The organism is Pusillimonas sp. T2, from assembly GCF_002236805.1.
Classification (GTDB): domain Bacteria; phylum Pseudomonadota; class Gammaproteobacteria; order Burkholderiales; family Burkholderiaceae_B; genus Neopusillimonas.
The window spans coordinates 460,270-557,179 of record NZ_NIQA01000002.1; the positions used below are offsets into that span (position 1 = coordinate 460,270).

The window sequence follows — 96,910 nt, forward strand, 5'->3', positions numbered from 1 at the left end:
CGAAACCTGTGATCAAAGAGCAGCCCATCTCGTTCCAACGTATGTCGAAAGACATGGCCGAGATCGTGCCGCTAAGGCCCGCCGGCTTCTGTACCGGCTGTCCCGAGCGCCCGATTTTTGCCGCGCTGTCGCTCACGCAAGAAAAACTCGGCGAACACCACATCGCCTGTGACATCGGCTGTCACCTGTTCTCGATTTTGCCGCCTTTCAACCTGGGCTCTACCACGATGGGTTACGGGCTGGGTACGGCCAGTACCGCGGCGTTCAACGTCAAGTCCTCCAAACGTTCCATCTCGATGATGGGCGACGGCGGCTTCTGGCATAACGGCTTGTCATCGGGTATTGGTAACGCCGTATTCAACAAATACGACGGCGTCATCATCCTGATCGACAACTACTACTCGGCCGCGACCGGCGGGCAAGACATCTTGTCGTCACGCGCCGAAAACCCCAACCGTGCCACCAACAACCCCATCATCGAAGCCGTCAAGGGCGTCGGCGTCAAATGGGTCAAGGTCATTGAGCGCACCTACGACGTAGCGCGCGTTCGCGACACGCTCGAAGAAGCGCTTACCACCGAAGTCACCGGCCCCAAAGTACTTATTCTGCAGTCCGAGTGCATGCTGAACAAGCAACGCCGCATCAAGCCGCAGTTCAACAAGGCCGTCAAAGAAGGCAAGCGCATGGTCAAAGAGCGCTTTGGTGTCGATTCCGACGTCTGCACCGGCGACCACGCCTGCATCCGCTTGTCGGGCTGCCCGTCGCTCACCATCAAAGACAGCGGTGACCCACTGAAAGAAGATCCAGTCGCTTACATCGACAACAGCTGCGTCGGTTGCGGTAACTGCGGCGAAGTGTCGCACGCCGCCGTACTGTGCCCTTCGTTCTATCGGGCCGACATTGTGCACAACCCCACCCAGTGGGACTTGTTCAAAGCCAAAGTCCGTCAACGCGTCATCGGCTTCCTGCAAGCCCGACGTAACCAGCGCCTTGCCCAATACTCTTTGTAAGCCCCAACCATGACAACAACACAATTGCACGACGTAACCCCCATCAAGATCGCAATCCTGGCCATGGGTGGCCAGGGCGGCGGCGTGCTGGCCGACTGGATTGTCGACATGGCCGAGCACGCCGGCTGGTGGGCTCAGACCACTTCGGTACCTGGCGTTGCACAACGTACCGGCGCCACCATTTACTACCTCGAGCTCTTGCCCGAAGAGGCCGTCAAGGTGGCAGGTCGTCAGCCCGCACTGGCGCTGATGCCCACTCCGGGCGATGTCGACCTGATCGTCGCCTCCGAACTGATGGAAGGCGGCCGCGCCATCCAGCGCGGTCTGGTCACCCCCGACCGCAGCACCCTTATTGCCTCGTCACACCGCAGCTACGCCATTGGCGAAAAATCTGCCCCCGGCAACGGCATCGCCGACCCGAACAAGGTCATTGAAGCCGGCCGCACAGCCGCCAAGCGCTTCATGTGCTTCGACCTGCAATCGCTGGCCGAACAAGCCGGCAGTGTGATCAGCGCCAGCCTGTTCGGCGCCATCGCCGGCAGCGGCACGCTGCCCTTCAGCCGCGCCGACTACGAAGCCACCATCGAACGCAGCGGCAAAGGGGTTAAGCCCAGTCTTAAAGCTTTCGCGCTGGGTTTCGATGCTGCCCAGGGCGCACCCGACTTCCCCGACTTCATCGATACGACTCGTCCGGTACCTGCCGTACCGCAAACGGCGACCAACCCGCGTGTCAAGCAATTGCTCGACGACATTCGCACAAACTTTGCACCTGCCGCACAACCCATGCTGGTGGCCGGCCTGCGCCGCACGCTCGAGTTTCAAGACCTGGCCTATGGCAAAGAGTACCTTGAGCACATGCGCGGCATTCACGCCCTCGACAAGCAATACGGCGGCGATGCCAAGCAGTGGGCGCTGACCAGCGCTGCAGCCCGCTACGTTGCCGTCGCTATGGCCTACGACGACGTCATTCGGGTTGCCGACCTGAAAACCCGCGAAGCCCGCTTCGAACGCGTACGCGAAGAAGTACTCGCCAAGCCCGACCAACTGGTCTACACAACCGAATACATGCACCCGCGGCTTGAAGAAATCTGCGGCACCATGCCGTCGTTTCTGGGGCAGGCCATCGAAAACTCGCCCAAACTTTGCAAGTGGCTCGAACCCATGTTCCGTAAAGGGCGTTTCTTGCAAAGCGGCACACTGACCGGCTTTTTAATGCTTTACGGTTTGGCCGGCATGCGTCGTTTTCGTCGCAGCACCTTGCGTCACAAGATCGAAATGCGCGGGTTCCACGAGTGGCTCAACCTCATTACCCAAGTGGCACCGGGCAACTACGAACTGGCCGTTGAAATCGTCAACTGCCGTCGGTTGGTCAAGGGCTACAGCGACACGCACGCCCGTGGCACCAGCAAGTATCAAAAGCTCGTTCAGGCGGCACGCAACCTCATCGGTAAACCCGATGCCGCGCTACGCCTGAAGCAGCTACGCGATGCCGCGCTGGCCGACGACAAAGGCACACAACTGAACAAGCTGCTTGCACAGGGAGACGCTGCAGCCGCCTGACTTTTTGGTCAATAAAATGACTACCGGAGACTTGTCATGACCTACAAAAACAACCCGGAGGCGATCAAAGCATTAGTTCGCCCCACAGAGGTCCACAAAGATCTCTTCATAGACGAAGAGCTCTTTGAACTGGAAATGGAACACTTGTTTGCCAATACCTGGGTGTATGTAGGCCATGCAAGTCAGGTGCCCAACCCGGGCGATTACTTCACCACCACCGTCGGGACGGATGACGTCCTGATGGTGCGCGACGCCGACAACAGCGTCAAAGTGCTGTACAACCGCTGTCCGCATAAAGGTGTCATGCTGGTCAACGACACCTGCGGCAACGCGGGCCGCTTCTTCCGCTGCCCTTACCACGCATGGTCGTTCAAGCTAAACGGCGACCTGCTGGCGCTGCCGCTCAAGCGCGGCTACGATCCCGACACTTTCAAAGAATGCGAAGCCGCCCAAGGCATGGCCAAGGTCGAGAACGTCAAGAACTATCGCGACTTCATTTTCTGCCGCCTTAACCCCGAAGGGCAAAGCTTCGAAGACTTCTTTGGTCAATCATTGTCAACAATCGACAACATGATTGACCGCTCGCCCGAGGGCAAACTTGAAGTCGCCGGCGGGGTGCTGCGCTACATGCACAACTGCAACTGGAAGATGCTGGTCGACAACCAAAGCGATACGTGTCACCCCATGGTGGCGCACGAGTCGTCGGCGGGTACCGCCGTCAAGGTATGGGAACAAGCCCCCGAAGGCACACCCAAACCCATGGCCGTCGAACAGTTCGCCCCCTTCATGTCGCCCTACGAATTCTTCGAGGGCATGGGCATACGCGTCTGGGAAAACGGTCACGGCCATACCGGTGTGTCCAACTCCATTCACGCCGCTTATTCAGCCGTACCTGGCTACTTCGAAGCCATGACGGCCGCCTACGGCGAAGAGCGCGCCAAGGCTATTTTGGACGACGTGCGCCACAACACCACGTTCTTCCCTAACATCATGGTCAAAGGCCCCATTCAAACCCTGCGTATTTTCAAGCCTATTGCGGCCAATAAAACGCTGGTCGAGTCCTGGACATTCCGCCTGGTAGGTGCGCCCGACAAACTGCTCGAACGCACCGTCATGTACAACCGCCTCATTAACGCGCCAACGTCAGTAGTGGGCCACGACGACCTCGAAATGTACGAACGCGCGCAGCGCGGGCTGGTATCGCGCGGCCGCGACTGGGTCAACGTTGCACGCCTCTACGAGCCCGGCGAAGAAGACCGCAAGAACGAAGTCACCAACGGCACCAACGAATGGCAAATGCGCAATCAGTATCGGGCCTGGGCGCGTTACATGACAGCCACCATGAAGGAATCCACATGAGCCAGTTCACTGATCAGGACATTATCGAATTCGTTTACAGCGAAGCCCGTATTCTCGATGCACTGCAATTTGAAGACTGGCTCGATCTGTTCACCGAAGACTGTCATTACTGGATGCCGCTGGCTTACGCTCAGGAAGACCCACGTCTGCACACATCGCTGATGGACGAGGACAAGCTGCTGCTGCGCGTACGGGTCGAGCGCCTGAAAGGTCAGCGCACGTTTTCGCAACAGCCGCGCAGTCGGTGCCACCACTTGCTGCAGCGCCCCGAAATCGATACCACCCACCCCTGGCATCAACCCGAACAGGGCCAGTATGTGGTTCGCACCGCCTTTCATTACACCGAAGTACGCGGCGACGAACAAAACATTTATGCCGGCTGGGTAACCCACGAGCTGCGTGTTGAAGAGGGCCGCCTGCGTATTCGTCGCAAGCGTGTCGATCTACTGAACCGTGAATCGGCATTGAGCAACATTCAACTCTTCATGTAAGGACGCGGCCGTGGCCAATACCGTTTATCAAGCGTTTACCGAAACTGCGGCGCAGTTTCCCGGCAACCCGTTTCTGTGCGTCATGCCCGAAACTGCCGACATTTACGACATCGCTCCCGGCGAAATCTCATATGGCGCCGCCCTGCAACGTATCGACACCCTGAAAGAAGCCTATGCCAAAGCCGGTTACGGTCATGGCCATCGTGTCGGGCTGTTGCTCGAAAACCGACCCGCGTTTTTCATGCATTGGTTTGCACTGAATGCGCTAGGTGTTTCGGTCGTACCTATCAATGCCGATATGCGCGCTGCCGAACTGTCCTACCTGATCGGCCACTCCGAAATCTGCATGGCCGTGGCTTTGCCCGGCCGTCACGAGTCGCTAGCCGCAGCCGCACTCGACGCCAATGCGACACTGGCCCTGATGGGGCCGGACGACAGCATCCCCCCTGCCAACCGCCCCGCGCCGCTGGCAGGCCAGCCCATCGGCACCCACACCGAATGCGGCCTGATGTATACCTCGGGCACGACAGGGCGCCCCAAGGGCTGCATGCTGCCTAACGAATATTATTTGTACTGCGGTCAGTGGTACGCCAATATCGGCGGCCTGGCTACTCTGCACAAAGGCGTCGAGCGCATGCTGACGCCGCTTCCGCTCGTTCACATGAACGCCATGGCGTGCTCGACCATGGCCATGGTCACCACCGGCGGCTGTCTGATCGCCATCGATCGCTTCCACCCCAAAACCTGGTGGAGCACCGTGCGCGAATCGCGCGCCACCGTCATTCACTATCTGGGCGTCATGCCGGCCATTCTCATGAAGGCCGCACCTGCACCAGAAGACACCCGGCACAGCGTGCGTTTTGGTTTTGGCGCCGGCATCGATCGCAGCCTGCACGAGCCCTTTGAAAAACGCTTCGGCTTCCCGCTGCTCGAAGCCTGGGCCATGACCGAAACAGGTTCGGGCGCAGTCGTCATTGCCAACCACGAGCCCCGTCATATTGGCACCAGCTGCTTCGGTAAAGAAGAGCCCGTCGTCGAAGTGCGACTGGTCAATGATGCCGGCAAAGACGCCGCCGTCAACGAAAACGGCGAACTGCTGGTACGCCATGCCGGCGACAACCCCCGCTTTGGTTTTTTTGCAGGCTACCTGAAAGACGAAGCCGCAACCAACGAAGCCTGGGAAGGCGGCTGGTTTCATACCGGCGACATTGTCTGCCGCGATGCCGACGGCTATTTACACTTTATCGACCGCAAAAAGAATGTGATTCGCCGCAGCGGTGAAAATATTGCCGCCGTCGAGGTTGAAAGCGTGCTGCTTCGCCACCCGGCCATTAAAGCGGCTGCAGTTGCCGCAGTACCCGACGCGGTGCGTGGCGACGAGGTTCTGGCTTGTCTGGTATGCAACGACGCGCCGGCCGACGCAGCCGCACGCGAAGCACTCGCGCACGACATTGTGAAATGGTCGCTGACGCAGTTGGCGTACTACAAAGTGCCGGGTTTTGTGGCCTTTGTCGATGCCTTGCCGCTCACACCCACCAACAAGATTCAACGGGGCGAACTTAAAAAGCTGGCACCAACCCTGGTGGGTACTGAGCAGTGCGTAGACACCAACCACCTGAAAAAACGCCAGGAAATTTCCGCATGACGACCCGGCGCCAAGGCTACGAGGGCGTGGTCATCACCACGCCCATTACAGTTCCTTACGTGCGCTATGCCACCCAATCCGCCCATTGGTGGTTGGGTCAGGCCCTGCGCGATCTCATCAAAACATCAGGCATAGCCAAAGACAGTATCGACGGCATGTGCGTGTCGAGCTTCACCCTGGCGCCCGACACCGCCGTCGGCTTAACGCAGCACCTAGGCATGAGCCCGCGCTGGCTGGACCATATCCCTATGGGCGGCGCCAGTGGCGTGGTGGGCCTGCGCAGGGCAGCACGCGCCGTACAGGCCGGTGATGCCGACGTTGTCGCGTGCCTGGCCGGCGACGCCAACCACGTCGACTCGTTTCGCAACACCGTCAGTCAGTTTTCGCGATTTGCACAAGACGGCACGTACCCCTACGGCGCGGGCGGGCCGAACGCCAGCTTCGCCTTGCTGACCCGCCACTATATGAATACCTATGGGGCCACGCGCGAAGACTTTGGCAAGCTGTGCGTCGACCAGCGCACCAACGCCCTGGGCAACCCCAATGCGCTCATGAAAAAACCCATGACGCTGCAGCAATACATGGACGCCCGCGTCATTACCGACCCCATCCATCTGTTCGACTGCGTCATGCCGTGTGCCGGCGCCGACGCTTTCCTGGTCATGCACGAAAGCCGGGCGCAAGACCTGGGGTTGCCGTATGTACGCATTTTGTCGACCATCGAACGCCATAACGCCTGGACCGCCGATGCTATTCAGTATCGCGGCGGCTGGACAGTTGATTGTGACGACTTCTACGCCCATGCGGGCGTCGCGCCAAAAGATGTCGATGTCATGCAGGCATACGATGACTACCCGGTCATCAACTTCATGCAAATCGAAGACCTCGGATTTTGCAATAAAGGCGAAGCGCCTCAGTTTGTGCGCGACCATACCTTTACCACCGACGGCAGCTTTCCATTCAATACCAATGGCGGTCAGTTATCTACCGGGCAAGCGGGTGCGGCAGGCGGCTACCTGGGGATGGTGGAAACCATCCGTCAACTCACCGACACCGCCGGCAAATGTCAGGTGGCCAACGCCCGCATCGGGCTGGTCAGCGGCTTTGGCATGATTAACTACGACCGCGGCCTGTGTACGGCGGCGGCGCTTCTGGCCCGGAGTGACGCATGACCACGCCATTACAAAAGCCCACGCGCAAGAATCCGGTTGCGCGCACACGGCAACCCGCGTTGCCGCCCGGTATGCGCTCCCGTCGCGCACTGGGTCTGACCGCCGCGGCAGCTGCCGGGCGCTTCGACATGCAGGTCTGCCAAGAATGCGCAGCCGTTCAGTATCCGCCGCGCGAGGTTTGTCACCAATGCCTTTCGGCCGACCTGAAATGGCAGGCCGTTAACCCCAAAGGCAAGCTGCTGGCCACGACCACACTCGACCACAGCAACGATGCGTATTTCCGCGAGCGCCTGCCCTGGCGCGTGGGTACTGTCGCCATGGAAGCCGGCCCCTCCGTGGTCGCGCACGTGCACGGCGACTGCAACGACGGCGATACCGTGCGCCTGACGCTCAAGCTCGATCGCAGCGGCCAGGCTGTCCTGATTGCCTTGCCCCAAAAACCGACGCCCCACATGGAAGACGACCCCGTGCTCCGAGAAACTGCCTGCGACCCCAAATTCCGTCGCGCCCTGGTCACAGACGGCAAAACCGCCGTAGGCCGGGCGGTTGTCAAAGCCCTGCTCGACGCCGGCGCCACCACCGTATTCGTGGGCGACCCAGAAATCTGGAAAAAAGACGCTGCATTCGATGCGCTGTGTGCCGACCCCCGAGTTCAGGTACAAGACCTCAATGTCAGCAACACCGACGCCATCGAACGCGTGGCCAAGTCCATCGGCGGCAAGGTCGAAATTCTGGTCAATACCGCCAATTACGAACGCGATGGCGGCGTGCTGTTCAATCGCGACATCATGAAGGCCTACGACACGCTGAACACCAACTGCATGGGCTTGGTACGTTTAGCGCAGCACTTCGGTCCAGCGATGTCGTCGCGGGCGGCCGATGGTGTTGCCAATGCCGTCGCCTGGGTCAATGTGCTGTCGGTATATGCCCACATCAACCTGCCCTCGCGCGGGCTGTGGTCGGCCTCGCAGGCCGCTGCACTGTCGGTCAGCCAGTGTCTGCGCAACGAGTTCCGCCCGTCGGGCGTACGCGTCGTCAACATCTTTACCGGCCCGGTCGACCACGAATGGGAGCAACTGACCCCGCCGCCGCGCGTGGCACCGTCAGCCATTGCCAAGGCCGTGGTTCAGGCGCTTAAAGACGGCACCGAAGACACCGTCGTAGGCGACGTTGCCAAAGAGGTCATCGAGCTGCTGCAAGAAAACCCCAAAGGGTTGGAACGCGAACTGGGCGGCCGCTAAGCCAGGGGCCCGAACGTGCATCACAAGGAAACACCATGAGCACAAATGTACTGACGCAATTTTTGGGTGAACTGCTAAGTGGCAAGATCAAGATGGTTGATCTGACCGAAACCCTGACCCCGGACTTCCCCACGATTCAGCTGCCGCCCGAATTCGGTCAGGCCTGGCCGTTTCGCATTGAAGAAATCTCGCGCTACGACGAGCGCGGGCCGGCCTGGTACTGGAACAACTTCTCAATGTCCGAGCACACCGGCACGCACTTCGATGCACCGGTGCATTGGGTCAGCGGTAAAGACCAGCCCAACAACTGCGTCGACACCATCCCGCTCGACGCCTTCATTGCCGAGGCCTGCGTCATCGACTGTTCGGCCCAGGCCGCGCAAGATCCCGACTTCCTGCTCACCATCGACTTCGTCGAGCAGTGGGAAAAGCAACACGGGCGCATCCCCGAGCGTGCATGGGTATTGATGCGTACCGATTGGTCGAAACGCGACAAGCCCACCGACTACCTGAACATGCAAGACGACGGCGGCCACTCGCCTGGCCCCGACGCCCAGGTTGTCCCGTGGCTGATCAAAGAACGCAATGTGCATGGTTTCGGCACCGAATCTGTGGGCACCGATGCCGGCCAAGCCGCCCATCTCGACCCACCCTACCCTTGCCACTACTACATGCACGGCAATAACCGCTATGGGCTGCAATGTCTGACCAATCTTGATCAGCTCCCCGCAAAAGGCGCACTGATTTTCTCCGCCCCGCTTAAAATCCGCAGCGGTTCGGGTAGCCCCTTGCGGGTCTTGGCCCTAACACCCAACACATAACGATAACTACGGAGCACACCCCATGAGTACGCAATACACCGCCGTCGTCACCGGCGGCAGCGCTGGTATCGGCCTGGAAATCGTTCGCCAGATGCTCGACGCCGGCTACGAAGTCATTTCGATGGCACGTCGCGAGCCCGAGCTATCTCATCCCAAGCTGAAAACCGTCAAGGTCGACCTGCTTGACGCCAACGCCACCATTCAGGCCAGCAATGAAATTGCCAAGGCGCATGGCGTGACACATGTCATCCATAATGCGGGCGTCATCTGGCCCAACTTGCTGCCCGATGTCACGCAAGACGAACTCCATGGTCTGACGCAAATCCACCTGGGTGCGGCCATTGCGCTGGTGCAGGCTTGCCTGCCACACATGGAATCGATCAAATTCGGGCGCATTGTCATGATGTCGTCGCGAGGCGCCTTGGGCCTGCCCACCCGCACCGCCTACTCGGCTACCAAGGCAGGCATGGTCGGCATGACACGCACCTGGGCGCTAGAGCTCGCCGCCAAAGGGATCACCGCCAACGTCGTTGCCCCCGGCCCCATTCAAACCGATATGTTCTACGATGTCGTCGAAGCGGGAAGCGAACGCGAAGCCAATATTGCTAAAGGCATCCCCGTCCAACGCCTGGGCCGCGCAGACGACGTCGCGCGCGCCGTCATGTTCTTTTCCGATCCGGCCAACAGCTTTATAACCGGCCAGACACTTTATGTTTGCGGTGGCGCGAGCGTCAGCTCGATCACCATTTAACGGGCCTAGGCCCACGTCCCTTCCGGACAAACCGTTTCACGGAGAATAAAAAACTATGATGATCAAGAAACTGGTAGCACTGGCCGTTCTGGCCGCCATGGGCACTGCCCCCGCATTCGCGCAGGTCAAGATCGGCGTTGTCTCGTCGTCCACAGGCCCGACGGCCCTGATCGGCATCTCGCAAAAGAATTCTGTCCCCCTGTTGCCCACCAAAATGGGCGACCTGACCGTTGAGTACATTTCGCTGGACGACGCCAGTGACCCAACCCAATCGGTCACCAACTTCAAAAAGCTCATTACCGAAGAAAAAGTCGACGCACTGATCGGACCCTCGGGTTCGCCCAATGCCATGAGCGTGATCCAGTTTGCAGCCGAAGCGCAAACGCCCATGCTGGCACCGGTAGGCACGGCATCGGTGGTCTTGCCCATGACCCCTGAAAAGAAATGGGTCTTCAAAACCACCCAAAACACCGACATTATTGCCAGCGCCCTGGTCGACCACATGGTTAAAACCGGCGTCAAAACCGTTGGTTTCATGGGCCTTAACGACGCTTATGGCGAAGACTGGCTGACCGTATTTGGCAAAATGGCCCAAGACAAGGGCATCAAACTGGTCGCCACCGAACGCTACCAGCGTAATGACAGCTCGGTCACTGGTCAGGCACTTAAAATTTACGCTGCCAAACCCGATGCCGTCCTGATCGCCGGCACAGGCGCAGCCGCTGTACTGCCGCAAACCACATTGGTTAAACAAGGCTACAAAGGCCAGTTCTACCAAACACACGGTGCCGCGTTGCCCGCCTTCCTGAAACTGGGCGGCAAAGAAGTCGAAGATACGATTCTGGCCGCCAGCCTGATGCTCGTACTGGACGAAATCCCGGCGACACACCCCTCCAAGGCCATTGCCGAAGACTACATCAAACGCTACGAAGCCATGCACGGTCAAAAGCCAGCGACTTTTGGCGCCAACGTGTACGATGCCGGCCTGTTGCTGGAAAAGGCAGTGCCTGTAGCAGCGGCCAAAGCCAAACCCGGCACACCCGAGTTCCGTGTTGCCCTGCGCGATGCACTTGAGCAAACGAAAGAGCTGGTGGCTACACAGGGCGTCTACACCATGACCGCCGAAGACCACAGCGGCTTTGACGAGCGCGGCCGTGAGCTGATCACCGTTAAAGATGGCGAATGGCGTCTTGTGAAGTAATGCAGACAACGTCTGTCGGCCTGCGGGTCGGATGACGTCAACTCGGCTGCTCCCATGGGGGCAGCCGATTTTTTTATGCGGTTGAGCGTCGGGCCATGGCCCCTTGCAATAGCGCATTAAAGCGCCAAAAAACATGAGTATCACCAAGCGTCAAAAAGCCAATGTCCTGCTGCTGGCCGGAGGCCAGGGCCTGTTCACTATCGTCACCATCACCATCATGACGCTCAGCAGCGTCATTGGTCGACAGCTTGCGCCATGGCCAGAGTTGGCGACATTGCCGGCGGCCATGATGATGTTCGCGACGGTGTTGACGACGTTGCCGGCGTCCTTGCTCATGAAGCGCATCGGGCGGCGACGTGGCTTTATCATGGGCGCCATCAATGGCGTCATTGGCGGTCTGGTTTGTTTTCTGGGTGTCGCCACGGCATCATTCGCCTTGTTCTGTCTGGGCAACTTCTTTATTGGCTTGTACCAGAGCTTTGCCATGTACTACCGCTTTGCGGCGGCCGACGTCACCACGGCCGAATTCCGCAGCCGGGCCGTGTCTTATGTCATGACGGGTGGGGTCATCGCAGCGGTTCTGGGCCCTATCAATGCCCGTCTCACACTCGACTGGGTGCCTGCAGTACCTTATGGCGGCCCATTTTTGGTGATACTGGCGCTGTCGTTGCTGGCCGCTTTCCTGGTCAACCAGATCGACATGCCCGAACCCGATCTACAGGCGAACGCTGCGCCGCCTGCCGCAGCGCGCCCCCTGCGTGTCATCGCCACGCACCCAGGTTTTATTCCGGCCGTGCTTTGCAGTAGCATTTGTTTTTCGTTCATGGCGCTGTACATCACCGTCACACCGCTGGCCATGAAAGACCTGGGTTTCAGCATGACCGATATCGCCGTCGTGACACAAACCCAGGTGCTGGCGATGTTCGGCCCGTCATTCATTACGGGGGCCCTGATCGCGCGCATCGGCTTAAACCGCATTCTGTTCAGTGGCGTTGTATTGATGACGCTCGCCGGGCTTATAGGCGCATTCAGCGATGCGGCACTGCCGGGCTATATCGCCTCGCGCCTGGCGCTGGGCCTGGGCTGGAACTTTTTGTTTGTAGGCGGCGCCGTCTTGCTGTCGACCACGCACAACGCGGCCGAGCGCGGCAAAGTACAAGGTATCAACGACCAGGCTATGTTCATTCTGGTGACCATAGGCTGCCTGGGCGCAGCCACCTTTTTAAGCGCGCTAGGCTGGCGCAACCTGAACCTGGCCGCTATTGCCCCCGTGCTGCTGGTTGGCGCGGCGCTGACCAGAATGGTAATGCAGCAGCGCCGGCATACCCCTTAAGACACAGCCCCGAAACCGCCGCCACCGGGGGTCGCGATTTCGAAACAATCGCCCGCATTCAACTGGGCGCTGTCGGCATGACGCAAAGTTTCGACCTGGCCGTTGGCACGGATTACCCGGCTTTCACCGCAAGCCCCCGGCGCGCCGCCTTGGGCCCCGAACGCCGGATACGCCCAGCCGTTCGCCAGTAATGACACCGTCATGGGCTCAAGGAAGCGCAATGTACGCAAGCCGCCATCGCCCCCGTGCCAGCGCCCCTGCCCGCCCGAACCACGCCGGATTTCGTAACGTTCGAGACGAACCGGGAACCGCAGTTCAAGCACTTCCGGGTCAGTCATGCGCGAGTTGGTCATTTGCGTCTGCACGACCGAGGTGCCATTAAAGCCGTCCACGAGGCGCCCGGCCTCGTCAAAGCGCCCGCCAGCGCCCGAGCCACCCGACACCGTTTCGTAGTACTGGTAGCGATCGTTGCCAAACGTCACGTTGTTCATGGTGGGCTGGCTACCGGCATTCACGCCCAACACGCCATACAACGCGTTAGTCACGCAGGTCGAGGTCTCGACGTTACCCGCCACTACCGCTGCCGGATACCCCGGGTTAAGCATGGAATTGGCCGGCACCACCAACGTGAGCGGCTTCAGCCCACCCGCGTTAATGGGGATGTCTTCGTCGATCATGGTGCGGAACACATACAGCACCGCTGCGGTGGTCACTGCTTGCGGTGCGTTGAAGTTATTGGGCAACTGCGGCGACGTACCGGTAAAGTCAACTATAGCGCTGTTTGTCGAGTGGTCGATGGTCAGCTTGACATGAATGACGGCGCCGTTATCGAGCTGCTGCGTAAACTCGCCGTCGCGCAAGCGCGCAATGGCGCGGCGTACAGAAGCCTCGGCGTTATCTTGAACGTGCTGCATGTAAGCATGCACAACATCAAGGCCAAACGCATCAACCATCTTCAACAGCTCTTCGCGCCCTTTTTCGTTGGCCGCAATCTGTGCGCGCAAATCTGCCAGGTTCTGGTCGATGTTGCGAGCGGGGTAACGTGCGCCCGCCAAAAGCTCACGGAACTCCGTCTCGCGCAAGCGCCCCCCTTCGACCAGACGGAAATTGGTGATGAGCACACCTTCTTCTTCAATGGTGGTGGAGTTGGCCGGCATGGAGCCCGGCGTCAGGCCGCCGATATCGGCATGGTGCCCACGCGAACCAACGTAGAAGAGAATATCCCGGCCTTCGGCATCAAAAACAGGGGTCACCACCGTTACATCGGGCAAGTGCGTACCGCCCGCATAAGGGTTATTCAAGACGTAGACATCGCCGGGGCGCAACTGCCCTTCATTGGCCTGCATGACGGCCCGGATGCTGGCGCTCATCGAGCCCAAATGCACCGGAATATGCGGCGCATTAGCCACCAGATCACCCCGGGCATCGAAAATCGCGCACGAAAAATCCAATCGCTCTTTGATGTTCACCGAGTAAGCCGTGTTCTGCAAGCGGTAGCCCATCTGCTCGGCAATCGACATAAACAGATTATTGAAGATCTCCAGCATAACCGGGTCGGCCTGCGTGCCAATAGCATAACGTTTAGGGCGCGGCACCACACGCTCAAGCACAATGTCGCCGCGCGTCGTCAAGCTGGCTTGCCAGCCGGGGTCGACCAAGGTGGTGGCATTAGCATCAGTAATGATTACCGGCCCATTCAGCACATCGCCCACACGCAAGTCTTCACTGCGATACAAGGGACAATCGTGCAGGGCATCTTCAACATGAATTTGAACGGTATCGAAAGGCGTCAGTGGCGTTTCGGTCGCGCGCGGCTCGCGGGCAAACACCCCGGACGCCTTGTCGGATTCATCGCCAATGGCCTCGGCCACCGCCGACTCAATTACCAGACGGCGGTCGGGCATCAGGAACGAGAAGCGCAGCGAGTATGCCCGCTCAAAAGCCTGCTTCATGGCCTGCGTACTGTCGAGCGTTACCGGCAGCGCCGTATCGGTGCCCTCGTAGCGTAAATACAGGCGGCGCTCGATACGGATGCAATCAGACGCCACCCCTTGCGCCAGCAAGTCGTCGCGCGCTGCAGCCGCTAGCTCATTCAACACCAAACGCGCATCATCCTCGCCGGCTTCATCCCAGATCTTTTCTACAGAGCGCTCACGGATGGCGTTGGCCGCAGCCAGCCCCATGCCATAGGCCGACAGCACACCGGCCAGCGGGTGTACCAGCACCCGTGGCATAGCCAGCGCATCGGCCACGCGGCAGGCATGCTGTCCACCCGCACCGCCAAAGGTCGTCAAGGTATAACGCGTAATGTCATAGCCGCGTTGCACCGAAATTTGCTTGATGGCATTGGCCATGTTCGACACGGCGATGTTCAGGAAGCCTTCGGCCAATTGCTCGGGTGAGGTCGCAGCACCCGTTTTTGCAGAGACTTCGGCCGCCATTGCAGCAAACTTGCGACGCACCACGTCGACGTCGAGCGGCTGATTGGCATTGGGGCCAAACACCGCCGGAAAATGTCGCGGCTGTATACGCCCCAACATGACGTTGGCGTCTGTGACCGTTAAAGGGCCGCCGCGCCGATAGCATGCCGGCCCTGGATTGGCGCCGGCCGACTCGGGACCCACTCGCAAGCGGGCGCCATCGAAATGCAGAATCGACCCGCCGCCCGCTGCCACGGTGTGAATGCTCATCATGGGCGCACGGATGCGAACGCCCGCCACCAGCGTATCGAAAGCCCGCTCGTACTCGCCTGCATAATGCGAGACATCGGTCGAGGTGCCCCCCATGTCGAATCCGATGACACGATCAAAACCCGCCGCATGCGATATACCGGCCATACCCACAATACCGCCGGCCGGGCCCGACAATACAGAATCTTTACCTTGAAACGCGTGGGCATCGGTAAGACCGCCGCTAGACTGCATGAACTGCAGGCGCACCCCAGGCAAAGCAGCCGCGACGCGGTCAACATAACGACGCAACACCGGCGACAAATAGGCGTCGACAACCGTGGTGTCGCCCCGCGCGACATAACGGATCAGCGGAGACACTTCGTGGGACACGGACACCTGCGTAAACCCGATAGTGCGGGCCAATTCAGCCAGACGCGTCTCGTGCATGGGGTTCTTGTACCCATGCATCAATGCAATCGCCACCGCACGTACGCCCTGGTTGTACACCTTGCGCAAAAATTGCTCGGCCTGATCATCATCAAGCGGCGTAACCACCTCACCAGAAGCATCCAGACGCTCGTCAACTTCAATAACTGATTCGTACAACAATTCGGGCAGAATGATTTCACGATCAAACAGGCGCGGACGATTTTGATAAGCAATGCGCAGGGAATCACGAAACCCGCGCGTCACTACCAGCGCCACCCGCTCGCCCTTGCGTTCCAACAAAGCGTTGGTGGCCACCGTGGTGCCCATTTTCACCACATCAATGCGGTCAGCCGGAACCGGCTCGCCAGGCGGCACGCCAAGCAAACGCCGAATCCCTTCAACAGCCGCATCGTCGTATTGCTCAGGGTTTTCGGACAACAACTTGGCGGTGATCAGTTCGCCGTCGGGGCGTCGCGCCACCACATCGGTAAACGTACCGCCACGATCAATCCAGAACTGCCAGCGCCCCTTGTCGGCCGGGGTCGGCCCTTGGGCGCTCATAGCGACGAGGCTGCACGGGCAGCCTGATCGTAAAGACCTGACAAAGCGCGCAAGCGCTCGGCCATGCGCGACAACTGATCGGCATCGGCCAGCTCGCCCTCGACGGCCGGCAACAAGCAGCCGGCGCGTACATCGCGGAACCGGTCCAGCATGGCCGCCCCGTCGTCTGTCACGGTGTAGAACATTTCTTTGCCTACCTTCTCGCCGGCTACCAGGCCGGCGTTCTGCAATTTTTTCAACGAATAGGTAATCACGTAAGTGTCTTCGTAGTTCAACGTAAAACAAATATCAGCCAGCCGCTTGGCGCGTTGACGATGATAAACATGGTGCAGCACCAATACATCGGTGACGGCCAGGTCGTGCCCGCCGGCGGCGCGCATGCAACGCACCACCCAGCGCGAAAACGCGTTGTGGCAAACGATCAGGCCGAACTCAAATTCGGACAATGATGCATGCGGCCCTTCGGCCAAATGCGCAGAAGACAGAATACGCAACGCAGACGTCGGAACGCGTGCTCGCCCGTCATTCATCGGCCGCCTCCAGCCGCTCTTTTACAGGTGCAATCTCGGACACCAGGTCGCGAATACGCGCCTTATTGTGCAACGGCGCTACGTCGTGCTCCGAACCGGGTTCCATGCGAGCCAAGCAGGCGTACACGACCTTACCATCCAATTCCATCATGCACTCTTTGCAGGCGTTGGCGTTAATACAGGAATACCGAAACGCCAGCGTATCGTCCAAATGCTCACGCACCCAACGCAGGCCGTCAAGCAACGAACCCGTCGCACCCTCGGGCAACTCGAAACGCTCAACGCGCGACTCACCGCCGCCCACACCGCGTTGAATATTCAAAAACACCGATTGTTTAAGGGCTTCCGTCATGGTTATCTCGCTATGCAATTAATCATTGGCAACATCATGGACGCATCACTGTTGACGCCATCTGCCCATACGTCGCGCATCTATTCACTTATCCCGCCACGCCTGCCGGAGCCGTTACGGCGTGCGTATCATCCAGGCGTTCGATCGGGCGCTGCGTCAGCACCCAGCGGCCCTCACGCCAGACCAGCATCTGGTTCAGCACCCAGGCATCGTCCATCGCCGGGAAGTCTTCACGCTGATGCGCGCCACGGCTTTCGGTACGCGCCAACGCACATTGCGTTACGGCTTCTGCGACCATCAGCATATTGCGCAGATCAAGCGCGTCGATCTGCACGGGGTCTTGCGGGCCATCGCCCCCCGCAACCGCGTCGCCCACTTCGGCACGCATTTGTGCCAACGCCTGCAGGGCTCGCTCAAGGCCCTGCTTTGTACGAAACGGCCCGACATCACTTTGCATAATGGCTTGCAAACGGGCAATTTGCGCCGCAACGTTGGGGCGCGTCGTCGTGGCGCTTCCTGCGCCCGATGACGTGGCCTCAGACGGTGTCAGCAATGCTTTAACAACGGGTTGCGCCAAAGCATCGACAACGTCGGCACCGACCCTGTCTTGGGTCGCGTTGTAGGCTGCTGCCGTGCGGCCCGCCTGCAAACCAAACGTAATGGCCTCGGTAATGGCATTGCCCGACAACCGATTGGCGCCGTTAGCGCCCCCAACAGCCTCACCAGCGGCCAGCAGCCCGGGCACGTCGGTTTGCATATCGACATCGACCTTGACGCCGCCCATGTGATAGTGAGCGATAGGCGCCACTTCGATGGGCCCTTTGGTCAGGTCAATGCCGTTGGCGGCGAGCTTGTCAATGATTGGGCCGAAAGCCTTGCGCAGCTCTGCCTCGGGCACGTGCTCGAAGCTTAAGTACGCACCACCGGCGGGCGACCCGCGCCCCGCCTCAACCTCTTTAAGAATGGCGTAGGTGGCTGCATCGCGCGTGACGGTATAACCCTCTTTCTCGGCCTGATGCCCGTATTTTTCAACAAACTCCTCGCCCAGCCCGTTCAAGAGCCGGCCGCCCAGCTTGTATCGGAACGGGTCCCACATAATGGGGTCGAAGCCCACCAGGCGGGGCGCCAAATGGCCAATCGGGAAAAACTGAACGAATTCCATGTCGATAAGTTGCGCGCCGGCTCGTGCGGCCAGGGCGTAACCATCGCCCCCCATGTTCAAAGACGCACTGTTGCGCTTGTACAGCCGGGTCAACCCGCCGGTAGCGACAATGACTGCGCCGGCACGTATGACCAACACGTCACCCGTCGTCAGGTGCAAGGCCACTGCGCCCACCACGCGCCCGGCATGTACCAGCAAATCGACCACCAGAATGTCACCCAGGCGCTCAATCGCTTCGTTCTGGGCCACCTGGGTGCGCAATGTCTTGGCCACCGCCGGGCCGGTATTGAGGTAATCGACGTAAACACATCGGGGGCGATCGTGGCCAGGCGCATGCGCCTGCACCATATGCCCGTCGGCACGCGCCCAACCCGTGCCCCAATCGTCCATCAAACGGATGGCATCAACACCTTTCTCGCACAGCAAGCGCGCCAGTGGCTCGCTACACAAGCCGCGCCCAGCTTTAAGCGTATCGGCATAGTGATAACGCCAGTCATCGGGCACCTGTTCGCCCAGAGCGACTGCTACCGTCATTTGCGCCATGATGGTCGCGCCACCGCGACCAATCAGGCTACGATCGACCAGCATGACATGCTGCCCGGCCTGCGCTGCAGAAATGGCGGCACTCATCCCGGCGCCCCCGGCACCAACGATGAGTACGTCGGTATCAATATGTCTGATTTGTGCTGAACTCATGCTGCCCCCAAATATGCTTTTTGAACCATGGGGTCGGCCGAAAGATCGGCAGCAGCCCCGGTCAGAACGACATGGCCGTGCTGCAGAACATAAGCACGATCAGCCAGCTCAAGGGCAATACGCGCATTTTGTTCAACCAGCAAAATGGTTTGTCCCGCCGCTTTCCAGCGAAACAAAACCTCGTAGACCATATCCACGAACTTTGGCGACAAGCCCATTGAGGGCTCGTCGATACAAATCAATTTGCCGCGACGCAGCCAGGCGCGGCCCAGCGCCAGCATTTGCTGCTCGCCGCCCGATAACGTGCCTGCGGCCTGTCGCCGACGCTCGGCCAAACGGGGAAAGGTGTCAAACACCTCGGCAAGATCGCTACGGATCGCGTCTTTTTCTTGCCGACGTGGATACGCCCCCATCAGGAGGTTTTCGTACACCGACATTTCAGGAAAGACACGCCGCCCCTCGGGCACACTGGCGACCCCTAAGTCAATAACTTCAGGTGACGACAAGCCCTGAATTTCGCGACCTTCGAGCACCACACGGCCACGCGATGGCGAAACCAGGCCCAGCACGGTTTTAAGCGTCGTGGACTTGCCCGACGCGTTGCCGCCAAGTACAGACACCACTTCGCCGCGCCCGACCTGCAAACTGACGCCGAACAGCGCCTGCACAGCGCCGTAGTGGACATCCACGTCATCCACCACCAAGAAAGGCGAAATCGAAGAAGAATTTTGTTCAACCAAGATGTGCATCCGATGAATTGGCGCGCCGCTGGCGCCCCAGATAAGCTTCAACCACTTCCGGGTGATCTAGCACGTGATCAGGATCGCCCTCGGCCAGGACCTCGCCCTGATTGAGCACAATGACCCGGTCGGCCACTTTACGTACCAGCGACAGCTTGTGCTCAACAACCAGCAGCCCCAACTCGGGTCGCAGCTCACGCAAGGTCAGCAAAAGCTCAGTCAGTGCTGCGGTTTCTGTGGGGTTCATACCCGCCGCAGGCTCATCCAACAAGATGAAATCGGGCTGCGCCACCAAAACACGGGCAATTTCAAGGCGACGCCGATTCGCATACGACAAGCTGAACGCCGGTTGGTCGCGACGCGGCCAAAGACGATCACCAAACATTTGAAGCGTTTCACGCGCAAGCTCTTCTTGTGCGCGGCGGCGCTCACGCCAGGCCGGCGTATCGAACAGCGTAGCCAACAGCTCGGTAACCGGGTCGGTCAACCGCCCGCTCGGCCTGCGCAGCATCGGTGCCTGGGTACCCAGCATGACGCTATCCCATACCGACAACGCCGGAAAGACGCGCGATGTCTGGAAACTACGACCCACACCCAAGCGGGCGATCCGTTCAGGAGGCAAATTGTCGATGCGCCGGCCGTTCAGGGAAATGCGCCCCGACGATAAACGATCGACTCCGCTGATCAGCTGGATGAGCGTTGATTTGCCCGCGCCGTTTGGGCCCACCAGGGCCAGCGTTTCGCCCGGGGCCAACGTAAAGCTGACCTCGGTGACCGCGCGCACGCCACTGAAATGGCGAGACACACGATCGAGATGTAATCCGCGATTAGGTGCCATCAGCGTGCTCCTAACAAACCATGAGGACGCCAGCGCAGGGCCGCCAGCAAAATCACCCCATAAACAATCATTCGCCACTCGGCAAACGGGCGCAACAGCTCGGGAATCAGCGTCAGAACAAAACCGGCCAATGCCGCCCCCGTCAGGTTGCCCAGCCCCCCAAGCACCGCCATGGTCAACAGCAGCATCGAGACCTGCACGTTGAAGCTGTCGGGCGTAATGACACTTTGCACGTAAGCAAACAAACCACCCGCCGCGCCGGCCATGGCGCCCGACACCGCAAAGCCCAGCATCAGGTAGCGCCTTACCGGCAGGCCTGCGGCATGCGCCGCCAGACGGTCTTCGCGAATGCCGCGCCATACCCGGCCAATATCACTGTTCAGTATCCGTTGCCCCACAAACAGCAACACCGCGACCACCAGCGCCACCAACCAGAACTTCTGCCCAATAGCCGACAGGCGTAACCCGCCCAGCAGCTCGAATGTCGGTGCAGGAATATTCAGGAACCCCATGGGGCCGCGCGTGACCGGCAACCACGTCATGAACACCAGAAAACCGATTTGACCAATAGCCAGCGTCCCCAAGGCAGCCGTGTGACCGCTAAGCTTGTACAGCGGCAACGACGCCAGCGCCGACACGATCGCGGTGATGACGATCGCGGCGGGCAATGCGACTTCGGTGGGCAAGCCATAGGTATGCCCCAGAACCGCGACGGTATAGGCCCCTACGCCATAAAACGCCGCATGACCAATAGACAATACCCCCATCGAACCCGACACCAGCGTGACGCTGCCCGCGAGCAACGCCAGAATCATGGCGTATACCACGGCCTGCAAGATATAACTGCTGTCTATGACGAAGGGCAGCAAACACAGCCCCGCACCCACCGCCAGAAACCCCCACGGGGGAATGTCTCGGACACGATAGGCCGCGCGCTGACTGGAAGACGACGCCAGCAAACTGGTACTTGGCATGGCGCCCGACGCGCCGCCGGCACCGCCCAGGGCATCGAGGCGACGATCACCCAACAACCCTTGCGGACGAAACAACAAGAACACCAGCAATAGCGAAAACGCAACCAGATCGCGGAACCCCTCGCCGATATAGGCGCTGGCCAACGTCTCGACCACCCCCAGCATCAAACCGCCCAGCACCGCACCTGGAATACTGGTCAACCCACCCAGCAAGGCCGCCGCAAAACCCTTCAGGCCAAACGGCAAGCCCATGGCCGGGAACACGCTTTTAAAGTACAGGGCGACGAGGATCCCGCTTAAGGCGCCCAACGCGCCCGCCAGCCCGAAGGCCAAGCGTCGGACATCGCCCGTACGCACGCCTAACTGGGCGGCAGCATCGCGGTCTTGCGCAGTAGCGCGCAAAGTGCGCCCCATCCAGGAGGCGCGCAAAAACCATGTCAGGGCCAAAGCCGCCAGACCGCCAAATACAAAAATCAGAATATCGGTGCTGGTGATGTACGCACCGCCGATAAACAACGTGAATTCTTCATAGGGCACCGGAAAAGCCTGGCCCTCGGGCGACCAGATAATCTCGGCCAACTGGTCGATGATGATGCTGATCGCCAGTGTTGACAGCACCGGCGCAATAAATGGGCCGTTTTCAAGTGGGCGCAAGGCTACCCGCTCAAGCAGCATACCCAACACGGTCACCAGCAACACCGAGGCTACGGCAGCCACCGGCAAAGGCAACCCTAACCAAACCACCCCGGTAAACGCAAAAAATGCGCCCAACATGAACAGGGCGCCCTGCGCGAAATTGATCAGGTTCGACACGCCAAACACCAGGCTGAAGCCCAATGCAATAAGCGCATAAACCTGACCAATGGCCAGGCCGTTAAGTATTTGACTAAAAAACAGTTCGATCATGTCGTGCGCCATGAAAAGAGCCAGGGCAGCCCCGAAAAGAGTCTGCCCCGGCCCGAAAGATGTAATGCCTTAGAACAACTGGAATTGACCATCGCGCACAACAATGAATGTCGGCGCCTTTTTCACATTGCCGAATTCATCGTATTTGGTCACGCCGGTTACCCCTTTGTACTCCGGTCCATTAGCCAGTGCCTCGCGCACGGCTTCGCCGGTCAGCGGCTTGCCGGAGCGGATCACACTACGCACAGCTTCAAGACCTACGCCGATGGCGTCGTACGCCAACGCGGCGAACTGGTCAGGATTACGGCCATATTTAGCTTTGTAAGCATCAACAAACTCTTTTTGGGCAGGGTCGCCGGCAAAGAAAATAGAGTGAAGCACAACACCCTCGGCCGCCTTACCCGCCAGCTCGATAAATTTGGGCGAAGTCAGCGGAATACCGCCGCCCACCGGGACGTCGATGCCCGCCTGGCGCAATTGCTGAATAAAAATCGAGGCTTCTTGATAAGGCAAAGCCAAGAAAACGCCTTCAGGGTTCAAGGCCTTGATCTTGCTGATGAAAGGACGGAAATCACGCGAACCCGGCTGAACGCTTTCAAGCAACAACACTTTGCCGCCAGCCTTTTCAATAGCCGCAGCAGTCGCCTTGCCGGTATACACGCCCCAATCATCTTGCGAATAAGGAATAACGACGGTATTGGCCTTCAACTGCTTTTGAATGGTGTCGGCGTTATATTGGGCCAGCACATCGTCGGTGTTGTTTTGCCGGAACTGGTAGGGGCTTTGCTTGCTAAAGTCAGGATGCGAAGACGTTGGGCTGATTTGCGGGATTTTGGCTTCGGTAAAGATAGGGGCCGCAGCCAGCGATGCCGTTGTCGACCAGGAACCAATGGCCAGCACCACATCAGGGGTATTGGCAATCTTGCGCGCTACGGTCGCAGCTTCTTGAGGTGAGTTGCGGTCATCTTCGATGATCAGGTTAACGGGGCGCCCCTCGATACCGCCCTGGGCCTTGACCTGATCCAGATACAGCTCGATGGCGTTTTTGAAACTGGTGCCGTATTCGGCAAAGTTACCCGACAAGTGGGAAAAGAAACCGATATTGATGGGTTCGGCGGCCGTGGCCGGGCTGGTCAGGAAGGCGGGCAACAAAGCTGCCAGAGCCAGAGAGCGTAAGGAGCGCATGATAGGACCTCGTTAAGATTTGAGTCTTTATAATCTTAACGTTTAGTTAATAAATTACTAACGTATTATAGGTAATAAGCAAATAAAAAAAGCCACCGCGAAGGTGGCCTTTTGCAAGACAGGTTACCAACACCCGCCCGGCAAGCCTGCCGGGCGGCGCTGCCACAACTTTACAACCGCTCGGCGTGAAACGCCATGTGGTCTTCCATGAAGGTAGAAATAAAGTAGTAGCCATGGTCGTAACCTTCGTGGCGGCGCAGCGTTAACGGCTGACCCGCCTTGGCGCAAGCGGCTTCGAAGGCTTCGGGGTAAAGCTGCTCGGCCAGGAAGTTGTCGGCCAGGCCTTGGTCGACCAAAATGCCTTTCGGGAACGGGCACGACGACTTTTCCATCAGCAACGACGCATCGTACTGCGCCCATGCCGCCCGATCGCTACCCAAATACCCGCCAAAAGCCTTATGGCCCCAGGGGCATTTTGTTGGTGAAGCGATAGGTGCAAAAGCCGACACCGACTTGAACTTGGGGTGATGGCGCTGCGCCAGCACCAGGGCACCATGACCACCCATAGAGTGCCCAAAAATACCGGCGCGGCTTGCGTCGCCCGGCAATTGCGTGGTGGCAATGTTGAACAACTCGTCAACCACGTAGCTTTCCATGCGGTAATGCTTTGCCCAGGGTTCTTGAGTGGCGTTCAGGTAAAAGCCTGCACCCGTACCGAAATCCCAGCCGTCGTCTTCGCCTGGCACGCCCGCACCACGTGGGCTGGTATCACAAGTGACCAGCATAATGCCGTGCTTGGCCGCCAAACGCTGGGCGCCACCTTTAATCATGAAGGTTTCTTCGGTGCAGGTTAAGCCAGCCAGGTAAAACAATACGGGCACTTTGCCCGATTCGGCCTGCGACGGCACAAATACCGAAAAGCGCATGGGCAAACCAATAGCGCTGGATGCATGCTTGTAAAAGCGTTGCACACCGCCAAAACAGCGGTGCTCGCTGACCAGTTCAAGTTCGACAGACATTCTTTACCCTTTTAACGAACCGGGCCCATTGGGCCCGGCTTTAACTACCTACATGCGACACAGCCTTCAACACTGACCTGCGCCGCACCGACAGATGTCGCCAGTCGCTTAGTACACCACGACCGAACGAATCGACTCGCCTTTTTTCATCAGGTCGAAGCCATCGTTGATCTGCTCGAGGCTAAGCTTGTGTGTAATGAGGTCGTCGATGTTGATCTTGCCGTCCATGTACCAGTCGACAATTTTGGGGACATCGGTACGACCGCGTGCGCCACCAAATGCCGAACCTTTCCATTCACGGCCGGTTACCAATTGGAACGGGCGTGTGGAGATTTCGGCACCGGCTTCGGCCACACCAATAATGATCGACTGACCCCAGCCGCGATGGCAGCATTCGAGCGCCTGACGCATGACTTTGGTATTACCAATACATTCGAACGAGTAATCGGCGCCGCCGTCGGTCAGTTGAATAATGTGGTCAACCACGTTTTCGACATCGTTGGGGTTAACGAAATGGGTCATGCCGAACTTGCGGGCCATGGCTTCACGCTCGGGGTTCAGGTCGACACCAATGATTTTGTCGGCCCCAACCATTTTGGCACCCTGAATGACGTTAAGACCAATACCGCCCAGTCCGAACACCACAACGTTGGCGCCGGCTTCGACCTTGGCGGTGAACAGTACAGCGCCAATACCTGTGGTCACACCGCAACCAATGTAGCAAACCTTGTCGAAGGGCGCGTCTTCGCGAATTTTGGCCAGCGCGATTTCGGGCACGACAATGTGGTTGGCAAACGTAGACGTGCCCATGTAGTGGTGCACAGGCTTGCCGTCGATGGTGAAGCGCGATGTGCCATCGGGCATCACGCCTTTACCTTGTGTGGCGCGAATCGCCGTGCACAGATTGGTTTTGCGCGACAAACACGATTTGCACTGGCGGCACTCGGGGGTGTACAGCGGCACAACGTGGTCGCCAGCTTTGAGCGACTTTACGCCCGGGCCGACATCAACCACCACGCCAGCGCCTTCGTGGCCCAAAATTGCGGGGAACAGGCCTTCGGGGTCGGCGCCAGACAGTGTGTAGTAGTCGGTGTGGCAAATGCCCGTTGCCTTGATCTCGACTAAAACCTCGCCCTCTTTCGGGCCAGCCAGGTCTACGGTTTCAATGGTTAACGGCGAACCTGCTTTCCAGGCCACGGCTGCTCTTGTCTTCATACTGACTCCTGATGATGGCGGGATGCCTGGCACGAACCACCATGCCTTCCCTGTTTGAATAAAAAATCTGACAACGTCACGCCATTTTATGTAGTAAACACTACAAAATAAAGCGTGGGACGAAAATAATTTGATTTTTGGGATTGCCCTGCGTGCAGCGGCATTGCCCCTGCCCGTATTATGCAATAAGCTTGCGACGTCAAAAACAACACCCCTATACATTTCAGGTTATGGCAAGACTGGCGCGGCTTTACGCCCCCGGCATCCCCCAACTGCTGCAAGTACATTTTGCGCAACCACTGGCCGCCCCCGCCGACCCAACCCCGGTCGAGCCCTTGGGGCAGTTGGCGGCCTGGCTGCGTGAATGCGCCCACGAACAACGCGTCACAGTACATGGCTGGGCCTTGCTGAACGACCGCCTGGCCTTGCTGGCCACACCAACTTCACAGCGGGGTCTCTCGCGGCTAGTGCAATCAATTGGGCGGCGTTTTGCCACGCGACTGGCACTGGGCCGGGTGTTTGACGGCCGTTACCGCAGCGCACTGATACAACCCGGTGAATGGATTTTGCCCGTCATGGTGTGGCTAGACACCTTACCGGTTCGACTGGGCTACGTTGACCAAGCCGAATTCTGGCCCTGGTCGTCGGCCGTGCACCACACAGGGCTTAACCTAAAACCCCACACCTGGGCGACCGACCACCCCGACTACTGGCAATTAGGCAACACGCCCTTTGAGCGTCAGGCACATTTTCGAAAACTGTTGGCTAATGGCCTAAGCACCACACAGCGCGAGCAAATCGAGTCCGCCCTGTTCGGCCAGTGGGCGCTGGGCCACGAAACTTTTTTGCAATCGCTGAACGCTTCGCGTCGCGCTACCCCCGCACCACGCGGACGCCCCAAAAAACACGTGATGCCGCAAGATAGCAGCGTGTGACACCACGAGCACGGCTCGCGCCCCCTCCAATGCGCCTGCGTTTGTTTGCACCGCAACAGCACTTCACTGTCGTAAAACGCCTATAGCGCAGCCTAAATATGCCCCTAAAAACGCCCCAAAACGGGGCGTTTTTTTGCACTGCTTTTGTGCAAACCGAAGCACCACCCCCAACCCATGCTTACCGAAGAGCGAAAATTTAGCTATGCACAACAATTAATTAAGACCGTCCCCAATTATCTTTTAACCAGCAAACATGCATAATAATTAGGGACAGACCCCAATTATTAGCGCTTGTCAGCACAAGCCAAACCCATTAATTTATACGCCATCACGGGAATATTGCGCGTAAACCCGTACACAACACCAGGTGCGCAGCCCTCTAGGAGCCCAACCATGTCACAACACCCTGCCCAACCGGTTGCCCGGGAAGTGGCCATCGATGCCTCACGCATCGGCCTGCCCGCCGCACAAGGCCTGTACAACCCACAAAACGAACACGACGCCTGTGGCGTGGGCTTTGTCGCCCACATCAAAGGCAAGAAAAGCCACGCCATTATTCAACAAGGCCTGAAAATCCTTGAAAACCTCGACCACCGCGGCGCCGTCGGCGCCGACGAACTCATGGGCGACGGTGCCGGCATTCTTATTCAAATTCCCGACGCGCTTTACCGTGAAGAATTGGCAACCCAAGGCATTACCCTGCCGCCGCCCGGCGAATACGGCGTCGCCATGGTGTTCCTGCCCAAAGAAACCGCCTCGCGCCTGGCCTGCCAAACCGAGCTCGAACGCGCTGTGCGCGACGAAGGCCAGGTCGTACTGGGCTGGCGCGACGTTCCCATCGACACCGACATGCCCATGTCACCCACCGTGCGCGCCGTCGAACCGGTCATCCGCCAATTGTTCATTGGCCGCGGCCCCGACATCATGGTGCCCGACGCCCTCGAGCGCAAACTGTACGTCATTCGTAAAACAGCCAGCCACGCCATCAACCGCATGAAGCTGGCGCACGGGCAAGAGTATTTCGTACCCTCTATTTCGGTACGCACCGTGGTGTACAAAGGCCTGTTGCTGGCCAACCAAGTCGGCATCTATTACCGCGACCTGGCCGACACCCGCGCGGTTTCGGCCCTGTCGCTGGTTCACCAACGTTTCTCTACCAATACTTTCCCGGCCTGGCCGCTGGCCCACCCCTACCGCATGATCGCCCACAACGGCGAAATCAATACGGTAAAGGGCAACTTCAACTGGCTGCGCGCCCGCGAAGGCGTCATGCAATCGGCTGTGCTGGGCGACGACCTCAAAAAACTGTACCCCATCGTTTACGAAGGCCAGTCCGACACCGCCACTTTCGACAACTGCCTCGAACTGCTGGTCATGTCGGGCTACTCTCTGGCCCACGCCATGATGATGATGATCCCCGAAGCCTGGGAACAGCACGCCGACATGGACGAAAGCCGCCGCGCCTTCTACGAATACCATGCCGCCATGATGGAACCCTGGGACGGCCCAGCCGCCATGGCCTTCACCGATGGCCGTCAAATCGGCGCCCTGCTCGACCGCAACGGCTTGCGCCCCGCCCGCTACCTTGTCACCGACGACGACCTCGTCGTCATGGCCTCCGAAGCCGGCACGCTCACCATCCCCGAGCACCGCATCGTCAAGAAATGGCGCCTGCAGCCCGGCAAAATGTTCCTCATCGACCTTGAACAGGGCCGCATCATCGGCGACGACGAAATCAAATCGCGTCTGGCCAACTCGCGCCCCTACCGTCAATGGATCGAACGCCTGCGCGTCAAACTCGAATCGCTCCCCGCGCCTAAATTCAGCTCGGCCGAACCTTCCGCCACCTCCTTGCTCGACCGCCAGCAAGCCTTTGGCTGGACACAAGAAGACGTCAAGTTTGTGCTGCAACCCATGGCCGAAAACGGCGAAGAAGGTACCGGCTCGATGGGTAACGACGCGCCTCTGGCCGTATTGTCCAACCGCCCCAAAGCGTTCTACAACTATTTCCGCCAGCTGTTCGCCCAGGTCACCAACCCGCCCATCGACCCCATCCGCGAACAGCTCGTCATGTCGCTGGTGTCGTTTATCGGGCCCAAGCCCAATCTGCTCGACATCAACAACGTCAACCCACCGCTGCGCCTCGAAGTGGCACAGCCCGTGCTCGACTTCGCGGCCATCGAACAAATCCGCAACATCGAGAAGATCACGTCGGGCAAGTTCCGCAGCCACGAACTGAACATCACCTACCCGGTTGAATGGGGTGCAGAAGGCGTCGAAGCCTGTGTGGCCGCGCTGTGCGCCAACGCAGCCGACGCCGTACGCAGCGGCTACAACGTACTCATCATCACCGACCGCAAGGTCGACGCCGACCACGTCGCCATCCCCGCATTGCTGGCCACATCAGCCGTGCACCAGCACCTTATTCGCGAAGGTCTGCGCACCAACACCGGCCTGGTCGTCGAAAGCGGCTCGGTACGCGAAGTACACCACTTTGCATTGCTGGCAGGCTACGGCGCCGAGGCCGTTCACCCGTACCTGGCGCTCGAAACCCTGGCTACCCTGGGCGACCCCGACACGGTCACCAAGAATTACATCAAGGCCATCGGCAAAGGGCTGAACAAGGTCATGTCCAAAATGGGCATCTCCACCTATATGTCGTACTGCGGCGCCCAAATCTTCGAAGCTGTCGGCCTCAGCTCTGCACTGGTCAACAAGTACTTCTTCGGCACGCCCAGCAACATCGAAGGCATCGGCATTTTCGAAGTCGCCGAAGAGGCGCTGCGCCTGCACAAAGCGGCCTTTAGCGACGACCCCGTCCTGGCCCACGACCTCGACGCGGGCGGCGATTACGCCTACCGCATCCGCGGCGAAGAGCACCTCTGGAACCCGGACTCCATCGCCAAGCTCCAGCACTCCACCCGCACCAACAACTACAACACGTACAAAGAATACGCACAGCTCATCAACGACCAATCCCGTCGTCACATGACCCTGCGCGGCCTGTTCGAATTCAAGGTCGATCCGGCCAAAGCCATTGCTTTGTCCGAAGTCGAACCTGCCAAAGAAATCGTCAAGCGCTTTGCCACCGGCGCCATGTCGCTGGGCTCCATCTCTACCGAAGCCCACTCGGTACTGGCCATTGCCATGAACCGCATCGGCGGCAAGTCAAATACCGGCGAAGGCGGCGAAGACCAATTGCGTTATCGCGCCGAAATGTCCACCGGCAAAAGCCCCATTAAAAAGGGCGACACCCTGGCCTCGTTCCTGGGCAAAGACCTGATCGAAGCCGACATCCCCCTGATGGCGGGCGACTCCCTGCGCTCGCGCATCAAGCAGGTCGCGTCAGGCCGGTTCGGTGTCACCGCCGAATACCTCACCAGCGCCGATCAAATCCAGATCAAAATGGCGCAAGGCGCCAAGCCTGGCGAAGGCGGTCAGTTGCCCGGCCACAAAGTGTCCGAATACATCGCCAAGCTGCGTTTTTCGGTACCTGGTGTGGGCCTGATTTCGCCACCGCCGCACCACGACATCTACTCCATCGAAGACCTGGCCCAGCTGATTCACGACCTTAAAAACGTCAATCCTACGGCCTCCATTTCGGTCAAGCTGGTCTCCGAAGTCGGTGTGGGCACCGTTGCCACAGGCGTTTCAAAAGCCAAGGCCGACCACGTCGTTATCGCCGGCCACGACGGCGGCACTGGCGCGTCGCCGCTGTCGTCCATCAAGCATGCCGGCTCGCCCTGGGAACTGGGCCTGGCCGAAACCCAGCAAACCCTGGTGCTCAACAACCTGCGTTCACGCATTCGCGTTCAGGCCGACGGCCAAATGAAAACCGGTCGCGACGTCGTCATTGGCGCGCTGCTAGGTGCCGACGAGTTCGGCTTTGCCACAGCACCGCTGGTGGTTGAAGGCTGCATCATGATGCGTAAATGCCACCTCAACACCTGCCCTGTCGGCGTCGCCACCCAAGACCCCGTCTTGCGCAAGAAGTTCTCCGGCAAACCAGAACACGTCGTCAACTACTTCTTCTTTGTTGCTGAAGAAGTCCGCGAAATCATGGCGCAACTGGGCGTTCGCACGTTCGACGAACTGGTCGGCCGCGCCGACTTGCTCAACATGAGCTCGGCCATCGAGCACTGGAAAGCCAAAGGGCTCGACTTCTCCAAAGTTTTCCATCAGGTGCCATCCACCCACCCCTTGTTCCACACCGAATCGCAAGATCACGGCCTCGACAAGGCGCTCGACCACACGCTCATCGAACGGGCCAAACCCGCCATCGAAAAAGGCGAAAAGGTCTCGTTCATTACCCCGGTGCGCAACCGCAACCGTACCGTCGGCGCCATGCTGTCCGGTATGGTGGCTGCCAAATACGGCCACGACGGCCTGCCCGACGACACCATTCACATCCAGTGCAATGGCACGGCCGGCCAAAGCTTTGGCGCCTTCCTGGCCCATGGCATTACGCTCGACCTGGTTGGCGAAGGCAACGACTACGTCGGCAAGGGCTTGTCGGGCGGCCGCATCATCGTGCGCTCGCCCAACGACTTCCGCGGCATGGGCCCCGACCACATCATTGCGGGCAACACCGTGCTGTACGGCGCACTGGCCGGCGAAGCCTACTTTAACGGCGTGGCTGGCGAACGTTTCGCAGTACGTAACTCGGGCGCCACAGCAGTTGTCGAAGGCACAGGCGACCACGGCTGCGAATACATGACTGGCGGTACGGTCGTGGTGCTGGGCGAAACCGGCCGCAACTTCGGCGCCGGCATGTCGGGCGGCGTGGCTTACGTCTACGACCCTGATCACAGCTTTGCCAAACGCTGCAATATGGCCATGGTCGACCTCGAACCCGTGCTGGCACATGCACAGCAAGCCGAAGCCGGCCAGATCGAAGTCTGGCACAGCCAAACCCGCGGCGGCGAACGCGAAACCGACGACACAATCTTGCGTCGCCTGATCGAAAACCACTACCGCTACACCGGCAGTTTCCTGTCGCGCGATTTGCTCAGCGACTGGCCCCGCGCCCGCGGCAACTTCGTCAAGGTCATGCCAAAAGAGTACCGCCGCGCGCTGAAAGAACTGTGGCAAGCCGCCAACCCCGAACAAATCGCTGCCTGAGGAAAAGACAATGGGCAAAATTACTGGTTTTCTTGAATTTGCACGCGTCGACGAGTCTTACGAGGCCCCCGTCGAGCGCCTGAAACACTGGAAAGAGTTCGTCGTTACCCTTACCGACGACGAAGCCAAACAACAGGGTGCGCGCTGCATGGACTGCGGCATCCCGTTTTGCAACAACGGCTGTCCGGTCAACAACATCATCCCCGACTGGAACGATCTGGTGTACCGCCAGCACTGGGAAAAGGCGCTCGATGTCCTGCACTCGACCAACAACTTCCCCGAGTTCACCGGCCGCATCTGCCCCGCCCCCTGCGAGGCCGCCTGCACCCTGAACATCAACAACGACCCGGTCGGCATCAAGTCCATCGAGCACGCCATCATCGACAAAGGTTGGCACGAAGGCTGGGTAACCCCACAACCGCCCACCCGTAAAACCGGTAAAAAAGTCGCGGTTGTCGGCTCTGGTCCAGCCGGCCTGGCCTGTGCCCAGCAACTGGCGCGCGCCGGCCATTCAGTCACGGTATTCGAAAAAAACAACCGCGTCGGCGGCCTGCTGCGCTACGGCATCCCCGACTTCAAGCTCGAAAAATCCAATATCGATCGTCGCGTCGCCCAACTCGAAGCCGAAGGCGTCGAGTTCATGACGTCTACTTATATTGGCGCCGAGACCGACGCTGAAGACGGCGTCACCGTTCGCACGCCCGAATCGCTCAAAGAAGAGTTCGACGCCATCGTGCTTTCCGGCGGTGCTGAAACTCCACGCGACCTGCCCATCCCCGGCCGCGACCTGAAGGGCATCCATTTCGCCATGGAGTTCCTGACTCAGCAGAACAAGGCCAACGCGGGCGACCGCATTGCCAAGCAGCTTTCGGCCAAGGGCAAACACGTCATCGTTATCGGTGGCGGCGACACCGGCTCCGACTGCGTCGGCACCAGCAACCGCCAGGGCGCTGCTTCCGTCACCCAGTTCGAGCTCATGCCCAAACCGCCCGAGTCCGAAGACAAAGCCGTCGTGTGGCCCTACTGGCCGCTCAAGCTGCGCACCTCTTCGTCCCAAGAAGAGGGTTGCGAGCGCGACTGGGCCGTGTCCACAAAAACCTTCGAAGGCAAAGGCGGCAAGGTCGAAAAACTGGTCGCTGTGCGCGTCGAATGGTTTAAAGACAAAGCCACCGGCCAAATGAAAATGCGCGAAGTCGAAGGCTCGCAGTTCGAGCTTCAGGCCGACCTGGTTTTGCTGGCCATGGGCTTTGTCTCGCCCGTTCAAGGCATGCTCAAAGCCTTTGGCGTCGACATCGACAACCGCGGCAACGCCAAAGCCAATACCGAAAACTACGTCACCAGCGTCGACAAGGTCTTTGCCGCCGGCGACATGCGTCGCGGGCAATCACTGGTCGTCTGGGCCATTCGCGAAGGCCGTCAATGCGCTCGCGCCGTCGACGAATACCTCATGGGCGTCACCACACTGCCCCGTTAACAGCGTATTACGCGGGTCAAACCACCATCGGCTACGTCTTTCGGCGTAGCCGATGGCGCTTCATCAGCTACAATCCGTAGTTCAACTTTTTTGATCGGGTCTATGGCTTCTAACGTTGCGCCCTCTGGCGAACTCTTGCGGTTCGACAATGTCGCCCTGGGTTATGGCGACTTCACCGTTCTCAAAGAAATCGACATCTCAGTGGGTCGAGGGCAGGTCGTGGCCATGATGGGCGGTTCGGGCTCGGGCAAAACCACCCTACTTCGCGCCGCCACTGGGCAAATTTTTGCACAAAAAGGCACCATTCATGCCTTTGGGCAAAACCTGGCCGACACCACCCTCGAGCAGCTTCAGCAGTTGCGTCAGCGTATGGGGGTTTTGTTCCAGCAAGGCGCATTGTTCACCGACCTCAACGTTTTCGAAAACGTAGCGTTTCCGCTGCGCGAACACCTGCAACTGTCCGAAAAAGAAGTCACCGAAAAGGTGCTCGACAAGCTCAACGCCGTCGGGCTACGCGCCGCCGCGCATCTTAAAATTTCCGAGATTTCGGGCGGCATGGCCCGGCGCGTGGCCCTGGCCCGCGCCATCGTCCTCGAACCCGAACTCATCCTGTACGACGAACCCTTCGCCGGGCTCGACCCCATTTCGCTGGGCATTACCGCCCGCCTTATCCGCGACCTAACCGACCGCCTCAATTGTGCGTCTATTCTTATCACGCACGACGTGGCCGACTCGTTCGCCATTGCCGACCAGGTTTACATTGTGGGGCAGGGCAAACTGCTGGCCAACGGCACACCCCAGCAAATGGAACAATCTACCGACCCGTACATTGTGCAGTTCCTTAAAGGCCAGCCCGACGGCCCCATCGCTTTTCATTACCCCGAAACGCCGGCGTTCAAGCACTGGCTCGACAAACAGGGGCGCTCATGAGTCTTACCGCCTTCGCCAGCAGCATTGGTCGCCACGTCCGCGAATCCATCGTCGCGCTGGGGGCCTTCAGCCGCTTGTTCCTGGCTATTCTGGCCCGCAGCGGCAGCGCCCTCAAGCGCTTTGGCCTGGTCTCGCAACAAGTCCATTTCATTGGCAATTATTCGCTACTCATTATTGCCGTTTCGGGCCTGTTCGTCGGCTTCGTACTGGGTCTACAGGGCTACTACACCCTTAACCGCTACGGTTCCGAAGAAGCCCTAGGCCTGCTGGTGGCGCTGTCGCTTACCCGCGAGCTTGGCCCGGTCATTACCGCACTGCTGTTTGCCGGCCGCGCTGGCACCTCGCTAACCGCCGAAATCGGCCTCATGAAAGCCGGCGAACAACTGGCTGCCATGGAAGTCATGGCCGTCGACCCCATCCGCCGCGTTCTGGTGCCACGCTTCTGGGGCGGCGTCATTGCCATGCCCGTTCTGGCCGCCGTGTTTTCTATGGTGGGCATCATTGGCGGCTGGGTAGTGGGCGTACTGCTTATTGGCATCGACGCCGGCGCCTTCTGGTCGCAAATGCAAGACGGCGTAGATGTCTTCAAAGATGTCGCCAATGGCGTCATCAAAAGCCTTATTTTCGGCGTAGCCGTTACCCTGATCGCACTTTACGAAGGCTGGACAGCGAAAGCCACCCCCGAAGGGGTTGCTCGCGCCACCACCCGTACCGTCGTCAGCGGTGCCCTGGTCGTCCTGGGCCTCGACTTCCTGCTTACCGCCCTCATGTTCAGCAATTAACGGATCCATCATGACGCGTGAAAAAACCGATTTCTGGGTTGGCCTTTTTGTTCTGCTTGGCATTATTGCCTTGGTATTTCTGGCGCTGCGCGCCGGCAACCTTAGTTCATTCTCGTTTGCGCCCACTTACAAAGTACAAGCCTACTTCGACAACCTGGGCGGCCTTAAAGTGCGCGCCCCCGTAAAAAGCAGTGGTGTCGTGGTTGGCCGCGTGGCCGCCCTGTCGTTCGACAACCAGCGCTATCAAGCCGTCGTCACCCTCGACATCGAGTCGCAATTCGAGTTCCCCACCGACTCGTCCGCGTCCATCCTGACGTCGGGCCTGCTGGGCGAACAGTACGTTGGTCTTACCCCCGGCGGCGAAGAAAAAATGCTCGCCCAGGGCAACACCATCCAGTACACCCAAAGCGCGGTTGTTCTAGAAGAATTAATCAGTAAATTTTTGTATAGTTCAGCCAGTGACAAAGGCAGCGACAGCGAATCCGCCCAGCCGGCCAACTGACCCAACGGCGCTCCACGCCTGCAATCCAACCGAAAGAACCCATAATGAACAAGATCTTCGAAAAAATCGCCGGCCGACGCATCGGTAAAGTGGCTTCCGTGCTAGCCCTTAGCGCCGTCATTTCGGGCTGTGCCCACGTAGCCAACCCCACCCCCGACGACCCTTGGGAAAGCTACAACCGCAGCATGTTCGCATTCAACGACACGGTCGACCGCGCATTGCTCAAGCCTATTGCCACCGGCTACGAAACCGTCGTACCCAAACCAGCCCGTACCTGTGTCAACGGCATTTTCAACAACCTGCAAGACGTCTGGTCGTCCATCAACAGCTTCCTGCAGGGTCGCGCACACGACGGCATCAACATGTTCGGCCGCGTCCTGTTCAACTCGACTATGGGTCTGGGTGGCTGTATCGACGTCGCCTCCATGAATGGCTCGCGTCGTATCGTCAACGACTTCGGCGTTACCCTGGGCGTCTGGGGCTTCCAGTCCGGCCCATATCTGGTACTGCCATTCCTGGGCTCCAGCTCGGTACGCGACGGCATCAGCACCGCCGCCTGGTTTGCTATCGACATCTCTCCGCCCTATTCGCCTATTTTCGAAATCGACAACATCCCGTTGCGTAACAGCATCTTGGCATTGGCCGTTATCGACCTGCGCGCCAGCCTGCTGCCAGCCGACCGTCTGGTCGACGAAATCGCGCTCGACCGCTACAGCTTCATTCGCGATGCCTACATTCAGCGCCGCAAAGCTTTGGTCGAAGGCCGTTACGCCGACGCAGACCACACCACGCGTCGTGGCCTGCCCAAAGACGAACAAGGCCTGGCCGTGCCCGACTACAGCATCGACGACGATGACGCACCTGCACCGGCAGCCAAAACACCTGCAAGCCAGTAAGGAAACGTTTTATGTCTAACCTGTTGCACACTTTGTTTAACCGCATCAACCGCCTGGCGGGCATCGGCCTGCTGGGTCTGGGCCTGGCCATCGCCAACACCTCGGTAGCCGCTCAGCAGCCTGTTAACGCCAAGGCGCCGCCCAACGACTTCGTTCAAACCGTGGCCGACAACGCCCTTCAGGCCCTTAAAAAAGAGCCCGAAGCCAAAAACGGCAACATCGCCCGCCTCAATGAACTGGTCAACCAGTACATTCTGCCGTACGTCAATTTCGAAAAGACCACCCGACTGGCGGCAGGTCGCTACTGGCGCCAGGCTACGCCGCAACAACAAACCGAACTGGTCAACGCTTTTAAAGGCACGCTTATCCGTACCTACAGCGGCGCCTTGCAGCAGGCCGACAACGTCTCGTCCATTACGCCACTGCCCTTCCGGGGCGACCCCAACGCCGACGATGTCGTGGTTCGTACCACCATGTCGCAAAGCAATGGCCCAGTCATCGGCGTCGACTACCGCCTTGAAAAGGCGGCAGAAGGCTGGCGCATTTACGACCTGAACGTCGAAGGCATCTGGCTGATCCAGAACTACCGCAACCAGTTCGCGCAACAAATTGCGCAAAATGGTATCGACGGGCTTATCAAGGCGCTCAATCAGCGCAACCAGCGCTAAAACGCGGTAAGCTTCGGGGGCCCTTGGGCCCCCATCACTTTTTTCTGTCTATGTCCGCTCTTTCTCTCGAACACGTTTCCAAAATCTACCCACCCCGCAGCGGCGGGTTGCGCGGGCTGCTGCGCCTGGGCGCAGGTAGCAAGCCCGGGTTCCAAGCGCTCAACGACGTCAGCCTGTCTATCGAACCGGGCGAGTTCTTCGGCCTGCTGGGCCCAAACGGCGCCGGCAAAACCACCCTCATTTCCATTTTGTCCGGTCTGGCTCGCGCCACTTCCGGCAGCGCCAGCGTGTGTGGGCACGACGTCATCACCGACTACAAAGAAGCGCGCCGTTCGTTGGGCGTCGTCCCGCAAGAGCTTGTCTACGACCCGTTCTTTACCGTACGCGAAACCCTGCGCCTGCAGTCGGGTTACTTTGGTCTGCACAAAAACGACGACTGGATCGACGAAATCTTGCATAACCTGGGGTTGTCAGACAAAGCCAACACCAATATGCGCGCGCTATCGGGCGGCATGAAACGCCGCGTTCTGGTGGCGCAAGCGCTGGTACACCGCCCGCCGGTCATCATCCTCGACGAACCCACCGCCGGCGTCGACGTCGACCTGCGCCGCACCCTGTGGGAATTCATCTCGCGGCTTAATAAAGAAGGTCACACCATTTTGCTGACCACGCATTACCTGGAAGAAGCCGAAGCCTTGTGCGGACGCATTGCCATGCTGAAACGCGGGCGCATCGTGGCGCTCGACACCACCCAGGCCCTGCTTGCCCGCTTTGGCGGCACCGACCTCGAAGACGCCTTTGTACGCATCATGAACAGCGAAGACGCACTGGGGGTGTTATGACCACACCCATACTCAAGCCCCGCAGCGATCTGGGCTCGGGCTTTCCGACCCTGCTCTGGAAAGAAATCATGCGCTTCTGGAAGGTGGCCTTCCAGACCATTGCTGCGCCGGTATTGACCGCCCTGCTGTACCTGCTGGTTTTCGCCCACGTGCTCGAAGACCGTGTCAAGGTGTACGACAGCCTGCCCTACACCGCGTTTCTTATCCCCGGGCTCATGATGATGAGCATGTTGCAAAACGCCTTTGCCAACCCGTCTTCGTCGCTAATTCAAAGCCGTATTACGGGTAACCTGGTCTTTGTGCTGCTGCCACCCATTTCACACCGCGAATTCTTCACGGCCTACCTCATTGCTGCCATCTTCCGTGGCCTGGCTGTCGGGCTGTGCGTGTGGCTGGTCGCCATGTTCTTCGTGCCCCTGGCTCCGGCCAACCTGCTTTGGGTGTTGGTGTTTGCCGTGATGTCTTGCGGCATTATGGGCACGCTGGGCATTATTGCCGGCCTGTGGTCCGAAAAATTCGACCAGCTCGCCGCATTTCAGAACTTCCTGATTTTGCCCGCCACGTTCTTGTCGGGTGTGTTCTACTCCATTCATAGCCTGCCGCCTTTCTGGCAGGCCGTCTCGCACTACAATCCTATTTTCTACACGATCGACGGTTTCCGATACGGGTTCTTCTCTGTATCCGACGTCTCGCCCTGGACCAGCCTGGCCGTTGTAGCCGGTGTATTTGCCGTGCTGGCCGTATATACACTGCGCCTGCTGGCCGCGGGCTACAAACTGCGGAACTAACCCTTATGTTGCCTACCCCACAAGAAGTACGCCAATATATCAACGACAACCTGAACTGCGAATTCATCGACGTTCAGGGCGACGGCTCGCACTTCGAAGCCATTATTGTCAGCCCCGAATTCGAAGGCAAACGCCTGATTGCACGCCACCAGCTGGTCTATAAAGCCCTGGGCGACCGCATGAAAAGCGAAATCCACGCACTGTCGATGCGTACCCTGACACCTGCCGAATACAACGCAAACCCGAATGGATAAGCTTTTAATCACAGGCGGCAATCGCCTGCACGGCGAAGTCGTCATCTCGGGCGCCAAAAACGCCGCCCTGCCTATTCTGTGCGCCAGCCTGCTCACGGCCGACCCGGTTCAGCTACGCAATGTGCCGTCCCTCAAAGACATCAGCACCACCTTGCGACTGCTGCAGCAAATGGGCGTACAACACCACTGGGACGGCCCGGCCCAGCTTACGCTGAATGCCGGTAACGTCACCAGCCTCGAAGCGCCCTACGAGCTGGTCAAAACCATGCGCGCCTCCATTCTGGTGCTCGGCCCGTTGCTGGCTCGCTTTGGCGAAGCCAAAGTCAGTCTGCCCGGCGGCTGTGCCATTGGCCAGCGTCCAGTCGACCAGCACATTAAAGGCTTAACAGCCATGGGCGCCGAGATCCGTATCGAACACGGGTTTGTTATTGCGAAAGCCAAGCGTTTAAAGGGCGCCACCATCCGCACCGACATGGTAACGGTGACCGGCACCGAAAACCTGATGATGGCGGCTGTGCTGGCCGAAGGCCGCACCATTCTTGAAAACGCCGCCCGCGAACCCGAAATCACCGACTTGGCCGAGTTGCTCATCAAAATGGGCGCACGCATTCAGGGCCACGGCACCGACCGCATCACCATCGAGGGCGTCGAACGGCTGCATGGCGCCGAACACACCATCGTGGCCGACCGCATCGAAGCCGGCACGTTCTTGTGCGCCGTGGGCGCCACTGGCGGCGACATCACCTTGCGCCATGCGGCTCCCGACACGCTTGGCGCCGTCCTAGACAAGCTACGCGAGGCCGGGTTAAGCATCGAATGCGGTCCCGACTGGATTCGCGGCCAAATGGACAAACGGCCTAAAGCGGTCAGTTTCCGCACCTACGAATACCCAGCCTTCCCCACCGACATGCAGGCCCAGCTTATGGCCCTGAACACCATGGCCGAAGGCACCGCCGTCATCGCCGAAAACATCTTCGAAAACCGCTTCATGCACGTGCAAGAACTGCGCCGCATGGGTGCGCAAATCGACATCGACGGCCACACTGCCGTCGTTACCGGCGTGCCCGAATTGTCGGGCGCCACCGTCATGGCCACCGACCTGCGTGCGTCGGCCAGCCTGGTCATCGCCGGCCTGGCTGCCAGCGGCCAAACCACCGTAGAACGCATCTATCACCTTGACCGCGGCTACGAACACATGGAAGAAAAGCTGCGCCTTATCGGCGCCGACATCCAACGCATCAAACAGGAACCCGCATGAGCCCCGCCTCTGCCACCGCCCCCTTGACGCTGGCCCTGTCTAAAGGCCGAATTTTTGAAGAAACCCTGCCTTTGCTCGAGGCGGCCGGCGTTCATGTTACCGAAAGCCCCGAATCGTCACGCAAGCTCATTTTGCCAACAAGCGACCCGGGGCTGCGTCTCATTATTGTGCGTGCGTCCGACGTGCCCACCTATGTACAGTACGGCGCGGCTGACTTTGGCATTGCCGGCAAAGACGTCTTGTTCGAGCATGCCGCACAACACCCGGGCGGGCTGTATCAACCTATCGACCTGAACATCGCCAAATGCCGCCTGTGTGTGGCCGTGCGCCAAGGCTTCGATTACCAGGCCGCGGTTTCACAGGGCTCGCGCCTGCGAGTGGCCACCAAGTACGTACAAGCCGCCCGCGAACACTTTGCGCGCAAAGGCGTTTATGTCGACCTGATCAAACTGTACGGCTCGATGGAACTGGCCCCACTGGTCGGGCTGGCCGATGCCATTGTCGACCTGGTGTCTACCGGCGGCACCTTAAAAGCCAACAACCTGGTCGAAGTCGAAGAAATCGTCGATATTTCTTCACGCCTGATCGTCAACCAGGCCTCGCTTAAAACTCGCGCGGCCGCCCTGCAACCGCTGCTCGACGCCTTCGCACGGGCCTCGGCCGACAAATAAACCACGCTTTCCCCTCCCGGCGGGTGCGCTTGCAACCCGCCGCTTTGACCCCATTCTCCTTTTTTGTCATAGTATTAGCTTAATTCTTGCTGTCAGGGTCACCATGCTGTCCATCAAACGCCTTAGTTCTGCCTCAGAAAATTTCGCTGCCACGTTGCGCCAGTTGTTGGCCTTCGATGCCTCACAAGACGAGTCCATCGAAAGCGCCACGGCCGACATCCTGCGTCAGGTACAAGAACATGGCGACGCAGCCCTACTCGACTACACCCATCGGTTCGACCGTGTTCAGGCCGAATCGGTCGCCGCACTCGAAATCCCCAAATCTGAATGGCAAGCCGCGCTTGACAGCCTGCCGGCCGACCAACGCGCCGCCCTTGAAGCGGCCGCCGAGCGCGTACGCACCTACCACGAGCACCAACGCAGCCAAAGCTGGTCGTACACCGAAGCCGACGGCACCGTACTGGGCCAAAAAATAACGCCTCTCGACCGTGTCGGGCTGTACGTACCCGGCGGTAAGGCAGCGTACCCGTCTTCCGTGCTCATGAACGCCATTCCGGCCAAAGTTGCCGGCGTAGCCGAGGTCGTCATGGTGACCCCCACGCCCGGCGGCGTACGCAACCCCATTGTGCTGGCGGCAGCCGCCATTGCCGGGGTCGACCGCGCCTGGGCCATTGGCGGCGCTCAGGCCGTAGGCGCACTGGCTTACGGCACGCAAAGCATCGCCGCTGTCGACAAAATCGTCGGCCCGGGCAACGCCTATGTGGCGGCGGCAAAGCGCCGTGTTTTCGGTACCGTGGGTATCGACATGATTGCCGGCCCCAGCGAAATCTTAATCATCGCCGACGGCACTACACCCGCACACTGGGTGGCGATGGACTTATTCTCGCAAGCCGAGCACGACGAACTGGCGCAATCGATTCTGCTGTGCCCCGACGCCCAGTACCTGGATGAGGTCGAACGCGAAATCAATCGTCTGTTGCCCTCCATGCCGCGCGCCGACATCATTCGTACCAGCCTGACTAACCGCGGCGCGCTTATCCTGGTCAAAGACATCGACGAAGCCTGTGCCATAGCCAACGACATCGCACCCGAACACCTCGAAATCTCTACCGAAAATGCCCACGCCGTCGCCGAAAACATCCGGCATGCCGGCGCTATCTTCATGGGCCGTTTCAGCTCCGAATCGCTAGGCGACTATTGCGCCGGCCCCAACCACGTTCTACCCACATCCCGCACGGCACGGTTCTCATCGCCGCTGGGGGTGTATGATTTCCAGAAACGCAGCAGCCTTATCCAGGTTTCGCACCAAGGTGCGCAAACACTGGGCAAAATTGCCGCCACGCTGGCCTACGGCGAAGGTCTGCAAGCCCACGCCGCTAGCGCCGAATACCGGCTTGACGCCGCCAACACCTAGCTTTTTGGGGCGCAAGCCCCAGTTATACAGATTATTATGCGTACCGCCGAAATCACCCGCAACACCAACGAGACCCGCATCCGCGTGTCCATCAACCTCGACGGCACCGGCCGCCAGAGCATCAACACCGGTGTGCCTTTCCTCGACCACATGCTCGACCAGATCGCCCGCCATGGCCTGATCGACCTCGATATCCATTGCGACGGCGACACGCACATCGACGACCACCACAGTGTCGAAGACGTAGGCATTGCCCTGGGGCAAGCCTTTGCCGCCGCGGTCGGCGACAAAAAGGGCCTGCGCCGCTACGGCCACGCCTACGTACCGCTCGACGAAGCCCTATCGCGCGTCGTCATCGACTTTTCCGGTCGCCCCGGGCTCGAACTCCATGTACCCTTCACGCGCTCGCACATTGGGCAATTCGACGTCGACCTGACACAAGAGTTTTTCCAGGGTTTCGTCAATCACGCCCTGGTCACGCTACACATCGACAACCTGCGCGGCACCAATTCGCACCACCAGTGCGAAACCGTCTTCAAGGCGTTCGGCCGCGCCCTGCGCATGGCGACTGAAATCGACCCGCGCGCCACCGACGTCATTCCATCCACCAAGGGCGTTCTGTAAGCATCGTGAATACCATCGCCATTGTTGATTACGGCATGGGCAACTTCCACTCGGTTGCCCGCGCCCTGCAAGCAGCCGCGCCCGATGCCGACGTGCGCATCTGCCGTAACGCCGCCGACATCGCCGCCGCGTCACGCGTTGTGTTCCCCGGGCAGGGCGCCATGCCCGACTGCATGCGCACCCTGAGCGAATCGGGCTTGCGCGATGCGGTATTGCAAGCCGCCCGATCAAAGCCCCTGCTGGGCGTGTGTGTTGGCGAGCAAATGCTGTTCGACACCAGCGAAGAAGGCAATACACCATGCCTGGGTCTGTTCGCCGGCCAAGTCAAAAAATTTCAGGGCCCGCAGTTTGCTTCATCGCGCCAGCACGGCGACCAGGCCCACGAGCTGCTCAAGGTACCCCACATGGGCTGGAACCGGGTACAACACACCCGCTCCCACCCGCTGTGGCAAGGCATTGAGGACGGCACCCACTTTTATTTCGTGCACAGCTACTACGCGCAACCGGCCGACCCGGCCCTTACCGTAGGCCAAACGCACTACGGTTTGACCTTTACCTGCGCCGTTGCTGCCGATAACATTTTTGCTGTGCAGTTTCATCCCGAAAAAAGCGCCGACCCGGGTCTGCGCCTTTATCGCAATTTTGTCGACTGGAACCCTTAAGCGGTTACGCCAACCTCCCACACTTCTTTTGATTGACTGACTCAGATCATGCTTCTCATCCCCGCTATCGACCTTAAAGACGGACATTGCGTACGCTTGCGCCAAGGTGACCTCGCCGACGCAACCATCTTCTCGGAAGACCCAGCCGCTATGGCTACCGAATGGCTCGACCAGGGGGCACGACGCCTGCACCTGGTCGACCTGAACGGCGCTGTGGCGGGTACCCCGAAAAACCTGACCGCGATCAAGTCTATTTTGCGCGCCATGGATGACGAGATCCCCGTGCAGATCGGCGGTGGCATTCGCGACCTGAACACCATCGAAAGCTATCTAGACATTGGCATTACGTATGTCATTATCGGTACGGCCGCAGTCAAAGACCCGGGCTTTTTGCGCGATGCTTGCAGCGCCTTCCCGGGCAGCATTATTGTGGGTCTTGACGCGCGCGACGGCAAAGTCGCCACCGACGGCTGGAGCAAACTGACCCGCCATGACGTTTACGACATTGCCCGAAAATTCGAAGACTACGGCTGCGAATCCATTATCTACACCGATATTGGTCGTGACGGCATGCTGTCGGGCGTTAACATTGAAGCCACCGTCAAGCTGGCCCAGGCCGTCAGTATTCCTATTATTGCCTCGGGCGGCGTGACCGACCTGAAGGACATCGAAGCCCTGTGCGCCGTCGAAGAAGAGGGCGTTGAAGGCGCTATTCTGGGCCGCAGCATCTACGAAGGCACGCTCGACTTCGGCGCGGCACAAGCCTTGGCCGACGAACTGAACGGCGAGACAGAATGACCGCCATGTCAGAACCCGTCGAGTCGGCCCGCATCGGGACCGGCAACAACGCACAGGCAACAACAGGCACACCGGCCGATAGCGGCCTGACCCGCCGCATTATCCCCTGCCTCGACGTGACCGCCGGCCGCGTGGTTAAAGGCGTCAACTTCGTAGGCTTGGTCGACGCCGGCGACCCGGTCGAAATTGCACGTCGCTACAACGAACAGGGCGCCGACGAACTGACCTTTTTAGACATTACGGCCACCAGCGACAACCGCGACCTGATTCTGCCCATTATCGAGGCCGTCGCATCGCAAGTGTTCATCCCGCTTACCGTCGGTGGCGGGGTGCGCCAGGTGGCCGATATCCAGCGCCTGCTCAATGCCGGCGCCGACAAGGTGTCTATCAACAGCGCCGCCGTCAGCAACCCCGAACTGGTCCGTGAAGCGGCCAACTATCACGGCTCGCAATGCATTGTGGTCGCTATCGACGCACGCCGTGTGTCGGCCGAAGGCGAGCCCCCACGCTGGGAAATTTTTACGCACGGGGGCCGCAAAGCCACCGGCATCGACGCCGTGCAATGGGCCGAAAAAATGGCGGCCTACGGGGCCGGCGAAATCCTGCTTACCAGTATGGATCGCGACGGCACAAAATCGGGCTTCGACCTTGAGCTGACCCGTGCGGTATCCGACGCGGTACCTGTGCCGGTCATTGCGTCGGGCGGTGTCGGCAACCTGCAGCATCTAGTCGACGGCGTCACCGCCGGTCGTGCCAGCGCCGTTCTCGCAGCCAGTATTTTCCACTTTGGCGACCACACCGTGCGCGAAGCCAAAGCCCTGATGGCGCAACACGGTATTCCGGTACGGTTATAGTCGCGGCCCTTTGCGCAGCATTAATCAAGCAGAATCTTACTGACATGAACTCCTGGATTTCCGACGTCAAATTTGACGAAAAAGGCTTGATTCCCGCCATTGCACAAGACGCTGACACCGGCGTTATTTTGATGGTGGCCTGGATGAACGCCGAGTCACTTGCCGAAACGGCTCGCACGGGCCGCGCGGTGTACTGGTCGCGTTCACGCGGGCGCTTGTGGCGTAAAGGCGAAGAGTCGGGCCACGTTCAACACCTGCGCGAAATCCGCCTAGACTGCGACGCCGACGTGTTGTTGTTAAAGGTAAAACAAGACGGCGGCATTGCCTGCCACACCGGTCGCGAAAGCTGCTTTTACCGGCGGCTTGACGACCACCAGGGCCTGGCAATTGGTGTCGACAACGTATTATCGGCGCCGGCCGCAGCGGCAGGTCAACTAGCAACGCCCAACAACGCCCCCAACGACGCCGTCTGGAACAGCATCGAACCCGTCCTGAAAGACCCTGAACATATTTACAAATAACTATTGGCGCACGAACGGCTCGACCCACTGCTAAAGTGATTCATCATGAATACTGCAAACGATATTTTGGCCCGTCTGGCCGACACACTGGAAAGCCGCCTGCCCAAGAACGGGGGTGACCCGGCGTCGTCATACAGCGCCCGACTGCTTTCCAAGGGCCCCGACGCCTTCCTGAAAAAAATTGGCGAAGAAGCCACCGAACTGGTCATGGCCGCCAAAGACGAATCGCGCGAAAAAATCGTCTACGAAACTGCCGACCTCTGGTTTCACAGCATGGTTGCACTGGCACACTATGGCCTGCGGCCCGAAGATGTTTTGAATGAGCTGGCCCGGCGCGAAGGCACTTCAGGCATTGCCGAAAAAGCCGCGCGGAGCGAATAAGCCCCCCTATCGCATACCCTAGCTGTGGTAAAAAGAGCAATCGTATACACTCAAGTTTTGGCGGGCGGCACGTTAACCTGGCGTCAACATGGCCCTTGGCTTTAACGTATGCCCACCCCGGGTTTTAAAATAGATTTTTCAGCAACATTCATGAGCACCTGCCTGTTTTGCAAAATCGCCGCCGGCGAAATTCCTTCCAAAAAGGTCTTCGAAAACGAAGAAATGCTCGTGTTTCACGACATCAACCCTGCGGCCCCGGTGCATTTGCTGGTTATCCCAAAGCACCATGTCACATCTATGCAAGACATCACCGAAGCCGATGCTGGCTGGTTGGGTAGAATGATGGCGGCCATCCCAAAAATTGCAGCCGACAACGGTTGCCGGCCTGGACCCGACGGCGGTTTCCGCGTGGTGGCCAACAGCGGCGCCGACGGCGGCCAAGAAGTCGGGCACTTGCACTTTCATATTATTGGGGGCCCGCGCCCCAGGGCGCAACGCGTTGCACCTGCCGCATAGCCCACAAAACGTACACGTATAACTACAACACACTTACACCACACACATTCGCGGTTCGCACCGCACGGAGAGCAACATGGGTAGTTTCAGCATTTGGCACTGGCTTATCGTTTTGGTCATCGTCGCCCTGGTTTTTGGCACCAAAAAACTGCGCAACATGGGTGAAGACCTTGGCGGCGCCGTCAAAGGGTTCAAGAAAGGCATGGCCGACGCCACTGAAGAAGGCAAAAAGACCGAATCAGTTACACAAAAATCCATCGATGGCGACACCATCGACGTTCAGGCCAAAGAAAAGAAAGACGCCTAATCTTCAGGGTCTGCGGTGTTCCCCAACCCCTAACGGTTAACCGTCATGTTTGATATCAGTTTTACCGAACTGATGATCATCGGCATTGTTGCCCTGGTCGTCATCGGCCCCGAACGTCTACCCAAAGTGGCTCGCACATTGGGCCACTTGCTTGGGCGTGCCCAGCGTTACGTCAACGATGTCAAAACCGACATCAAGCGCGAGATGGACGCGGGCGACCTGAACGACGTCAAAAACCAGTTTACCGAAGCGGCCTCGTCGGTAAAAGCGTCTATTGAAGATGCCTCGCGCACCATCGAAGACCCCATGAAAGCCGCCCGCGACGCCGTCGAAAACGCCGGCAAGTCGTTGCAAAGCTCGTTGGTTGACTTTGACGGCTACGAGCCGGATGCAGCGGCCAAAGAAGCCCAAAATGAAGCGCTTGCCGACAATACATCGCCAGCAAACAATGCCAATGGCAATAGCGGCGCCTCAGGCCAAGCACAGACGCCGCAAGCTCAAGACAGCGCCAATGCCTTGCACAATGCACCGGAAAGCACCAGTGCGCCGGAAGACGCCAAGCGTGCAGCTGCAGCGCCCGCCGCCTCATCCAACAGCAACACCGGAACAACGCCGTGACCACTGAAGACAGCAGCGCCGACACCTTTGTTTCGCACCTTATCGAATTACGTACGCGTCTGATTCGCGCCGTAGGCGCGATTCTGCTCGTGTTTATTGCGCTGTTCTTGTACCCCGGCGCATCGGCCATTTACGACGCCCTGGCTCAACCCATGCTGGCGTCGTTACCCACCGGCACCAACATGATAGCCACCGGTGTGATCACGCCCTTTATGGTGCCGATCAAAGTCACATTACTCGCCGCTTTTGTTATTGCGCTGCCCGTGGTGCTTTACCAGGCGTGGGCGTTTGTCGCCCCCGGGCTTTACAAACACGAACAACGCCTAGCCCTGCCGCTTATTTTGTCCAGCACCTTGCTGTTCTTGCTGGGCATGGCGTTCTGCTATTTTGTCGTGTTCAAAACCGTCTTCGAATTTATTGCCGGTTTCGCGCCCGAATCGGTCACCCCCGCGCCCGACATCGAAGCCTACGTCAGCTTTGTCATTACCATGTTCATGGCCTTTGGCCTGACCTTCGAAGTGCCCATTGCTGTGGTGCTGCTGGTTAAAACAGGCATGACCACCGCCGAAAAACTGCGCAATGCCCGCGGCTACGTCATTGTAGGCGCCTTCGTTATTGCCGCCGTCGTCACACCGCCCGACGTCATTAGCCAGTTCATGCTGGCCGTACCCTTATGCCTGCTGTTTGAAGTAGGCCTGCTGGTGGCCAGCCGCATGAAACCACTCAGCGCCGACGCCGAAAACGCCGAAGCTACCGAGTAACTTCTTGACCGTGCGCAGCGCTTGCTTGAAGCGCTGCAAAGTGGTCGTGGCGAACATCACACATCAGGCCGCTGCGCTTTCAAGGCACACGCCATAAAAGGTAGAACGAGTGCCGATGACGCAACCAAAGCCGCATCTGCCCCCGCCTCTACAAACGCCGCGGCACGCTCTGGTGTGCTGGCACCGCCAACGCCAATAATGCGTAAATCAAGCTGCTCAGCGCGTATCAACTGCGTCGCCTTTTTGACGGCATCAAGAGACAACTGATAAATTGCCCCACCATGCACGCCTGCCATATGGCGTGAAGCCCCAAAGTACGGACGGCCATCAGGATCTTCAACTTTGCGTGCAAGCGCATTCATCATGACTACGCCGTCGGCTGCACCGGCTACCGTGCGCAAAAAGCCATCAAGCGAATGACCTAAATGCCCAACTTTAAGCAGCACTGGACGCCCCCTGGCACCCCGACGCACGGCTAACGCAATATCGCGTGAAAGCGCCAAGTCTTTATAGACCGCCCCCTCTGCCACATTAACGTTCGGACACGACAGATTCGCTTCAACAATATCAGCACCCGCATCCACCACCATTTGCGCAAGCGTTTCAAACTCTTGCACAAAATCGCTTTGCGCCATGCCGGGCTGAGTTGTACCCACAATAGAAGCAATCAGCACCTGACCATCAAGTAAAGCGTGTTTTGTCACTTCAATATCGCGCTGCCAAAACTCGGGAGGGAGCGACGGCATGCCGATTGATCCTCCGGTTGGTGCAACATCCAGCGGCAAGGTCGGGGCAGCCAAAGTATTTGCGGTCGAATCGTCCTCATAAACATTTGAATGCGGATCGATAAAAGCAAAGTTAGGTACAGGGTGCGCAATTCGCTCGTATAGGCGAACAGTTTTATAAGTCAGAATGTCGAACCCTAATTTACTGTATGTTGACAGCCACTTAGAGTTGATTCCTGGCCCTGCCGCAACGCCAAAGCGCGAATTAACCGCTAACCCGAGAAGCGACTTTTGGGGGACTTTTGGAACATGCGGAAACGGGCCATCGAAGCTAGGCCCCAACGCGGCATTCTCTTCAAAGCTTTTATCAAATCGGTACATAGGGGAATCACCCCACGTACTTGCAACATTTACGTTGTTTTGCTCGCCATCGGATGAGATGGCGAAGATGTTGTGATTGGTCACCATAGATCCCCTGTCTGGATGCTGTCAGAAGTCAGAATGTTTGCGTGCGCTGAGTCTGCATAAGCAAACGCAGTCATGCCCTTTAAAGCGCCATAGAACGAACTATTAAATTCAGTACATCAGCCTATTAAAAATAAACCAAATTCTGTTTTAGTACGGTCGTGCCGTCAACATAAATTTGCATCGCTGGCAAAGGCTGCCCGGCAATAGCCTGTAGGCATAGAGCACTACATCAGTGTTATCCCTGTCTTGCGTTAACGTGTTGTTTACATCCAGAATGACATTCGTTTTTAAAGTTGGCTCATGGCAATTTTCAGCACATTCCTTCACCCCAACCAGAAAGAGGGCACCCATGGTAGCAAGACTCAACATCCTGACTAAGTTAGGCCGCGCAGTTGGCATCTCCGCCTTTAGCATTGCCTGTCTGGCCGCATTCCCCGCATCTGCTGCTGCGGCTGAAGTTCAACTCAAAGCGGCGTCGTTTATTCCATTCAACACAGCATTCGGTAGACCGTTCAAGGCATTCATCGATCGCGTCAACGAAACAGGGAAAGGCGTCATACAGATTTCGGCTGTAGGGCCCGAAGCAATTCCCGGGATGGAACAACCTAATGCGCTGCGCAGTGGGCTCGTAGACATGATCGCCAATCCGCCCAGCATGTACAAATCTGCCGTACCCGAAGCGCACGTGCAAGACCTCTCGAACATGACCCAGGCTGAACAGCGCGCCTCGGGCGGGCAAGCCGCAATGAACGAATCCCTCAAGAAGAAACTGAATGCCGTTTCCCTTACCGCATATGGTAACGGAGTGCCCTTTTACCTATACCTCACCCAAGACAAAGTCAAAAGCATTGAAGATTTCAAAGGTCTCCGGATACGCTCACAACCCAATTACGCGCCTTTCTTGCGCGCACTGGGCGCCAGCCAAACCATGGTGGCCATTCCCGAAACCTACACTGCACTTGAGCGCGGCGTTGTCGACGGTCTCGGCTACCCTGGCTGGGGTATCGAAGACCTGGGCTGGGACAAAATGCTCAAAGTGCGTGTCGAGCCGGGTTTCTATTCGGTGGTCGTCAATATCATGATGAACAACAAAAAGCTCGAACAGCTTACGCCTGAGCAACGCAAGGTGATTGACGATGCCGTCGTGTGGTTTGAGGACTACATGGTTCAGTACGATAAAGAGACCACGCTTAAAAGTTTTGAAGCGCAAAAGGCTGCCGGTATTAAAGCCGTTAACCTTGGCCCCGAATACCTGAAGCTGGCACGCGACGCCATGTGGGAGGATGTACTGAAGAACAGCCCTAAAGAAGCACAGGCCCTTCAGCCTCTTTTCCAGAAATAAACTTACTTAGTAACCAAACAACGCTACACAGCATCCCGGGCCCAATCTCGACACTCGATCGTTATGGGCCCGTCTGCCTTCGGAATCAAACATGCACCACCTGATGATGCTCCACTATTACGTCATACGAATCCTGGCGACATTCGCTGGTTTTTGTGTTGCCTTCCTTATTGTTGCCATCGGCGCAGAAGCCATCATGCGGTCACTAGATCTTGGTTATGTCCCTGGCATCATCGACTACTCGGAGTACTCGCTATTCCTGATCGCCATCCTGGCCGCGCCATGGTTATTGAACCAAAATCAGCACATTCGGGTTGACATCGTTCTTGCCCAGCTAAAGCCGGCCTCGCGACATCGCGTAGAACAACTGATCAACCTCATCCTGCTTATTATCGCGGCGACCATTCTTTACTATGGCGCGATAGTGCTTATAGAGTCCTGGGAACGTCAGGAAATTGTCTTTCGCGAAATAGAAATTCCTGACTGGTGGATGCAATGGCAAATACCCTTGGCCATGCTACTCATGTGCATCGAACTCCTGCAACGCCTGTTCTGGCCAAATTGCAGCTACCAACCCCAAGGAGCCTCTTGGCTGGACGATGACGACACCGAACCTCTTAAATCAAGCAACACCGGAGAATAACCGTGGATTGGATCACCGTCATTAGCGTAATGTTTGGGGGCGTCATACTGGCACTATTGCTTGGTATTCCCATCGTGTTCTCTTTCCTGTTGGTCAATATTATTGGCGCAGTATTCGTTTTGGGCGGCGAGGTAGGTTTGCTGCAGATGATTCGGAATATGCAAAGCGCGGTTGCAAGCTACTCATTGGTTCCCGTCGTGCTGTTTGTGTTCATGGGCGAGATAATGCTGCATACAGGGATCGCTTCTCGTGCAATCGACGCCATCGACAAGCTATTTACCCGGGTGCCTGGCCGGCTATCCATGATTGCAGTTGTGGGTGGCACAATCTTCTCTTCGCTGTCTGGGTCGACCATCGCAAATACGGCCGTACTCGGCAAAACACTGCTGCCACAAATGCTGGCAAAAGGTTATGCGCCAACAATTTCGATGGGGCCCATCATGGCAATCGGCGGAGTGGCAATGCTGATCCCGCCATCAGGGCTAGCCGTACTGTTAGCAAGCCTGGCCGAGATATCAGTAAATCATGTGCTAATCGCAGGCATCATCCCCGCATTGCTTATGGCCGCAGCCTTTTTCGCCTATATAGGTATCCGCTGCACAATTAACCCGTCTTTGGCTCCCAGTTATGAAATTGATCAACGCTCCTGGGGCGAACGCATAAAGCCACTATTTATCTATGTCTTGCCGTTGCTGATAATTTTTATCGCGGTTGTGGGTAGCATGGTCGGCGGTATTGCCACCCCCACCGAATCAGCGGCGCTGGGCTCTTTGGCAAGTATCGCGGTAGCGGCCTGCTATCGCGCCGTAAACCTCAAGAACCTCGCTCGCTCACTTAAAGAAACGCTCACGTTTTCAGCGATGATCTTGTTTGTCGTCTGCGCCTCATCAACGTTTTCGCAAATTCTGGCATATTCAGGGGCAACACAAAGCATATCTGCGCTGATCACCGGCATGGATCTGTCTCCAGTAGTGCTGCTGCTGGCTATGCTCTTGCTGCTGCTTGTATTGGGGTGCTTCATGGATCAGGTCAGCATGATGATGCTAACCTTGCCACTGTTCATGCCACTCATCACCGCGGCAGGCCTTAACGAGGTTTGGTTCGCCGTACTGATGCTGGTCGTACTTGAAATCAGTTTATGCACCCCGCCCTTTGGATTACTGCTGTTTGTCATGCAAGGGGTCGCACCGCGGGGTACCAGTCTGCGACAAATCTATGGCTCGGTAACGCCATTCATTTTGATACAGCTCGTTTTCATGCTGATCATCGTGGCGTTTCCTGCTGTTGCGCTTTGGCTGCCTTCGGCCATTCTTAAGTAAGCATCAGCCCCAAAAAGCTAGACCTTAGCCTATCAAAGGCCGCGCCAAAAACAAATACAAACTTACTTTTGGCGCGGCTTCAGGAGCCGCTAATCAGAGGTCTTTTTATCGTTGAGAATCAGGCCTGCCACCAGGTCGGCCATCGCAGTGACGTCTCTTGTGTCGCGAAGCCGTTGGTTAATGGAAAACCCGTCGAAAGCCATCCAGATTAAATGCGAAAGCAAACCCTCTTTTAGCAAATGCTGACGATCTTCCGGCAAAATTTCGGCCAATAAATCAGACAAATACTGCTCGACATACGCCAAAAGATTATTCGGCTTTCCCATTTCCGGGGGGGCAGACGCCAGCGCCTCGATGAGCGTGTTGGCAAACGAGTGATCGGTTGCAGGCAGATCTCCCCACAAGCCAACCAACAACCGCCTTAGCTGCATTGATGGCGATCGGAGCTTTCTAACCGCCGTTGCAAGCTTGTCTAGCTCTTGTATTTGCCATGGCCGATAGACCTCGTAGAGCAGCGAAATTTTTGAGTCGAAGTACACATACAACGTCCCCACGTTCATTTCGGCTTGCCGGGCAATTTCGGCCATTGTTGTCGCCGTGTACCCCTTTCTTGAAAACAAATCAAAAGCCGAAACCAGAATGGCTTCACGCATGTCGTTTTTCTTGACTTGAACCATAAATATTAAGCATTTGACGGAAAGTGAACACCTATTCTAACCCTTGATCCCTAGTATTTACACTAAGCCAGGCCAAATACCGTTGACAGGCCATCACCGATAGCTAAAAATAGAATCATATTTATTTTTGAGGCTAAAGATCATGACCATTACTGTCGAGGAAATAAAAGCCCTTGTGCAGCCACACGCTGTTCACAAGCGTGTTTATACCGATCAATCCATTTTCGACCTTGAAATCGAGCGAATCTTCAATAAAACCTGGATCTTCGTTGCGCACGAAAGCCAACTACGAAACCCTGGCGACTTTGTGCGTGCGCGTATCGGCACCCAAGACTACATTGCCACCCGCGGTGAACAAGGCGAAATCAACGTTATTCAAAACCGCTGCACACACCGCGGCGCAACGGTATGTCACGAACCACACGGCAACACCAAACGTTTCGTCTGTGGTTACCACCAATGGATGTTCGACCTGGGGGGAACGCTGCGAGGCCTGCCTCATCGCCAAAGCTACCCCGATACCTTTGTGCCAGAGTCAGAACAATATGCATTAAAGAAAGCCCCCCGGGTTGCAGAGTATCGTGGCTTCATTTTTGCCAGCCTTAGCGCCACTGGGCCAGACCTCGAAACCTTTCTTGGCCCGATGCTGGTTGCAATAGACAACCTTGTTGATCGATCACCGGTTGGCAAAATCGAACTCGTCCAGACCGCTTTTCGTCTTGAGTACAAAGGCAACTGGAAAATGCATCATGAAAATGCAAACGACACCATTCATCCAGGCGTTGTCCACAACTCATCGGTACAAACCGCACGTCAGCACGGTCCAGAAAGCACAAGCTTCGACTTTGGACAAACACGTGAAATGCTGCAAGGTAACGGCTTTAGCAAAAAAGAATGGGAAGGCATCGAGCAAGTCGCCGTACCAGGTGGGCACAGCTATATGGACGGCATCTACCGTAATGGCCTGCTCGCCCGCAAAGAAGTCGACCCGGTTCGAGACGCCTACGAAGATGCGATGATCAAGGCTTATGGCATTGAACGCACGCGCAGCATTCTTGACCTCGACCGTTTCAACAACCTGATCTACCCCAATATCAACATCAACGCCCAGTACCACCAACTTCGCATCGTTCATCCTGTGGCGCCAGACCGCACCTTGGTGATATCGCACTGCTTCAAGCTTGTCGGCGCTCCCGACGAAATCTTCCACCGCGCGATTCGATTTTTAACTAACCTTGGTTCGCCCGCATCAATGATTTATGGTGACGACGCCACTATTTTCGAACGCTGCAACGTTGGCCTGCGCAGCAGTGGTGAAGACACCTGGGTAGACATGCAGCGAGGGGTCGGCCTGGAACGCCCCTTGCCAAACGGCAGCACAATCAGCGCCGCTACCGAAGCCCCTATCCGCTCACAATTTCATGCCTGGCTTGACTACATGACTGCCGGAGACCAATCATGACCCACCCTTCCAACACTGTCGGCGCGTCGATCGACTACAGCACAATTCAGCAATTTCTTTATCGCGAAGCCAGGCTGCTTGACCAGTTGCTCTACGACGATTGGCTTTCTCTGTTCGCCGACGGCGGTACGTACTGGATCCCCGCAGTTCGCGGGCAAACAGACCCGCTCAACGTACCCTCCATCATCTACGAAAACACAGATTTGCTTAAGATGCGGGTGCGTCGTCTTGCCGACGAACGGACATACCAGTCGGCGCCACGCCCCTACACCACTCACATCGTTGGCAATATTCTTGTCGAAGACCCGGGTCAGCACGACCTCGTCGTCCACTCGTCACTGATGGTCCACGAGTTTCGAGACGAGCAACGTAGACTGTTTTCCGGCTTATGCACCCATGTGTTGCGCAACACGCCCGAAGGGATGAAAATTGCCTCCAAACGCATCGAGCTGACCGACTGCGATGGGCTGCATACCGCATTCATGAGCCTGCTCTAGTCGACACGGGGTAACTCAATAATGACCCGCATTGTCAACTTCATAGAAAAAACCATTAGCCTTGCCTCCGGCATGCGTAACGCCGACATCAACTTTGACACGATGACCGCCAGCGCGGTTGTCATGGTGTCAGATGTCATGCGTAACGGCAGGCCGCTGGTGGGCGTAGCCTTCGACTCTATCGGTCGATATGGGCACGGAGCCTTGCTCCAAGAGCGCTTTATACCTCGGCTGCTAAATGCCCCCCCCTCAACATATGCCAACCCTCATGGCCCTGGTATTTGTCCACACAGACTCTGGTCAGTGGTCATGGCAAACGAAAAGGCTGGTGGTCACGGCGAGCGTGCCGGCGCAGTCGGGCTGATCGACGCAGCAGCCTGGGACCTCCAGGCAAAAATCGAAGACAAACCGCTTTGGGCCTTGCTAAACGAGAAATTTCCAGGCGCGTCTACGCCGAACCAAACTGCAATTTACGCCAGCGGCGGCCATTACCGCCCCAACGAGGGGCTTGACGGGCCTAAACAAGAGATCTCCCGATACTGTCAGCGTGGGTTTACTCGTTTCAAAATCAAAGCTGGGGGTCTGCCTATCGAGCAAGACTTGGTACGCATCGAAATGGCTATTGACGCTGCCGGTGGTGCGGAAAACCTGTCTCTTGATTTCAATGCAGGGCTTACCGAAGCAAATGCCCACGATTGGCTAAATGCAGTCAAGGGCCGTCAGCTCGCCTGGGTCGAAGAGCCCGTTGACCCGCTAAATTACCAACTTTTGGCCGAACTGTGTCATGCCTACCCAGGCGCAATCAGCACGGGTGAAAATTTGTTTTCTTTTGCCGACACCAGGAACCTTCTGCGCTATGGCGGTATGCGGCCAAACAAAGACCTGCTTAATATGGACATCTCTTTAAGCTACGGCTTGGTCGAATACGGGCGTATTCTTGATTTATTGGCCGCATGCGGCTGGTCGCGCAGCGCCTGCATTCCACATGCGGGGCACCTACTATCTGCGCACGCAGCGGCCGGGCTTGGGTTGGGCGGGCACGAAACGGCGCCTGATCACCCCATATTTGGCCAATTCCCCGAGGGGAGCAGCATTGTCGACGGCCAATTGCGACTCGGAGACATCCCCGGCACCGGACTAGAACACACTGCTGGCCTAAAAAGCATTTTTAGCTCGATACTTTCTTGATCCAAACACCGACAGCACACTTCCTACCAGGAGAACAGCATGGCAAAACTTCGACACGTCGCGATTCAGGTACCCGACCTTGAGCGCGCTGCAGCCTTTTACGTTAATGCATTAGAAATGGAGCGCGTGGCAGAGGCAGAATCGCCCATCGGCAATGCCGTCATGCTAACCGACGGTACGATGAACCTGACATTGCTCAACTTCCCCGACGGGAAAGGCGGTCAGGTCAATGGACCCGATTGGGCAGGCATCCACCACATCGGTTTTGTTGTAGATAACGAAGAAGAAACCGCCAAAAAAATTGAGGCGGAAGGGGGTAAATTTTTCCTGAAACTTCCGGACAACTACCCCGGCGTCGACGCTGAGTCAAAATATAAAGATCCGTTCGGCGTCGTTTTCGATGTCTCAGAGCATATCTGGACAATTACCAAAAAAAACTGAAATTGCACAACACCGCCACATGCCGGCAAAACTAATAGCCGGCATGTGTCGGGCGGTATTCACTGGTGCCGCGCCCGCAACACCGACGACAAGATATGCTCTGGCGTAAAGGGTTGTTTTTCAACAGCCACACCGACAGGCCTTAAAGCATCATTAACGCCAGACCAGATGGCCCCGATTGCTCCCACTGTGCCAGCCTCCCCAACCCCTTTTGCGCCCAACAGTGTTTCGCGCTCGGGTGTAGACACGTGCAATACTTTAATGTCAGGCATTTCAGAGGCCATGGGTACCAAATAGTCGGCCAACGACGCATTGGTCATTTGCCCTGTTTCACTGTAGGTGCAGTTTTCGTAAAGAGCAGCACCAATTCCCTGAACTACCCCCCCTCGGACTTGCTCATCGACAAGCATCGGGTTAATCACACGACCACAGTCTTCCACCACCCAGAAGTCAAGCACTTTGACCTCTCCTGTTTCAATGTCAACCTTGACCGCCGCCGCCTGAATGCCATTGGCCAGAAAATAAGGTTTATCGGAAGGCGCAAAACTACGCTCAACGGCTAATGGCGGCAAGTCGCGCAAAGGTACCTGTGTTGAGTCGTAGTGTGCGGTATACGCCAGCTCGGCAAGCGTACAAACGACCTCTCCCGACGCATCAATAACCGCCGACCCCTGAAGCTGCAAATGCTTCGGATCAAAACCTTTCCAGGCCGCAGCAATAGCAAGCAAATTGGCTTTAAGTGTTTGAGAAGCCCGCAAAGCAGCCTCGCCGCCAAGCGCAATGCCTCGGGAAGCCCAGGTGCCACCGCCAAGCGGATCATTTTGGGTATCACCACTGCAAACAACGACCTCGCTCAAGGCGCAACCCATGGTATCTGCAATAATTTGCGCCAAACCTGTATGGGCACCTTGCCCATTTTCGGATGCGCTGGTCGCGCAGTAAAAGCTGCCATCAGCCTGCAACTGCAATCGCACACTTTCTTTGCCCGCAACCCTGACACCATTACGCCCATACAGGCCCGCACCCACACCGGTCTGCTCGATGAAGGTGCACAACCCAACACCAACATAAGCCGTGTCGTTATCTGCTGCTTTTTGCCTTTGAATATAGGACTGGAAGCCGGTGTCTTGTGCCAGCGTGTCTAGACACTGTTGCAAAGACAGGTTACTTAACTGCTCATTCGGCACTGCCTCAAAGTCGCTAGCACTTACATAGTTTTTACGCCGAATCTGCAATCGGTCAATACCAGCAGCTGCAGCAGCATTATCGAGCAGCTGCTCGATAATGGCGGCGGCCAGCGGCTGACCCACTGCGCGATAAGCCCCGGTGGGCACCTTGTTTACGAACGCACCCCTAACGCGACCTTGTCGCGCAGGAATGCGATAGGCCGACCCGCACATTTCCAAAACCTGGAGTGCCTCGCCCACACTGCTTCTTGGGTATAGCGAGACCGCCCCAAACGTAAACAGGACATCGAATCGCAACCCCAGGATAGTCCCTTCTTCGTCGACAGCCAGCGATGCCGTAGCCTTTGCATCGCGAGCATGCGCATCGCTGACGAAAGATTCGAGGCGGTCGGCCTGATACTTGACCGTTATACCCAACAACTTTGCAATTGCCACAGCTGCCATTTCATCTGGATAAGCATGCAGCTTTATGCCAAACGCCCCACCAACGTCAGGGCATATGACTCTGACACTTGACAAGGGAACGCCCAATTGCCGGGAATAAATCTCCTGCATTTGAAAGGGCGACTGATGCGACTGATAAACAACCAACGAATTATTTCGGGCATCGAACTGCGCAACAACACCGCGCGACTCTAATGGCACACCCGTTTGCCGCCCAAAAGAGAACTGGTGCGAGACTACGAAAGGCGCATTCTCGAACACGCCATCAACGTCTCCATTCGAAACCGTGCGCTCTAGAGCAAGATTGCTTTCAATCGCGGGATGCGCCAAGGGCGCTGACGGCATTAACGCCAATTCGGCATCAACAACCGGATCAAGCTCTTCCCAATCGATGTCAATCGCATCCAGAGCATCTTCGGCCTGGGCGCGGGTATCGGCAACGATAGCCACCACCGGCTCGCCTTGCCAAAACACCTCGTCGATCGCCAAAGGATGCTGAGGCGCTGAAACATGCTGCGGCAGCAAGGCAAGGCTGGTCACCCATGCACCGCAAACAGACAACAAATCGCGACCACTGATGACTTTGTAAACGCCCGGCAATGCCTCTACGTGCGAGTTGTCACCCAAAGCAAACCGCGCCCGGGCGAAAGGACTTCGATAGAAGGCAATATGGTAATGCTGCCCCAACCTCAGGTCGTCGAGATATGTCCCACGACCGGCAACCAGCAAATTCGCCTTACTGCGTTTTTGCGAAGTCCCCACCAGTCCATTTGTGAACTCATGCAGCTTATTCATTGCGATTGCGCTCCAAAATCACTTCTTCGATGGCATCAACAATGGCGTGATAACCGGTGCAACGACAAAAATTGCCGGAAATTTCTTCTCGAATTTGAGTGCGATCGACCTCGCGCCCCGACTCAACGAGCTCGAGCCCAGTCAGCAACATGCCCGGCGTACAGTAGCCACATTGCAAAGCATTGTGCTCAACAAATGCCCTCTGCAGGCGAGCGGCTTCACCCGATTGGCTCACGCCTTCAATGGTCTGAACAGAGCGGCCATCGAGCTGGGCTGCAAACATCAAACACCCCCTGACAACCACACCGTCTACGCGAACATTGCATGCGCCACAAATGCCCGACTCACACCCCACATGCGTACCCGTCAGGCCAAGATCATGACGAAGAAAATCGACCAGATTGCGACGAACAGGCACAACCCGCGTCATCGTTTGACCGTTGACATTTACGGTAATGCACGCTTCTTTAACTGTTTCCACAAGCCGCCTCCTGGAACACCCCTAACAAAACCCGATGTATCAGCGCCCGAACTTGCTCGCGTCTAACCTGCTCGTGCTCGATAGAATCGATCTCGAGCTGATTCGAAACTTTATCGGCTACAGAACTAGCCAGCGCCGCATTAGCCTCTTGCGCTTCGGCCAGGTCGCGAGCTTCGGCAGACAAGACCGGCGTTGGCCCGACCCCAAATGTGACCATATCAAGGTCGCGGACAATGCCGTTATTAATCGCGCAGCGCACCGCTACCCCGGCTATTGCAAAGTCGCCGTGACGCCGACTCAGCTCGGTGAACCCAGTGTAATAACCTGGCTGGTCGACCGGCCAAATCACGTTAGTCAATAGTTCATCGTCCCGGCGCGCAGTGTCGTAAAGCCCGAAAAAAAATTCCCGGGCAGATACACGTCTGACACCCTCTTTTTTACTTTGCAGCACCAAGCTTGCATTCAACGCAACGGCACAGGCCGGCATCTCGGCAGATGGGTCTGCCAACGCCAAGCTACCGCATGTGGTGCCCCTGTTTCGTACCGCGGGATGCGCCACATACGCCATGGCCTTGCCCACCAGCGAAACATGTTGTCGAATGAGCGGTGAGGCAGCAACCTGCGCATGGCGTGCCAAGGCCCCCACGCTCACCCCCTGGCCATCATCGGTCAGCTTAATACCCTCGAGCGCCGACACCCGATTAATATCAATTAACAGCTCTGCCGAAGACAACCGAAGATTCATCGCAGGAACAAGGCTTTGCCCTCCGGCCAGAACCCGGGCGTCAGACCCGTACTCAGCCATAAGCTCGCAAACGTCATCAACGTTGTCCGGACAACAGTAGGCGAAATCTGGGGCTTTCATTTTGCACAACCTCCATCTCAAACTCTTATCGCAAGCCAATAACCTCGCTTGCCTTACAACCGGCTCGTACTATGCTTGCTCGGTGTCTTTAGAAAAAGACGCCACGAATTTTTCGAAAAAATCGTCAGCCATTTTCTTGGCCGCACTATCAATAAGGCGCGACCCCAGCTGCGCCAATTTCCCACCTATTTGGGCGGACGCGTCATAACAAAGCAGCGTTTGATGCAGGTCGTCGTGAGGCCTCAATGACACTTTAGCCGTCCCCTTGGCGTGCCCCGCGACCCCGCCCTGCCCTTCAAACCGAATGGTGTAGGCGGTTGGGGCCTCAATATCGAGCAACGACATCTTCCCTTTGAACTTTGCATTTACAGGGCCAATTTTTACCGCGACGGCCACGTCGTACACATCAGGCTCTAACAGCTCAAGACGATCGCAGCCTGCAATGCACCCTCTCAGCCTATCGATATCGTTTAACGCTTCCCACACTGCCGCTGGCGGAGCTGGAACAACTCGCTCACTGAACATTTCCATTTATTTACCTACCCAAAATAACTTGAGCCCAGAATTAATAATAAATATCATTTTGTGTTGACACGGAATTAATGTCAATCGAATCGGCTTTTCATCACCCCACAAGGCCATCAGTAAATACCCTTAATGCTGATGATTTATAGGGATATCCCTAGCATAATTTAATGGGAAGCATATAAAATCAATCGATGAAAAAAAATAAAATCACTCCAAAAATAAATATTATTTAATTTTAAGCGTATTGATTCAATACAAGAAATAAAATAAAGGCAAATACGAAACGACGCCCAAGCCCCGCTTAGGGCCCTTCACACTTACGTCTGATCAGCGCAGCGGCTTAGCGCAATCTTCAATCAGGCGACTAAAACACTGCGCCATATAACCACTGGCCTCGCCGAAAGTTTGCAAAACCTCGAAATGGTTCAAGCCGCGGCCTACGCCATCTTGCAACTTAACTCCCTCTCGTTGAAGCTTCGCGACATAAGCATCGTGCTGCCGGATAAACTCGGGAGACTCGAGTTCACCGCGCAGCACTAAAAATCTTAGGGTGCCATTTGTACTATGCCTCATGGGACTCAGGGCAAAAACTTCGGCAGGTGAAAGCTCTAAATACTCGCGACGTTTGGAATGAACGACCGGCTCAAGGTCGTAAATACCACTGCACAACAAGACGCTGTTAATTAGCCCAGGCGACTGAGGTAACAGAGTCGCCCAATCAAGCCCGGCCATACAGGCGGCCAAATGGGAGCCCGAAGAGTGACTAACCAAATGAACCTCGGGAGCCGTTTGGTATTGAGTCATATTTCGGGCTACCCACGAAACGCCATTCACCACTTGATTCAACATGGGGAAAAGTCTTCCGCCAGTTGCGGGCGCATTATCGAAATTCAGGCAAACATAGTTAACATCCAGCTGCTGGGTAAGCCACTGAGCGGGGAAAAGATAGTCTTCTGCCGCACCAACTCGCCACGCGCCACCGTGAATGAACACCACCACCGGACGACCGGGAGTTCTGGCTTTAAACCAGTACCCGTAGTCAGAGGCCCTCAAACCATAGGCAAAGCGCTCGCTTGGCACTGCGGCATGCACAGTTCTACTTTGCTGTGTGTACCACTGATTTACCTCGCGCGTATTGGCGGCATATAGCCCTTGGTCGTAGTGCCGCTCGATCTCGGCAACACTTAGCTGCTTCCAGTCGGCCGTCATGGCACCCCCAAAAAAGTTGAAATTAACATCTTGTGCGCTATAGCCCTTTGCGCTGGCGATGCCAGCGTTGGGCTAAAGCCGAGCTAACCACTAGCTGCAGCAGATGAAAGATCATCAACGGTAAAACCATGACCCCAGCCACCGACGGAACAAACAAAACCTGCGACATCGGCACGCCACTGGCCAGACTTTTCTGGGCGCCCCCAAACAATGCAGTGACCTGATCTTCGTGGCTAAACCCACAAGCCTTTGCTAGCCCAAACACAAACAGCATGGCCAAGACTAGAAAAATCAGGCTTATTGCAACCAGACTCGCCACCATGGCAAAGGAAACCTGCTGCCAGATCCCCCCGACCACAGCCGCACTGAATGCGCTGTAAATGACCAGCAAAATCGAGCCACGATCAACAAAAGACAACACCTTTCCTGCCTTGCGAAAGGCACCGTCAAAATATGGACGCAAAAAATGCCCGGCCAAGAAAGGCAACATGAGCTGCAAGAAGATATCGATAACGGAGTCTATCGGCGAACCGACACCGGTCGTTGGCGTAATCAGACCATTAACTAAAAACGGCGTAATCACGATACCCAGCAGCGTCGAGACCGAGGCACTACAGACAGCGGCGGGCACATTACCCCCCGCAATACCGGTCAGTGCGACCGCTGACTGGACCGTTGCCGGCAGCATGCACAGATACAACACACCCAAATAAAGCTCTGAACCGACCAACGGCAATAGCACCGGGCGCAGAATGAACCCCATCAAGGGGAAAAAAACAAACGTACAACTCAAAATCAATGCGTGCAAACGCCAGTGTGTCAGCCCATCAATAATTGCCTGACGCGGCAATTTAGCGCCATGCAAAAAAAACAACAGTGCAATTGCTGCTGTTGTGACGTATTTCAGGACGATTGCAAACAATCCGGACGCCGGCAGCAAACTGGCCAACACCACGGTTGCAGCCAACAATAACGTGTAATTATCGGGAAGAAAGGGAGCGCGTTTCATGACGCTATTGAACGCCACTTTCAAAAAATAATGAAATTAATTTATCTGATCTATTTATAATCTTTTTGCATAAATTAATACTGAGCATGGATGAACATTAGTCTCAAGCAGTTGCAGGTTTTCCGCGCTGTGGCGGCCGAACGCAACTTCAGCAGAGCCGGCGAACTCGTTGGGTTAACACAGCCGGCAGTTAGTCGCGCCATCAACGAACTCGAATACCAACTAGACCTGCGCCTGTTCGATCGCACCACCCGCGATGTGCAACTGACCCAAGCGGGGCAAATTTTGGCCCAACGCCTGCCTCGCTGGATCGATGAGCTTGAAAATACCCTGAATGAACTGCATAGCTGGGCACACAACCGCGTAGGCAAAGTTCGACTAGCCAGCAGCCCCACATTGTCGGCGGCACTCATGCCACACTGCCTTGCACTTTGTGCCCAACAAGAACCCGGGCTGCACGTGATATTGCTCGATCGCATTCAAGAAAATGTCCTGAACAGCATCCTGACGGGTGAGGTCGATTTCGGCATTATCGTTGAGCCCGACTCGGCGACCATGCGAGAGCTCGATTGCGAAATCCTTCTAACCGACCCCTTTGTAGTCGTTTGCCCTGAAAACCACCCCCTGGTTCGCCCTAAAAATGGCCGTCACAAGACGCCCGCATGGTCCGACTTATCTGGCTCAGATCTTATTTTGCTAGACCGAGCCTCGGGCAGCCGCCGCCTGATCGACGAAGTGCTCAATCGGCAGGACGTCCGACACCAAGTGGTACAAGAAGTTGGTCATGTGACAACCGGCTTCGAGATGGTTCGCGCCGGTTTGGGCATAAATGTTGTGCCCAGCCTGGCTGTCCCCGAAACCGGGCTGCCCGGATTAGCGGTCATTTGTCCCAGGCCAATCAGACACCGTCGCGTCATGCTCGCACGGCAAAAAAACAAAACACTGGCACCACTGGCCAGCACGCTATGGACTATCGTGAAATCAAGTACGCAACAAACAATGCAGCGACGTAAATCACTGTGAATTCCGTCGCTTTTTAAGCACTTGCACAAACCAGCCGTAGCCGCTGACGGTGACGATACCAATACCCACGAGCAGCGCGCCAATAAGGAAGCTGGTGTCCAGGGGTTCATTCAGCAGCCACACGCCAAAAATAACGCCGAACATCGGGGTCATGAACGAGAAGACGCCAAGGCGAGAAGCAAGGTATTTTCGTAGCAGCCAGAACCAGGTCAGGAAGGTAATGAACGAGACCACAATGCCCTGGAACAGGACGCTGCCAATGGCAATTGGCGTCGGGTTGACACTAGCCTGGCCCGAGACGACAGCAGCCAAAAGCAACAACACAAATGCCCCAATCAGTTGGTACATCAGTGTGATGGTGGCCGGCGTATTCGATAGTTTTGAACAGCGGATTACTACGGTGGTCGCCCCCCAAGCAGCGCCGGCCAGCAAACCTAGAAAATCACCCCACAACATGTCGGCCGCCTGACGTGCGTTGTCGCTGTTGTCAGGGCCAAAAAACGCCACAGCCACGCCAACAAAAGCGACCAAAATGCCGACCCACTGGGCGGGCGCCAGTCGCTCTTCGGGCAAGCGCCAATGCAAGCCGATGGCGGCAAAGAACGGGGCGGTATACAAGAACACCGTCATGTGCGACGCCGTGGTGTAACGCAGACCTTCGCCCATTAGCAAGAACTCGAGGGCAAACAACAAGCCCACCAACAACCCTGGGCGCCAAGTACCGTCGCTGAACGACACCGGCACGCGCTGCCAAAGCATAAGCAGGCCCACCAGCACAATGGCAATGCCCGAGCGAAAGGCAATTTGAAGGATAGGCGCAATATCGGGCCCCGCCGCCTTGATGGCAATTTGCTGAAACGCCCAAATCATGCACAGCACCGTCATGATGCCAACGGCGCTGGTATCAATTGCCTTACGTGAATCCATCTCCCACCCTTCAGTTTCGATTGTTGTTTTGTTCAGGGTGTAACCATAGCAAAGCAAACAGGAAAAAGGTAGGCGTTACAAGCCCGTGCGTGCGGGCTGGACGTCAAATGTTCGGCCCGAGTGTTCGGCTTGCCACAGGTCGTAATCGGCCTGCATTTGCAACCACATAATGGCGCTGGGCGCCGAGATCCATTTCGATAGCCGCAACGCCAAGTCGGGGGTTACCCCAGCGCGCCCATTGATAAAGCGCGAAAACTGAACACGCGACACGCCAAGCTGGGCGGCGGCCTGTGTCACCGTAAGGCCTAGCTCGGGCAGTACATCGTCTTTAAGAATACTGCCCGGATGAGGTGGCTTATGCATCTGCACAATATTTACCCGATACGTTAATGATAGTCACAGTAATCAACCACAATGGCGTCTTGCCCATCGAACATAAACACAAGTCGCCAATTGCCATTTACCCAAATCGACCATTGGCCTTGAAACTCAAGCCCTCGCAATGGATGCAACCGCCAACCCGGCACATCCATATCCTCTGGGCATATTGCTCGATTCAACGCCATAAGCTGCCGCTGAAGCTTTGCTGCATGAGTCGCCTGAATTTTTGCTTTAGAGCCCGTTTCAAAAAATAATTGAATACCTTTGTGGCGGAAGCTTTTTATCATAATTGTATCTTGCATCTATACTAGATACAAGCAAGTGATTTCATCAACGAACAGCGTACGCGTGGCGGAGCATACTCAGCAATGCCACGCAGGTCAAAACTATCTACGCGATACAGCCTGCATTACTTACCAACAAAATCAAGCTGCGATAGACGAACGACAATACCGTACCTGCCGGCAATGCCCCTAATTGACACGGCTTTGCCCCCGTATTGCAGCCAATCGACTAGATGTAATCCACGGTAAACTCGGCAGTTACCCAATCCCGGCGCCCGGGGTGCTCTTTGCTCAACCTACGCCTCCTATTACCAACATGCTTCGCAGATTTGTCGTTCAGGCCACGCCCGATAACCCCAGTTCCGTTGAAGTCCTTACCTGCATTTCAACGTGCATGACGCGTAACTGGCCGCATGCTCGGGCAACGCTCGAGCAGCTCGACAGTGCGGCCGCAGCCCTTAAGCAAGGGGCAACACCCGTAGGTTCAGTCGAATTCATGCGGTATGCCATGATGGTGACCGGCATCAAGGTGCCGGCGGCACTTAACTACCCCAAACGTTTGCAAAAATGGCTGCACCGCGACATTAAGGCAAGCCGCAAGGGCGACCTGCCTTCTGAAGGCGAATGGTTTGTGAAGCCCGCCGTATCTACGAAGGCATTTCGGGGTGGGGTCTACGACATGGAAGATGTCAGACAAATTGACCGCTTGACCACACAAAACTACAACGCGCCGCCCACCGAACTGGCGGCCCGCAACGATGTCGAGCTGCTACGCAACCTGCCTAACGATTTCCCGGTGTGGTATGCACCGCCAGTGTCATGGCAAAGCGAATGGCGGTTTTATGTGCACCGCGGGCTGATCAAAGGTGCCGCACGCTACGACAAAGGGCTAGAGTCTGCCCCAGCGCCCGAGCGCAGTACGGTTGCGCAAATGGTGTCAGACCTGGCGTTCGATGCCCCCATTTCGTACGCTCTTGACGTGGGCATTTTAGAAAACGGCAAGACCGCGTTGGTGACAATGAACGACGCGTGGGCCTTGGGTTTTTACCCGGGTACGCTAGCCCCCGAAAGCTATATGGACATGCTGCGCGACCGGTGGATACAGCTTATTCAGCCCGGGCATGTGTCTTTGTTCTAGCAACCCAAAGCGTTAATCGGCCTCGTGGTTGGCCATACCCCGGCGCACCACGATGGGTACTGCGCCCAACTGCTTTTTAGCGACCCACTGCGCCAACGAAGCATCGAGGTAATCGGTGTGACTGGGAAACCAGCGCGCCAATTCGGCTGCCAGGCGCCGCGCCTCAGACGGGTCGCCCCCGTTTTGCAGGTACGCCGCAACGTCTCGCATTGACCCAAGCACCGCATTATGTTCATTCGTATGGCACTCGCGTGCGGGGAACGCGGTGCTATTCATGTAATGCTCTTCTTGCGAAAAATGGCGTTCGCTGTGCTCGATGAGCGCCTGCAAATGCGCCAGCATCTGCTCGTCGTCGGCCTTTAACAAGGCCCCAAGAATATCCACGAATTCGCGATGGGTAACGTCCATGGGGTCATAACCCACCAAAAAGGCATCGGTCCAGGTCAAGTCTTGTGGGGCGGCGGCGGTATGCATGACGGGCACTCGGCAAATTCGAAAACGGCTTCCATCATAGCAAAACCCCGGCAAAAGCCGGGGCAGAATGTGCTAAACACACGCCGGGTTCCAGATTTCGGATTCCGGGTTTCGTGCCTTGGGCGTCGGGCTATACACGACTGGAACGCAGAGCACTCAAAAATAATGCCGAAATTTCAGGTTAAAACCATGATCGTGCCGGCCGGGTGACAGCAGCCCCGAATAACCGGCCTGCAGCACACTGTGTTTACCCACCGGGGTCGACACCGTAAACGCGGCTTTCAGGGCATGCGCTGCAATGCCATGACCATGCGACGTAAACATCGTGCCGCGCGAACTATCGCGAAACGACTGCCGAGATTCGAATTGGCGGTCGGCATGGGCATAACGCCAAGCCAGTTCGGCCTGCAACATACCCAAGCCACCCACCGTTTTAAAGGCGTGTGACGCCGTCAACCCCAATACGCTGAACGCCGCCCAGTCGTTGGCACGCGCGTAGTTCAACGCCCCTGCACCGCCTTGCTCGGTGTGCGCGCCTGTCGAGCTGTGCACCACCGCCAGCTCTATAAAAGGCGAGAGCCCCGCAAAAGGCGACAAGCCCGCAAGCAAGGCCAGTCGACCAAAGACCTGCATGCTGCGGCTGTTAGAAACGCTGCGCAATGTGTCGCGCCAACGGCCAATTTCAAGGGAACGCGACGTTTTAAACGTGTGCCAAGCAACAGAAAGCCCGGCATCCATCTGTACCGGGCCGCGCACGGCACCGACATCGGCCCCCAAATGCAAACCATGAATGCGCGTGTCGGCGCCACCGCCCGAATCGCCCACGCCCTGAAAGGCACCAAAAGCCAGCGTGCCATCGGGCGCTGCCATTTGCCGCATATGGCGTGTATCTGCCCCGGCAAACACGCCCACTTCGGTCAAATGACTAACCAAATGCCGAACACCCACCGTAAAGCCCCGCAACGAGCGCTGAAAATCGCCCACACTACCCGCGGCCCGCCCTTTGCCCTGCGCACCATACGCGCTAGACCATACTTTGGTACCCTCGCACTTCGCGCCCGACGCCGCAGCAAGGTTGCCCGCAGCCGACAAAGCGTCGCAACCCCACGACCGGCTGCTCATTACCGCTTCGCGCACAAAGCGGCTGTCATCCAGCGCACCGGCACGTACAGTAGCCGGCCACGCTCCCGCCAATTGCCGATAGGCACTACGCGCCCCATCGCGGTCCAACACCACAATGGCGTCGTAAACCTGGGGCAAGTCTTTTACCCCAGGCACGCCCCCTGACGGCGTATCGATAATATCGGCCACGGCATTTTCGTCGTCCGTCACGGCCGGGGCATCGATCGGAACATCGTTTCGCGCCAACGTCAAAGACACCGACGTTGCGTCGTAAACCAGGGTGGGCGTCAGAAACGCCAGATTACTGTTAACGCCATCGAACCGGGTATCGTCAAAACCACCTGCTGCCGTCAAGAACCGGTACGAGGTTGACGGCTGCCAGTCGCCCGCCCCCGCCAGCGCCTGCACGTTACCGTCTAACAGCGCTTTGCCGCCGACAGCCAGCACATCGTGCCGCCCATCGGCCTCAACTTCGATAGACAACGTTGACCCGTCGTCGAAGCGGACATCACCAGGCACACGCAGCACACCAATACTGGCCCCCGGCGCCAGCGTGGCGCCATCACGCACCCAAACCGACGCGATCGACCCCGTGCCTTCCAGCCTCGCGCCGCTGGCGACCTGCACCGACCCGCCAAACCAGTCATTAACGGCCAGGGTGCCAGCCCGCACGACTGCAGCGCCCGTATAGCCCAAAGCATCTTTAGCCAGCACCAGACGGCCGCCACCGGTCTTCTCGAACGCAGCCGCACCCGAGACAATGCCGTCATGCGTGGCCTGGCCACTGTCAACATGCCAACCCACCGCCGCGCTGCGACCCGGGTCGTTCACCCGATACCCAGGAGGCACCGGCTGCGTCGTCATGTCGATAGCATCGAACTGCACGTTGCTGGCCACGGTTACCCCCGGTACGTAGGTTAGCGTAGTGCCAGTATTGACCTGAACGCCCGGCCCCACCGCCCTATTGCCGCCTACCACCACCCCGCCCTGCAACACACGCGTTACCCCACGGTAGCTGCTGTCGCCGGTTAGCGTTAGTGTGCCGCCGCCCAATTTGATCAGGCCGTCGAGCGAACCCGGCGCATTGGCAATGCGCCCGCTTAGTGTGACCCGCGCGCCATCGGCCACATCAAGCAACGCTGCATCACCAATAAGGAAATCGGCCGCACTGACATAGTCGGCGGCCTGAATTTCCCACACCCCGTCGGGGAAAAAAACGGGGGCAGATGCCGACTGCATTTGCCCCCATGCCATTTGTGCGCCAAAGGCCGCCTGCAACATCACAGCGCCCGCCCCAACAACCAAACCCCCGCACCGCCACAGCTTCTTTTCTTTATTCATCTATGGTGTCCTTAAGTGGATTTGCTCGTCACTGGTGTGACAAACTACGCGCATTATGACCATTATTGTAATTATGACAATATGAAAACACTTATAGACATATTTATCTATATAAGATAATCGCGCGCGTCAGACAAAAAACCATAAAAAAGAACAATAAAAGCAGCCAGAAAAATTTTTTAGCTGTCGGCTAGACGCCCACAGGCCATCTGACCGGGCGATTTACAGGGAACTTTCTGCGACAATCACGAACAAAGGATTACAATACCCAGTAAACCGTAACAAAACCCAACGGGCACCCGACACCATGTCGCACCAGCTCCCCTGCTTCGTTCTGTGCTCTTCCGACCAGGCCCCACACCGCGAGCCCATACGCGCTCGCCTCGAAGCCAAGGGTCTGCGTGTTACATTTTTCCCCATGGTCGAACGCGACAACATCACCGATCGTAACCTGGGGTCGTATATCAACGCGCACAAAAACAAATCCGAATACGGCGACGTTTTAACGCCCGACAACGTCACGGTGGCGCTTAGCCATTTAAATGTTTACCGGCATATTCTTAACCACCACCTGCCCGGTGCCGTCATTCTTGAAGAAGACGCCGATGTCGCCGAAACCCTGGTGCAGTTGCTCGACACAAAATCGGCCGAATGCCTCGAGAACATGTTCGGCTCGTACGAGCCCGTTGTGGTGCAGCTTACCCACGTGGCCCAGGCCTACCGCAGCCAACGCCGCGACATTGGCAATACACCCTTCAAAATGATGCGGCCCTACGGCACGGTGCGTCAATCGCGCGGGTATTTTGTTACCAACGCAGCCTGTCACAACCTGGTTAAAACGCAATACCCGGTCTGGACAAGCGCCGACCACTGGGAAGGCTTTGTCGAACAAGATATCTTCCGCTTGTGGGCGTTAACGCCCAACCCCGTCTGGGCCTGCGACCCTGCGGCCGAGCTCGCCCCCGCCAACCAGCCCGTTGCCCGCCCCGCCAACCTGCTCGACCCGGTTCACCGCGCATGGGACAAGGTCGTCACCGAAAACATCCTGGTCCGTCGGCTGCCCAAGCACCCGCCCGTGCGCTAACAGACGGGCTGCGCCAATTGTGCCATATGCACAATTAATATAGACTAAGTGCAAATATCACAACCAAAGGGTTGTTATGTCTGCACATCGCCAACCGCAAGTTACCCCTGACACCGTTTTAGCCAAGGCGGTCATCAACGCCGCTCAACAACTGGGCCTTAACCAGTCGCATCTGGCCGATGTCATTGGCATGCATCGCACAGCCGTCAGTCGCTTAAAGGGCAACGGGGAACTCGACCCCGAATCAAAACAGGGTGAACTGGCATTATTACTTGTCCGGTTAGCCAGGGCCTTGTATGCCCTTACCGGCGGCGACTCAGCCTGGGCACATCATTTCATGACGTCCCCAAACCGGGTAACCGGCGGCATACCCGCCCAACAGATCAAAACGGTTCAGGGTCTGGTTACGGTTTTGCAATTTGTCGACAGTATCAGGGGTAAAGTCTAATGATCTGGGCGCAATGCAACGGCGCCACACACATTGGCCCAATACACGGCACCTTGCACCGCCTGGTCGAAAGCCAAGAGCAAATTGCCACGCGCAATTACGTCGACACGCTTGAAGAGCAGGCTATTTTGGAAGACCTTCTGGAAAAGACCAAGCCGCCCTACCCCCAGGGCAGCCAGGCCTTGCATTATTTGTTGCGAACGCCGTTTCGCTACCCACCCTTGCCGTGGGGCTCACGTTTTGGTCAGCGCCACGAACCTAGTCTGTTCTACGGCGCAGCCCGTGTCCAAACCACCCTGGCCGAAGCAGCATACTACCGGTTTGTATTCTGGCACTCCATCGATGCAGCGCCACCCAGCCCCAAGCTGCAGTCACAACACACAATGTTTGGCGCCAGCTACAAAACACAGCAGGGGGTTAGGCTACAGCACCCACCCTTCAAGCAACATGCTGGCGCACTTACCCACCCCACGCGCTACGAAGAATGCCAGCAACTCGGCGCCAACATGCGATTGCCCGGTGTCGAAGCCTTTGAATACATGTCGGCCCGAGACCCTGAAGGCGGAACTTGCATTGCGCTTTTCACGCCACAGGCTTTTGGCAAAACGCAGCCCTTGTACAAAGAGGCCTGGTTTTGCGAGGTTACCGCCACACATACGGCTTTCAAGCGGCTTGACGAGCCAGACCTGTACACGTACCCACTAACGCATTTTTTGGTTGACGGCCATTTCCCGCTCCCGGCCAGCAGGTAGCCCAGCAACGACATTAACGCAAACACCACGACAATAACATCACGCCCGGCCCGCCAGCTCGGCAACCCAGGCGGTGTTGTCCAGGTACCATTGCACCGTTTTGCGGATGCCGGTTTCGAAGGTTTCGGCCGGTCGCCAGCCCAGTTCGCGTTCGATGCGGGTGGCGTCTATGGCGTAGCGACGGTCGTGGCCAGGGCGGTCGGTAACGAAGGCAATTTGCGCCGCGTACGACACGCCGTCGACGCGGGGCTGCAGTTCGTCCAGCACGGCGCACAGCGTATTCACCACCGACAAGTTCGCCTTTTCATTCCAGCCACCCACGTTGTACACCCGACCCAGCTCGCCCGCTTCCAACACACGCCGCACGGCCGCGCAGTGGTCAGACACAAACAACCAATCGCGCACCTGTTGCCCATCGCCGTATATGGGCAACGGCTGCCCCGCCAACGCCCGCTGAATACACAGCGGAATGAGCTTTTCGGGGTACTGATATGGCCCATAATTGTTAGAGCAATTGGTGGTCACCACCGGCAAACCATAGGTATGGTGCCAGGCCCGAACCAGGTGGTCGGACCCGGCCTTGCTGGCCGCATACGGGCTATTGGGTGCGTGGGGGTGGTCTTCGGTAAACGCCGGCTCGGCGGGCGACAACGTGCCGTACACCTCGTCGGTAGACACATGCAGAAACCGGAATGCCGCCTGCTCGGCCGCGCTTAAACCCTGCCAGTAAGCGCGTACGGCCTCCAGCAACTGAAACGTACCGACCACATTGGTTTGCACAAAAGCCTCGGGCCCGGCAATAGAGCGGTCAACATGCGACTCGGCCGCAAAATGCACCACCGCACGCGGCTGGTGCGTGGCCAGCAACCGCTGCACCAGCGCCGTATCGGCAATATCGCCATGCACAAAAAGATGACGCGGGTCAGAATGCAGCGAGGCAAGGTTAGCCAAGTTGCCGGCGTACGTCAGCTTATCGAGGTTAATAACAGGTTCGTCGTTAACCGCCAACCAGTCGAGAACAAAGTTACTGCCAATAAAGCCGGCCCCGCCGGTAACGAGAATCATGATGAGAAAAACTCCATAGCCTTACACCGCTCGGCGGCAAACGTGCCAAACCTAAAATCAAAGACCAACACTTTACCCTCAACCGTTTTAAACATGCCCGACACGTTGGCTGGCGGCGTTGCTGGCTGATTTAAGCCTGAAAAAAGACCCGTCGGCGCCTTTACCTGGGCGCGCTCGCCCAAGCCACTGGCCCGCGCGCAAAACGCGCGTACCGAGCCACTGCTGTCTTGCACCTGCAACGAGTCTATATGAACTGATACCGCCCCTGGCACTGACGATAAGGCTTTTAAAACGGCCTGCTGTTCGGAGGCTGTGGCAGGGCGTTTAGCGGCGTCGGCAATGGTTTCGACGGTGCCCGCGGGAGTCATGTCATCATCGGTAATTGGCCCCGCGCATGCCGACAACGCCAACACAAGCGGCACTAGCCAAGCACTGGCCCACGGCTTTCTGGCCGCGTACGCCGCCAGGGCTCCCCGCGTCATGATGCGCGACTTCATCGTTTCTTCCTAGTTCCTAATTGCTTTTGGGTAAATTTCGGGTGTTGTCATGGTGATTTATGGGACTGAAGCGTCCGCTTCAACAAACACCAGCATGAGCAGCCAAAAAAGTGGCTGCGCCATTATAGCCAGCGCCTACCACGCAAAACTGCCCCGCTATAATCACGCAAATACTTTGTAACATCGCCTTACGCACCATTGCCGGTGCAAGATGACGACCTACCCATGCCCAAGCCTCAAAGCACCCAAAACAACCCGTTGCCGCTGCCCACAGGCACCGCTGGCAACTACATTTTGCATCTGCAACACGCGTAAACACCATGGCCAGCATCGTAGTTTTTATTCGAAGCATGCACGCTCTGGGTGACCAGTTGGTAGGCTACCCCTTGCTGTACCAGTTGCACCAGCAATACCCCAACCATCGGGTAACCGTGGTCGCCCACGACCCGGTGGGCAACTATTACACCCAACTGCCGTGGGTACATCAGTTTGTGCACGCGACCACGGCCGTACAAAAGTACCGCTGCATTGCCAAAGACACTGAAATATTCATTGCCCTGCATCACAGCAGCGAACTGTACAGCCTGCTGGGGGCCATCAAACGCATACCCGTGCGGCTAGGCTTTAAAAACAAACGCGCCACCGACTTCTTATGGACGCACCGCCTGCCCAAAGACATTAACCAATATATTGGCCTGGCCAACCTACAACTACTGGGCCAACTACACCCGTTTGACCCCGTCCAGGCCGCGCGCGGCAGCATGCAATGGCTGGCCAGCCAAAAAGCCGCGCCTGTCGAACACACCGACGTGGTCTTTATGGTGGGCGGCGGCGCAGGTGCCTTCAAGCGATGGGGTATTGCCAACTACACCGCGCTAGCCCAGCGCCTGCGTCACCACCTGGGGCCAAACACCACCTTTACCTGTATTTTGGGCCCCGCCGAAACTAGCGAACTGGCCCAACTACAGCAAAGCAACGCCGCTAATTTCCGCCTGATGGTTAACCGCCCCCTGGCCGACATTGCCGACGTGTGTCTGAATGCCAGGCTTGTTGTGGCCAACGACTGCGGGCCATCGCATATTGCGCAAAACGCCGGCCCCCCCTACGTAGGCCTGTTTAACGAACCCAACCCAGAATGGTTTTGGCAGCGCCCGAATACCTGCGCCGTAACGCCACCCCAGGGCACAATCGACATACAATCGGTGTCTATCGAAAGCGTCGAAGCTGCCTGTATGGCCGTGCTGGAGCGCTCCCCAACCCTTGTTGCCGCAGCCGCCTGAAAGCCACACACCTATGCACACCATCCTCTGGCAAAACCTGGAACGCGCCGTTCAGCAAACGCAGCTGTCAAAAGATACTTTGCGCTTAATTCCGGCCGCTGGAATAACGCTGGACGTCAGCGCACAGCGCTGGTCGGAAGACATAGCCGTTGCTGCGCAGGCCCTGTTAGAGCACCACCAATTTACCGAACGACGCAACGCTTTGCTAAACGGCGGCATTGCCAACCCCACCGAGGGCCGCGCTGCATGGCACACCGCCCTGCGGGCCGCAGCCCCCGTTCGCGAAGTCGCCGACGAGCGCCGGCGCGTTACCGACTTTGTACGCCTGGCCGACGCCGAGCGCCGTTGGCGCAATGTCATACACATTGGCATTGGCGGCAGTGACTGGGGCGTACGCCTGGCCGTAGGTGCTTTTGGTTATGCAGGCACATGGCGCAACGTACGCTTTGCCGCCAATATCGACGGCCATGCCATGGCCGGCGCCATGGCCGGGCTAGACCCGCACGACACCCTGGTTGTGATCGCGTCCAAATCGTTTACCACCAGCGAAACCCTGCAAAACGCCCAGCGCGCCATCGAATGGTTAAAAGGCGTCGGCATTGCCGACCCGTATCAGCACATTGTGGCCATTACCGCCAAGCCCGATGTGGCCCTAGCCTGGGGCGCACACCCGAACCGCATCTTTAAACTGTGGGACTGGGTCGGCGGGCGGTTTTCGTTGTGGTCTTCGGTAGGGCTAACCATTGCCCTGGCCGTAGGCGTAGAAACCGTAGCCGGCCTGCACGCCGGTGCCGCCGCGATGGACCACCATTTTGCCCACGCCCCGTTTGCCAGCAACGCCCCCGTGCAAATGGCACTGGCCGGCGTTATTAACCGCAGCATTCTAGGGTACGGGTCGTTAAACATTGCCCCCTACGACTTCAGACTGGGCTACTTGGTACCCTATTTGCAGCAACTAGAAATGGAGTCGCTAGGTAAGTCGGTAGACCTTAACGGCAACCCCGTGGCCATGGCCACCGGCCCCGCCGTGTGGGGCATGCCCGGTACCGACGCCCAACACACGTTTTTTCAGTGGCTGCACCAAGGCAGCGACGGCGCCCCGGCTGACTTTATTGTGTGCCAGCACGCCGACCACGTCTGGCCCGAGCACCACACCCGCCTGCTAGCCAACTGCCTGGCCCAACGCGAAGCCCTGCTAAACGGCAAAACCCTAGAGCAAGCCTTCGAAGAGGGCTTGGCTCGTGGCCTAACGGCGGAACATGCCCAGTCCCTAGCCAAACACTGCACCCACCCGGGCGGGCGGCCGTCTAACCTGATTGTGCTGCCACAACTTTCACCCTATACCCTGGGTGCACTACTAGCCCTTTACGAACACAAAGTATTTACCCAGGCGGTGTGCTGGAACATTAACCCGTTTGACCAGTGGGGAGTGGAATATGGAAAGACACTAGCATCGAATATCTTCACTAGTCTTTCTGGAGATAATATTACTAATAAGCCCGACAACTCAACAACATACTGGTTGAGCCAATTAAAAAAATAGCTATCCGCCTCGCTATATCCAAAGCCTGTCGAGTAACAAAACCTGCCCGTTCGCAAAAAAGGCACCATGAAGTCTGTTCGCTCCACTCTTGTCTTACTCTTTGACCTATGCTGTGTCGCTCTGGCGTGGCTGCTCGCGTTTCTACTTCGCTTTAATTTCGAGTGGCCAACAGGCTACGAAAAGACACTGTGGATCGGACTACTTCCTTTGCTATTTGCGCAAGGTATCGCGTGTCGCTGGGCGGGACTTTATCGAGGCATGTGGATATTTGCGAGCATTCCGGATTTGCGTCGCGTTTTTAAAGCCGTTCTCACCTCGGCCATAGTATTACTGGTTATGGCTTCACTCAGTCCGCAAGACATAATAATTCCACGATCTATTGTTGTACTGTACCCCCTCCTTTTATTGGTATTTATGGGCGGCGGACGCCTCGCATGGCGCATGTGGAAAGAGCATCGTCTTTACCACCCCAAGAAAGGCTTAGGCAGACCTGTTGTTGTGATCGGAGCAGGTACCGCAGGCGCAATGCTTGTTCGCGAACTGGAGCGTAGCCCAGACTGGAGCGTCGTCGCCTTGGTAGACGACGATCAAAACAAGTGGGGCCTTGAAATTTCCGGGTGCCGTGTCGAGGGGGGCACGGACCAATTAGCCGAAGTCCTAACACGCTGGGAAGCCCGGCACGCTATTGTCGCAATGCCATCTGCAAAATCATCGACGCTACAACAAGTCACGCAACTTGCAGCGCTATCAAATGCACAACTCTTTACCGTCCCAGGCCTAAGCGAACTAATGAGTGGACGTGTAGAGATAAACTCCGTTCGCCCCGTAAAGATTGAAGACCTTTTAGGGCGAGAATCAGTCAACATTGACACTAGCGGTATCGCCCAGATGCTGCAAGGAAAGCGGTTATTAGTCACAGGGGCCGGCGGATCAATAGGCAGCGAGCTATGCCGTCAGCTAGCGCGATTCGAACCCGCAGTTATAGTGCTCTTAGACTCAAGCGAGCTAGCCCTGTACTCAATAGAGCAATGGTTTAAATCGAATCTACCTGCCACCGCCATACTTCCTCTTGCCGCCGACATTAAAGACGAAGTCCGTATAAAACAAATTTTTGACGATTGGCAACCCGAAGTAGTGTTTCATGCCGCCGCCTACAAACATGTTCCGCTCATGGAGGTTCACAATGCTTGGCAAGCAATGCGTAACAACGCCATCGGAACTTTAACTGTTGGTAAACAAGCCTCACGGATAAAGGCAGAACGATTTGTACTGATTTCAACGGACAAGGCTGTTAACCCAACAAACGTAATGGGCGCGACAAAACGAATGGCAGAAATGATTTGTGAAGCGCTCTATAACGAACCCGATAACACAACATGCTTTCAAATGGTTCGCTTTGGGAATGTACTTGGCAGCACTGGCAGCGTCATACCAAAGTTTCGCGAGCAAATTTTACAAGGTGGCCCAGTAACAGTTACACACCCAGAGATCACGCGCTATTTCATGTCGATACCAGAGGCTGCGCAACTTGTATTGCAAGCCGCCGCAATGGGGCAAGGCGGAAAGATTTTCGTACTGGATATGGGAGAACCGGTAAAAATAGTCGATCTTGCTAAAAACATGATTCGACTCTCGGGGTTTGCAGAGGAAGAAATTCAAATTAGCTACACAGGCCTAAGGCCTGGCGAAAAGCTATACGAAGAACTCTTGGCGGACGACGAGCACACGCTTCCGACACACCACGAAAAACTTAGAATCGCCAAGGCGCGTCCTGTGGATGAAGCGTTTTTTGAGTTTATTCAAAACCTCGCCACCTCCAGCGCCTCAGTTCAAATGCCTGATGAAGCCGTAAAGCATATGCTGAACAAGTGGATCCCCGAATATCAACCGCAACAACATCGATCATAGTCAGAGATGTGCTGGCACCTTGTTCACACCAAACCAAAACAAGAGAAGATTGCCCTGGACAACCTTCGGAGGCAAGGGTACGAATGTTACCTGCCATCTATACAAGTCGAGAAACTTCGACATAGGAACGTAGTAATCTCCTGCGAACCTCTTTTCCCTCGCTATCTTTTTATCAAACTAGCCCAAGGAAACCCAGCTAAAAGTTGGTCTCCCATTCGCTCAACAAAAGGCGTTAACCGTCTTGTCTGCTTTGGGACCAAACCTGCCCAAGTAGATGATCAATTTATTGCATCTCTGCAAACGCACGAAGCCGCACAAAGCGAACCACAGCGCTTATTCAAACCGGGACAGCGTGTGTACCTAACTCTAGACCCGTTCGCAGGCCTAGAGGCGATCTATCAAATGACAGATAGTGAGCGCAGAGCCATGGTTCTGATCGAAATCTTGAGTAGACCTGTAGCGGTAACAACTTTAGCGACCAATTTGCGCAAGGCCGATTAACATCTAGGCATGCAGCCTATACCTAAGCAAGTGATTGTGTTGCCTCATGCATTACCAAGGCTAAGGATGTACAGGTTTGATCGATTTCCTTCTCTGTCAATGTTGGATGCACCAGGAACATGAGGCTGGTTTCCCCCAACTCTCGCGCGACAGGCAGGCGCTCCGTTGGGCGTAAGCCTGTCGCCTCAAACGCCTTTTCCATGTAGACCTCGGAGCACGAGCCCTCGTAAACCGGCACGCCCTTGGCCTGAATTGCACCCATGATTCGCTCTCGAGACCAACCTGGAGATAGCGCCTCAAGACGCAAGAAGACGTAGCACTTATAAGCCGCGTGTTCAACCCCCTGCGGAATGAAGGGGACTCGTAACCCTGGCAAACCACGCGCAGTCTCCCATATGCGATTAGCATGCGCCAAGCGGGAGCGATGCCAATCCTGCATCCGTCGCAATTGAATTCGCCCAATTGCGGCTTGCATTTCAAGCATGCGCCAATTTGTCCCAAAAGACTCGTGAAGCCAGCGATAGCCGGGCGGATGCTGGCGCTCATATACGGCATCCCAAGATTTTCCATGGTCTTTATAAGCCCACATTCGCTTCCATAACAGGGGATCATTGGTTGTAACCATTCCTCCCTCCCCACCCGTTGTCATGATTTTGTCTTGGCAAAATGACCAGGCGCCAACATGACCTATAGACCCCACGCGTCGCCCTTTATAGGATGCACCGTGAGCCTGCGCGCAGTCCTCAATGACGTGAAACCCATGCCGCTCTGCCAACTCCATAATTGGATCCATATCACAAGGCCAGCCGGCCAAGTGCACGCAAATAACGGCACGCGTGCGAGAGGTCAGGACTGCCCGAATCGACTCGGCAGTAATACATTGGCTGTCCGGATCAACATCCGCAAAAACGGGTTTAGCGCCAGCATTTACGACACAAGACACCGAGGCTAAAAAGGTTCGAGGTGTCACGACGACCTCGTCACCAGCGCCCACCCCCAAGCCAATCAAGGCCAAATCTAATGCGACAGTACCATTTGCTAAAGCAATCGCATGCGCCGTGCCTGTCCATACGGCAAACTCTGTTTCGAACTCTCTACACTCTCGCCCCGTCCAGTAATTAACGCGATTGGACAAAACGACATCATGTACAGCTTTAGCCTCTTCCTCGGTGAAAGAAGGCCAAGGAGAGAAAGTAGTATTCAACATAACGCACCAAGTTTTATTGCTTAATAATCAAGAAACCAAAATTTTTGCGGGGACACCGACAACAGTGCGCCCATCTGCAATATCATTTATAACGGCAGCGCCAGCGCCAACACGAACCAATCTGCCAATGTTTAGGCCTTGCCTAACCGCTGCACCAATACCAACCCAAGCCAGCTCACCAACTCGTACACTCCCCGCGAGATGGGCTCCGGGACTAATATGCACCGCATCACCCAACAAACAATCGTGGTCAACACTACAGGCGGTATTCAGGATACCGCCCTCGCCGATTATGGTATCGGAGTTAATGACTACCCCTGCCATGACAACTGTACCCTCGCCTAACCGAACCGAACTACTGACCACAGCGGCAGGGTGAATGATTGTTGCAATATGCGCACCGACACTTTGAAGCGCCCTGAGCTTCGCTAGCCTAATAGTATTGTCACCTATTGCTACGATCACACCGTCGAAACGATCAACAGCGTTAAGCAAAGCGGCTGTATCACCTGTCACGCCCCACCTTCCAATCCGGCGTTTATCGGGCCATGCATCATCAAAAAAGCTTACATCGCCCCATCCGGCAAGAAGGGCAGCCTCGGCTACAACTTTGCCATGTCCGCTCGCACCTAAAATAGCTAAAGATCTCATTGAAAACAACGCCAGTACTCGTCCATAATGCGTTAAATTATCGCCCAAAGTAAGGAAATGGCCGAATAAGAATCGCGCTTTAACTTCCTTTACATAACTTATTTTTTCGGCCACACCGTGATTGAATTTATCGACCTAAAAACTCAACAGGCACGCATCAAGGCAAAGATCGACGCCAATATTGCAAACGTTCTATCTCACGGACAGTACATATTGGGGCCCGAAGTGGCAGAGCTTGAGTCACGATTAGCTAGCTATGTGGGTGCCAAGCATTGCATTAGTTGTGCAAACGGCACCGATGCTTTGCAGATTGCGCAAATGGCTTTAGGTATTGGTCCCGGCGATGAGGTCATCACACCGGGGTTTACCTATATTGCCACGGCAGAGACGGTTGCCATACTGGGGGCAAAGCCGATATACGTGGACGTAGACCCAAAAACCTACAACTTAGACCCGGCGCTTCTAGAAGCCGCAATTACACCGCGCACACGGGCCATCGTGCCTGTGGCCTTGTATGGTCAATGTGCCGATATGGATGCTATTAACACCATAGCCTCACGCCACAACATTCCGGTGATCGAAGACGCTGCCCAAAGTTTTGGCGCCACTTACAAAGGACGCCATTCGGGAAATCTCAGTACCATCGCCTGCACCAGCTTTTTCCCCAGCAAGCCACTTGGCTGCTACGGTGACGGCGGAGCACTTTTCACCAACGACGATCAGTTAGCCACCGTCATCCGACAAATAGCTCGCCATGGCCAAGACCGCCGCTATCACCATATCCGCGTCGGAATGAACAGCCGCTTAGACACCATACAAGCTGCCATTCTTTTACCTAAGCTGGATATTCTGGCCGAAGAAATCGATGCGAGACAAAAAGTGGCCAAACGGTACGATGCTTTACTAGCGCCCCTTGGCGTAATCACACCCCATATAGAGAAACACAACATCAGCGCTTGGGCTCAATATACTATACGCATCCCCAATCGCGAGGCTGTACAGAACCTGTTACGTCAAGCGGGCATTCCTACGGCAATCCATTACCCTACTCCTTTAAACCGTCAACCCGCAGTAGTCGACTCAGCGGCTTGGCTACCTGTCGGCGACCAAGCAGCAGATGAAGTACTGAGCCTGCCTATGCACCCTTATCTTACCGACGACCAAGCGCAACATATCGCTCGGAGGTTGGAAATCGCAATTGCGTAACACAAGAGGAAGAAACAAGCCTTCATTTCAGTTAGCCGTAGCCAATACGGAGGCGTCGAACAACCTCCGACCGATATATTTCGCGCCTTCTTTCGTTAGATGGCTCCCGTCATAGGAAATCAGCTCGTCGTCCGGCGTCACTACTGGACACTTAAAGTCGTCTCCACAAATAGTAGCTATCTGGTCAACAAAACTCTCTGGTCTAACCCCTTCACCAAGAATACGATTCACTTCTAAAATCTCAGCCGACGGTTGATGACGGATTGAGCCTCGACTAACTTCCCCAAGGGCCAAGAGTTCGGCGATATTGACAGTGCCAAAACTCTTAGGACCAATCACAAAAAGACGTTGGTCAGACTCCAAACTCATCTTTTCAATCGTTTCAGGCAATAACTCAGCAGCCCATTTACTCCAACTGGCGGCCAAAATTACGATGTCGGCCTGCTCGACCAACGCTTTCGAAGAGCGAACAGTTGGGTTCCTGGCGCAGGCAGGCCGATCAACAACAGCAATGTACTGGATGACACTCTGCTCAACATCTACTATCTGACATACCGCAGGTATGTAAACGGTACGAATTTGAGCATCCTCCCAACGACCAGATTCGTAGATAACATTAACAAAATCCTCTGCGAAACTATCGCCTAGGATTAAAACTTTACGACGCGAGTCTGACACAAACCCTTGCTGCAATCCCCCAAATCGACTCGATACATAGTTTGACTGCAATCCTATATCGGCGAAACGCCACCATCTTAATTCTTCATCAGTAAACCGACTCGACACCCCTTGTGTCAAAACAAGCGCCCCACCGACACTAAGCGCCACAGCAGACGACAACGCAGCTAAGCTAAAGACAGCACTGCGAGTAAGAAACCCTGGGTTTCTGAAAGGGAGCTCTACATATTTCCAACTTAACGCCGCTAATCCCAGACTACCCAGAACGAGTAAAAAAGAGGATATATGCCCCAACTGCCCACCAATGATATGAGCATAGGCAAACAATGGCTGATGCCATAAGTAAGCGCTATAAGAAATCAACCCTATGCCCACCAGTCCCCGAAACGACAGCATGCGACCCAAAACACCTTCTGACCGCAAGAACGCCAGCAATAGCGCTGCACCTACGGACGGGATTAACGCACGCCAACCGGGGAACGGGGTAGCCTGATCAAATAGTACAATCGCCCAAGCAATCGCCCCCATGCCAACCCACGACATTAGTTCAGCCACCAAAGACGGCGTCTTCGATGGCTGAACATTGGCAGCTATTACAGCAACCAAGGCGCCTAGCAACAACTCGAAAGCGCGAGAGGGGAGCAAATAAAACGCCGCTACAACCCTGCCAGTTTGAACTCCCCACTGGCTAATCCCCAAAGAAATTAACGCCACAAAAATTATTGCACCCAATAACCACGGACGGGCATAACGCCAAACAAAACCCAGGAAAAAGGGGAAAAAAATATAAAACTGTTCCTCGACGCCCAAACTCCATGTGTGCAGCAAGGGACTTTCGAGCGCCGCTGTAAAATAGTTTGTGGTCTGCCAATACAAAATATTAGAAACAAACAGGGTTACACTCACCATCCCCTGACCCAAACGCCAGAGCGCGTATGGATCCATCAGAAACCACCCAAAAGGTAGACACACCAAGAGAACAAAAAAAAGCGCAGGAAATATTCTGCGTATACGTCGTTCGTAAAATTTCGCTATAGAAAACTCGCCCGACGCAAGCTCCCGCAGCAAAATACCAGTTATCAGATACCCACTAATAACAAAAAAAACATCCACACCTACAAATCCGCCAGAAAGCCCCGGCATACCGGCATGAAATAAAATTACCGATAAGACAGCTATTGCCCGCAACCCATCAATTTCAGGACGATACTTTAATACTGCTGAACGCATGTTTTATTTATTCATTAGATAATAAAAGTCAACGAAGGCGTCGCTGGAGGGCTTGCGCGATAAAAACGGCAGTAGCATACAACGGCGAACCAAATTATTTAACGCCGGTAAACTTCGACATAGTTGCCTGTCCTACCTGACTAACGCCCTCACGCCTAAGCACCTTCTTCAAAGTCATACATAAAACGTACAAATCCAGCCATAACGTCCGATGGTCCACGTACCAAACGTCTAGCTTAAACTTCTCATCCCAATCAATAGCATTGCGGCCATTAATTTGCGCCCAACCAGTAATGCCGGGCCGCACCTCGTGGCGTCGAGCCTGCTCAGGCGAATAAAGAGGAAGATATTCCATCAACAGTGGACGTGGCCCCACGAGGCTCATTTCCCCTTTCAAGACATTCCATAATTCTGGCAGTTCATCCAAGCTAGTAGATCGCAAAAACTGGCCAAAAGCCGTCAATCGAAACTCGTCTGCAAGCGGCTGGCCATCAGGCCCATATGCATCGAGCATGGTCCGGAACTTGATCATATTAAACGGCCGACCATTCAACCCCGGACGACTCTGGCGAAACAGCACAGGCGCACCCAACTTGTAGCGAATAAGAACGACAAGGCACAAAATTACAGGCGACAACAACGCAAGGCACAGCACCGCGCCACAGATGTCCATGAGGCGCTTCACGACTTAACCCCCATTTCACGCAACATCACAGCGTTAACCTTCTTGACATCATATTTCTCCTCTGCAAGCCGTCTCGAAGCGTAACCAAAGCGTTGAATGTCGTTGGGAGAATCAAGCAAACACCTCATCGCATTGCCCAGTGACTCAACTGAGCGAACAGGTACCAAATATCCGTTGTGCCCATTAGTTACTGTTTCTCGACAGCCCGGCGCATCTGTTGTAATGATTGCACGCCCTACGGCCATCGCCTCAAGTACAGTCCGGGGCGTCCCCTCTCGATATGAAGGCAAGACATAAACACTACAACGGCGCAAAGCTGGCCTTACATCTGTCAATCGACCTAGGTATTCCACGACGCCCTCATCCTCCCACGCTGCCAGCTCTTGCGCCTCGACCGAATCGGGCCCTTCGTCCAGCCAGCCCGCCAGTAAAAACTGCACTGATGGGAACTCGGCACGCAATTGCTTGGCCGCCTGAACATACTCGCGCACGCCCTTGGCCACAAGCAAACGGGCGATCATTAAAAAAACAATAGGATCTTGAGGCGGCTCAAACTGATCGAATTCCTGTATATCAACCCCTGAGCCGTTAACTACTATGGACGGCGTCCTAGGATTTAATATATTCAACGTACGAAACAAAGCCTCGTCATCAGGGTTCTGAAAAAACACCTTTGTCGCCCGACTTAAAGCGTACCGATACAACCGACGAGCCAAGCCCGCCACCAGACGCGCTTTAGCTGTGTGGGGTCTATCTTGAAAGGCATAGCCTAAACCCGTAATCAATGCATAACGCCCACCTACACCAGCCAACCATGCCGCAAGCGATCCGTAGATTACCGGCTTTATCGTGTAGCCTAGAAATACGTTAGGCCGTAACCGTCGCATCAAGCTCCACAAACCATACAAAGAGCCTAAATCTGCAAGAGGGTTCATACCTGTACGCTGCAGGTTAAGACTATGCGGCGTCACACCACGTGCACGCAATGCATCACTCATACAGCTATCGTTAAGGCCGGGCGCCGCAACGTGCACCTCTACCCCCGCCTTTAGCAGATCATCGATCAATGGCCCCCTAAAGTTAAGCAAAGAATCCGCGTAACCCCCAACAAGCAGCAATTTCACAGCTCGTCCTCCGCACTTGATATCCAGGCCTGAAACATCAGAATGGGCCACAAACGATATTGCCAGTTATAGCCGCCCTTCAAATGTTGGTGCCATAGTTGACGAATCGGTGCCGGATCAAAGTACCCCTCGGCACGCAACCTTTCTTCAGACAAAAGATTGTCTGCCCAGTCACGTAAAGGCCCACGCAACCAATCATCTATTGGCATGCCGAAACCTTTTTTAGGTCGCTCAACCAGTTCCCGAGGCACATGGCGATACAACACTTGCCTGAGCAACCATTTACCCTGTCCATCCCGTATTTTCATGCGCAGCGGCATGCGCCATGCGAGCTCAACAACCCGATGATCCAGCAGTGGTGCACGCGTTTCCAGACTGGCGGCCATTGCAGCGCGATCCACTTTCGCCATTACCTCATCTGGCAAGAATGTCTGAGCGTCCATCGCCATCATCCAATGTTCGAAGCTGTCTGTTTTGGGCCAGGCTGCCATATTGGTCATTAGCGTCTGGGGCTCGCGTGCTCCCAGTACCACGCTAGCTGGATCCTGCCAATGGCTGGTCAACCTCCTGAAATAATCCTGTTCGGTATCAAGCTCAAGGACATCAGCCAATTTTTGCGCCTTCGTTCCGGGTATAGCCAGGCGGAAACGTTCGGGTAGTATTGGCTTGAGCCAAGAAAAAACACGGTCCCACCCCTCTGGCGACATGCTGCGCAAAAAGGCGGCGAACGCATGGCGCAATGGTGCAGGTAGCGACTGCATTCGCAACCATACTCTACGCGCACCCAGGTAGCGGTTATACCCCCCGAACAGCTCGTCGCCACCGTCTCCGCTTAGAGCGACCGTCACATGTTGACGAGCTAGCTTACTGATAAGATAAAGCGGTACTTGCGAGTCAGCACTCAGTGGCTCGCAATACATACTCGGCAGAAGGGGAATAACATCCAGAGCGTCTTCGGGCCTGACGATTAAAGGTGTGTGGGCAGTCCCCAAATGCCTCGCCACGCTCTCGGCGTGTTTGGCCTCGTCATACTCACTACCATCGAAACCAATAGTAAATGTGCGCACGGGCCTTGAACTCTGCTTTTGCATCAGTGACACAACCGTCGAGCTGTCGATCCCCCCGCTAAAGAACGCCCCGACAGGGACATCAGCCAGCATCTGACTACCGATTGTTTCTGAAAGGCGCGACTCCAAGGCGCGGATGGCTTCAACATCGCCACCATCGAAGGGATTGGACAGCCCCTCAGTTACCGTATTGTTAAAACTCCAATAAGGATAGGGAAGTGCAGACTTTGCCAAAGCAGAGCCCTGACGCAAGCAAATATCCACGCAATGACCAGGCAGAAGTTTAGACACGCCTTCGTAGATAGACCAGGGAGCCGGTACGTAGCCATGCCTTAGAAACAACGCCAAGCAACCGCGATCCACCCCAGCCCGAAAGCCTGGATAGGCGAGTAACGCTTTCAACTCTGAACCGAAGAGCAATGTATTCGCCTGCCAACCCCAAAACAAGGGCTTCTCACCCACACGATCACGAGCCAAGGAGAGAACCCCAGAGTCCCTGTCCCAAAGCGCGAGCGCAAACATCCCCACAGCACGCTCTAGCGTACGCCGCAACCCCCAAGCCTGGACACAAGCCAGCAAAGTCTCGGTGTCCGAATGCCCCCTCCATTGAGTTGCATCCAGTTCAGCCCGCAAGTCGAGATGATTGTAAATTTCGCCGTTGTAAACTAAGACGTACCGTCCACAGGACGATAGCATCGGCTGGCGCCCTGCCGCAGACAAGTCCAAAATGGAAAGACGACGGTGAGCCAAAGCAAGCGGCACGGCAGGGTCAACCCAGACTCCGTCATCGTCAGGGCCACGATGCGTCAAAGTACGCACCATGCGGCCCGCAGCCGCTTCAATACCAATTGCAGCTTCCGGCTGCCAGATGCCCACTATTCCACACATGCCAAGTCTACCCAATTTCCTGCTTTACAGCATTAGGTTCCAGCCTAAAAATCAATCTTCCACTTACAGCGATCGCGAATAGGGTCAACATTGCCCAAACGAGCGGGTGACGCAAAACCTGATGCGCCATACCAAACATTGACAACGCAAGAAGTGCAAAAAACAGATCTGTACACCTCGCGCTCAGACAATGCCATGCAACATACAAGGCCAACGCGGACAAAACAAGTCCACCAATAACGCCCGTCGCCATACTCCAATCCAACAAACTATTGTGCGCTTCAGATCCGCCGAACGGCCCCTGAAGCCCTGACAAAGGCCCTGGCCCATATCCAAACAAAAACGAGTCCTTAATAACCAGCCAAGCGTTCCTCCAGAGAACGAAACGGTCCGTCCATTCCGCACCTCCAGAAAGCAGGAGACGGTCGGCATGAGACGTACCAATAGCCGGCATGACACCATGGACTGCGGGGGCAAACACATCAAGAAGCGTTGCCAGAGTTGAGGCAGGTAATACAACTTCCAACACGGCCAAAACAATTCCAGCTGACGATAGAAATACCAACAACGCCCCGAGAAAAAGAGATGCCAAGAAGGCCTTCTCCGCCGTAAGAAGCCTCTTTCCATCACGAATAAGAATTGGGGTGAGTATGACCAGAGGCAGCAAAATAAGCCACGACAAACGCAATGCCGCACTTCCCGTCCCCCAACCTGCCGCTAAACCAATTGCCGCCAGCACAATACCAGCCAATTTAAAGTTACGAGAAACCCCGAACACCCGAAGAACGAACAACAACAAAAATGGCAGACTAATCAACAAAAGTGCGTTTTGGTTTGGGTTCATTGCTAGGCTCACAAATCGCACGCCATACCCGCCATACCAAAAGTTGAAAGGACCAATCTCTCCCAGCAAAAAAGCAATTAACCAGACAACCGCCGTTATCACCACAGACGTCCATAATAAATATCTCAGAGAACCAAAAGCAGCCTGCGGACTATCGTGACTGACGACTATACCCAAAGAGACGCAAAAACAAAGCGCATACGCTAGCAAATCTCGAATCGAGTCCTCATATTGATTTACGCCAGATCTATAGCCCAGCCAAGCCCCAATCAATAATAAAAGGAATAACACCAAATAAGAAAAAACAAGTTTCTTACGCATAGAGAAAAAGGATCCACAGTCAACCGTTCTCCACTTGAGTAAACCAAAAGGCAAAACAGCCAACACATAAAGCACCAGGAGTATCTCCCCGGGCCCCAAGGGGATCCCAGGAAAACGCAATTGCGTCATTGTCGACAGCACGAGCCCCAACCCAAGGACAACAGAAGTGAACCTCATTCCCGACCTCCCTTCTGAGGAGTTGCAGACACCGTGTTAAATACATCAAGCAATTTAATTAACTGCTGCCTTCGCTCATACTTGCCTGCTCGGGCACGAAATACGTTGTTATAACTAGAGCCGACTGACGGATCTGACATCAAGGTATGAATAAAATTGGCAATATCCGCCAAGTCATTGGAAGCAATGCCGAACCCCTCATCCCTCACCAAATTTGCAGCGTCCCCCTCAACGTGTCCCAGAACCAGTATAGGCCTACTAGATCCGATATATTCAAACAACTTACCCGTTAGCACACCTCGCTCCCGTGGATCATTCCACGTTAGAAGCAAGAGTATATCGGCCTGTCGTTGAATATTTATAGCTTCTCGCCGGCTTACCGGATCATGCACTTTTACCAGATGCTCAACACCATATTCGTACGCTCTGGCACTAACCCACTCGAGGTTACGTCCATAAAAATCAATCTGAACTTTGGATTTAAGCCCGGGACTTCTATTTATTGCATCAAAAAGTACAGTTGGATCTCTGCGACCAGCATAAAGTTGCCCGGTGTAGACAATACGCAAGCGACGATCTGAACCAGACTCAACGTCAACATGACCAGTCGAGGCAGGAAAATCCTCTGCGTCGAAACCATTCATCACTACCCCACAAGGACATTTGTACTTTCCTCTTAGTACGTTAGCCAATGGCTCCGAAACGGTTACAAGGGCTGCCGCGGAACGCAAGGTTCTCTGCTCCAACCATTTCGACAAAGCCCGATGTCGCGCATAGGGGTTATCTGTCCAAAGATCTCTTAGCTCGCCCACCCAAGGAATTCCGTATTTTTTGCCGATACTTGCGGCAACCATTAAAGCAGTATATGGCGTGGCTGAAGCATAGATTACGTCGGGTCGCCAGCCATTATCTATCAATTGCATGCTAGCTCGACGCGCAAAGGGGTACCAACCTATATAACGATCCGGCACATGCATCCATGACACATAAAGCTGACTAGCCATACCAAGTAGGCGCCTCAAAGACCCTACCCTGCCGTTTGGCGCTGCACTGGTTGATTTAATTTTAGTTATGGCCCTTTTCCCCAAAGCCCGAGCTAGGAACATGTCTACGTCTACCCAGTCTGTATAACTAACCAAGCTCTTAGAAATATCCATATCTAAATTTTGAGGCAAGCCCTGACGCGTTGCAGAGATCACACGCACATCATGCCCTTCTTGCAACAACAGTTTTACTAACTTACCTGTACGGACGGCCCCAATTGCGTTATACGGTGGGAAAAAATAGCTAAGAAATAAAATTCTCATACTATTTTTAGACATTGAATTATGCGATGGCAGCGTCGAGGGAAGGAAAACTGTAGTAGAAGAAAGCAAGTAAATAAAAGCGCCGTAACTAGCCAGCCAATATATTGGCTGGCGGGCAACGTGATGAAAGAATGAAAAAACAATCAATGACGATAGGGCACCGAANGGGCAACGTGATGAAAGAATGAAAAAACAATCAATGACGATAGGGCACCGAATAACAAAATACGACCCTGTCGGTAAGCTAGCACTAACGCAGCAACTGGAAACAAATACACTGCGCATAACATTGGAAAACCGCCGACAGTTAATGCATCAATAACAGTATTGTGTGCCTCTGACCCCTGAAATGGAGCAGTCATCCCAGAATAACTGCCAGCTCCATAACCAAAAAAAATACCGGCAATAGATGACAACCACGCCTCAACCCCATGAGAATAAAGAGAAAGCCTAGCATTCTTATAATCGGCCGCCTCCCAAATTGTCATAAGTCTTGCATACAAGCCATCGTGAAAAAATATAAACAACACGACCGCGAGGAGCACAACCCAGGGTAACCGAGCCCTAAGCTTAGCAAACGGAACCAATACAGCAAAAAGCATTGCCATCCCAAAAACGATAATAGCAATAGTTAAAGCGTCGGACTTCGCTAGATAGCCAACAGCCATCAGTACTAAGAAAGCAGCAATTATTAAGGGAGCATGACGCAAATAAGCCAAGAACAACAGCAAACCACACAAAGCATACAAAGCCACCTGATTAGGGTTTAATGCTTCGCCTCTAAACCGACCGTAGTACCAAATATCGTCTGAGCCAAAAAGCAAACTTGCAGCCCACACAAGAATCAAACTAACAGCCAAAGCCGCACTCATGCGACGGTAATGCGTCGGCCTCAAAGCTAAACTGCTCAGGAAAAGACCACTAAACAGATACGCAATCCAGTCACGCAAAGAACTACCGTTCAGGCCCAAAGATGTGTAGTACATCGTAAGCGGCAAAAGCACTACAACCAAATACCCTACGATAAGAAGTACACCCCAATGCCGTACACCTCTCAAGAATGAGCGTTCCGCATCACCCCACATCCTGACCGTGAGCAGCAAGCCAATCAACGTGGTGATCGCTAGCAAAATCTCCCCTACGCCAATCCCCAAAGTAGACAACCGCAATCCGGTCTGCAGTATCAGCGCCAGCGCAACTCCAGAAACAATATCCGTTGCAGCTAAAACTCTCATATGGAATGCATGCCGACTCAAATGGCCCCTCGCAACTGCACTATGCTCTTTCACTGCTCGATTTCCTTCTTAGTCTCATCAGCTTCAGTCAGAACTGAAAAATATTCCTGGTATCGTCGCGCAATAAAGGTCATGTCAAAATGGTCGACGACACGGTGCCGAGCAGCCCTGCCCAAGGCCGCACGCTCAGAAGGCGTACTCTCCAAAAGCCCCAGCATAGACATTGCCAATGACTCTGGATCACCCGGATGCGCGACTCGCCCGGCATTTCCAACAATCTCCGCGCAATCCCCAACGTCAGTGACCACACAAGGAGTTTCACACGCCATGGCCTCCCCAACGACATTCGGGAAAGCCTCGGCCAGAGACGGCAAACAGGAAATATCGAAAGCGCTATTCAACTCAGCCACGTCGCTGCGTTCACCCAATAGGGAGACCGATTGGCCCAACCCCAACTCCTCAATCCATCTGACAAGTTGAGTATTTTCATATGTGACGCCGGTACCTGCCAGCAAAAACTTTGCATCTGGAAACCTTTTTAGGACCATGACCGCCGCCTTCAGAAAGTCGCTATGGCCTTTCACCGGGTGAAATCTTGCGATCATCCCAATAACGTGCCTCGATCCTGACGCCAAATTGGCACGCAGTACCGCCCCCTCCCTAGGACGTGGCGCAAAAGCCTCCAGGTCGAAACCGTTGGGGATGACTTGCATATTTCGTCCGCGAAACCCAAATTCTCTATGCGTTTCCAGACTGAACCGACTATTAAAAACACACCCTTGAGCACGGCCAGAAAGCCAAGCATTAGCTCGAATCACCCACCGAGTGTTTACGCGCTCCCGAGCCAACCCATATAGACTTTGGCGGATACCAAAACTGAGAGGCGCATCACTCAAAGCGAGAAATTTACCCATCCAAGCCAGCAAATTGCCGTGGTACATCCAACCCTGAATGAGAGCGAAGTCATATCGACGAATCAATCGAGCCAGCACGAAAGGCGCGGCGGCAATACGAGACGGGCCATCCATACGCAGGCACACCACGCGAATACCTAGAGTGCTTATTTGCTGGCCAGTCGTCCCCTCATCCAGCAGCGACACCACCACGGGTTCGAATCGTTCGCGGTCCAACCGCTGTAAAATTTTCAGGAGCATTCTCTCGGCACCGCCTGTCCCGAGAGTTGTCGTCACGAAAAGGATTGGCCTAGCCGTCGGATGCCTCATCGCGCCACCAACCATGCCTGAAACATCAACACACTCCACAAACAACCCGAACGGTCTGCCCTGCCAGCTAGGTGCTCAAGCCAGACCGCCCGTACTTTCTTCTCATCAAAATAGCCCTGTTGCCGCATAGACGACTCAGCTAACAACTCTTCTGCCCATTCTCGCAGAGGACCGCGCAACCATGCGCCTAAAGGCACCATAAAACCAGCCTTTGGACGATCAACAAGCTTACGCGGCACGTACCGATACAACAACTCCCGTAAAACCCATTTTCCCTCTCCATCTCGAATTTTCATGTGCAGAGGCAAGCGGGCGGCAAACTCTACCACACGATGATCAAGCATTGGGACTCGGGTTTCCAGGCTATTGGCCATTGCGGCCCTATCGACCTTCACCAAGATATCGTCCGGCATATACCCAACGGTGTCCATTGCCATCATCCAGCGCTCGAATGAATCGACAAAACGCCAGACTGATGGGCCACTTAGCAAAGACTCCGGCTCATGTGAGTCGAGCACCACAGTATCCGGCCTCAACCAATGACTGCGAAGCCTCAAGTACAAATCCTCACGATCTCGGGCGCCCATGATTGCGCACAATTTATTCATGCGCTGGGGTAGCGGTAAGGCAGACAACATAGCAGCCATAGATTTACGCAAGACAAGGGGCATAAACTGCAAAATGCGCCAAATTTTAGGCATGAATTGGTACGGTGTGTAGCCACCAAACAGTTCATCCCCTCCGTCGCCGCTCAACGCCACGGTAACGTGCTGGCGTGCCATGCTGCTAACCAGAAATGTTGGAATCTGGGAGCTGTCAGCAAAGGGCTCACAGTAAACCCCCGGAAGCTTAGGTATTACAGCCAACGCATCACTTTCATCAATATAAAGTTCAGAATGATCTGTTCCGAGATGACGCGCAACGGCGCGAGCATGCACCGCCTCGTCAAGGGCCTTATTTTTGAAACCAATAGAATAGGTACGCACACGAAGTGTTGACTGCCGCTGCATAAGAGCCACCACTACACTGCTGTCGACACCCCCACTCAGAAAGGCCCCTAAAGGGACATCCGCAATCATCTGACTCGCGACGCTGGAGGCCAACAAAGACTCCAGCTGATCCACAGCCAACGCATCGATGCCATCGAACGGGAAAGACATGCCCTTCCTTACCACTTCGGAATAATCCCAATAAGGCTTTGACACGAACTCTTTCCCTTCAGAGGAAATCTCAATATAGTGGCCCGGCAGGAGCTTATAGATACCCTTGTAGATTGAGTATGGCGACGGAATATAATTGTGACGTAAGAGCAAAGCCAAGCTATTCCGGTCAATTTCACCCTGAAATTTTGGATGCGTCTTTAAGGCTTTAAGCTCGGACCCGAACAAAAGCGTATCGCCCTGCCACCCCCAATACAAAGGCTTCTCACCCATCCTGTCTCGGGCCATTATCAATGTGCGATGCTGCCGGTCCCACAACGCAAATGCAAACATACCAACTACCAAACTCAGCGTTCGCTCGAAGCCCCACGACTCCACGCAAGCAAGCAGCACCTCAGTATCCGAACGCCCCCGCCAAGATAGAGCAGGCCGCTCTTCCTCTAAGCTGGCGCGTAACTGCTTGTGGTTATAAATTTCACCATTGAACGCGAGTACGTAACGACCATAGTTTGATACCATGGGTTGATGCCCGGCTTGAGATAAATCTGCAATCGAAAGACGTCGATGCGACACTCCAAAACCTGCCATCCGATCTTGCCACTCCCCTTGATCATCAGGACCGCGATGCGCTATTGCATTTCCCATGTTGCGCAGCACATCTTCTGAAACAGCCATGGCCGCAGGAGTTGAACATAAAAAACCGGCAAAGCCGCACATTAGCTACCATCCCTTTTTTGTACTAGAGGTTTCTGCTCGTTCGAACCCTCCCAAAATTGTCGACCTAAAATAGGCAGCATAGCGTTCCAGCGTGTGCTCTCGAAGTACTCTCTCCCGTGCGGCCAACCCAAGCCGTTGACGCAAAAACGAATCATTGATTAATCGGTTAATTGCCGCAGCTAAGAACTCTGGGTTTGGAGGTATCAATAAAGCGCAAGACTCATCCAGTAACCTCCTTGTTTCACCGACATCCGTAGCTATGATGGCGCATCCCGACGCCATAGCCTCCAACAAAGCCTGCGAAGGATAGTTCTCGACGCGTTGCAATGAGAGAAAAATCTTGGCTCTAGACAATACTTTTAACGGGTCGCTGCTCTCATAAACTTTCGCGCGTGATGTTTTTGGAGGTTGTGGCCCAAAGCCACATAAGTGAATCTCCAAATGTTGAGGGAGATTGGGCAGCGACTCCAAAAAAAGCCCATACCCCTTCTCTGGAGAGAAGCGCGCCATCATAATTACATCGATATCCCGCCTATCCCCAACTCTGGCGTCCGATACATCTATGAAACTGCAAGGAGCGATGCGGATTTTTGACATATCCGAAGGTCTCCGGCATTGCTCACGAACGTATTCCCCTATAGTTTCAGAAAGGCAGTCCACCGCACGTGCTCGACGCACCGAACGGTCAACCACCCACGAGTCGAAGTTTAAGCGGGAGTCGACAACTGAAAAGGAAAAGGGTGGCAAGAACCTACTCAGCCCAGCGAAGAGCAAAACTATTAACCCAGGATTAGCAACGACATGTACCTGCTGATATCCACCGGTAGCAATCAACCAAAAAGCTCTAGACAAACCGTATAGCCGGTTGATTTTGCCTGAAAATCCGCCGCTGTTGACCCTGTCAACATCTATGAGCCGCACGCGTGACTGCGGAAGGTCAATGCCCAGAGCACGCATTCCTTCTAAAGCATCACAAGTACACAACAACGTAACGTCTGTACCCTTATGACATAAAAATTCGACCAAACGAGCATAGCGCCTCTCCATACCACCAAATTTTGAGCCGCTGAACAATAAGAAAGCTGTACTTGGCATAGCTCTAAGCTTTCCGCATGTGGGAACGAAAAGTCAAATAAGCGTCCTTCAACGCGTCCCATAACCATTGCTCGCTGGCATAGTTTGCATGGGGCTGCTCGGGCCTATCCAAGTAGTTCTTAAGTTGAGCTGCAGTCCATCCCATTTTCTTCAGGAAATACTCGGTATCCTCATGAAGATCCTGAGTCGACGGGTAAGGAATACTTCGCAAATCCTCCTCGGCCGCTTGCCTCGTCATCTGCCCAGAGATAATAAGCGTCGACAAATGTAAGCGCCGCTTATCGACTCCGAACTTTTGGGGTAGGAGATAGCCCTGGTAGAACCTTGTAAAAACTGACTCGTAGTGTTTGTAGGGGTAGGGTTTATAGCCGTAACGATCCACTAATGAGCTCATGGCCGCGGCCTTGTTGAAGCTCATTAGATCCAATATTGACGCCCATTTAATTCCTTGAACGTAGGTCGCCCATATGTACTGCAGCGTCCCGATTGAGGGATATGTAGCGATACGAGCACCGCCATGCGCTTTTGCTATGTTCCGAATATTCCTCTGGTCGTACTTCAGCCAGTTCCACCCTGTGGGCATAGCCATACCCTCTGTGGCCTGATT

88 protein-coding genes and 1 pseudogene (1 of these 89 cut by a window edge) are annotated in these 96,910 nt (G+C 56.0%); 52 read left to right on the forward strand and 37 right to left on the reverse strand.

What is annotated here, in order from left to right; genetic code table 11:
• The 11 genes from PuT2_RS05245 to PuT2_RS05295 all read left to right on the forward strand — a co-directional run.
• Nucleotides 1-1,010, forward strand: the final stretch of a protein-coding gene (locus PuT2_RS05245; protein WP_093969959.1) for an indolepyruvate ferredoxin oxidoreductase subunit alpha. Its footprint begins 1,222 nt before the window's first position; the window shows 1,010 of its 2,232 coding nt (coding positions 1,223-2,232); its start codon lies beyond the left edge, outside the window; the stop codon is at nt 1,008-1,010.
• Between the two features lie 9 nt (nt 1,011-1,019).
• Nucleotides 1,020-2,570 (forward strand): indolepyruvate oxidoreductase subunit beta family protein, encoded by a 1,551-nt coding sequence (locus PuT2_RS05250; RefSeq protein ID WP_093969960.1) that lies wholly within the window; start codon nt 1,020-1,022, stop codon nt 2,568-2,570.
• A gap of 36 nt (nt 2,571-2,606) precedes the next feature.
• The gene (locus PuT2_RS05255; protein ID WP_093969961.1) at nt 2,607-3,929 is read left to right on the forward strand and encodes an aromatic ring-hydroxylating dioxygenase subunit alpha; all 1,323 of its coding nucleotides are present in this window, start codon (nt 2,607-2,609) and stop codon (nt 3,927-3,929) included.
• Nucleotides 3,926-4,420, forward strand: a complete 495-nt coding sequence (locus PuT2_RS05260; protein WP_093969962.1) for an aromatic-ring-hydroxylating dioxygenase subunit beta — start codon at nt 3,926-3,928, stop codon at nt 4,418-4,420. Before PuT2_RS05255 ends, PuT2_RS05260 begins: the two co-directional genes overlap by 4 nt.
• A 10-nt stretch (nt 4,421-4,430) precedes the next feature.
• Nucleotides 4,431-6,065 (forward strand): AMP-binding protein, encoded by a 1,635-nt coding sequence (locus PuT2_RS05265; RefSeq protein ID WP_093969963.1) that lies wholly within the window; start codon nt 4,431-4,433, stop codon nt 6,063-6,065.
• Nucleotides 6,062-7,237, forward strand: coding sequence for a thiolase family protein (locus PuT2_RS05270; protein WP_093969964.1), 1,176 nt, complete (start codon nt 6,062-6,064; stop codon nt 7,235-7,237). The genes PuT2_RS05265 and PuT2_RS05270 overlap by 4 nt, the downstream gene beginning before the upstream one ends.
• Nucleotides 7,234-8,478: an SDR family NAD(P)-dependent oxidoreductase gene (locus PuT2_RS05275; protein WP_093969965.1), complete on the forward strand. Its 1,245-nt coding sequence runs from the start codon at nt 7,234-7,236 to the stop codon at nt 8,476-8,478. Before PuT2_RS05270 ends, PuT2_RS05275 begins: the two co-directional genes overlap by 4 nt.
• A gap of 35 nt (nt 8,479-8,513) precedes the next feature.
• Entirely contained in the window at nt 8,514-9,299 is a 786-nt protein-coding gene (locus PuT2_RS05280; RefSeq protein WP_093969966.1) for a cyclase family protein, read from the forward strand.
• 22 nt (nt 9,300-9,321) lie between these two features.
• The gene (locus PuT2_RS05285) at nt 9,322-10,050 is read left to right on the forward strand and encodes an SDR family NAD(P)-dependent oxidoreductase (RefSeq protein ID WP_093969967.1); all 729 of its coding nucleotides are present in this window, start codon (nt 9,322-9,324) and stop codon (nt 10,048-10,050) included.
• Nucleotides 10,051-10,105: 55 nt separating this feature from the next.
• Complete coding sequence (locus PuT2_RS05290; RefSeq protein ID WP_093969968.1) at nt 10,106-11,251, forward strand: ABC transporter substrate-binding protein; 1,146 nt, start codon at nt 10,106-10,108, stop codon at nt 11,249-11,251.
• A 133-nt stretch (nt 11,252-11,384) separates the two neighbouring features.
• Nucleotides 11,385-12,584, forward strand: coding sequence for an MFS transporter (locus PuT2_RS05295; RefSeq protein ID WP_093969969.1), 1,200 nt, complete (start codon nt 11,385-11,387; stop codon nt 12,582-12,584).
• Here PuT2_RS05295 and PuT2_RS05300 read toward each other — a convergent pair.
• The 10 genes from PuT2_RS05300 to PuT2_RS05345 form a co-directional block, all read right to left on the reverse strand.
• A complete protein-coding gene (locus PuT2_RS05300; RefSeq protein ID WP_093969970.1) occupies nt 12,581-16,246 on the reverse strand; it encodes a hydantoinase B/oxoprolinase family protein in 3,666 nt (1,221 codons plus the stop codon). The two genes, PuT2_RS05295 and PuT2_RS05300, sit on opposite strands and share 4 nt — an antisense overlap.
• Nucleotides 16,243-16,776 (reverse strand): winged helix DNA-binding protein, encoded by a 534-nt coding sequence (locus tag PuT2_RS05305; RefSeq protein WP_093969971.1) that lies wholly within the window; start codon nt 16,774-16,776, stop codon nt 16,243-16,245. The genes PuT2_RS05300 and PuT2_RS05305 overlap by 4 nt, the downstream gene beginning before the upstream one ends.
• Nucleotides 16,769-17,128: a 2Fe-2S iron-sulfur cluster-binding protein gene (locus tag PuT2_RS05310; protein WP_093969972.1), complete on the reverse strand. Its 360-nt coding sequence runs from the start codon at nt 17,126-17,128 to the stop codon at nt 16,769-16,771. Before PuT2_RS05310 ends, PuT2_RS05305 begins: the two co-directional genes overlap by 8 nt.
• Nucleotides 17,129-17,216: 88 nt before the next feature.
• Entirely contained in the window at nt 17,217-18,986 is a 1,770-nt protein-coding gene (locus tag PuT2_RS05315) for an FAD-binding protein (RefSeq protein WP_093969973.1), read from the reverse strand.
• Nucleotides 18,983-19,726 carry an ABC transporter ATP-binding protein gene (locus tag PuT2_RS05320; RefSeq protein WP_371596370.1) on the reverse strand — a complete coding sequence of 248 codons (744 nt, stop codon included), beginning with the start codon at nt 19,724-19,726 and terminating at the stop codon, nt 18,983-18,985. The genes PuT2_RS05315 and PuT2_RS05320 overlap by 4 nt, the downstream gene beginning before the upstream one ends.
• The gene (locus tag PuT2_RS05325; RefSeq protein ID WP_254046944.1) at nt 19,719-20,564 is read right to left on the reverse strand and encodes an ABC transporter ATP-binding protein; all 846 of its coding nucleotides are present in this window, start codon (nt 20,562-20,564) and stop codon (nt 19,719-19,721) included. Before PuT2_RS05325 ends, PuT2_RS05320 begins: the two co-directional genes overlap by 8 nt.
• Nucleotides 20,564-22,444: an ABC transporter permease gene (locus PuT2_RS05330; protein ID WP_093970093.1), complete on the reverse strand. Its 1,881-nt coding sequence runs from the start codon at nt 22,442-22,444 to the stop codon at nt 20,564-20,566. Before PuT2_RS05330 ends, PuT2_RS05325 begins: the two co-directional genes overlap by 1 nt.
• Before the next feature lie 69 nt (nt 22,445-22,513).
• The gene (locus PuT2_RS05335; protein ID WP_093969975.1) at nt 22,514-23,629 is read right to left on the reverse strand and encodes an ABC transporter substrate-binding protein; all 1,116 of its coding nucleotides are present in this window, start codon (nt 23,627-23,629) and stop codon (nt 22,514-22,516) included.
• A gap of 170 nt (nt 23,630-23,799) precedes the next feature.
• A complete protein-coding gene (gene fghA, locus PuT2_RS05340; RefSeq protein WP_093969976.1) occupies nt 23,800-24,648 on the reverse strand; it encodes an S-formylglutathione hydrolase in 849 nt (282 codons plus the stop codon).
• 108 nt (nt 24,649-24,756) lie between these two features.
• Complete coding sequence (locus tag PuT2_RS05345) at nt 24,757-25,863, reverse strand: S-(hydroxymethyl)glutathione dehydrogenase/class III alcohol dehydrogenase (RefSeq protein ID WP_093969977.1); 1,107 nt, start codon at nt 25,861-25,863, stop codon at nt 24,757-24,759.
• Between the two features lie 191 nt (nt 25,864-26,054).
• On the opposite strand from PuT2_RS05345, the gene PuT2_RS05350 reads away from it, so the two are divergent.
• The 24 genes from PuT2_RS05350 (at nt 26,055) to tatC (ending at nt 48,440) form a co-directional block, all read left to right on the forward strand.
• Nucleotides 26,055-26,798 carry a hypothetical protein gene (locus tag PuT2_RS05350; RefSeq protein WP_254046945.1) on the forward strand — a complete coding sequence of 248 codons (744 nt, stop codon included), beginning with the start codon at nt 26,055-26,057 and terminating at the stop codon, nt 26,796-26,798.
• A 393-nt stretch (nt 26,799-27,191) separates the two neighbouring features.
• Nucleotides 27,192-31,919, forward strand: a complete 4,728-nt coding sequence (locus tag PuT2_RS05355; RefSeq protein WP_093969979.1) for a glutamate synthase-related protein — start codon at nt 27,192-27,194, stop codon at nt 31,917-31,919.
• A 10-nt stretch (nt 31,920-31,929) separates the two neighbouring features.
• Complete coding sequence (locus tag PuT2_RS05360; RefSeq protein WP_093969980.1) at nt 31,930-33,393, forward strand: glutamate synthase subunit beta; 1,464 nt, start codon at nt 31,930-31,932, stop codon at nt 33,391-33,393.
• 102 nt (nt 33,394-33,495) lie between these two features.
• Nucleotides 33,496-34,323 (forward strand): ABC transporter ATP-binding protein, encoded by an 828-nt coding sequence (locus tag PuT2_RS05365; RefSeq protein ID WP_093969981.1) that lies wholly within the window; start codon nt 33,496-33,498, stop codon nt 34,321-34,323.
• Nucleotides 34,320-35,105: a lipid asymmetry maintenance ABC transporter permease subunit MlaE gene (mlaE, locus tag PuT2_RS05370; protein ID WP_093969982.1), complete on the forward strand. Its 786-nt coding sequence runs from the start codon at nt 34,320-34,322 to the stop codon at nt 35,103-35,105. Before PuT2_RS05365 ends, mlaE begins: the two co-directional genes overlap by 4 nt.
• A 10-nt stretch (nt 35,106-35,115) precedes the next feature.
• Complete coding sequence (gene mlaD / locus PuT2_RS05375; protein ID WP_093969983.1) at nt 35,116-35,607, forward strand: outer membrane lipid asymmetry maintenance protein MlaD; 492 nt, start codon at nt 35,116-35,118, stop codon at nt 35,605-35,607.
• A gap of 44 nt (nt 35,608-35,651) precedes the next feature.
• Nucleotides 35,652-36,503, forward strand: coding sequence for a VacJ family lipoprotein (locus PuT2_RS05380; protein ID WP_093969984.1), 852 nt, complete (start codon nt 35,652-35,654; stop codon nt 36,501-36,503).
• An 11-nt stretch (nt 36,504-36,514) separates the two neighbouring features.
• Nucleotides 36,515-37,171, forward strand: a complete 657-nt coding sequence (locus PuT2_RS05385; protein WP_093969985.1) for a phospholipid-binding protein MlaC — start codon at nt 36,515-36,517, stop codon at nt 37,169-37,171.
• 50 nt (nt 37,172-37,221) lie between these two features.
• The gene (locus tag PuT2_RS05390) at nt 37,222-38,013 is read left to right on the forward strand and encodes an ABC transporter ATP-binding protein (RefSeq protein WP_093969986.1); all 792 of its coding nucleotides are present in this window, start codon (nt 37,222-37,224) and stop codon (nt 38,011-38,013) included.
• Nucleotides 38,010-38,801 (forward strand): ABC transporter permease, encoded by a 792-nt coding sequence (locus PuT2_RS05395; protein WP_093969987.1) that lies wholly within the window; start codon nt 38,010-38,012, stop codon nt 38,799-38,801. The genes PuT2_RS05390 and PuT2_RS05395 overlap by 4 nt, the downstream gene beginning before the upstream one ends.
• 5 nt (nt 38,802-38,806) lie before the next feature.
• Nucleotides 38,807-39,055, forward strand: a complete 249-nt coding sequence (locus PuT2_RS05400; protein ID WP_093969988.1) for a BolA family protein — start codon at nt 38,807-38,809, stop codon at nt 39,053-39,055.
• Nucleotides 39,048-40,313: a UDP-N-acetylglucosamine 1-carboxyvinyltransferase gene (gene murA / locus PuT2_RS05405; protein WP_093969989.1), complete on the forward strand. Its 1,266-nt coding sequence runs from the start codon at nt 39,048-39,050 to the stop codon at nt 40,311-40,313. The genes PuT2_RS05400 and murA overlap by 8 nt, the downstream gene beginning before the upstream one ends.
• Nucleotides 40,310-40,984, forward strand: a complete 675-nt coding sequence (gene hisG / locus PuT2_RS05410) for an ATP phosphoribosyltransferase (RefSeq protein WP_093969990.1) — start codon at nt 40,310-40,312, stop codon at nt 40,982-40,984. Before murA ends, hisG begins: the two co-directional genes overlap by 4 nt.
• Before the next feature lie 103 nt (nt 40,985-41,087).
• Nucleotides 41,088-42,398: a histidinol dehydrogenase gene (gene hisD / locus PuT2_RS05415; RefSeq protein WP_093969991.1), complete on the forward strand. Its 1,311-nt coding sequence runs from the start codon at nt 41,088-41,090 to the stop codon at nt 42,396-42,398.
• A 36-nt stretch (nt 42,399-42,434) separates the two neighbouring features.
• Nucleotides 42,435-43,022, forward strand: a complete 588-nt coding sequence (gene hisB / locus PuT2_RS05420; RefSeq protein WP_093969992.1) for an imidazoleglycerol-phosphate dehydratase HisB — start codon at nt 42,435-42,437, stop codon at nt 43,020-43,022.
• A 5-nt stretch (nt 43,023-43,027) separates the two neighbouring features.
• Entirely contained in the window at nt 43,028-43,684 is a 657-nt protein-coding gene (hisH, locus tag PuT2_RS05425) for an imidazole glycerol phosphate synthase subunit HisH (RefSeq protein WP_093969993.1), read from the forward strand.
• Between the two features lie 48 nt (nt 43,685-43,732).
• Nucleotides 43,733-44,482, forward strand: a complete 750-nt coding sequence (gene hisA / locus PuT2_RS05430) for a 1-(5-phosphoribosyl)-5-[(5-phosphoribosylamino)methylideneamino]imidazole-4-carboxamide isomerase (RefSeq protein ID WP_093969994.1) — start codon at nt 43,733-43,735, stop codon at nt 44,480-44,482.
• Nucleotides 44,483-44,487: 5 nt separating this feature from the next.
• The gene (gene hisF / locus PuT2_RS05435) at nt 44,488-45,336 is read left to right on the forward strand and encodes an imidazole glycerol phosphate synthase subunit HisF (RefSeq protein WP_093970094.1); all 849 of its coding nucleotides are present in this window, start codon (nt 44,488-44,490) and stop codon (nt 45,334-45,336) included.
• A 44-nt stretch (nt 45,337-45,380) separates the two neighbouring features.
• Nucleotides 45,381-45,857, forward strand: a complete 477-nt coding sequence (hisI, locus tag PuT2_RS05440) for a phosphoribosyl-AMP cyclohydrolase (protein ID WP_093969995.1) — start codon at nt 45,381-45,383, stop codon at nt 45,855-45,857.
• 45 nt (nt 45,858-45,902) lie between these two features.
• Nucleotides 45,903-46,238 carry a phosphoribosyl-ATP diphosphatase gene (locus tag PuT2_RS05445; protein WP_093969996.1) on the forward strand — a complete coding sequence of 112 codons (336 nt, stop codon included), beginning with the start codon at nt 45,903-45,905 and terminating at the stop codon, nt 46,236-46,238.
• 150 nt (nt 46,239-46,388) lie between these two features.
• Nucleotides 46,389-46,754, forward strand: coding sequence for a histidine triad nucleotide-binding protein (locus tag PuT2_RS05450; RefSeq protein ID WP_093970095.1), 366 nt, complete (start codon nt 46,389-46,391; stop codon nt 46,752-46,754).
• Nucleotides 46,755-46,830: 76 nt separating this feature from the next.
• Nucleotides 46,831-47,061 (forward strand): Sec-independent protein translocase subunit TatA, encoded by a 231-nt coding sequence (gene tatA, locus PuT2_RS05455; RefSeq protein ID WP_093969997.1) that lies wholly within the window; start codon nt 46,831-46,833, stop codon nt 47,059-47,061.
• Nucleotides 47,062-47,106: 45 nt separating this feature from the next.
• A complete protein-coding gene (tatB, locus tag PuT2_RS05460; protein WP_093969998.1) occupies nt 47,107-47,679 on the forward strand; it encodes a Sec-independent protein translocase protein TatB in 573 nt (190 codons plus the stop codon).
• The gene (gene tatC / locus PuT2_RS05465) at nt 47,676-48,440 is read left to right on the forward strand and encodes a twin-arginine translocase subunit TatC (protein ID WP_093969999.1); all 765 of its coding nucleotides are present in this window, start codon (nt 47,676-47,678) and stop codon (nt 48,438-48,440) included. The genes tatB and tatC overlap by 4 nt, the downstream gene beginning before the upstream one ends.
• 56 nt (nt 48,441-48,496) lie before the next feature.
• On the opposite strand, the gene PuT2_RS15805 is transcribed toward tatC, so the two are convergent.
• A complete protein-coding gene (locus tag PuT2_RS15805) occupies nt 48,497-49,186 on the reverse strand; it encodes a hypothetical protein (protein WP_158214013.1) in 690 nt (229 codons plus the stop codon).
• Between the two features lie 796 nt (nt 49,187-49,982).
• On the opposite strand from PuT2_RS15805, the gene dctP reads away from it, so the two are divergent.
• The 3 genes from dctP to PuT2_RS05485 all read left to right on the forward strand — a co-directional run bounded on the left by dctP (nt 49,983) and on the right by PuT2_RS05485 (nt 52,937).
• A complete protein-coding gene (gene dctP, locus PuT2_RS05475) occupies nt 49,983-50,975 on the forward strand; it encodes a TRAP transporter substrate-binding protein DctP (RefSeq protein WP_158214014.1) in 993 nt (330 codons plus the stop codon).
• 91 nt (nt 50,976-51,066) lie between these two features.
• The gene (locus PuT2_RS05480) at nt 51,067-51,618 is read left to right on the forward strand and encodes a TRAP transporter small permease (protein ID WP_093970002.1); all 552 of its coding nucleotides are present in this window, start codon (nt 51,067-51,069) and stop codon (nt 51,616-51,618) included.
• 2 nt (nt 51,619-51,620) lie between these two features.
• On the forward strand, nt 51,621-52,937 hold the full coding sequence (locus PuT2_RS05485) for a TRAP transporter large permease (RefSeq protein ID WP_216820798.1): 1,317 nt from the start codon (nt 51,621-51,623) through the stop codon (nt 52,935-52,937).
• 89 nt (nt 52,938-53,026) lie between these two features.
• Here the strand turns inward: PuT2_RS05485 and PuT2_RS05490 are convergent, their stop codons facing one another.
• A complete protein-coding gene (locus PuT2_RS05490; protein WP_254046946.1) occupies nt 53,027-53,590 on the reverse strand; it encodes a TetR/AcrR family transcriptional regulator in 564 nt (187 codons plus the stop codon).
• A 166-nt stretch (nt 53,591-53,756) separates the two neighbouring features.
• Here PuT2_RS05490 and PuT2_RS05495 point away from each other — a divergent pair, with 166 nt between their 5' ends.
• Genes PuT2_RS05495 through PuT2_RS05510 form a run of 4 tightly spaced genes read left to right on the forward strand, consistent with a single transcriptional unit; the run spans nt 53,757 to nt 57,202 of the window.
• Nucleotides 53,757-55,076 carry an aromatic ring-hydroxylating dioxygenase subunit alpha gene (locus tag PuT2_RS05495; protein WP_093970004.1) on the forward strand — a complete coding sequence of 440 codons (1,320 nt, stop codon included), beginning with the start codon at nt 53,757-53,759 and terminating at the stop codon, nt 55,074-55,076.
• Nucleotides 55,073-55,573, forward strand: coding sequence for an aromatic-ring-hydroxylating dioxygenase subunit beta (locus PuT2_RS05500; protein WP_093970005.1), 501 nt, complete (start codon nt 55,073-55,075; stop codon nt 55,571-55,573). Before PuT2_RS05495 ends, PuT2_RS05500 begins: the two co-directional genes overlap by 4 nt.
• 21 nt (nt 55,574-55,594) lie before the next feature.
• Nucleotides 55,595-56,761, forward strand: coding sequence for an enolase C-terminal domain-like protein (locus PuT2_RS05505; RefSeq protein WP_093970006.1), 1,167 nt, complete (start codon nt 55,595-55,597; stop codon nt 56,759-56,761).
• Between the two features lie 39 nt (nt 56,762-56,800).
• Nucleotides 56,801-57,202, forward strand: a complete 402-nt coding sequence (locus PuT2_RS05510; RefSeq protein WP_093970007.1) for a VOC family protein — start codon at nt 56,801-56,803, stop codon at nt 57,200-57,202.
• Between the two features lie 59 nt (nt 57,203-57,261).
• Here the strand turns inward: PuT2_RS05510 and PuT2_RS05515 are convergent, their stop codons facing one another.
• The 6 genes from PuT2_RS05515 to PuT2_RS05540 all read right to left on the reverse strand — a co-directional run bounded on the left by PuT2_RS05515 (nt 57,262) and on the right by PuT2_RS05540 (nt 63,720).
• Entirely contained in the window at nt 57,262-59,628 is a 2,367-nt protein-coding gene (locus PuT2_RS05515; RefSeq protein ID WP_093970008.1) for a xanthine dehydrogenase family protein molybdopterin-binding subunit, read from the reverse strand.
• A complete protein-coding gene (locus PuT2_RS05520) occupies nt 59,621-60,109 on the reverse strand; it encodes a (2Fe-2S)-binding protein (protein ID WP_254046947.1) in 489 nt (162 codons plus the stop codon). The genes PuT2_RS05515 and PuT2_RS05520 overlap by 8 nt, the downstream gene beginning before the upstream one ends.
• Nucleotides 60,096-60,974, reverse strand: a complete 879-nt coding sequence (locus PuT2_RS05525; protein WP_093970009.1) for a xanthine dehydrogenase family protein subunit M — start codon at nt 60,972-60,974, stop codon at nt 60,096-60,098. Before PuT2_RS05525 ends, PuT2_RS05520 begins: the two co-directional genes overlap by 14 nt.
• Nucleotides 60,975-61,043: 69 nt before the next feature.
• Nucleotides 61,044-61,505: a CoxG family protein gene (locus PuT2_RS05530; protein ID WP_093970010.1), complete on the reverse strand. Its 462-nt coding sequence runs from the start codon at nt 61,503-61,505 to the stop codon at nt 61,044-61,046.
• A 324-nt stretch (nt 61,506-61,829) separates the two neighbouring features.
• Nucleotides 61,830-62,711, reverse strand: a complete 882-nt coding sequence (locus PuT2_RS05535; RefSeq protein WP_093970011.1) for an alpha/beta hydrolase — start codon at nt 62,709-62,711, stop codon at nt 61,830-61,832.
• 37 nt (nt 62,712-62,748) lie between these two features.
• Nucleotides 62,749-63,720: a bile acid:sodium symporter family protein gene (locus PuT2_RS05540; RefSeq protein WP_093970012.1), complete on the reverse strand. Its 972-nt coding sequence runs from the start codon at nt 63,718-63,720 to the stop codon at nt 62,749-62,751.
• Nucleotides 63,721-63,810: 90 nt separating this feature from the next.
• Between PuT2_RS05540 and PuT2_RS05545 the strand changes: the two genes are divergently transcribed.
• On the forward strand, nt 63,811-64,743 hold the full coding sequence (locus tag PuT2_RS05545) for a LysR family transcriptional regulator (RefSeq protein WP_093970013.1): 933 nt from the start codon (nt 63,811-63,813) through the stop codon (nt 64,741-64,743).
• On the opposite strand, the gene PuT2_RS05550 is transcribed toward PuT2_RS05545, so the two are convergent.
• The 3 genes from PuT2_RS05550 to PuT2_RS05560 form a co-directional block, all read right to left on the reverse strand.
• Complete coding sequence (locus PuT2_RS05550; RefSeq protein ID WP_093970014.1) at nt 64,735-65,670, reverse strand: DMT family transporter; 936 nt, start codon at nt 65,668-65,670, stop codon at nt 64,735-64,737. The genes PuT2_RS05545 and PuT2_RS05550 overlap by 9 nt on opposite strands.
• A 75-nt stretch (nt 65,671-65,745) precedes the next feature.
• A complete protein-coding gene (locus tag PuT2_RS05555; RefSeq protein WP_093970015.1) occupies nt 65,746-66,033 on the reverse strand; it encodes a HigA family addiction module antitoxin in 288 nt (95 codons plus the stop codon).
• 23 nt (nt 66,034-66,056) lie between these two features.
• Nucleotides 66,057-66,338, reverse strand: a complete 282-nt coding sequence (locus PuT2_RS05560) for a type II toxin-antitoxin system RelE/ParE family toxin (RefSeq protein WP_093970016.1) — start codon at nt 66,336-66,338, stop codon at nt 66,057-66,059.
• A gap of 313 nt (nt 66,339-66,651) precedes the next feature.
• Between PuT2_RS05560 and PuT2_RS05565 the strand changes: the two genes are divergently transcribed.
• A complete protein-coding gene (locus tag PuT2_RS05565; RefSeq protein WP_143516106.1) occupies nt 66,652-67,473 on the forward strand; it encodes an ATP-grasp domain-containing protein in 822 nt (273 codons plus the stop codon).
• A gap of 12 nt (nt 67,474-67,485) precedes the next feature.
• On the opposite strand, the gene PuT2_RS05570 is transcribed toward PuT2_RS05565, so the two are convergent.
• A complete protein-coding gene (locus tag PuT2_RS05570; protein WP_093970018.1) occupies nt 67,486-67,947 on the reverse strand; it encodes a hemerythrin domain-containing protein in 462 nt (153 codons plus the stop codon).
• 156 nt (nt 67,948-68,103) lie between these two features.
• Nucleotides 68,104-70,410, reverse strand: a complete 2,307-nt coding sequence (locus PuT2_RS05575) for an autotransporter domain-containing protein (protein ID WP_093970019.1) — start codon at nt 70,408-70,410, stop codon at nt 68,104-68,106.
• Between the two features lie 307 nt (nt 70,411-70,717).
• Here PuT2_RS05575 and PuT2_RS05580 point away from each other — a divergent pair, with 307 nt between their 5' ends.
• From PuT2_RS05580 to PuT2_RS05590, 3 genes are all read left to right on the forward strand, one after another.
• The gene (locus PuT2_RS05580) at nt 70,718-71,494 is read left to right on the forward strand and encodes a glycosyltransferase family 25 protein (RefSeq protein WP_093970020.1); all 777 of its coding nucleotides are present in this window, start codon (nt 70,718-70,720) and stop codon (nt 71,492-71,494) included.
• Nucleotides 71,495-71,570: 76 nt separating this feature from the next.
• Nucleotides 71,571-71,942, forward strand: coding sequence for an XRE family transcriptional regulator (locus PuT2_RS05585; protein WP_093970021.1), 372 nt, complete (start codon nt 71,571-71,573; stop codon nt 71,940-71,942).
• Entirely contained in the window at nt 71,942-72,694 is a 753-nt protein-coding gene (locus PuT2_RS05590; RefSeq protein ID WP_093970022.1) for an RES family NAD+ phosphorylase, read from the forward strand. Before PuT2_RS05585 ends, PuT2_RS05590 begins: the two co-directional genes overlap by 1 nt.
• 39 nt (nt 72,695-72,733) lie before the next feature.
• On the opposite strand, the gene rfbB is transcribed toward PuT2_RS05590, so the two are convergent.
• Nucleotides 72,734-73,759 (reverse strand): dTDP-glucose 4,6-dehydratase, encoded by a 1,026-nt coding sequence (gene rfbB / locus PuT2_RS05595; protein WP_093970023.1) that lies wholly within the window; start codon nt 73,757-73,759, stop codon nt 72,734-72,736.
• Nucleotides 73,756-74,256 carry a hypothetical protein gene (locus tag PuT2_RS05600; protein WP_093970024.1) on the reverse strand — a complete coding sequence of 167 codons (501 nt, stop codon included), beginning with the start codon at nt 74,254-74,256 and terminating at the stop codon, nt 73,756-73,758. Before PuT2_RS05600 ends, rfbB begins: the two co-directional genes overlap by 4 nt.
• Nucleotides 74,257-74,576: 320 nt before the next feature.
• Between PuT2_RS05600 and PuT2_RS05605 the strand changes: the two genes are divergently transcribed.
• From PuT2_RS05605 to rfaH, 4 genes are all read left to right on the forward strand, one after another.
• The gene (locus PuT2_RS05605) at nt 74,577-75,536 is read left to right on the forward strand and encodes a glycosyltransferase family 9 protein (RefSeq protein ID WP_093970025.1); all 960 of its coding nucleotides are present in this window, start codon (nt 74,577-74,579) and stop codon (nt 75,534-75,536) included.
• 13 nt (nt 75,537-75,549) lie between these two features.
• Entirely contained in the window at nt 75,550-77,079 is a 1,530-nt protein-coding gene (pgi, locus tag PuT2_RS05610; protein WP_093970026.1) for a glucose-6-phosphate isomerase, read from the forward strand.
• Nucleotides 77,080-77,145: 66 nt separating this feature from the next.
• Nucleotides 77,146-78,987: a nucleoside-diphosphate sugar epimerase/dehydratase gene (locus tag PuT2_RS05615; protein ID WP_093970027.1), complete on the forward strand. Its 1,842-nt coding sequence runs from the start codon at nt 77,146-77,148 to the stop codon at nt 78,985-78,987.
• A 6-nt stretch (nt 78,988-78,993) separates the two neighbouring features.
• Entirely contained in the window at nt 78,994-79,488 is a 495-nt protein-coding gene (rfaH, locus tag PuT2_RS05620) for a transcription/translation regulatory transformer protein RfaH (protein ID WP_093970028.1), read from the forward strand.
• A gap of 22 nt (nt 79,489-79,510) precedes the next feature.
• On the opposite strand, the gene PuT2_RS05625 is transcribed toward rfaH, so the two are convergent.
• Nucleotides 79,511-80,695, reverse strand: coding sequence for a DegT/DnrJ/EryC1/StrS aminotransferase family protein (locus PuT2_RS05625; protein WP_093970029.1), 1,185 nt, complete (start codon nt 80,693-80,695; stop codon nt 79,511-79,513).
• Between the two features lie 27 nt (nt 80,696-80,722).
• Nucleotides 80,723-81,460, reverse strand: a complete 738-nt coding sequence (locus PuT2_RS05630; protein WP_254046948.1) for an acetyltransferase — start codon at nt 81,458-81,460, stop codon at nt 80,723-80,725.
• 3 nt (nt 81,461-81,463) lie between these two features.
• Here PuT2_RS05630 and PuT2_RS05635 point away from each other — a divergent pair, with 3 nt between their 5' ends.
• The gene (locus PuT2_RS05635; protein ID WP_093970031.1) at nt 81,464-82,552 is read left to right on the forward strand and encodes a DegT/DnrJ/EryC1/StrS aminotransferase family protein; all 1,089 of its coding nucleotides are present in this window, start codon (nt 81,464-81,466) and stop codon (nt 82,550-82,552) included.
• 27 nt (nt 82,553-82,579) lie between these two features.
• Here the strand turns inward: PuT2_RS05635 and PuT2_RS05640 are convergent, their stop codons facing one another.
• From PuT2_RS05640 to PuT2_RS05685, 10 genes and pseudogenes are all read right to left on the reverse strand, one after another.
• Nucleotides 82,580-84,460, reverse strand: a complete 1,881-nt coding sequence (locus tag PuT2_RS05640; RefSeq protein WP_093970032.1) for an acyltransferase family protein — start codon at nt 84,458-84,460, stop codon at nt 82,580-82,582.
• 94 nt (nt 84,461-84,554) lie between these two features.
• A complete protein-coding gene (locus PuT2_RS05645) occupies nt 84,555-85,145 on the reverse strand; it encodes a sugar transferase (protein WP_093970033.1) in 591 nt (196 codons plus the stop codon).
• Nucleotides 85,142-86,320: a glycosyltransferase family 4 protein gene (locus PuT2_RS05650; protein WP_371596392.1), complete on the reverse strand. Its 1,179-nt coding sequence runs from the start codon at nt 86,318-86,320 to the stop codon at nt 85,142-85,144. The genes PuT2_RS05645 and PuT2_RS05650 overlap by 4 nt, the downstream gene beginning before the upstream one ends.
• The gene (gene asnB / locus PuT2_RS05655) at nt 86,266-88,224 is read right to left on the reverse strand and encodes an asparagine synthase (glutamine-hydrolyzing) (RefSeq protein WP_093970035.1); all 1,959 of its coding nucleotides are present in this window, start codon (nt 88,222-88,224) and stop codon (nt 86,266-86,268) included. Before asnB (PuT2_RS05655) ends, PuT2_RS05650 begins: the two co-directional genes overlap by 55 nt.
• A 7-nt stretch (nt 88,225-88,231) precedes the next feature.
• Nucleotides 88,232-89,566 carry an O-antigen ligase gene (locus PuT2_RS05660; protein ID WP_093970036.1) on the reverse strand — a complete coding sequence of 445 codons (1,335 nt, stop codon included), beginning with the start codon at nt 89,564-89,566 and terminating at the stop codon, nt 88,232-88,234.
• Nucleotides 89,563-91,020: a glycosyltransferase family 4 protein gene (locus tag PuT2_RS05665; RefSeq protein WP_158214015.1), complete on the reverse strand. Its 1,458-nt coding sequence runs from the start codon at nt 91,018-91,020 to the stop codon at nt 89,563-89,565. Before PuT2_RS05665 ends, PuT2_RS05660 begins: the two co-directional genes overlap by 4 nt.
• Nucleotides 91,021-92,158: 1,138 nt before the next feature.
• A complete protein-coding gene (locus PuT2_RS05670) occupies nt 92,159-93,346 on the reverse strand; it encodes a glycosyltransferase (RefSeq protein ID WP_093970038.1) in 1,188 nt (395 codons plus the stop codon).
• Nucleotides 93,328-95,208 carry an asparagine synthase (glutamine-hydrolyzing) gene (asnB, locus tag PuT2_RS05675; protein WP_093970039.1) on the reverse strand — a complete coding sequence of 627 codons (1,881 nt, stop codon included), beginning with the start codon at nt 95,206-95,208 and terminating at the stop codon, nt 93,328-93,330. The genes PuT2_RS05670 and asnB (PuT2_RS05675) overlap by 19 nt, the downstream gene beginning before the upstream one ends.
• 3 nt (nt 95,209-95,211) lie before the next feature.
• Nucleotides 95,212-96,303: a glycosyltransferase family 4 protein gene (locus PuT2_RS05680; protein WP_093970040.1), complete on the reverse strand. Its 1,092-nt coding sequence runs from the start codon at nt 96,301-96,303 to the stop codon at nt 95,212-95,214.
• A gap of 4 nt (nt 96,304-96,307) precedes the next feature.
• Nucleotides 96,308-96,910, reverse strand: a pseudogene (locus PuT2_RS05685) (N-acetyl sugar amidotransferase); the annotation flags it as partial.

Coding starts and splice junctions, on each gene's coding strand:
- PuT2_RS05250 (WP_093969960.1), top strand. CDS start 1,020: ATGACAACAACACAATTGCACGACGTAACCCCCATCAAGATCGCAATC.
- PuT2_RS05255 (WP_093969961.1), top strand. CDS start 2,607: ATGACCTACAAAAACAACCCGGAGGCGATCAAAGCATTAGTTCGCCCC.
- PuT2_RS05260 (WP_093969962.1), top strand. CDS start 3,926: ATGAGCCAGTTCACTGATCAGGACATTATCGAATTCGTTTACAGCGAA.
- PuT2_RS05270 (WP_093969964.1), top strand. CDS start 6,062: ATGACGACCCGGCGCCAAGGCTACGAGGGCGTGGTCATCACCACGCCC.
- PuT2_RS05275 (WP_093969965.1), top strand. CDS start 7,234: ATGACCACGCCATTACAAAAGCCCACGCGCAAGAATCCGGTTGCGCGC.
- PuT2_RS05280 (WP_093969966.1), top strand. CDS start 8,514: ATGAGCACAAATGTACTGACGCAATTTTTGGGTGAACTGCTAAGTGGC.
- PuT2_RS05285 (WP_093969967.1), top strand. CDS start 9,322: ATGAGTACGCAATACACCGCCGTCGTCACCGGCGGCAGCGCTGGTATC.
- PuT2_RS05290 (WP_093969968.1), top strand. CDS start 10,106: ATGATGATCAAGAAACTGGTAGCACTGGCCGTTCTGGCCGCCATGGGC.
- PuT2_RS05295 (WP_093969969.1), top strand. CDS start 11,385: ATGAGTATCACCAAGCGTCAAAAAGCCAATGTCCTGCTGCTGGCCGGA.
- PuT2_RS05300 (WP_093969970.1), bottom strand. CDS start 16,246: ATGAGCGCCCAAGGGCCGACCCCGGCCGACAAGGGGCGCTGGCAGTTC.
- PuT2_RS05305 (WP_093969971.1), bottom strand. CDS start 16,776: ATGAATGACGGGCGAGCACGCGTTCCGACGTCTGCGTTGCGTATTCTG.
- PuT2_RS05310 (WP_093969972.1), bottom strand. CDS start 17,128: ATGACGGAAGCCCTTAAACAATCGGTGTTTTTGAATATTCAACGCGGT.
- PuT2_RS05315 (WP_093969973.1), bottom strand. CDS start 18,986: ATGAGTTCAGCACAAATCAGACATATTGATACCGACGTACTCATCGTT.
- PuT2_RS05325 (WP_254046944.1), bottom strand. CDS start 20,564: ATGGCACCTAATCGCGGATTACATCTCGATCGTGTGTCTCGCCATTTC.
- PuT2_RS05330 (WP_093970093.1), bottom strand. CDS start 22,444: ATGATCGAACTGTTTTTTAGTCAAATACTTAACGGCCTGGCCATTGGT.
- PuT2_RS05335 (WP_093969975.1), bottom strand. CDS start 23,629: ATGCGCTCCTTACGCTCTCTGGCTCTGGCAGCTTTGTTGCCCGCCTTC.
- fghA (WP_093969976.1), bottom strand. CDS start 24,648: ATGTCTGTCGAACTTGAACTGGTCAGCGAGCACCGCTGTTTTGGCGGT.
- PuT2_RS05345 (WP_093969977.1), bottom strand. CDS start 25,863: ATGAAGACAAGAGCAGCCGTGGCCTGGAAAGCAGGTTCGCCGTTAACC.
- PuT2_RS05355 (WP_093969979.1), top strand. CDS start 27,192: ATGTCACAACACCCTGCCCAACCGGTTGCCCGGGAAGTGGCCATCGAT.
- PuT2_RS05360 (WP_093969980.1), top strand. CDS start 31,930: ATGGGCAAAATTACTGGTTTTCTTGAATTTGCACGCGTCGACGAGTCT.
- PuT2_RS05365 (WP_093969981.1), top strand. CDS start 33,496: ATGGCTTCTAACGTTGCGCCCTCTGGCGAACTCTTGCGGTTCGACAAT.
- mlaE (WP_093969982.1), top strand. CDS start 34,320: ATGAGTCTTACCGCCTTCGCCAGCAGCATTGGTCGCCACGTCCGCGAA.
- mlaD (WP_093969983.1), top strand. CDS start 35,116: ATGACGCGTGAAAAAACCGATTTCTGGGTTGGCCTTTTTGTTCTGCTT.
- PuT2_RS05380 (WP_093969984.1), top strand. CDS start 35,652: ATGAACAAGATCTTCGAAAAAATCGCCGGCCGACGCATCGGTAAAGTG.
- PuT2_RS05385 (WP_093969985.1), top strand. CDS start 36,515: ATGTCTAACCTGTTGCACACTTTGTTTAACCGCATCAACCGCCTGGCG.
- PuT2_RS05390 (WP_093969986.1), top strand. CDS start 37,222: ATGTCCGCTCTTTCTCTCGAACACGTTTCCAAAATCTACCCACCCCGC.
- PuT2_RS05395 (WP_093969987.1), top strand. CDS start 38,010: ATGACCACACCCATACTCAAGCCCCGCAGCGATCTGGGCTCGGGCTTT.
- PuT2_RS05400 (WP_093969988.1), top strand. CDS start 38,807: ATGTTGCCTACCCCACAAGAAGTACGCCAATATATCAACGACAACCTG.
- murA (WP_093969989.1), top strand. CDS start 39,048: ATGGATAAGCTTTTAATCACAGGCGGCAATCGCCTGCACGGCGAAGTC.
- hisG (WP_093969990.1), top strand. CDS start 40,310: ATGAGCCCCGCCTCTGCCACCGCCCCCTTGACGCTGGCCCTGTCTAAA.
- hisD (WP_093969991.1), top strand. CDS start 41,088: ATGCTGTCCATCAAACGCCTTAGTTCTGCCTCAGAAAATTTCGCTGCC.
- hisB (WP_093969992.1), top strand. CDS start 42,435: ATGCGTACCGCCGAAATCACCCGCAACACCAACGAGACCCGCATCCGC.
- hisA (WP_093969994.1), top strand. CDS start 43,733: ATGCTTCTCATCCCCGCTATCGACCTTAAAGACGGACATTGCGTACGC.
- hisF (WP_093970094.1), top strand. CDS start 44,488: ATGTCAGAACCCGTCGAGTCGGCCCGCATCGGGACCGGCAACAACGCA.
- hisI (WP_093969995.1), top strand. CDS start 45,381: ATGAACTCCTGGATTTCCGACGTCAAATTTGACGAAAAAGGCTTGATT.
- PuT2_RS05445 (WP_093969996.1), top strand. CDS start 45,903: ATGAATACTGCAAACGATATTTTGGCCCGTCTGGCCGACACACTGGAA.
- PuT2_RS05450 (WP_093970095.1), top strand. CDS start 46,389: ATGAGCACCTGCCTGTTTTGCAAAATCGCCGCCGGCGAAATTCCTTCC.
- tatA (WP_093969997.1), top strand. CDS start 46,831: ATGGGTAGTTTCAGCATTTGGCACTGGCTTATCGTTTTGGTCATCGTC.
- tatB (WP_093969998.1), top strand. CDS start 47,107: ATGTTTGATATCAGTTTTACCGAACTGATGATCATCGGCATTGTTGCC.
- PuT2_RS15805 (WP_158214013.1), bottom strand. CDS start 49,186: ATGCCGTCGCTCCCTCCCGAGTTTTGGCAGCGCGATATTGAAGTGACA.
- dctP (WP_158214014.1), top strand. CDS start 49,983: ATGGTAGCAAGACTCAACATCCTGACTAAGTTAGGCCGCGCAGTTGGC.
- PuT2_RS05480 (WP_093970002.1), top strand. CDS start 51,067: ATGCACCACCTGATGATGCTCCACTATTACGTCATACGAATCCTGGCG.
- PuT2_RS05490 (WP_254046946.1), bottom strand. CDS start 53,590: ATGCGTGAAGCCATTCTGGTTTCGGCTTTTGATTTGTTTTCAAGAAAG.
- PuT2_RS05495 (WP_093970004.1), top strand. CDS start 53,757: ATGACCATTACTGTCGAGGAAATAAAAGCCCTTGTGCAGCCACACGCT.
- PuT2_RS05500 (WP_093970005.1), top strand. CDS start 55,073: ATGACCCACCCTTCCAACACTGTCGGCGCGTCGATCGACTACAGCACA.
- PuT2_RS05505 (WP_093970006.1), top strand. CDS start 55,595: ATGACCCGCATTGTCAACTTCATAGAAAAAACCATTAGCCTTGCCTCC.
- PuT2_RS05510 (WP_093970007.1), top strand. CDS start 56,801: ATGGCAAAACTTCGACACGTCGCGATTCAGGTACCCGACCTTGAGCGC.
- PuT2_RS05515 (WP_093970008.1), bottom strand. CDS start 59,628: ATGAATAAGCTGCATGAGTTCACAAATGGACTGGTGGGGACTTCGCAA.
- PuT2_RS05525 (WP_093970009.1), bottom strand. CDS start 60,974: ATGAAAGCCCCAGATTTCGCCTACTGTTGTCCGGACAACGTTGATGAC.
- PuT2_RS05530 (WP_093970010.1), bottom strand. CDS start 61,505: ATGGAAATGTTCAGTGAGCGAGTTGTTCCAGCTCCGCCAGCGGCAGTG.
- PuT2_RS05535 (WP_093970011.1), bottom strand. CDS start 62,711: ATGACGGCCGACTGGAAGCAGCTAAGTGTTGCCGAGATCGAGCGGCAC.
- PuT2_RS05540 (WP_093970012.1), bottom strand. CDS start 63,720: ATGAAACGCGCTCCCTTTCTTCCCGATAATTACACGTTATTGTTGGCT.
- PuT2_RS05545 (WP_093970013.1), top strand. CDS start 63,811: ATGAACATTAGTCTCAAGCAGTTGCAGGTTTTCCGCGCTGTGGCGGCC.
- PuT2_RS05550 (WP_093970014.1), bottom strand. CDS start 65,670: ATGGATTCACGTAAGGCAATTGATACCAGCGCCGTTGGCATCATGACG.
- PuT2_RS05555 (WP_093970015.1), bottom strand. CDS start 66,033: ATGCATAAGCCACCTCATCCGGGCAGTATTCTTAAAGACGATGTACTG.
- PuT2_RS05560 (WP_093970016.1), bottom strand. CDS start 66,338: ATGATAAAAAGCTTCCGCCACAAAGGTATTCAATTATTTTTTGAAACG.
- PuT2_RS05565 (WP_143516106.1), top strand. CDS start 66,652: ATGCTTCGCAGATTTGTCGTTCAGGCCACGCCCGATAACCCCAGTTCC.
- PuT2_RS05570 (WP_093970018.1), bottom strand. CDS start 67,947: ATGCATACCGCCGCCGCCCCACAAGACTTGACCTGGACCGATGCCTTT.
- PuT2_RS05575 (WP_093970019.1), bottom strand. CDS start 70,410: ATGAATAAAGAAAAGAAGCTGTGGCGGTGCGGGGGTTTGGTTGTTGGG.
- PuT2_RS05580 (WP_093970020.1), top strand. CDS start 70,718: ATGTCGCACCAGCTCCCCTGCTTCGTTCTGTGCTCTTCCGACCAGGCC.
- PuT2_RS05585 (WP_093970021.1), top strand. CDS start 71,571: ATGTCTGCACATCGCCAACCGCAAGTTACCCCTGACACCGTTTTAGCC.
- PuT2_RS05590 (WP_093970022.1), top strand. CDS start 71,942: ATGATCTGGGCGCAATGCAACGGCGCCACACACATTGGCCCAATACAC.
- rfbB (WP_093970023.1), bottom strand. CDS start 73,759: ATGATTCTCGTTACCGGCGGGGCCGGCTTTATTGGCAGTAACTTTGTT.
- PuT2_RS05600 (WP_093970024.1), bottom strand. CDS start 74,256: ATGAAGTCGCGCATCATGACGCGGGGAGCCCTGGCGGCGTACGCGGCC.
- PuT2_RS05605 (WP_093970025.1), top strand. CDS start 74,577: ATGGCCAGCATCGTAGTTTTTATTCGAAGCATGCACGCTCTGGGTGAC.
- pgi (WP_093970026.1), top strand. CDS start 75,550: ATGCACACCATCCTCTGGCAAAACCTGGAACGCGCCGTTCAGCAAACG.
- PuT2_RS05615 (WP_093970027.1), top strand. CDS start 77,146: ATGAAGTCTGTTCGCTCCACTCTTGTCTTACTCTTTGACCTATGCTGT.
- rfaH (WP_093970028.1), top strand. CDS start 78,994: ATGTGCTGGCACCTTGTTCACACCAAACCAAAACAAGAGAAGATTGCC.
- PuT2_RS05625 (WP_093970029.1), bottom strand. CDS start 80,695: ATGTTGAATACTACTTTCTCTCCTTGGCCTTCTTTCACCGAGGAAGAG.
- PuT2_RS05640 (WP_093970032.1), bottom strand. CDS start 84,460: ATGCGTTCAGCAGTATTAAAGTATCGTCCTGAAATTGATGGGTTGCGG.
- asnB (WP_093970035.1), bottom strand. CDS start 88,224: ATGTGTGGAATAGTGGGCATCTGGCAGCCGGAAGCTGCAATTGGTATT.
- PuT2_RS05660 (WP_093970036.1), bottom strand. CDS start 89,566: ATGAGGTTCACTTCTGTTGTCCTTGGGTTGGGGCTCGTGCTGTCGACA.
- PuT2_RS05670 (WP_093970038.1), bottom strand. CDS start 93,346: ATGGTTGGTGGCGCGATGAGGCATCCGACGGCTAGGCCAATCCTTTTC.
- asnB (WP_093970039.1), bottom strand. CDS start 95,208: ATGTGCGGCTTTGCCGGTTTTTTATGTTCAACTCCTGCGGCCATGGCT.
- PuT2_RS05680 (WP_093970040.1), bottom strand. CDS start 96,303: ATGCCAAGTACAGCTTTCTTATTGTTCAGCGGCTCAAAATTTGGTGGT.